Genomic DNA, 110,318 nt, shown 5'->3' on the forward strand with positions numbered 1-110,318 from the left:
GTCGTCGCGCGGCTGGGCACGGCGCCGGCGGCGATCCTTTTTCCCGGCGCGGGCTTGCGGATGCGCGGCGGCACCGGCGCTGGCGCCGATGCCATGCAACGCTGCCTAGCCGACGTGACGGCGCGCATCGACATTGCGGCACGTCTGAACTATCTCACCCCCACCGAGAACAACGAGCTAGTCAACTGGGACGCCGAGCAGTATCGCCAGAAGCTCAACGCGGCCGGCGGCTAGAGCATGATCCCGAAAAGTGGATACCGGTTTTCGGAAAAGATCATGCTCAAACGAACATAGAGCAAAGGACAGATGCCATGATGCCACTTGCCATCGGCATCGACATCGGCACGTCAGGTGCGCGCGCCGTGGCCATGCGTCCGGATTTCTCCATTGCCGGGCATTCGGCTGTTCCGCTCGACAGGTTCGGCCCAAACCCCCGCGATCCCGCCGTGTGGTGGTCGACGGCTGGCGCAGCGCTGACGGAACTGCTTTCCGGCATCGATCGTGCAGCGGTCCGCGCCATCGCCGTCGACGGCACGTCGGGCACGCTGCTGCCGATCGATGGCGCCGGGCGACCGCTGGCCGAGCCGCTGATGTACAACGACAAGGTCACCGATGACGACATCCTGGCCGCGATCATCCGCGAGGCGCCGGGTGGAAGTGCTGCGCATGGCCCAACATCAGGGCTTGCCAAGGCGCTCCAGTTTCAGCGCCTGTCCGGCGTCGCGAAGATGCTGCACCAGGCTGACTGGATCGCCGGAAACCTCTCCGGCCGCTTCGATGTCAGCGATGAGAACAATGCCCTGAAGACAGGCTATGATGTCGAAGTCCGCCGTTGGCCGGATTGGATCGCAGCGACCGGCATGCGCATGGAGTTGCTGCCGCGCGTCGTCGAACCGGGCGATGTCACCGGCGCCCTCACCGCTGCCACCGCGGACCTGTTCGGCTTGCCGCGCGACGTGGCCGTTGTCGCCGGCACCACGGATGGCTGCGCCTCGTTCCTGGCAACCGGCGCAGCGACCATCGGCGATGGCGTCACCGCGCTGGGGTCCTCGCTGACCATCAAGATCCTGTCCGATCGGCCGATCTCGGCGCCGCGCTTCGGCATCTACAGCCATCGGCTCGGCAATGCCTGGCTGGCCGGCGGCGCGTCGAATTCCGGCGGCAAGGTGCTGGCCCAGCATTTTCCGCTCGCGCGGATCATCGAACTCAGCGCGGCGATCGACCCCACGACCACGACCGGCCTCGACTACTACCCACTCAGCACCGTTGGCGAGCGCTTCCCGATCGCCGATCCGGCGCTGCCGCCACGCCTTGTGCCCCGTCCAACGGACGACGCCGACTATCTCCAGGCGATGTTCGAGGGTATCGCCGCGATCGAAGCACTCGGCTATGACAGGCTTGCCGAACTCGGCGCTCCTGCACTGACATCGGTCAGGAGCGTCGGCGGTGGCGCTGCAAACCCGGCCTGGACTGCGATCCGGCAGCGCAAGTTAGGCGTCGATTTCCTGCCCGCGCTTTCCGACGAGGCCGCCGCCGGCACAGCGCGGCTGGCACTGAAGGGCGCAAGCCAAGCGGGGCTTCTATGACCAAACGTCTGGACGGCATCGGGCCGCTGGCAGAACGCTACGAGGTGTTCCTGCTCGACCAGTTCGGGGTGCTGCATGACGGCACACGGCCCTATCCGGGCGCGGTGGCGGCCCTGTCGGCGCTGAAGCACGCCGGCAAGACCGTGGTGCTGATTTCCAATTCCGGCAAGCGGGCGCAGCCCAATGAAAGCCGGCTGATAAAACTCGGCTTCGAACCGGGAAGCTGGGACCATTTTGTCTCCTCCGGAGAGGTCGCGTGGCGATCCTTTCATGACATGGCGGCATCGGGAGAACTGCGCCCGGGGACAAAATGCCTGCTGATCAGCCGCGACAACGATCGCACGGCCATCGAGGGCCTGCCTTTTGTACTGACCGAGGCCGGCGAAGACGCCGAACTGGTGCTGATCTCGGCCAGCGAGGGCGACCGTTACGACCTCGACCATTACCGCCACCTGCTCGCGCCGGCAGCGGCGCGGCGGGTGCCATGCTTCTGCACCAACCCTGACATTGTCATGCTGACATCCGTCGGCCCACGCTTCGGCGCCGGCAGGTTGGCGGACCTCTATGAGAGCCTGGGCGGCAACGTCACCCGCATCGGCAAGCCCTACAGGGCGATTTTCGACGCAGCACTGGCGCTGGCAGGCGAGCCGGACCGCGGCACCGTGGTCTGCATCGGTGACAGCGTCGAGCACGACATATCAGGGGGAAACAGCGCCGGCATCGCCACGGCGCTGGTGCTCAGTGGAATACTGGCGGACATATCGGATCTCGCCGCCGTTTTCGACGAACAGCAGGCGTGGCCGGACTACATCACGGACAGCTTCAGCTTCCGCTGACCGCTTCCAGCATGCGCCGTGCGCTTTCCTCGTCAGTGATCAGGATCGTTGGCGCGATCAGGGTCATGGCGCCGAGCAGCGCCTCGGTCTTCTCCGCACCGCCCGAGGTGAGGATGCGGATCGGCGCCTTGCGCAGGCGATCGACATCCACCGACATCACGTGGCTGTTGACGGGATGGTCGACCAGATCGCCATTGCGGTCGAAGAAATGGAACAGCAGGTCGCCAACGGCGCCACGCGCAAGCAGGGCCTCCCGATCCGCCTCCTTGAGAAAGCCGCCTAGAGAGAAGGTTGTGGCCGAGGCGATGCCGCCGACGCTCAGCAGAACGGCATCGAGCACGTTGGCCATCTCAAAAACCTCCTGCAGGCCGCAGCGCTCGACCAGCGCGATCTTCGTCTCGACGCTATCGACCACGGCCGGCGTCGGGATCAGATAGCCGTCGCCCTGGAAGATCTGGGCGAAGCGCCAGGCGAACTCTGCCGGGTTGTAGCGCCGCACGACGCCGACACCGCCAAGCAGCGAAATGACCTTGAAGTCGGTGAGCGACTTGGCACTGATGAAGGGCAGGCTCGAAAACAGCGTCCGGCCCCAGCCGACGCCGACGCGCATGCCGGACTTCATCGTGTCGGAGAGAAAGCTGCCGGTCTTGGCGCTGATCGCCTGGACCGGATCGGCATTGGGCGCGGAAAGCGGTGCCACCAGCGCCTGTTGCAAGCCGAACGTCTTTTCCAGCGCGCGCTCCAGCCGGACGATCTCCGACAATTCGCTCTCAATGCTGATTTTGACTTCATTGCGTGCGCGGGCATCCGCCAGCATGCGCACGATGGTGACGCGGCCGACGCCGAGCACATCGGCGATCTCGTTCTGCGTCATCTGCTCGACGAAATACATCCAGGCGGCGCGGATCCTGAGGCGATCCGTCCGGCTTTCGCCGGCGACCTGCTCGGTTGCCTCGCCGCGGCCGTCGCCGTTTTCACCCTGTCGTCGCCTGCCCACGCGTGTCTCTCCCCCTGCGGCGAAGGACGAGCGCGCCGTCGCCGATTCTGCATGCTGGTCTAGTATCGCCTATTGATCTACCAATCGATAGGAACAATGTAGAGGTGGTGGCCACTCCCTGTTGGCGGCCATCCGCAGCAATTTCGAGGCGATCCGCCATGCTCCGACAAATCTCCGAAGATGTCCGCGTCAACCTGAAGGACCGGCTGCGGGAAGTCCGCGATGCCATCCGCCAGAGCCGCCATGACGGCAGCGGCGACGCCAGTATTCTGCGCGAAGCAACCAGCCATCTGCCGTCGTTTCCGGGCAAGGGCATCGAAGACCTGCTCAGCCATGCCGCGAGTGCAGTCGACGAAGCGCTGTCGATCGCTGAATCCTTCGTCCCGCACGAGCGCCCGATAAAGGTGGACGGCACAACCGTGAAGGGCCTCGGCACCTATTTCCCGGTCGGCAACGAGGATCGCCAGCTGAGCGCGGAACGGCTGTTCCGGCGCGATATGTACTATCTGACCAAGGCGATGCTTGCCGCCCTGAATATCGACAATGCCCGCATCCACGAAGCTGATTTTGCGGCCGTCCATGCCACGATGCGCAAGCGGCATGGCGACCTTTTGGCCGCATTGGCCGCGCCGGGCGCCGGATTGCAGGCGATCGCGGCCATTTGTTCGGCGCTGCTGGTCGAGTGCCTCAACCAGCGTCCCGTTCGCTTTGCCGAGGCCGCGCCGGAAATATCGGCGGGGGCGAGCGGCCAAGCGCTCGACATAAGCTGTCTGGCCCCGCTCGCTTTGGCCTGCGGCCTGGCAACCACCGGCAGGGACGATTCGCCGGAACCTGATATGCTGGAGATCGCGATCCTGGCAGCCGATATCCGCCGCGACCGTATCGTTCAGGCCTGCGCCAAGGCGAACCCGATCACCGAACTGACATCCGTTTTCGCCACCTTGCTTGCCCATTTGCCGTAATTGTCGCGACTTCGGCTAGCCTTCCGCCGCCATCGCCATGATCGCCTTCTTGGCGCGCTGGATCGAAGCCGGGCTCATCGAGAGCTCGGTCAGACCCATCCTCACGAAGGTGGCGATAAGGTCGGGACGACCGGCCGCCTCACCGCACATGCCGACCATGATGCCGGCGGCGACGCCAGCTTTGGCCGTCATTTCGATTGCCGACATGACCGCCGGATTGGTGACGTCGTTGAGCTTGGCCACGGTCGGGTTGAGCCGGTCGGCGGCCATGATGTACTGAGTGAGATCATTGGTGCCGATCGAGAAGAAAGCGACCTCCCTGGCCAGCGCCGGGGCGATCAGCACGGCGGCCGGAGTCTCGATCATCACGCCGAGATCGAACGCCGCGTGCGGCACACCCTCGGCTTTCAATTCGGCGGCGCATTCATCGACCAGAACCCGCGTCTGCCTGACCTCGCCGATATCGGACACCATCGGCAACATCACCTTGATGTTGCCGTGCACGGCCGCCCGCAGCAGCGCCCGCAGCTGGCGCTTGAAGATGTCGGGCCGGTCGAGGCACATGCGGATGCCTCGCCAGCCCAAGAAGGGGTTTTCCTCGTCGGGAAATTCGATGCCGACAATCGGCTTGTCGCCGCCAATGTCGAGCGTCCGCACGATGACCGGATATGGCGAGAATGCCTTGGCCAGCGCCGCGTAGGTCTCCGCCTGCATGTCTTCGGAGGGAAGGTGCATGTGGCGCATGAACAGAAGCTCGGTGCGGAACAAGCCGATGCCCATCGCGCCAGCCTCCTGTGCTGCCTCGATTTCCTCCAGCGAGCCGATATTGGCCGCGACCTTGATGATCCTGCCGTCGGCGAGTTTCGGCGTCACCGTCTTGAAGACGGTCAATCCGGCGCGCTCTTTTGCCGCCGCTTCGACGCGGCCGGCGAAATCGGCACGGGTCGCCTCGTCGGGATCGATGATCACATGGCCATTGTTGCCGTCGAGCGCGACTTCTCGCGCGGTGCGCAAGGCATTGACCTGGTCGCCGAGGCCGAGCACCGCCGGAATGCCGTGCGAGCGGGCGATAATGGCGATGTGAGAGGTCGCGCCGCCATGGCCGCATATCACGCCGCCGATGCGCTTCAGCGGCGCGCGCGCCAGATCCCAGGCACCGATGTCATCGGCAATCAGGATAGCTCCCTGAGGGATGTTCTCAAGGCTGACATCGTCCTGTCCAAGCAGCACCAGGCAGATCTGCCGGCCGACCGCGTGGACGTCGTCCGCCCGCGCGTTGAGATAGTGATCGTCGACAGCGCTGAAATCGGCGGCGATGGTGGACGCCGCGGTGATGACGGCCGAAATCGCGTCGTTGCCGCCCCTGATCAGGCTTTCGGCCTCGCCGGTCAAGCTGTCGTCGGCGGCGATATCACGAAGCGCGGCGACGATGCCGCGGTCTCCAGCCGACAGGCTGTCCTGGGCCAACGCGTGGTCCATTCGCACTTGGACGGCGGCGACAGCGGTGCGGAACCTGTCGATCTCACCGGCAATCTCCTCGGCCTGCAACACGCGGCCCTGCCCGGCGATATCAGGCGGGAAATGCGCAAAGGCCGGGCCGATGGCGAAGCCTTCGCTCGCGGCTACCCCACGCAAGCCGGTTGCAGCTCCAGGTGACGCCGGTGCGGATTCGGTTGCGGGCTTGACCTCCGGCTTCGGCCCGGTATCGCCTGTCGGCTGGTGATCCTCATCCTCAAGGCCAGCCTTCGGATTTTCCAGATAGCCGATCAACGCCTCGATGGCCTCGATGGCGTCGGCGCCATTGGCCCGAACGGTGACCTCCTGGTTCTCCTTGACCGCCAGCAGCATCAGCTTGACCGAGCTCTTGGCGCTCACCGCCTTGCCGTCCTTGACCAACTCGACATCGGATTCGAAACCCTTGGCGAGCTTGACGAACCGCGTCGCGGGACGGGCGTGCAAACCTTCATGCACTCTGACGATGGTCGAGCGTTCCATGGCAAATACTCTGCTTTTCTTGGCGCCACCGTCACACGGATGACGGCGCGAATGCCGTCAGGCGGCGATGGTGATGATCGTACCGGACTTCAGGGCGGCCACGAGCGCTTCCGGATCGACCGGCGATGCGCAGATTTCGCCTGGCCTCTCGGCCTCGGCGGCGCCGTTGAACGAGATTACGACATGGCCCATTTCCAACACCTTGCTCCATGCGCTGGCGCCGACCGCCGTTATGGAAGCTGAAACCGGCCCGAGGGTGATCGAAGCGCCCTTGGCGGGCGCTCCGTCACTCGGTCCCTGCTCGGTCTGATGGAGCACCGAAACCTCGGCAAGCTCTGGCGGCGAGCCATCCGCAAACAGGATGACCACGCCCGCTTCGGCGAGGTCCGCCACTTCGGGGCCGACGGAAGTGACCCGCGTTCTCAGAAGAACCGTCATATGGCGAACCTCATTTTCCAACTATCTTTAGAACACGATCAGGCTGACGACCCAGGCGATCAGCACCGATACCGGGCCCATGATCTGGCGGCTGATCAGCACCGCCGGAACACCGATCTCGATCGTCTTCGGTTTGGCTTCACCGAGCGCCAGGCCGACGGGGACGAAGTCGCAGCCGACCTGGGTATTGTAGGCAAACAGCGCCGGCAGCGCCATCGCCGGCGAAATCGTGCCGTTGGCGATCTGCGGGCCGATGATGGCGACGCCGATGACCTGCGCGATGACAGCGCCTGGCCCGAGGATGGGCGACAGGAACGGCAAGCCGCAGATCGCCGAGATGATCAGCAGGCCCACGATGTTGTTGGCCAGCGGCCCCATCGGCTGTGCCAGCACATCGCCGATGCCGGTGTAAAGGATCAGACCGATGAGCATGGTCACGAAGGCCATGAACGGCAGCACGTTGCGGATGACCTGATCGATGGTGCGGCGCCCGGCATTGAAGAAGATACCGACGATACGCCCCATGACGCGGCCTATCGAACTGATGAGGCCGATCAGCCCACCCTCGCTTGGCAGCGGCTGTGGTACCGCAGTGGCATTGCTATTGCTCGAACCCATCGCTGCTGCTCCCCCTGCAGTGGTGACCGTTTCGGATCCGTCCGCCATTTTGATGTTGGCCGGCTTTACGCCCGAAACGTAGATGTCTTCGGTGATGAACTGGGCCAGCGGCCCGGATTGACCGACCGGCGTCAGGTTGACGGTCGGAATGCGCTTGCGCGGATAGACGCCGCAGCGTGCGGTGCCGCCGCAGTCGACGACCACGACCGCCATCTCGCTTTCGATCGGCGGCGCCCTGAAGCCGTCGACGGCTTCGGCACCGGTCATGTCGGCGATGAGCTGCGCCACCGGGTGAATGCCGCCGCCAGTCACCGAAACAACCTTGCTTCGTTGTGCGGTCGGCTCGATGACCAGTGGGCCGCCCCAGCCGGTCTTGCCTTGGGAAATCTGTACGGCTTTGTATATCTTGTCCATGATGTCCTCCCCGCCCTTACAGCTCGACGCCCTGGCGGCGCGCCATGATGGAAGTGATGCGTTCGGTCAGCATGCCCTTCAGCAGGATGACGACGAGACCGACGATGGCGTACCAGATCGCCACCTTGACGTGGTAACCGGCGACGACGGCGCCCTTCTTTTCCAGCTCCAGCAGAGCGACGAGAATGCCGCCCCAGACGAAATATTCGCCGGGATTGATATGCGGGAACAGGCCGAGCGGCGGGTGAACATAGGAAACGGCCGCGTCATAGAAGGCCGGCTTGTGCTTTTCTTCCAAGAACGATCCGAACGTGTAGGCCATCGGATTGGTGAGGAAGAACACCGCCAGCAGCGGCAACAGCGTGTAGCGCGTCAGTGCGACCCGACCGGCGCCCCGCGCCAGACCGTGCACGCGCTCTTCGCCGACCAGTTCGGTGACGGCGTAGAAGGCCGTCATCAGCACCACCAGCGTCGGAATGATGCCGGTGACGAAGCCGGCGAACACCTCGCCGCCCTTCTGGAAGATACCGATGAAATACTTGCCGATCGCGGTGAGCCAGCCGAGTTGCTCTTCCTGCTGGACGTCCTTCAGCTTTTCCTTGAACTGATCGACGGTGATCGGTCCACTGTCCGCTTGCGCAAGGACAACGAGGTGATCGGAAGCATGCTCGGCGGCGAGCTTGCCATGCAATGCAGCATCCGAGACCATGGCACCTGCGACATGCAGATTGTGCACCGCCATGTCGGCATGCTGCGCCAACAACGAAAATACAGACATTTCTCCTCCTTATGCCACCCGCCGGTTCATTCCAGTCGGTGCGCGGCGTCCTCTGTCCCTTTGATTTAGAGGTGGATTCAGATTCAGGTCGATCCGACCTGAAAATCATCCGTCCTCTAGGCCCTTGCTATGTTCAAGCCGGACAGACCCGGCTTCTTCCCCGGCTCCGACCGTGTTTTGTCGATCTGTTCGATCGCCCGTTTCACGGCCTCGGCCACACCGGATTCCCCCTCCCCCATGATTGCAGGGTTGGACCGGAGTCGATCGAGGGGAACGCCCTCGAACTCTTCATGTCTTTTGAATTTGGTGAACACGGAACGGCCGCTCATCACCATCAGGCGGCGCACGACCAGATCGGGTGTCACCACGACAAGCGCGATGGTGCCCTTGGCCAATCGACCGCGAAAATTGCCGGCTCCGACGAAGCCATCCTTGTACTGATCGGTGACGCCCCTGAACACATCCGAATAGTGTCGCATCTGCAGCCAGACGCCGAGCGATTGCTGCGCCCACACAATAACCAGCAGAAGCAGTCCCCACTGCCAAATCGCCATTCGGTTCTCCTCCCGAAGCCTCAGTTGACCGCACATTGGACCGGCACGTGACAACAGCAAAGTGAGAACATTTGTTTCCGAGAATGTCAATATGTATGATATTGACCATATCTGCGGTCATCCACAGGAACGCTGACAGATTTCAGCGACGGCGCCATTGTGCTACCCTAACGAGGAAACAGGATACGAGGAATATGGATCTGCCCTTCAGGGACGAACTGGCCTTGATGCCCGACCTTCGGCATCGATTGCGGCAGCTGCGCTGGTTCCGTGCCACGTTCCGCGGCAGCGCCAAGGTGGTCTCGGACACGTTCGGCGTTCGCTTCGAGATCGATGAGGCCAAGCTCACCAGGGCTTTTCTCGACTGGGTCGAGATCATGGAGGCGCAGAAGCGCTTCGCCGCGATCGATCGCGCCGACTTCATCGTCTTTGCCGCCGGCCTGGTGCTGCGCGAGTTGATCAAACAGGCGCCGGCCAGGGAAATCTCCGGCCTTACCCAGCTGATCGAGACGGAAACGAATGCCGGCACGCTGGAAATCGTCCGCTTCTGGCCGGAAGGATTCCTCTATACCAATTACTGCGTCTCGGCGATTTCGGCGATCCACGAGCAAGAATTCGGCACGGCGCCCAGCATCGATAAATGCGCAGACGATCTGCGCACCTGGTGGTCCTATCGCGAGAACGTGACCGAGATGCCGGCCTACGCGGTTGCCTTCCTCGACCGCTTCCTCGGTGCCGAGCCGAACTGGATAACGCCGGATCGCGCACAGTCCCGGCAAGCCATGCAACGGGCGCTCGGGACTTCGCGTGCGAGCGATGCGCTGCGCCAGCTTTGAACTGCCGGCTTGTGGCCCAAAACACCCGCGCTATTGAACATTTGATTTTTTACCGATAGCGATGTGCGGAATTGACTCGATGGAGAAGCGCGTGGCGCGACCAAGGCCTATTATTTTCGATTGCGACGGCGTTCTCGTCGACAGCGAGCCTCTGGCCGCGCGGGCCTATGAGCGTGTCTATGAAAAGCACGGCATGCCCGGCGTCAACACCGGCATCATCGCCCAGTGCATCGGCATGAAGCAGTCCGACATCATCGCCAAGATCAGGGATTTGACCGGCCACCAGTTTCCGGCGGCGGCGGACGGCGACATCTGGGCCGAGACCAAGGTCCTGTTCTCCGAGGAATTGAACCCGACAGCGGGAATAGCCGCCTTTCTGGAGTCGCTTGGGGGTGATCGCTGCGTTGCCTCATCCTCCTCCGTCGAGCGCATAAATCACAGCTTGGCCGTGACCGGACTGGCGCGGTTTTTCGGCGATGCGATCTACAGCTCTTCCATGGTCAGGAACGGCAAGCCCGCGCCTGACATTTTCCTGTTCGCCGCCAACAAGATGGGCGCCAATCCCGCCGACTGCATCGTCATCGAGGATTCGCCCTTCGGCATCCAGGGCGCGGTCGCCGCCGGCATGACAGCGATCGGCTATACCGGCGGCGGCCACACTTATACCGAGCACAGCGCGCGGCTGACGGCTGCCGGTGCCGATTTCGTATGCGCCGATTGGCATGAAGTTAGCCGGCAATTGGCTGGGTTTGGTGTGCCGGCCTAGCTCTTAGCGAACAGGCAGTCCAAGGCGGACCCATTGGTCGGCCGGGATCACCGGCCCGACGCGGAAATTGAAAGACAAGACCCTCGTCGCATTGGTGTCGACCTCGCATCGGAAGCCAAGATGATACCAGGTGGTTGTCGTGCGGAAGGCGACATCCGGGGCATCAAGGATATTGCCGGCCTTCAGCGGAACACTTGGGATCAACTCGGGAAAATATGAAGCATCCAGCAATTGCTGCTGCAACGCACTGGCGCAAAGTTTGGCAGCCCGCTTGCCGCGAGGCACTCCGGCCATCGAGCTTGTGGCCGACGCATCGCCGGTCGCGCCTTGCGAATAGAGTTTGCGAACACCCGGAAGCCCTGAATAGCGCCGCGATGCAGCGGCGACGTCTGCGGAACTTGGCCTGCTGGCGCTCTCGCTTGCGGACTTCGAGACCTTTGGCAGCTCGGGCTTCGGCGCATTTGTGGGTCTGGGATTCGGCGCTTCTACTGATGTCGGAAGCTCGATCTCACCGTCATCGGCGGCAGCAGCCAACGGTGTCGGTGACGCGGCTGCTTGCTTGCCGTTGTCGTCCGCTTCCGGTTCCTGTTTGTCCGCCTGCTGCTTATCTACGTCTTTGGCCGAAGCTGGTTGCTTCTCCTGGGTGGGCTCGATCTCTTTCGCTGCTGGCTCCGCTGGGTCTGCCGAGGCGGTAACTTTGTCGTCTGTCTGCTTCGGCACGGCAGCCGGCTTCGGCTGTTCATCCTTGGCCGGCGAGGGCGAGTTGTCTTGAGCGCTGGCCCCATCCAGAGATTTCCTGGGGCCGCTATCCCTGTCGCCGAACTGAAAAACAGGCTTCAGAACCTCGATCGGCGAGGGCTTCGGCGGCTGTTTTTCCGCCGGAGTTGACTTTTCAATCTTCTGCTCGAGTGGTTTTTCAGCCTTCGGCTCCGGCAGCTTTTCGGCTTTGGGCTCCTTTGGCTGCGGTTTCGGCTTTGGCTGATCAGGAGGGGGCACGAGCGCGACATTGACCGCTTGCTCCTGCTGCGGCTGTTTTGGAGCCTTGGGCACGTTGTAGACCAGGAGCGCTGCGATGAGTGCATGCAGGATCATCGATGCGGGCAACCCCCACAGCAGATGCCGCCGTTCTCCTGTCTTGCCCTTCATCCTCATCGATGTGGAATGAAATCGCGGCGGGTTCAAGCATGGGCACTGGATTGGCGCAACTTAACCGCTGACAGGTTGGTGATCTGGATGACAACGCACAGGAGGTCGAGCCACCCCGGCGTTGGCGCGATTCCGACTAGGCTGGCTCTTCCGCCGGCTCGGTATCCCGTCCAGAAGCCGTTCGTCCAGGCGCGTTTCGCCAAACCAATTCAGCCGATTGATGCTGACGAAGCCAGCATCGATCGCCGCGTTTTCGTCGCCAGGCTGGCTGGCATCGTCGCGGCCGCGCGGAATGGTGATGACCGTGCGATTACCATCGCTGTCCACAATCTCGGCCTAGCAGGCGATCTTGTCGCGGCCGATGCGCGGCTGTTCCGCCGGCAGCGCGGTCGGCAGGTTGATGCTCAACCGATGGCCCTCCGTCGCCCAGTCGGCACGCGACTGCCGCGGTGAGGCGATCAGCGTGCCCAGCCACGGCTCATCGGCATCGGTGAAGTCAGGGTTCTTCACGCGAGAAACAACAAGGCGTTCTGTTTGTGAGCCGGCTTCGCAGGCCGACACCACCCCGCCATGCATTAAACCAGCATGCCCATCGGGTTCTCGATCAATCGCTTGAACGCGACCAGCAATTCGGCACCCAGCGCACCGTCGACGGCACGATGGTCGGTCGATAGCGTCACCGACATCACGGTGGCGATTTTGATCTCGCCGTTCTTGACCACTGCCCGCTCCTCGCCGGCGCCGACCGCCAGGATGGTTGCGTGCGGCGGGTTGATGACGGCGGCAAAGTCCTTGATGCCGAACATGCCGAGATTGGACACCGCCGTGGTGCCGCCCTGGTACTCTTCCGGCTTCAGCTTGCGGCTGCGGGCGCGGCTGGCCAGATCCTTCATCTCGTTGGAAATGGTGGACAGGGTCTTTTCGTCCGCCTTGCGGATGATCGGCGTGATCAGCCCACCAGGGATCGACACGGCAACACCGACATCGGCATGCTTGTGCTTGACCATGGCGCTTTCCGTCCACGAGGCATTGGCATCCGGCACCGCCTTCAGCGCCATCGCCATCGCCTTGATGACCATGTCGTTGACCGACAGCTTGTAGGCGGGAGCGTCGCCCTTGTCGGTTTTCTTCACCGGGGCTGCCGCATTGATCTGCGTACGCAGCGCCAGCAGCGCATCGAGTTCGCAGTCGAGCGTCAGGTAGAAATGCGGGATGGTGGTCTTGGCCTCGACCAAGCGGCGGGCGATGGTCTTGCGCATGTTGTCATGCGGGACGAGTTCGTAGGAGCCCTGCTCGAACAGGCGCAGAACGTCCCCCTTGAGGGGAGGGTGGCCGGCCGCAGGCCGGTCGGGTGGGGTCGGCTCGACTGGGCTCGGCGCAAAGGAGGTGCCTTCTGAGGCGACCCCCTCCGTCCGCTTCGCGGACACCTCCCCCTCGAGGGGGGAGGAAAGTGCTGCGTCGATATCTGCCTTGACGACGCGACCGTATGGGCCTGTGCCGGATATGCCGGAGAGGTTCAGGCCTGCCTCGCGAGCCAAGCGCCGTGCCAAAGGTGTCGCGCGGGTTCCCCCCTCCCCCTTGAGGGGAGGGTGGCCGGCCAAAGGCCGGTCGGGTGGGGTCATCTCGGCAGTGCTCGGCGCCGAGACGGTGCCTCCTGGGGCAACCCCCTCTGTCGACTTCGTCGACATCTCCCCCTCAAGGGGGGAGATTGGCACATAGCTTTCATCCTCGGCATAAATCCAGGCAACAGCCGCGCCGACCGCAATATCGACGCCCTCCTTGCCGGTGACATCGCGCAGCACGCCGCTGGCCGGCGCGTCGATCTCCATCGCCGCCTTGTCGGTTTCGATCTCGAACAGCACATCACCCTTCTTGACGCGCGCGCCCTCCTCGGCGAACCAGCGCGAGATCTGTCCGGTCGCCATGTCCATGTCGACCTTGGGAAGAATGACTTCGGTCGGCATCGACTAGCGAACCCCCTTCACGAGGTCGCGCGCGGCGGTGATGATGTCCGGAACCTGCGGCACTGTGGCCTTTTCCAACTCCGGATTGTAGGGGATCGGCGTCTCAGCGCCGCCCAGCCGCACGATCGGCGCATCGAGGTAGTCGAACGCCTCGCTTTCGGCGATCATGGCGCTGACCTCGGCGCCTATGCCCAGCGTCTTGACCGCTTCGTAGACGCACATCAGCCGCGACGTCTTTTTGACGCTGTCGACGACGGTCTGCTTGTCCATCGGCCGGATGGTTCGCAGATCGACAACCTCGACGTCGATGCCTTCGCTCTCCAGCGCTGCCGCTGCGTCGAGCGCCTTCTGCACCATGACGGAGGTGGCGACGATGGTGAGATCCCGGCCCTCGCGGCGGATATCGGCCTTGCCGATCGGTACGGTGTAATATCCTTCAGGCACCGGCCCCTTCACCTTATAGAGCAGCTTGTGCTCGAAGATCATCACCGGATCGGGATCGGCGACAGCCGCCAGCAGCATGCCTTTAGCGTCGTAGGGCGTCGCCGGCTGGATGACTTTCAGACCCGGCACATGGCCGAGCCAGGCTTCGAGGCTCTGGCTGTGCTGGGCCGCCGCGCCGGTGCCGGAGCCAGCGGGAAAGCGCATCACCACCGGCACCGAAACCTCGCCGCCCAGCATGAAGCGCATCTTGGCGGCCTGGTTGACGATCTGCTCCATAGCCAGCGTGGCGAAATCGGAAAACTGGAATTCGAAGATCGGCCGCATGCCGGTGAGGGCGGCACCGACGGCAACGCCCGCACCTCCCAGTTCCGAGATCGGCGTGTCGATCACCCTCTCGGTGCCGAAACGCTCGACCAGATCGCCCGTGACCTGGAAAGCGCCGCCATAGACGCCAATATCCTCGCCCATCAGGAAGACGCGTTCGTCCATGTCCATGGCGATCGCCATGGCCTCCTGGATCGCCTGGGCGTAGCTCAGTTCACGCACCATCGCGTCCATCACGCCTGCTCCGTGTAGACATAATTCCCGGTATCGCGAACATCAGGCGACGGGCTGGCCTTGGCGAACTCGATGCCGTCGGCGATCTCCTGCGCCACCGCTCCACGGATGGCCTCGATACTCTTGTCGTCGATGAAGCCGAATTCCCTGAGCTCGCTCTCGAACAGCGTGATCGGATCGCGGTTCGACATCCAGTCCTCGATCTCCTCCTTGGTGCGATAGCGGTTGCGGTCGCTCTTGGAATGGCCGCGATGGCGATAGGTCTTGGATTCGATCAGCGTCGGCCCCTCGCCCGCGCGGGCTCGGGCGACGGCCTGATGAGATGCCTCGGCGACCTCGGAGAAAATGTTGCCATCGACGATGACGCCCGGCATCGAATAGGCGGCGGCGCGCTCGGCGATGTTCTTGACGGCGGTCGAGCGGGCCGTCGATGTCGACATGCCGTAGCCATTGTTCTCGCAGACGAAGATCACCGGCAGCTTCCAGATCGCCGCCATGTTGAGTGCCTCGTGGAAGGCGCCTTCATTGTTGGCGCCGTCGCCGAAGAACGAGACCACGACCTTACCCGTCTTCATCATCTTGGAGGAAAGCCCGGCGCCGACGGCGATCGGAATGCCGCCGCCGACGATGCCGTTGGCGCCGAGATTGCCCTTGGCGACGTCGGCAATGTGCATCGAGCCGCCGCGTCCCTTGCAGTAGCCTGATGTCTTGCCGAAGAACTCGGCGAACATGCGCTTGACCTCGGCGCCCTTGGCGATGCAGTGGCCGTGGCCACGATGCGTCGAGGTGATCTGGTCATCATCGGACAGGGGCATGCAGACGCCCATGGCGCTGGCTTCCTGGCCGATCGACAGATGCATGGTGCCGTGGATGAGGCCGCGCGTGTAGCACTCCTCCGCCCCCTCTTCGAAGCGGCGGATGAGGTACATCTTGTAGAGAACCTCCCTGAGCTGCTCGGCGCTGTACTGGCGATAGACGAAAGGCAGGTTGGCACGACTGTCGGCGACGGCTTTGCTGGCTCCGGCCATCACCACGCCTCCACGGACCCGTAGACGAGCTTGTCCTGGCGGGCGCGCAGTTCGGCGATCTTGGAGCCCGCTGCGGGAGCGGCGTTGGCATAGGTGATGAGCTCGCCCTTCCTGATCGACGCGGTGACCGAGCCGCCCTGCAGCAGGCCGCAGGGAATGGCTTTGGCAGCGCGCGCATCCGGCGTTGCCATGATCCAGGCGCGGTAGCAATATTCGCCAATCGCGTCGAGTTTCTCCCCGGGCTTCATATCTTTCTTGGCCACCGCGCAGACCTCGGCCACGGGCTTCGCCAGCGGCACCATGTCGGCCTTGCCGTAGAGCACGACGCGGGCGCAGGTCAGCGGCACCTCGAGTGAGGTCAGATGATAGGGACGATGGAACGTGAAGTAAGGGCCTTTGCCCATCTTCAGATCTTCCATGCGCTCGGAGATTCGCGGATGCGACATGTCGGCGACGACGAAGACGCCGGGCGCGACACCCTTGCCGATCGAGTAGTCGACGACGCCGACTTTCGACAGCACGCCGCCATCCTTCTGGGGCACCAGGACCTTGGACAATTCGCCAAGCGTGGCGGTCGGGCCATGCATGCCTGGCTTGTCGGGCACCAGCCCCGTGGCATTGGCGATCGCCGCCATCTCGACCATGGTCTTCGAGCCGTCGACGAATTCGACCAGCATGCGCACATTCATGTGCCGGCGCCTGGCCTCCTCCTCATAGTCGGGGGGGATCGCATCGATGTTAAGCGGATTGTTCTTGCCCTTGCCGGCGGCAACAATCGGGTGCCCCATGGCCGAGACGAACTCGATCAGTTCCATACAGGAGGACGGCTCGTCGCCGGCACCCAGAGAATAGGTGACGCCAAGCCGGTCGGCCTCGCTCTTCAGATAGGCGCCGATGGTGACGTCGGCCTCGACATTCATCATCACCAGATGCTTGCCATGCTCCATGGCGCGCAGTCCGATCTCGGCGCCGACGGCGGGAACCCCGGTAGCGTCTATGACGACGTCGATGAGATCATTGTTGATGACAAGGCTGGCATCGCTGGTGACCGCCACCTTGCCGGCCTCCATTGCCGCCGTCATCGCCGAAGCGTTCGACACTTCGCGCGAATGCCCGGTTTCCTGGAAGGCGATATCCACCGCCTTGGTGGCGGCGGGCAGGTTCAGTTCGGAAATGGCGCCGATCTCGATGCCCGACATATGGGCGACGCGGGTGACGATGTCGGTTCCCATCTCGCCGGAGCCGATCAAGCCGATCCGGATAGGCTTGCCGGTCTTGGCGCGTTCCTCGAGATCGCGGGCAAGGCCCGTCAGCGAAACATTGGAAGCCATACCGCTTTCCTCCCATAATGCAGGCTCGTTCAATTGCCTGACGGGTATTGAACATATGTATTTGTGTCAAGACTAATGTCCAAAATTGCCGGCTTTTAGGTCACTTCCCCGCAATCCCCGCGGGACCGAAAAAGAGGCAGGGAATGGGCGGTTCAGCGGCCACCGCAGGCGAGGTGCGTCGACGACAAGCTGGACACGATGCGCAATCTGATCGCCGGTGATGGCGGTGTCGAGCACCTGACACCGCGATCGTCCTGCGCCGAGACATCGAGCGCGCCGCGAAGTGAGCGCGCTCGGCGCGCCTATCCAGCAATCTCCAGCAAGGACGATACCAGCAAGTCTCGCTCGCCTTTCGACAGGACATCCGAATCGAAGAGGTTCATGCTGCGCAATCCCTCGATGGCGAGATAGCAGACCAGCAGCGATTTGAGGTCGGGCGTTTCGCCCTTCAGCCGTTCGAAAAGCTGCCGCTTGAATGTCTTTATCGGCGTCATGAAATCGGGATCCTCGGCGATAGCCGAGAAGATCCAGGACGCGGACGGCCGTTTTTGCTCGCAATCATTGGCCGACAGCCTGATGTAGACGGCCAGCGGATTTTCGTCCTTGTCATTCGTGCGGGCGGTTTCCAGCGCCTGCTCAAACTCGCGCAGATAACCTTCGACCAGCCCCTGCATCAATTTGGCCTTGGTCGGAAAATTGTAGAGCAGCCCGCCCTTCGATACGCCGGCGCGACTGGCGACCGCTTCCAGCGACAGACTGCCTGGCCCGGACTCCCGTGCGACATCGGCCGCCGCAGCGAGAATTTTCTCGCGCGAGTTCTTTCTTCGGGCTCTCATGGCGCCTCCCATCGCAAGCTTAGGCCCAATTGACAAGACCGTCCAGACGGTACAGTAAGACCGCCGTTATTTGAAATCGGGACCCGCAGTCGATATGTGTCCCGATGTCCGCGCTTCGCGCCGGATTTCGACTAAGGGGACCTCCTTGCTCATGCGCATGCGCATACTCCGTATCTTTATCATCATCCTGGTCCTGGTCGTGCTTTTCGTCGTGGTCGGCGGCATCGTCGGCTTCAACTTCCTGCGCGACAACGGCATCAAGCAGTATTTCGCTTCGATGAAGCCGCCTGCCGCAACCGTTTCGACGACCATCGCCAAACCGTCGACCTGGACGCCGGGCATCGAGGCGATCGGTACGGTCAAGGCGGTGCGCGGCGTCGACCTGACGGTTGAGACCACCGGCATCGTCAAAAGCATCCTTTTCCACGCCAACCAGAAAGTGGCCGACAATGCCGTTCTGCTGCAGCTCGACGACGCCGTCGAGCGCGCCGATCTCGACGCACAGAAGGCACAGGCCGCGCTCGATCAGACATCGCTGGCCCGCGCCATCGAACTGACCAAGCGTGGCGTCGGCTCCGATTCGACGCTGGACACGGCGCGTGCGGCGGCCTCGGCCTCTGCGTCCCAGGTTACAAAGCTGCAGGCCGTGCTCGATCAGAAGCAGCTGACGGCGCCTTTCGGCGGCACGGTGGGTATTCCCAAGATCGATATTGGCCAGTATCTGGCGCCCGGCACCGCCGTGGTGACGCTGCAGGATCTCGACACGATGCGGGTCGATTTCTCGGTTCCCGAACAGCAACTCCCGTTGCTCAAGATCGGCCAGACGGTTCGGTTGGGTTTCGGCGGTGAGGACAGGCCGTTTGCCGGTGCCATTCGCGGCATCGACCCGAAGATCGACTCGTCCAGCCGGCTGGTGAATATCAGGGCGGAAGTCGCCAATCCCGACGGCAAGCTGACACCTGGCCAGTTTGTGCAGGTGCGTGTCGAGCTGCCCGAAGAGCAGAACGTGCTGACGCTGCCGCAGACCGCGCTGACCACAAGCCTCTATGGCGACTACATCTTCGTGGTGCAGCCGGCGAAACCAGCCGAGGCGGCCCCGGCAGCGGCAGCCAAGCCGGAGGAAAAGCCCGCAGCGCCTGCAGCGGATAAATCGACGGAGGCCAAACCTGCAGACACCAAGCCAGCCGACGCCATGAAGCCGGCGGACAAGGCGGCCGATTCGGCCAAGCCAGCTACAGAAGGCGAAAAGCCTGCGCTGGTATTGTCGCAGGTGTTCGTCAAGCCGGGTCGCAACAATGCCGGCATGGTCGAGATCGTCCAGGGGCTGAAGGCTGGCGACGAGGTCGTCACCGCCGGTCAGAACCGCCTCTTCAACGGTATGTCCGTCGTTGTGGACAACACTGTCGACCCGACCAAATCGGCGAACAAGCAGGCCGACCAGCAATGAGCGTTTCCGATCTCTTCATTCGCCGTCCTGTCCTTTCGACGGTCCTTGCCTGCATGATCCTGCTCTTGGGTTTCCAGGGCATCTTCAACCTGTCGATCCGGCAGTATCCGAAGGTCGACGAGACCGCGATCACCATTACCACCGCCTATCCAGGCGCCAGCGCCGATCTGATCCAGGGCTTCATTTCCGCCCCGATCGCCCGCGCCGTCGCCTCGACCGAGAACATCGACTACGTCACCTCGTCCAGCCGCCCGTCCTCCAGCACCGTGACGGTGCAGATGAAGCTCGGCTCCAACCCTGACGTTGCACTGACCGAGGTGCTGTCCAAGGTCCAGGGCGTGCGCGGTACCTTGCCGGACGCCTCCAAGGACCCTGTCATCGTCAAGGGCACCGGCCAGCAGTTCGCGATGATGTACATCTCGATGCAGAATCCGAACATGACGAAAGAGCAGCTGACGGAGTACATCGAGCGCGTCATCAGGCCACGCATGTCGACGGTCGAAGGCGTCGCCGACGTGCAGATCTTCGGCGCCCAGGAATACTCGATGCGCGTCTGGATCGATCCGATCAAGCTCGCCGCGCGCGGCGTGACGGCCTCCGAACTGCTGACGGCGATCAACAATTCCAACTTCCTGTCGGCCCCCGGCAATACCGAGAACGAATACGTCGTCTCATCGATCACGGTGCGCTCGACATTGCAGACGCCGGAGGCGTTCGCCGAGCTGCCGCTGCGTTCGACCGACGGCAATGTGGTGCGGTTGCGCGACGTCGCGCGCGTCGAGCTCGGCGCCGAGAACACCGACACCAGGGTCAGCTTTAACGGCAAGCCCGGCACCTTCCTCGCCATCTTTCCGACGCCGGCAGCCAATCCGCTGACCACGGCGGCGGCGCTCACCAAGCTGGTGCCGGAGATTCAGGAGACTCTACCGAAGGGCATGACGATCGAGGTCGTCTACGACGCGACCGAACAGATCAGCGCCTCGATCGAAGAGGTGTTCAAGACCATCGCCGAGGCGGTTGCCATCGTCGTCGTCGTCATCCTATTGTTCCTTGGCTCCTTCCGTTCGGTGATGATGCCGATCGTCACCATCCCGCTGTCGTTGATCGGCGTCTGTTTCCTTCTGTTTGCCGTCGGCTATTCGATCAATCTTCTGTCGCTGCTGGCCATGGTGCTGGCGATCGGCCTTGTCGTCGACGACGCCATCGTGGTGGTGGAGAACATCCATCGTCACATGGAAGAAGACAACATGCCACCGATGCAGGCTGCGTTCAGCGGTATGCGCGAAATAGCATCAGCCATCGTTGCCATGACCATGACGCTGGCAGCCGTGTTCGCGCCGCTGGCCTTCACCGGCGGCCTGACCGGTGCGCTGTTCCGTGAATTCGCGGTCACGCTCGCCGGCTCGGTGGTATTGTCGGGCGTCATCGCCATAACCATCACCCCGATGATGTCGGCACGCCTCCTGAAATCCGGCACGCCGGGCCGTTTCCAGCGCATTGTCGACGGCGCCTTCGCACGCGTCGAGCATGTCTATGAACGAGCCGTCACCGGTTCGCTCAACTATCGCCCCTTGACGCTGATCATCGTGCTTGCGCTTGTCGGCGTGACCGGTTTCATGTTCACCAAGACCTCAACCGAGCTGGCGCCGGAAGAAGATCAGGGCTTTCTGCTCTCGATCGTGACAGGGCCACGTTATGCGACGTCCGATTATACCGAGACATACGTCAATCAGATCCTCGGTCTGGTGAAGGATATTCCCGAGACACGGGCGCAGTTCTCGGCCGTTGCCTTCGGCGGCACGACAAACAGCGCCTTTGTCGGCTATGCCTTCAAGGACTGGGCGGAACGCAAGCGCAACTCCAAGGAACTGCAGGCCGACATTACGGCCCGTATCGCCAAAGTCGCCGGCGTCGAGGCCTTCGTCTTCGCGCCGCCGACGCTGCCGGGCTCCGGCGGCGGCCTGCCGATTTCCATGGTGGTACGATCGACCGGCGGTTCCCCGGAAGTGTACGAGGTGGCCGAGCAGATCAAGAAAAAGGCGCAAGCCTCCGGCCGCTTCATCGTCGTGCAGAATTCCATGGCCTATGACGCACCGGAGGTGACGGTGACCATCGACCGTGACCGCGCCGCGGCGCTGAACCTGCCGATCGCCGATATCGGTCGCACGCTGACACTGCTGGTCGGCGGCGCCGAAGTGGCGCAGTTCGACCGCGACTCCAACAGCTACGACATCATCCCGCAGGTGCCGCAGGAATTTCGCGACAACCCCGACAAGCTCGGCGAATACTTCGTGCGCAGCGTAACGGGCGAGATGGTCCCGCTGTCGGCTGTGGTCAAGATTTCGACCAATGCGGCGCCGGCGGCCGTCGAGCAGTTCAACCAGCTGAATTCGTCGACGATTTCAGCGCTTCCACTGCCCGGCGTCACCACTGGCGACGGGCTGAAGGCGCTGGAGGACATCGCCAGGGAGAGCCTGCCCGATGCCTTCTTCCTCGATTATTCCGGCCAGTCCCGGCAGGAAAAGGAACAGGGCAATACCATCCTGATCGCTTTCGCGGCAGCAGTTGTCGTCATCTATTTGGTTCTGGCGGCGCAGTTTGAAAGCTTCCGCGACCCGCTGATCATCATGATGGCGGTGCCGTTGTCGATCTTCGGCGCGATCGTGCCGCTCAATCTGGGTCTCGGCACGCTCAACATCTATACGCAGGTCGGCCTGATCACGCTGATCGGCCTGATCACAAAGCACGGCATCCTGCTTGTCGAGTTCGCCAACCAGCAGCGCGAAATCCATGGCATGCGGCGCCACGACGCCATCATCGCCTCGGCCAAGGTGCGCCTGCGGCCGATCCTGATGACGACAGCGGCGATGGCGCTTGGCGTTGTGCCGCTGATCACGTCCAGCGGCGCCGGTGCCGCGGCCCGCTACTCGATGGGCCTGGTGATCTTCACCGGTATCCTGGTCGGAACCATGTTCACGCTGTTCGTCGTACCCATGTTCTACACCTTCATCGCCAGCAAGGACCTGCCTCACCTGGCTGAGAAACCGGATCCCAAGCTGATGCCGGCACTGCCGAGCTAAGAGCAATTCCAGGAAAGTGTGAGACGGTTTTCCGTCCGGAAATGCGTCAAAAAGCGAATTAGAGCCGTTCGCCGTTCCGTGAACGGAGAACTGCTCCAATTGCACAAGAAGTAGCTGGAAACAAAAAGGAGGCCGGGATTGTCCCCGGCCTCCTTTTCTGATGATCGCTCCGCGGCTTCGGCACAATAGAGCCGAAGGCAACGACCATCAGGCTACTTGACGATGACGATGCTGGTGTTGGTCGCCCCGAAGGTTTCGACGAGTTGGTAGAAATCGGCGGCGTTGTCTGGATGCAGTCGCACGCAACCATGCGAGGCCGGTTGGCCGAGACGCTTGATCGCATAGGTCGCATGCACCGCGTAGCCGCCGCTGAAGAAGACCGAGTGCGGCATCGGTGCGTTGTCGTATTTCTTCGAGTACCACATCTCATGCAAGCGCGTCGGCTTGAACGAGCCGGTCGGCGTCACATGGGCGCGGTCGCCGGTGGAAACCTTCCATGCGAAGGTCGGCCGGCCATCGACCGAGACCTCCATGATCTGCTGCGAAAGCGAAACGCGCGCCACTATCTTGTTGGCGGCGTGCGCCACGCCAGGCCCGGCGCCGAACAGAAGTGCGGCACCGGTCAGCACGGCAGCGGTGATGTTGATGAGCTTGGCGGCAATGGCGGTATGCATGATGAGTTCCCCTCTCTATGCCGGTCCGGCCGGCTCCAATTCGATGGCTGCTTATCCCGACGTCATGTTTCCAGCAGATTTCGCAAAATCCTCGTTTGTGTTTCGAATCTGTTTCCACTGGTTAGCAAATGCCGCGCTTCGTACAGCCGAAAAAGAGCCAGATCGGCCAGGCGCTAGTGGGGCCAAGGTCACGAGCATGGGTATCTGTCTCTAAACGAAAGTGCGGATTGGCTGCATACGAAAGAATAGCCGTCGATTTCGAAACCAGATTGCAACAAAGCGCGGCTTCGAGCGGCATGATCCGGATACGCGCCGCAAGCAAAGTTGACGCAACGAAAGCAGCCGGTAACGAAACATGGGAACGAAATCGAACGCTCTGCCCTGGCTTCTCAGGATAGGCATCGCGGCAATGGTCATCGACGGCATCGGCACGGGTGCCGGCACCCCGCTGGCTAGACTCGGTGCGATGAATTCAGGCGAGATTTCGACACTGCATGCCGCACTGTTTTTCGCCTCGGTCTGGATTGTTTCCAGCCTGCGCATTGTTCGGCTCAAGGCCCTCTGGCGGGTCGGTCTTAGGCTGACGGGTTTGCGCGGCCCCTCCGGCAACTTGCTGCCGAGAGGACCGAAGGCCCGCGCCGCGACGGGGGGTTCCGGGCGGCGCGGGCACTTCGGGGGTGTCCTGAAGCGATCCGCAACACATTTCAATTTTAGGGAACTGCTACGATGAACACGAAATTTGCCGCTTCGGTGCTGTCCGCACTGCTCTACGCACAGGGTCTGCTCGGCTTTGCCGGGCTTGCCACCGTGCTCCTGAGGGACCGCGCCCATGCCAGTGAGCTCACCATGGGCGGTGACATGCCGGTGGGCCCATCACTTCTGCTGGTACGCTGAGCGCCGGGAGCATCGGGCCCAGAGATGGAAAATCCGATGCCCGACAAAAGAGCGAGCGTCAGCGCCCGGCAATCAGTCGGCGAATTGCCGCGGCGGATCGAACCGGTAACCGGCGCCGCGTATGGTGGTAATGGTTTCGGTATCGAGCTTACGGCGCAGCCGCACGATGCGCGAATCGATCGAGCGATCGAACGCGTCGGCGTTTTCTGCCGGTGCTGCGGCGATGATATCGTCGCGCGTCAGCACCTTGCGCGGACTGGCCAGGAACAGCCGGAGCAGCGCCACCTGACCCGGCGAGAGCTGTTCTTCCGTGCCGGAGCGATGCATGACCATGGCCGACCTCAGATCGACGGTCGCGTTCTCCAGCACGATCAGTTCCGGGGCGCCCCTGCCGCGTCGCGAAAGCAGGCCGCCAACACGGGCGGCGAGCTCCCTGACATTGAGCGGGCTCTCGACGACGTCGGCCGCCCCAAGCTCCAGCGCCAGTACCTTGTCGACGAGATCGGCCGGCCGGCAGATCAGGATGAAATCCGGTCCGCCCTCGCCGCCCCCGCCTTGGCCGCCATAACGCCGAAGCAGGTCCCGCCCCTCGGCCTGGCTGAGGCTGTCGCCGACGACGACGACGTCGATGCCCTTTCCCGACAGCAGCGATTCGGCCTCCCAGGGCTGGCGCGCCTGATGCACATCATGTCCGCGCCGCTCGAGATGGTCGGCGAGCTCGGTCGCGATCACTTCGGCAACGGAGACAAGCGCGATGTTCGATCGTGCGGCCATGTTTTCAAACCGTTCCCTGGCAACCGGATATGAGTGCTGGACATCATGTTTATACCCAATCTACTTTCCACTGAAAGTGGGAGCGAAAACATCGTGCGGGCAAGAATTGTCATCGTCGAGGATGAGCCCGACTTGAGGGATGCGGTCGCCGAATATCTTGGCGCCGCGGGCTATGACGTGGTCACCGCCGAAAGCGCTGCCGCCGCACGCAGCCTCGTTGAAACGCAGTCGTTCCATCTCGCCATCCTCGACATCGCCATGCCCGGCGAGGACGGCCTCTCGCTCGGCCGCTGGCTGCGCTCGAAACTGCCGATCGGCATCATCTACGCGACCGCCGCCGGCACCGCGCTCGACCGCATCGTCGGGCTGGAACTCGGCGCCGACGACTACATCGTCAAACCCTACGAATTGCGCGAAGTGCTGGCGAGGGTCCGCAGCGTGTTGCGCCGGGTTCCCCAGCCTCAGGAACTTCAGGACAAGAAGGCCAGGACGGATCGTCGTTCCGTTGCATTCGGCCCTTTCCAGGCCGATCTCGACGGCAGGCTGGTCACCGGCGCCAACGGCACGGTGGTCGACATGGCCAAAAGCGAATTCGACGTGCTGGAGGTTTTCCTGACTCGCGCCAACCGGCTGCTGACTCGCGCCGCGATCTCCGAGGCGATCGGCTTCACCGAAGATCCGGATTCATCGCGCGCGGTCGACATTCGCATCATGCGGCTGCGCAAGAAGATCGAGACCGATCCGGCCAACCCGAAATTCCTGCGCACGGTGCGCGGAGAAGGTTATATCTTCTCGCTGCCGACCGGCGACGGCAACTGAGCTCCGGGGCCAAAGGGGTTCGGATTCGCAGCTGTTGCTCGCTGATCGAATTGGCACGGCCCGGAATGACGGCAGAAGATGATCGCTGAAGCAGCAAGCACGGATATGCAGGGGTTCAGGCAGGGCGCGGCAATGGCGGCAGTTCGCGTCGTTCGCCGACTGCGTGAGGCCGGCGACTGGCAGCGCGAGATGGACGGCATCCTGGAAACGCTCTGCCGGGCCATAGATTGCCAGCGTGGCATCCTGTTTCGCTTGCGCGAGCTGCCTGGCCAGGGTTTCGCCCAGTCCGTCGCCGCCTACTGGATCGACCCTCTCTTTGGTGGCGAGCTGGCGTCGCCGACCGTCATCGTGCAGTCGATCGTCAATTCGGATCCGCTGCTGGAGCGACTGGCCGAGGACGAACGGCAAGGCAAGATCTTCGCCGGGCATACGCGCGATCTCGAGGGCTTTCTGAGAGCCGATTTCGAAAAGCAGAACATCAAGTCTTTCCTGTCGGTGTCGGTCTTCGCGCACGGCCATCTGTGGGGCACGCTGGCGGTCAACGATTGCGTCAACGAGCGTAAATGGACCGATGAGGAAGAGGCGACGCTGCACATCATCGCGCTCGCCATCGGAGACGCCATCGAACGCTCGCCCTCCGAAGCCCATGCCAGCGAGGTCATCCGCCGCACCATGCTGCAGGCCTCCCTCGATGCCATCGTCGTCATCGACGAGACCGGCTCGATCATCGAATTCAATCCGGCCGCCGAGAAGATGTTCGGCTTCCAGCGCAGCGACATCCTCGGCAAGGACTTGCTCGATACCATCGTGCCTATCTACTACCGAAAGGGCTATGCTTCGGGGGCCGAATACATGACCGGCCGCGGCGCGCCAATGGTCGGCCAACGGCTTGAGACGGTGACCCAGAACTCAGCCGGCGAAGTGTTCCCGATCGAGCTGACGGCGACCGAGATGCGGGTCGCCGACCGTCGCCTGATTTTCGGCTCCATCCGCGACCTGCGCGACAAATTGCGCGCCGAGGAGGAGATCGGTCGTCAGCGCGAGAAGCTGCACCAGAACGAAAAGATGGCGGCGATGGGTTCGTTGCTGGCCGGCGTGTCGCACGAGCTCAACAACCCTTTGGCCGTGGTGGTGGCGCAATCGACGCTGCTGCACGAATTCGCCTCCGATCCGCAGACCAAGGTGCGCGCCGAGAAAGTACGTGCCGCCGCCGAGCGCTGCGGCCGCATCGTCAAGAGCTTCCTGTCGATGGTCCGGCTTCATCCCGCGGCACAAGCCGAGACCGACCTCAACCAGGTGATCCGGGCGGCGCTGGAAGTGACCGCCTATGGCGCGCGCTCAAGCGGCATCATCATCGACACCGACTTCGCCGCCGGCCCGCTGCTGGCCATGGCCGACGCCGACCATGTGACGCAGGTGGCCGCCAATTTCCTTATCAACAGCCAGCATGCCTTGGCTGGCATTGCCGGCGATCGGCTGATCAAGGTGAGGACGTTCCGCAGCGACCGGGGTCATCCCTGCTTCTCGGTCGAAGACAATGGGCCCGGCGTGCCGGAAGCGATCCGCAGCCGCATTTTCGAATCTTATTTCACCACCAAGCCGGTTGGCGTCGGCACGGGCATCGGCCTGTCGATCTCGAAATCCATCATCGAGCGGCACAATGGCAATGTCTGGTTCGAGGAAGTGATCCCGAGAGGCGCGCGTTTCGTCGTCCAGTTGCCGGCCATTGTGGCCGGCCTCGCCACTACAGGCGACAACCAGCCGCGATCCAGCGGCCTGCGCCATGCCCTGATCATCGACGATGAGCCGGATGTCGCCGGCTCGCTCTCCGATATTCTCGAACTGATGGGCATCAAGTCGCGGATCGTTCCAGTCTGGGAATCGGGTGCGGCCACCTTGAGCGGCCACATGCCGCCTGACATCGTCTTTTCGGACCTGCGCATGCCCGGCATCAGCGGCATATCGATCTATCGCGAGTTGCTTGCCGAAAAGACTGACCTGGCACGGCGTTTCGTGCTGGTCACCGGCGACCTTATCGGCGCGAAAGCCGAAATCGAGGCCTTGCCGGCACATCAGCGGCCGGAGATCCTCGAAAAGCCATTCAGCACGCTGGATGTGCGCAGCGTACTGTCGGCCATTGCCGAGCAGGCGATGACAAAAGGATAAAAAGGGGCCCCCGACTTGCGGCGGGAGCCGAAGGGAGCGCTGAGGAGCGCTCGGGGAGGTCAGAGCATGATCCCCAAACGGGAACCTGTTTCGGAATCATGCTTCGACAGAAATCAGAAAATGTTCGGCGTGTCGGTCAGGCGCCGCGTTGGCGATCATGCGGATCGCGCGGGTCTTGTGCACTCCGGACTGCTCGGCGATGGCGCGGAGGCAATCGATGCTCTCGGCGCCCCAGGCTTGGCCCTTGCAGGCGAAGTCGGTCACCGGGATCGGCAGACGAGCGGTCTTGGTCGTCGTCTGCGCGCCCTCGATCAGGTTGGCCGGCGGGTTTAACGAAGCGAAGGCTGGCCCGATTGTCGGCGTGAACGCCATGCCGACGAAGGCGCAAGCAGCCAGCACCATGAACATCGCCATGGGATGGTCGCTGGCCCGCTGGCGCAGCGCCAGTTTCGGACGGCGGTCATTGCGCTCTGGAGCCTGGAGGCGGCGTCCGCCGCGGATCGTCTGGATTTTCGCATACATTGCCTTCCCCTTCGCTGAGTTTCTTTTTGGTGATGAAACGAACTTAGCCGCGCTTTGTAACAAGGCAAGGTGGACGCAAGACCAGCAATGTAACGAGTTTGAAACGGCATTTCGGGCAAAACCGGGCAAAGTCGGGCACTCATCCGCCCCATTCCGACAGCGACTTTCGACCGATTCCAGCCGATTCCTCTGAAAAGCGCCCTCGTGCTCCGCTCCGATGGTTCACGAAGTCGGGTCCAGACCGCGCCCTGAAACCCCGACTAACACCCGGATTCTTCGGGACTTTCCGGGCCGCCAGCAGCGCGGATTTTGCCGCCGGAGGCCTCGCGGATTCTGCTGGGAATCCAGCCCGTTTTGCACAAACCATTGCATTTCAATGCAAAATATGCTTGTATTGAACAAGTATTCAATAAAAAGAAGAGACGTTTTATGAACCCGCTCCTCCGCGACCTGGCGATCCCCAACGATTGGGACCGGCGGGGACTACCGGGCTGGAGCTACCATTCCGATGCCCTTCTCGAGCTTGAGAAGGAACATGTCTTTCGGAATCATTGGCAAATCGTCGGGCATTTATCGGACGTACCTCTCGCCGGCGACTATCTGACCATGGACGTCGTCGGTGAGCGTGCCCTGATCGTGCGCGGCAAGGATGGCGTCGTGCGCGGTTTCAACAATATGTGCCGCCACCGCGGCAGCCGCGTCGTCGCCGAAAGCCAAGGCAATTGCAAGAATGCGCTGGTCTGCCCGTTCCATGGCTGGGTCTACAATCTCGACGGCACGCTGCGCGGTGCCGCACGCCCGCGCTCCTTCCCCGACCTCGACAAGACCGAATTCGGCCTCATGCCGCTCGATCTGGAAGTCTGGATGGGCTTCATCTTCATCCGTTTCCGCAATGGCGGGCCGCAGCCCTCGGTTGCCGAACTGATGAAGCCGATCGAGCCCGAATTCGCGCACTACAGCGCCGCCGACATGGTGCCCTCCTGGGGCATCTGGACCCAGAAGAGCCCGGTCAACTGGAAGTCGGTGCGCGATGTCGACAATGAAGGCTATCACGTCGCCATGGCGCATCCGGCGTTGCAGGATCTCTATGGCGCCACCTATTTCGACGAGCCCTTCATCAACGGCGTGTCGCGCTCATTGGCCACTTACAACCCGCATGCCGGGCGGCGCTGGAGCGTCAAGAACTACGTCAAGATCGCGCCGGAGCCGGCGCATCTGCCCGACTACCTGAAGAAGGCCTGGGTCTATTATGGCATCTTCCCCAACGCGGTCATTTCGATGATGCCGGAATCGGTGCAGTTCTATCAGGAGTTTCCGCTGTCGACGGGCGAGACGCTGCTGCGCGGCGCCGTCTACCGCTACCGCGACGAAAGCCGCAAGCAGGCCGCCGCCCGCTACCTCTCTTTCCGCATCGACCGCGACACCATGTCGGAAGATGTGCAACTCTCGGTGTGGTCGAACGAATCCATGCTGTCCGAAGCCTTCGAGGGTTTTTATCTCTCCGACCTCGAATACGGCGTGCGCACCCACCACGACCATCTGCGCAAGATGCTGCCGGTGCTGGGCCTGGAGACCGCGCCCGAGGAGAAGGACATGTGGAATTTGAATGACGCGCTGAGGTCGAGGTCGTAAGGGCAGACGACGATGAGCGCTCCTCTCCCTGTAGAACGGGAGAGGGGAGCTATCCCCATCAAGCACATGTTGATCAGCGGCCGGACCAGCAGGCCGAGCTCATGCGAGCTCCTGCGACCGCTATCGGTGACCGAAACCAACGATTTCGGCGCCGACGACACCCCGGTCGGGACCTCGATCCGCCTCGCCTACGATCCCGAGGCTTTGGTAGCGATTTCCGACTGAAGCTCGGCGATCACCCTTCGCGCAGCGATCCGTCCGGCAATGATGGCGCCTTCGACATAGCCCGGAAATGACGGCGACAGTTCCGAACTGGCGAAATGCACGGGTGGCGCGCCGGCCAGGATGATGCGCTCGGTGTCGGTCGCATCCATGTCGACGATGAGGTCGCTGTAGCCGCCGACGCCGCCGAGGTCGTCGAACCAGTATCGGACGGCAAGGCCGATCCACTTTGCAGCTTCCGGACCGAGCGCTGCAACGAGACGCGCCGCAATTCTGGTGCGGAGGCCTTCCTGTCCAAAGCCACGCCATTCGATGGCCGATGGACCGCCGATGAAAACCGCCAGCGCCGGATGATCGTCATCCTTGCTGGCGTCGCAGGCAAACAAACCTGGCTGGTCACGCCACATCACCATGCCGCTCAGGCCCTTGGCTCGCCAGAAGGTGGTGGGATAGCGCAGCAGCATCTTGATCACCGTCCCGCTGCGCCAGACGCCAAGTGCTTTCTCCAGAGCCGCCGGCAGTGGCGGCGAATAATCTATCCTCGAGGCCATGACCGGCGGCACGGCGACGAGCAGACAACGAGCCTCTATCGAACCCGCGCTGGTATGGGTGGACACGCCATTTGCGCCTTGCTCGATGCGCGTGACATGCGCGCCAAGCCGCACGCGGGCGCCCAGTTCTTGAGCCAAATCCTCCGCAAGCGAATGCATGGTCTCTGCGAGAAAATATTGCAGCTCCGACACCTCGTTGGTGATACGGCGATCATTGTCGATGAGATGCCAAAGCGGCAGCTTCTCCAGCGCCTGGCACCACAGACCTTCGATCATTGAGCGAAACGCTGCCTTGGCGTCCTTGGGGTCGTCCTGCCGATCGAGCCAGGCGGCGGCTGACAAGCCGGCGATATCAGTATCATCAGGCGCGATCGCGTTCATGCGCTCGCGGATCGCCATCGAGCCGACATAGGTTCGTTCCGCCTCCCCCGCAGACATGGCCGGCTGGGCGACGAATTCGCCGTCTACATAGGTCTCAACCAGCGTCTTGCCATGCTCCTCGACCAACGCCATCAGCGCCGGCATATCCTCGCACAGGAACTGACCGCCGCTGTCGACACGCTCGCCGTCGCCGATCGCCATGGACTCGACCCGCCCGCCGACGCGATCGCGGGCTTCGAGCAGAACGAAATCGATGCCGGCTGCCTTCAGCTCAAGCGCTGCCGACAGGCCGGTGAAGCCTGCGCCGACGATGACGACATCGGTTCTTTCCGGTTCGCTCTTCAATAGCCGGCCTCGATCTTCTCGAACTCTGCCACCCTGCGCTGCTTGAGCTCCGGTGCCACCGGCTGGAACAGGGTCTTGTCGAGAAACTTATCGAGATTGTCGAAGCCGCACTCGACCAGCACTGTATGGTCGATCGCCGCCGTGCCGGCGCCGTTGCCATAGCCGAAGGTCTTGACCAAGTGGTCCGACACGTCGGGCGCCAAGCTCACCGTCAGGCGTCGGGTCAGTATCTTCATCGCCGTTCCATCCTCTGTCGTTTTCTATGGTTCCGTCGTGCCGGCGGCCTTCCACGAAAAGTGCCTGGGGAATGCCGCCGACAGGAATTCATTGGCCGCCTGCAAGGCGATCTCCCTGGTGGTGTCCTCGGTTCCCATCATCAACCGCAGCCACAGCCCCTCCAGCATGGCGCTGAGTGCCAGGGCCATGACCTGCGGCTCATACGCATAATCGCCGCTCTGCTTGAGCGTCGCGCACAGGTCGATGAATATGGTCTGATAGACGGCATCGCGCGCATTGCTCAGCGCCTGGTAGCTCGGCCGCGACTTGGCCTCGCCCCAGAAGGCGCACCAGGCGGCAAGCTTGCGTTTGTTGCAGATCGAACGGTCGAAATCGGCGGAGACCAGGGCATGAAGCTGATCGGCGGGGTCATCGCCTGCCTTCTGCAAGGCGTTGCGCCAGTGCGCCGAATACTCGTCATACATATGCTGCAAGGTCGCGATGAGCAGCTTTTCCTTGCTCTCGAAATGGAAATTGACGATGCCGCGCGACAGGCCGGCGCCATCCGCGACATCGGCCATCGTGGTTTCCGAATAGCCGCGCTTGGCCAGGGAATCGATCGTCGCCTCGATGAGCTGAAGCTGCCTGACCTCCTTCGAGGCCTTGCGCCCGCGCTTTTCGGATTCGGTTTTCCGCGCCGATTCAACGAGGGCCTCCTTGGCGACTGCTGTCTTCATGGGTCTGATGGTCTCCAGCATCGCCGGCTATTCAACCGGCTTTCGACCGCAAAGTGAGTGGGACGGTGCTCACCGCTGTCAAGCACCTTCTGCATGACTTTCCAGGTTCGCAGGCTGCGCCACGTCCTTGTCGGATTGGAGATCGAAGACAACACCCCGGCCGAACACGCCATCGTCTACCACGATGACCAAGGGCAACATCGCCATCGCTGGCGCGGCCATGTGGTGATACTATGGTTGGTGACCTCCGGGTCGAGATCTACGCCATGCGCGAGCTGCAGTACCAGAAACTGATGAAGCGGGCCAAGGTGGCATGGCTGTTCATCAAGCTCGACCGCGCCGCCAATCCGCCGGCGGATTTCTGATCATGGACGACGCCGACAAGCCTGGAGAAGATGGGGAAGCCGCCGAGCAGTGGGCGCTCATCAACACGCCGCTCGGCGAAAAGTGGTCTGGCCGCACGCGCTATGCCGCCGCCATGTTCTTCTACAAGCGCAACGAGATGAGTGCCGAGACGCTTGAAGTCTACCGCATTTGCGCACGGCTCGATTCCGAAAATCCGCTGCCGATCATCCGCGATCGCGGGATCGGCAACGATTGGCTGAAGCGCATGGGTTTCCAATAGGTCGTTCTAACCGATCGTCTTCTCGAGCATGTTGAGCCAGTTGCGATAAGCGATCTTCTCGATCAGCGCGCGGCCGAAGCCACGCGCTGCCAAAGCATCGATCAACTTCGGCAGGCCGGCGACGTCGCCGATGACCGCCGGGATCATGGCACCGTCGAAGTCCGAGCCGAGGCCGACGCCGTCCTCACCCAAAGCCTGCAGCAGCGAATCGACATGGCGCACCATGATGTCGAGGCTGGTGTCGGCATTCATCCGGCCGTCCTCGCGCAGGAAGCCGGTGGCGAAATTCAGTCCGACCATACCGCCGGATTCGCGGATCGCACCGAGTTGCCAGTCGATGAGGTTGCGCGAATGGCCGCTGATCGCATGCACGTTGGAATGGGTGGCGACCAGCGGCGCATCGCTAAGCGCGGCAACATCGCGAAAACCTTTTTCGTTGAGATGCGAGAGATCGATCATGATCTTCAGCTGGTTGCAGGCCTTGACCAGTGCCTTGCCGGCATCGGTCAGGCCGGGCCCTGTGTCGGGCGAGGAGGGGAAGCGGAATGGCACGCCGTGACCGAAAGCATTAGGCCTGCTCCAGACGATGCCGAGCGAGCGCAGGCCGGCCTGATGCAGCACGTCGAGCATGGTAAGCTCGGGATCGATCGCTTCGACCCCTTCGATATGGAACACAGCTGCGATCGAGCCTTGCGCCATGGCATTGCGCACGTCGCCCGCGCTGCGGCAGACGGTGAGAGCTCCGGCCCGTTCCAGCCGGAACAGGATCGAGGCCATCGCGATCGTCGAGGTCAGCGCATCACTGCGCGGAACCTCGGGCGGCAGCGGCTCCGCATCGCTCGGCGCCAAGGGCACGGGGCTGCGCCTGGATTTCTCGACGGGCGGCGGAAAGATGGCGAACATGCCGCCGGCAAAGCCGCCGGCCTTGGCACGCGGCAGGTCGATATGGCCGCCCGATTTTCCCTCTATGAACAGCTTTTCGACATCCGCGTCTTTCGACTGATAAAGTCTGAGCAACGTATCGTTATGGCCGTCGAAGACGGGAACGAGGTCGGTTTCGGTCATGGGGGATCATTCGGTTCGTTTGTCGGCGATGTGGCTGCTGTAGATCATATCTACTTAGGCAGGATGCGCCACCCGGGCAAATGCCAAAGCCACTCCGGTGAGACTGCAGCCGCTTGTCACACCGTTTGCGAACAACGATATCCCTACTTCTTCAGCACGTCGGCCCATTCCTGGTGTCGGCGGAACTGGGCGTTGGCGAACGGGCAGAGAGGAATGATCTTCTTGCCCGCCGCACGCGCATCCTCGACGGCGCGGGTGACGAGCCGAAGCCCGGCACCCTGGCCGCGAAACGCGTCCGGCACCTCGGTGTGGTCGATGATGATCTGGTGCTCGCCAATCTTGGTGAAGGTCATCTCGGCCTCGGCGCCACCGGGCCCGCGCAGGACATAGCGCCCCTTGGAACCGCGATCCTCCAATTCGATCTCAGGCAGTTGGTCAGGCATCGCTTACACTCCTTGGGTGGCGCCGGCGAAGAGCCGCCGCGCAGCTTCGATCTCGTTTGGCCGCACCTCGTGCCCGCCTTCATGCCACTCCACAGTGACATCGGCACCATCGGCACGCAAATAGGCTTCGAGCCGCGTCGTCAGGTTCGGCGGGCATATCGGATCGCGCTTGCCGGCGGTCAACAGAATATGACGGCCCGCGAGGCTGCCCTTGACCTTCGGTTCGAACGGGATGAGCGGATGCATCAGCACTGAGGCGTCGAACCGCGCCGGTCTGGCAAAAATAACGGAGGCCAGGATGTTGGCGCCGTTGGAGTAGCCGAGGCCGAGCACGGCCGACGGCTTCGCCGCCTCGACATGCGCCTTGACGAAGCCCGCCATCTTGTCCGTCGCCCGTGCCAGATCGTCCATGTCGTAGACGCCCTCGCCGGTGCGGCGAAAGAAGCGCGCGGCACCTTGTTCCGACACGTCGCCCCGCGGCGAAATGATGGTCGCCTGCGGCGCGAGATCGCGCCCCAGCGACAGAAGCTGGTTCTCATCGGCTCCCGTGCCATGGAGGACGAACAGCAGCGGACCGCCCGGCGAACCGGGCAGCAGCTTGTGGACGTACGCGTCCTTGCTCATGAGCTCAGCCTTCCAGTTTCTGCAGATGCTGTTCGAGATGGGATCGCAGGTGCTGATGCTGCGTCGGCAGCTTCAACGCCTCGCCGAGATGAGCGGTATCCTCGTCGCGATCGAAGCCTGGCTCGTTGGTGGCGACTTCGAACAGCACGCCACCCGGCGTGCGGAAATAGATCGCCCAGAAATAGTCGCGATCGATCACCGGCGTCACCCCATAGCCGGTGTCCATCAACGCCTTGCGCACTTCGAGCTGCTTGGCGCGGTTCTCGACCGCGAAGGCGACATGGTGGACGGAGCCGGCGCCCAGATCGGCGAAGGCGGCGGTCGGCAGCGATTCGATGTCGACGACATCGGCGCCGTTGCCGTTCTTCACAGCGAGCCGCCTGACATTGCCTGATTTCTCGATCTCCTCGTAGCCCATGAATTTCAAAAGCTCCTCGGTAGCGCCGCCATCCTTCAGACGCAGCGACACCGAGTGGAAGCCGCGGATCGCCTCATCAACGGGAATGCCGCCTTTCGCCCATGGCGCTCTGCTGTCCGCCTTGTCTTCGACCAGCGCGAAGCCATCGCCATCGGGGCCTGCAAAGGCCAGACGCTTCTCGCCGAACGTCACTTCGCGCGACACGCCGGCGACGCCCTCATCGGCAAAACGCTTTTCCCAATAGTCAAGCGTACCCTCCGGCACCGAATAAACCGTGGTACCGACTTCGCCGACGCCATGCCGGCCCTTTCCGATGTTGGGGAACGGGAAATAGGTCATCACCGAACCGGGCGTGCCTGTCTCGTCGCCATAATAGAGGTGGTAGACATCGGGCGCGTCGAAGTTGACGGTCTTCTTGACTCGGCGCTGGCCGAGCTTCTGGGTGAAGAACTCATTGTTCTGCCGGGCATCCCTGGCCATCGAGGTGACGTGATGCAGGCCCTTGATCTGGTCGAGCATGTCTTGCTCCTTCCCTTGGTGCTTGTGCGGCCCTCGCCGCTGTCCACGCCAATATGAGGATGCGGGCGCTTAAGGCAAAGGCGGCAAACACAGAATGGACTGTGTTGTACAAGTGAACAATTGATGGGGAACCGTTCACCAAACGACTCACAAGACAGACTTGCGCCGTCGGCAGAATTCGGTTCCATGAGCGGCGTTTTCGAGCATCCGGACAGGGGGTATCGCGAGTGACTGGGAAAACCAGGCGGCCTAACATTCTGCTGATCACATGCGACCAGTGGCGCGGCGATTGCCTGTCGGCCGCGGGCCACCCGCTCGTGAAGACGCCGAATGCCGATGCGCTGGCCGCGGAGGGTGTGCTGTTCAAGCGGCACTATGGCGGCGCGGCGCCCTGCTCGCCGGCCCGCGCCTGCTTCTACACTGGCCTCTACCAGATGAACAACCGCGTCTGCCGCAACGGTACGCCGCTCGACGCCCGTCACGGCAATATCGCGCTGCATGCGCGCGGTCTGGGCTACGATCCGACGCTGTTCGGCTACACCGACGTCTCACTCGATCCGCGCTTGCTGGCGCCGGGCGACCCGCGGCTGCAAAGCTATGAAGGCGTGCTGCCGGGCTTTGCGGTGCGCCAGTTGCTGCCCGAACATCAGAAACAGTGGCTTTCCTGGCTGAAGCAGCGGGGCGTCGACATCAGCGCCGGATCTCCCGACATCCACCGCCCGGTGGCCCAAGGCAAGGCCATCGCATCCGTCAGCAACGCGCCGCCTGTTTACACCAGAAACGAAACCCCGGCCGCCTTCCTGACCGGCGAATTCACGCGCTGGCTCGGCGAGCAGGAGGACGCGGCGCCTTGGTTCGCGCATCTTTCCTTCATCAGCCCGCATCCGCCCTTCATCGTCCCGGAGCCCTACAACACGATGTATGATCCGCGCGACGGACCTTCCTTCCAGCGTGCGGCAAACTGGCAGACAGAGGCCGAAAGCCATCCCTATCTCGCCTTTGATCTAGGCCGGCAGAAGCAGATGAAATTCCGTCCCGACGCCAAGGGCAAGGTGCACGACTGGAACGAGGACGACTTTCGCCGCATCCGCGCCATCTATTACGGCATGATCTCCGAGGTCGACGCGCAGCTCGGTCGCATCTGGCAATCGGTCAAGGCCGCGGGCGCGTGGGACGACACCATCATCGTGCTGACATCGGACCATGCCGAGATGATGGGCGACCATTTCATGCTGGGCAAGGGCGGCTACTTCGACGGCAGCTACCACATTCCGCTGATCATCCGCGACCCGCTCCACGCCACGGCTGCCGGCGGCAGCGTCGATCGCTTCACCGAAGCGGTGGACATTTTGCCGACGCTTCTCGATCTGCTCGGCGAAGCACCCGCGCCGCATCTCGACGGATACTCGGTGAAGCCATTCCTGGACGGCGGAAGCCCTCCGGACTGGCGCGATGCCGCGCACTGGGAGTTCGATTTCCGTTCGATCGCCGATGGTGAGGCTGAACGGCATTTCGGCATCGCCTCACGCCAGTGCAACCTCGCCGTCATCCGCACAGAAAAATTCAAATATGTGCATTTCGGTGGCGGCCTGCCGCCGCTGCTGTTCGATCTGGAAAATGATAGGGGCGAGTTGAACAATCTGGCCGCCGATCCAGCCTATCTCGTCGTGCGGCTGGAGTTCGCCGAACGGCTGCTCGCCTGGCGAGCCGAACATCTCGACCAGTCGCTGGCACTGGCCGAACTGACCGAGCACGGCGTGGTTGGTCACATAGCTGGAGTGGTAAGGGGATTAGGGCAGTAAGGCGAACCGGTACGTCGACGGTCCAGCCCTACTGCCTGTTGCCTACCTCATGATCATGCGCTGCTGATCGCGCTTTTGGGCATAGCTACCCTTCTCATAGGCGGTTTGAGCCTCAAGCTGTTGCTTGGTGAAGGTCGTGTAGAGATACTTCTTGCCGTTCTTGTCGGTCATGAATTTGAGGTTATCCATGCCGACCGCGACCTCCTTCGCGCCAATGCCGAGGAAGCCGCCGACATCGACGATCACGGCATCGGGTTTTTTGTCGGGGGTCAAGACGACGTCGCCGATCACGCCGACCTTGGCGTCGTTGGCACCGTAGACGGTGGTGCCCTTCAGATCGTCGGCGCGGATCTCACCAACCGGCATTTCCGTCAGCGCAGACTTGTCGATGGCTGCGGTCTTTGTCTGGTCAGGAGTCTGGTCAGGAACCGTCGCGGCGGCCGGTGCGGTTGCTGGAGGCGCATTGGAAGCCGTCGTTGCCGGCAGCGGATCATAGGCCTTGCGGTTGAAATCCGGCTGCGCCTGCAGCTCTTCCTTGGTGGTCTGGGCCACCAGCCAGCGATCGCCGTTCCTCTCGGCCCATTTGGCCTTGTTGAAATCATAGGCGACGTTCTTGGCCCCTATACCAAGGAATCCGCCGACGCCGATGATCAGGGACTGCGCTTTGCCTTCCTTGGTCAGAACGATGTCGTTGACGCTGCCGATGTTCTGCGCGTCATCGCCGGTGCCGTTGTAGACGGTTTCGCCGATGATGTTGGTGGCAAGATTGCCGTCGGCGCGCTTCACGGGTTCCGTCGGAGCGGCGTTCATGTCGACAGGCTTTTGCGCGGTATTCGTCGTCGCAGGTGCTGTTGGCGCCGCAGTCGGAGCGGGAGGCGCAGGAGCGTAGGGCTTCGTGTCGAATTCAGCCTGCGCAGTCAACTCTTCCTTGGTGGTCCGGGCAACCAGCCAGCGGTCGCCGTTCTTTTCGGCCCATTGCAGTTTGTCGTAGTCGAAGGCGACGTTTTTCATGCCTACGCCCAGAAATCCGCCGACGCCTATGATGACGGATTTCGCCTGCCCATCCTTGTCGAAGACGACGTCAGTGACCTTGCCGATGTTCTCGGCATCATCGGCGGTGCCGTTGTAGACGGATTCGCCGATGATGTTGGTGACGATGCTGCCCTCTGCGCGCACTGGAGCGGCGCCTGGCTGCTGAACGGCAGGGGCGCTCGGCGCCGGGGCTGTCGTACTCTGCGCGTGGGCCCCGCTCGCGACCAGCGCTGCGAGTGCGGTCGTGGCTAAGAGGTTGCGGATCATGATGTTCTCTCCTCGTGCCTGATTTCGTGCGCGCGTCGTCGCTAAAGGAGATCGGACGCGGCGCCTTTTACAGCTTCACAACGTCGTGAGCATGCTGTTGTTCCGACAAAAAGCGCGGGCGTCCGTGCCAGAATCACCGGGCGATGTGCCTTGGCCGCAGAGCGAGCCGCGCGAATGTCGATTGCTCTCGAGCGGAACCTTTCCCGCTTCGCCGCGTTTCAGCCTGCGGCTGGGTCTGTCCCGGTCCAACCATGGTCGAATAACGGAGCGGGGCATGAAATTTGCAGCGGTGCTGAACCGGGAAGGTGGCACCTTGCGCACAACCGACATTGCCGCTTTCTCCGACAGGATGCATCGGACGCTGGAGACGGCAGGTCACTCTCTCAGCATCGAGATTGTCGCCGGCAAGGATGTAGTGGAAACGCTCGACAGCGTGGCTTCACGTCGCACTATCGACGTCGTGCTGGCAGGTGGCGGCGACGGGACCATTTCCGCCGCGGCTGCCCGGCTAATGGGCACGAAGAAGGCGCTCGCCATATTGCCGGCCGGTACCATGAACCTGTTCGCACGAGGGCTGGGTATTCCCCAGACGCTCGATGCCGCGCTTGAATCTTTCGCCGACGGCGAAATCATTGCGGTCGACATGGCGACTGCCAACGGCAGGCCCTTCATCCACCAGTTCTCGATCGGCATACATGCGAAGCTGGTGCAACTCCGCCAAAAGATGGAGTTTGGTTCACGTCTGGGGAAAATCCGCGCCTCGGCCAAGGCGGCCTGGGCCACGATCAACAATCCACCGGCGATGAACGTGACGCTCAGCATCGGCGACGCCGAGATGGCGGCCCGCATTACCGGCATCGGCATCACCAACAATCTGTTCGGCGAAGGCCACTTGCCATATGCCGACAACCCGGCAGGCGGCGTGCTTGGCGTCTATATCACGGTGGCGCAACAGCGCGCCGAACTGGTCAAATTCTTCTTCAATATGGCGCGCGGCAAATGGCGCGACAACGAACATGTCGAAATTCATCAGGCGAACAAGACGGTCCTGAAAATCCATTCGGGGAGCAGCAAGTTTCGTGCCGTGATGGATGGAGAACTGGTCCATCTCGACCGTGAAACGACGATCGAAATCCACCCTGGCGCACTGAATGTCCTGGTGCCGGCCAGCGTCGCCGAGGCAAAGGCTGCCTGATGCGATCTCTAGCGATGAAGCCCGAAAATCTAGCCGCTCGGCGCACTTCCTTGCTCTGTCGCCGGCGTCTTGACAATTTCACCATAGATCTCGGCGATGCCCCAGGCAGCGAAGGCCAGCAACAGCGCGGCAATCAAAATGCGCAGGCCGTGCCAGCCCCATCGCCCCTGACGCGCCTTATTTTCGGGAATGATCTTGGGCATGGTCGGTCCTTATCTCGTTTTGCACCAAGTGACGCGCCTGGCACAATATGGTCATGTAACGGTTCCTCGCTAGGATGGTTCCGGGCCGACGAAGACGGCGCGCGGGCGAGGACGAAGACCGGGCATTGGGGACTTGGGTGAATAGCAAGGCCAAGATAGTGCCGGATTTGCCGGCCGAAGTTGCGTGCGCGGTCGAGGACGAGGACCGGCTGGCCGTGCTGCATGGGCTGGAGATACTGGATACTGCGGCCGACCCGGATTTCGACCGCATCAGCAGTCTTGCCGCGGCGGTGATGCAGGTGCCAATCGCCACTGTCACCCTTGTTGACCATGGGCGGCAATGGTTCAAATCCTGCTTCGGTTTGGACGAGACCGCGGCCGCGGCCGACACGTCCTTCTGCGCCCATGCGATTGCCGCCGGCCACGAACCGATGGTGGTCGCGGATGCAACGACGGATCCCCGTTTCAAGACCAACCCGCTGGTCACTGGCAAGCACCATGTACGCTTCTATGCCGGCGCGCCGATAATCGTGGCGGGTGCGCGCATCGGCGCGCTGTGCGTCCTCGACAGCAAGCCTCATCCCTTTCCATCCCGCGCCGAGCTCGACCAGTTGAAGGCGCTCGCCGACCTCGCCGCCAGCCTGTTCATCTTGAAGGACGCGACCCGCAGCGGCGCCATCGCCGAGGCTGCGCTCGTGCGCGAGGAAAAACGACGCGCCATTGCGCTCGACGCGGCGTCGCTCGCCAGCTGGGCGTGGGACATCCGTACCGACGTCATCGAATGCGACACCTTGCTGACGGAGCTGTTCAACCTGCCGCGCTCAAACCGGCTGCGGGCACGCGACATCCTCACCGCCATCGATCCGCGCGACGTCTACCAGACCGAGACCCGCTTTCGCGATGCCTTGACTGGTAGCGACGACTATTTCGGCGAATACCGGGTGAAGGGCATTCATCCGCCACGCTGGCTCGCCACGCGTGGCCGCGTCATCGAGCGAGACGGCGACGGCAAGCCGACGCTGATCTTCGGCGTCAACTACGACATATCGGAGCGCAAGCTTGGCGACGAACGTCAACGGCTGCTGCTGCGTGAGCTCAACCACCGCGTCAAGAACACGCTGGCGACGGTCCAGGCACTGGCGACGCAGACCGTGCGTCATGCCCGCCAGCCGAGCGAATTCCTCGAGGCCTTTGGCGCCCGGCTTCAGGCCTTGGGCATCGCCCACAGCCTGCTATCGGACCGCGAGTGGCGCGGCATCGGCATCCGTGAACTCGTCCAGATCGAGGTCAGGCCCTTCGACACGGCCAAGCAGGCGCGCCTGACGATCTCCGGCGACGATTTGCTGCTGTCGCCCGACCAGGCCGTAGGGCTCGGCCTGATCCTGCACGAACTGGGTAGCAATGCACTGCAGTACGGATCGCTGTCGGTGGTATCAGGCAGGATTGATCTCGGCTGGAGGAAGCAAGGCAGAAAGGGCGCCCAGCGCCTTGTGCTGACTTGGCGCGAAAGCGGCGGCCCGCAAGTCGTCCCGCCTGAGCGGCATGGCTTCGGCTCGATCCTCATCCGCCGCAGCCTTGCCAAGGTCATTGCCAGCGAAGTGACCCACGAGTTTCGGCCGGAAGGCGTGTTTGCCGAGATATCGATGCCGCTGGAGGATTTGTCGAAGTAACAGGCCATAATCCCGAAAAGTGGAAGCCGATTTCGGAAAAGATCATGGCCGACAGAAAAACGACCCTATTTCCGCTCGCCCTCGTCCGGATCGTCGGGTTTCACATTCTCGCGGTAGATCGCGTAAGCCGCGAGCGCTATGGCCGGACCCAGAATAATCCCGAGACCGCCTTTTCCCTTGAGCAGCGTCGGCAGCACGGCGAGCGCAGCGGCGATGCCAATTGCTTTCATGTCGGCGTTGCGGCGTTGCGCCCGGCGTCGGGCGCGCGTGCCTGCGGATAGCTGGTAAATCAGCAGAATCAGCCCGGCAAGCACCAAGAAAGCGGCGCCAAAGCCCAGCGCGGCGGCAAGCGACCCGTAGCGCGTCGCCGCCCAGATATAGGCTGCGCCGACCAGAAAACCGATACCACCGAGCGCGGCCGTCAGAGCGAGCCCATAGACGATTGCCGCCGTGCGCGCCCGGCGCATGGCGGCAACGGCTTCGCCCGACGCCAAGCCGGAAATCAGGGATGCGAGCATTCCCATCAGGGGATGCGACTAGCGACGCGCGAGGAGCGCAAAAAGGAAACCGACGCCGGCAGCGATCGCCAATGACGTCACCGGTTTCTCACGCACGCTTGCCATCATTTGTGCTTCGATATCCTTGGCGTTGCTGCGCAGGCTATCAAAGGCTGCTTCGCCTTGCGCACGCAGCTGCTCGACGCCTTCCGTGGCTGCACGACGCGCGGTGCCATAGCCATGCTCGCCGGTCTTGGCCAACTGCTTGGTGAGCTTGTCGATATCGGCCTTCAGCTGCCTGATATCGGCTTCGAGGTCCGCATTTGCACGGGCATCGCTTGCGGTCTTTCCTGCGGCAGTTGCCATCGCTTAACTCCCTGTGATTGCTCGATTTCAAACGCACCGCATGTCTCAAGGTTCCGACACCGGGGACAAACTAGCCGAAAACGCATCGGCGCGCACCTCGTCCGCCGACGAGGCAAAAGGCGCCTCGTCAGATCAGCGGCCGGCGCGCCTCGCCCAACCCTTCCCAGCCGGCCAGCCGCTTTAGCCCTTCAGCGTCGATGACTTCGCAGCCGCCGTCGCGCCAGGCGATCAGCTTGCGATCCATCAGCTTGCGGATAGTCTTGTTGGTATGAACCAGCGACAGGCCGAGCGTGTCGGCGATGTGTTGTTGAGTGATCGGTATCTGGATGGACTGCTTGCCGTTCAGCCCGACGACTTTGGCCCGAACCGTGGCACCGTTATCGACGGCGGGTTGCCCTTTTTTGAATCTGCTGACGAAGGCCAGTTCCTGTTTTTCGAACTCGCGGAAACCCGGCAACGGCCGCAACGGGCAGTTCTCGCAGCTATATTGGCGGGCGACTGCTTTGCGCTGAAAAGCCGCTCTTCGGACGAACTGCATTTCAACGCGTTGCAAGGATTGAGGTTCCGCCGCCGGCCACATGTCTTTTTTAAATGACAGCACGCCAATTAGTGATCATGACTCAATGTGTTTCAAGGAGACATTGCCTGTGCCCACATTGCTTGACGGATTGCGGATTCTCGTTCTGGAGGATGAATTTCTCATCGCCATGGATGTCGAGCAGCTTTGCCGTGACCACGGCGCCGGTGAAGTGGTGATCGCCCGCGATCTGACCGAGGTCGATGGCCGCGAGGTCGCCACACAGTTCGATGCAGCCATTGTCGACCTCATGTTGGCCGGTGCCTCGACACTCGATTTCGCTTCGGGGCTGCGCGCGGCAGGCGTACCTTTCGTATTTGCGACGGGCTATTCGGATGCCGATGAAATCAAGGCAGCCTTTCCGGGCGTCAGGCTGGTCGGCAAACCCTATTCGGGTGAAGACCTGGTGCAAGCGGTGGCGGCGGCCTGCGGACGTGCCTCTTCGGATTGAAACAAGATCCCGACCTTGCGGATTGCGGCCTGGCGATCCCAGGTCAACTGGCCGGCGTGCCCGTGACCTGGGCAGAAATCGCATCCGGACCATACTCGTCTTCGCCTGATATTTTCAGGATCTCCTGCAAGCGTGTGCGGGCCCGGCTGACCCGGCTCTTGATCGTCCCGACCGCGCAACCGCAAATCTCAGCGGCCTCTTCGTAGGAGAAACCCGACGCACCGATAAGGATGATGGCTTCGCGCTGGTCCTCTGGCAATTGTTCGAGGGCGCCGCGAAAATCCTTCAGGTCGAGCTGGCCATGCTGGGCCGGATGAACGGAAAGCCTGGCCGTCATGATACCGTCGCTGTCTTGCACCTCGCGCCCGCGTTTGCGCATCTGCGAATAGAATTCATTGCGCAGGATGGTGAAAAGCCATGCTTTGAGGTTGGTACCGGGCTGGAAGCTCTCATGCTTGTCCCACGCCTTGACCAGCGTTTCCTGGACAAGATCGTCCGCTTTGTCGGCGTTCTGCGTCAGCGACACGGCAAAAGCGCGCAAGCTCGGGATCGCCCCAAGCAGATCGGTCTTGAAGCCTTGGGAGACCGCTGCCATGCCTCAGTCCTTCTTCTGCGCAGGTTCGGCCTGTTCCAGTTGGCTGAGCAACCGGGCGAAGCGATCCGGCACATCGTCAGAGACCAGTTCGTCGTAATATTGTTTGAGTTTGCGTCCGATTTCGGAGTTCGGCCCAAGCGCGTCACCGGAACCGTTCCGGCGCCTGCCCGCGGCGCCAGCCAGAATATCTTTCGTCATATCCTTCATTTTGCCCTTATATTCCAGAAACCAAGCCGCTCACAACGGACTCGACAACGCAAGCGGCCCCCCTCGTCTGGTTGCCCCATCCCCGTTCCAAACGCTCTCTTCCCGCATTAGTTCCATCAGGGCCGGGAACTTTTTCTCAGGACCGGCGTTGTTTGACTGGGCTTGCAATCGGCTCGATCTGCCATCTATGCAACCACGTCATTCTGAGGGAGACGTACTATCATGAGCTTATCTGCCACCATCGCACCACACCTGCCGTTCCTGCGCCGCTTCTCGCGGGCCGTTTCCGGATCGCAGGAAAGTGGCGACGCCATGGTCGCCGCGATGCTCGAAGCCATCATAGCCGATATCGACATCTTCCCTGAGGCATCGAGCGACCGTATCGCACTGTACAAGGTTTTCGCCAAGCTGTTCACATCGGTCGCCATCCGCGTCCCGCAGGAGCACGCGCAATCGGCGTGGGAACAGCGGGCCGCCGCCAATCTGAATGCGATTGCGCCGCTTCCCCGTCAGGCCTTCCTGCTCGTCGCCGTCGAAGGTTTCAGCGAGGACGAGGCGGCAGAGATACTCGATGTCGGCGACCAGGAATTTTCAGAGCTGCTGGCGCAGGCTAGCAGCGAGATTTCTCGCCAGGTGGCCACCGACGTACTGATCATCGAGGATGAACCGCTGATCGCAATGGACATAGAGGAAATGGTCGAGAGCCTCGGGCACCGCGTCGTCGGAACGGCGCGTACCCATGACGAGGCGGTGACGATGTTCGGCAAGACAAGACCGAAGATGGTGCTGGCCGACATTCAGCTTGCCGACGGCAGTTCGGGCATCGAGGCGGTGAACGAGATCCTGTCGTCGACGTCGGTGCCGGTGATCTTCATCACCGCCTTTCCCGAGCGTCTGTTGACCGGCGAGCGTCCTGAACCGGCGTTCCTGGTCACCAAGCCGTTCAATCCCGACATGGTCAAGGCGCTGATCAGCCAGGCGCTGTTCTTCGATCGCCAGGCGAAAGCCGCCGCATAGTCGGGAATGGAGGAGTGGAGGAATTGACGAACCCGAGGCGATAGCCTCGCTCGCCGATTTTCTCCATATCTTCAATTCATCAATTCTCCAATTCGTGCCGCCTGATGCACGCATCGGGCGGCAACGGCAAATTTCCCCGCGCCCCCAGCTCCGAACGATTTGCAAGCATCGTCTTTTTCGGCAAAGGGTGGAACAAACCGCATCTACCCACGTTTTCATCGCACCATTCGAAGGAGATGGATCATGCTTTACTGGGCGCTCGTATTTCTCGTCGTGGCAATCATCGCCGGCGCGCTTGGTTTCGGCGGTATCGCCGGTACATCTGCTGGCATAGCGCAGATATTGTTTTTCATCTTTCTCGCTTTCCTGATCATTTCGCTTCTTGCGGGTCTTTTCAGACGGGCGTGAGGACCGAGCGATCATCGAGCGAACACTGGAAGCCGCACCCCTCAAACGGTTTCCAGTCACCGCCGGGCGGTATCCTTCAAGGGCACCGTCCGGCGGACCGCTTTTGGAGGCTCGTTTCGGGAAATCTCCTGTGGAACCCATTCAACAGTGAGCCGTTCAGCCTGAGTTGGGTGGACAGGTTAGCCGATGCGTTCCAGAATCGGAAATAGAGAGGACGATGTGCAAAGCGATGAAGTCATCGCCTTGCACCCTGCCGAAAACGGCATGCAGCTTGGTCGGGCTCTTCTCCACGCTTTGCACAATGCAGGCATTTCCGTTCTCTATCAGGATCGCGAGATGAGGACCGTATGGGCGCGCAACATGCGTGCGCCCTGGGTCTCCGATACCGCCGACAGCAATGGCATCCTGCCGGCGGCGCAGGCAGACCGTATTGGCGCAGCCAAACGCGACGTCATTGCATCCGGCAACCCGCAACATCTCGAGATCAGCGTTCCCGCCGAGGATGGCATCCGCTGGTTTCAAGTCTGGATCGATGCCGACCACGGCGATGGCGGCACGGTGCAAGGCGTCGTCACCACGATGGTCGAGACGACCGAGCAGAAACGCCGCGAGCAGACCCTCACGACGCTGTTGCGTGAAGTCAGTCATCGCTCGAAGAATCTGCTGGCGATCATTCAAAGCATAGCCACCCAGACCGGGCGCTACTCCGACGGCATCGGCGATTTCCTGACACGCTTCCGCGGCCGGCTGCAATCACTGGCTTCATCCCAGGATCTCGTGACCTCCTCCAATTGGCGGGGCGCCGCACTTCGCGAACTGGTGTCGGGCCAGGTTGGCCGCTACGGCGGGGATCCGGTTCGCAGCCTGCGTTTTCAGGGGGCAAACCCCTATCTCAATCCCAACGCTGCCCTGCATATCGGCCTCGCCATGCATGAACTCGCCGTCAACTCGGTGAGCTATGGCGCCCTGTCGCGGCCGAATGGGTTTGTCGAGGTTACAGCCAGCCTGACTCCCGACGACACCGGGACCTCCCTGTCTCTGACGTGGGCCGAGACGATCGGAGCCAACGACAACCAGCGTAGCGAGAAGCGCTTCGGCAGCGTCGCACTCGAACGGGTCGTGCCGGCATCGCTGAACGGCACGGCGACGCTCGAAATAGCGGCTGATCGCCTCGAATACCGCCTTGTTGTTCCGCATGGCAATTTCGAGACGGAATGAGCGACCGGCGTTTGCCGGATCCTTAACCGGCTGTTCACCATAAAAGTCGATGCTGTTTTTCCGAGATACCGCTGGACCTGTTGGATCGCCGGACATTTCCGCGGCAGGAACTTGCAGCCCGAGGCGTCCGTACCGACGCCTCCTATACCTCAGGCCTCACAGCGCCTTCTCGCCTTAAGTCTGGCTGCGGTCATACTCGCAATCGTGCTCTTTCAACTGGCCTACTGATAGTCGGCGCCCCGCGCGCCATGCCCTTCATCCTCATGGGTCGCGAAGCCTGCCGTGCAGAACTTTGCCGAGTGAGGGCCGTTACTGTGGCAAGAGTGATTCGGGACCGATGAGTCGATGGTCAGGAGCAGGCTCGGAATATCGGGCCTTTCGGTCGATCCGGCTCCGGAAGACGATTATGACCAGATCATCTGGAATGTGCGTTTCGACGGCACTGTCGATGCTTCCTTGGCTATTCCAGCGTCGCGATAGCGTCGAACATGGTACGCCCAGAAAAAGACTCTCTTCACCAACAATAGATTGCAGCAGCAAAGGCCGCCGTTTCATGCTAAATGGTAGCTGGAGCTTGCTAAAGTGGGACACAAAGTGAGGAGTGACTCTATGCGGAAGATGATTATTGCCATGGTTGCGGTGGTGGCGGTCAGTGGCTGCACCTCGACCGAACAGGACGTGGTTGGCGGCGGCTTGATTGGCGCCGGTGTTGGCGGCTTGGTCGGCGGCAGCAAGGGCGCGCTGATCGGCGCGGCCGTGGGTGCCGGTTCCGGCCTGCTGGTGCGCAACCTGCGCAATGGTTATTGCCAGTATCGCGATCATCGCGGCCGGATCTACACGGCTCGCTGCAACTAGTTCGGCGATAATCGAAACGTTGATCCGGAGACCGGTCCGCCGGCCGCCGGATTTTCGTTGTTTGGATGGTTGATTCTGCGCCTGACGATCGCGCTCAGTTCGCCAGGGGGATTCTGATTTCCACGTTCAGCCCATTGGCCCGGTAATCGCGATGGATCGTGCCGCGCAATTCGCGCGTGACGTTAAGGTCTATCAGCTTGGTGCCGAATCCGGTCTTGGCAGGCGCTTCGAGTTTCTTCTGACCGGTTTCGCGCCAGTTGAGAGCCAGCGTCCTGTCACGCCCGCGCCCTTCGAGCGACCAGTCCACTTTCAGCGCCCAGTCCCCCTTGAGCGAATTGGCCGAATTGCCGGCTTCGCCGTATTTCAGCGCATTCGTCGCCAGTTCGTGAAAGATCAAGCCGAGCGCTTGCGTCGTGTTTTCGTCGAGCAGCACCTGCGGCCCTGACAACAGCCCTTCGGGCAGCTCCTTGCCGAACACCTGGCCAAGCTCGATGCGCAAGAGATCGGCAAGATCGGCCTTTTGCCAGCGCGAGCGCGTCAGCATGTCCTGGGACGCCGCCATCGCCTGGAGCCGGGCCGAGAAGGATGAGGAAAACTCATTGACGTCTGTGGCCCGCGAAGCCGTCTGGCGCGCGATCGCCAGCACCCTGGTGATCGAATTCTTGATGCGATGCTTCATCTCCTGCAGCATCAGGTCTTTTTCGAGCAGGCTCTTTTCCGTCGTCTCGTGCAAGCGCGCCGCCGCCTCATAGGCCCGCTCCTGATAGCGCGCCACCAGCGCGATGGCGCCCGCCAACAACAGGCCGAACAGCCCCAGCATCACCGGAATGGCGCGCGACGACGGCTGCGAGAAGGCGCTCGTCGGCCGGAACAAAACAGTCCATGGCCGCCCGGCCACAACGATCTTGCGGGTGACCAGCAGCCTGTCCCCGAAGGTCGAAGCCGGTGGCGTTTCCGACCGGAACAACAGATTGTCGCCGTTCACCGCGCCGTCGTAGATTTCCGTGTTGACCGGCAGCAGCGGTGATCGACTGAGCGCGGTCTGGAACAGGTCGCTGGTTCGAAAAGCCGCATAAAGAAAACCCGCCGTGGAGGATCTAGGCGCATCGATGGCATCGGGTGCGGTTTCGACATTGAGTCGCACGAAGACGAGGAAGCCGGTGAACGTCTGCGCGGCACCCGTCTCCTGGCCCAGTTGCACCAGCCCGCTGGCGTGCTGCTGGTCATCCAACATCGCCTTTTCGATTGCCGCGCGCCGCACCGGTTCACTGAACATGTCGTAGCCGATGCTGGCCTGGTTGGACGGATCCAGCGGTTCGAACAGCACGACGGGGGTGCGCCAGGGCTGCGTGGTATCAGGATAGATTGGATGGTTGACGCCATGGTCGTACAGCATATCGCGTTCGACCGCCGTCTCGTCTCCAGCCTTTGCCAGCCTGAGATAGCCGATGCCGCGCAAGCCGGCAAAATTTCTGTCGACATCGAGCGCTTTGAAGAACGCGTTGAACTCGGCGCCGGAAATATCGCCGTTGCGGGCATCGAACAGGGCCTGTGTCGAGCGTAGCAGCGACAAATGCAGGTCGATGCGGCTCTCGATCCGGTTGAGCGCGTCGTCGGCCGTCGCTTCGAACTTGATGCGGGCGGCCTCTTGCGTCGCGAAATAGGCGAACCCCGCCATCGCCATGCTGATCAGCGCGACGGCGATGAACGCGACGGTTGGAAAAAGCTTCTTCAACGGATGATGCGGTCCATGAGCATGTCGAGCCTTTTATGGGGAAGTCGCCGTGCCAATACAATGGCAAGGCCAAGCCATCCTGACGGCTGGCACATCGGATGGTCCGGACCCGGCACATTCCTCCGGTCAGGCGGCATCGCTACCCGCAAGCCTCAAGCGGCGATCTTCAGCGCGCCCGGTCCGGGAATGGCACCGGGCGGGCATTTGCCCAAAATGATCATGCCGAGCACCTCATCCTGGGTCACGTCCGTAGTGCGGGCGGTGCCGACGACCTGGCCGTTCTTCATGACGCAGACCCGATCGGCAAGGTCGAACACATCGTGGATGTCGTGGCTGATCAGGAAGATGCCGATGCCGTCGGACTTGAGCTGCTTGACCAGTTCGCCGACCTGCGCCGTCTCCTGCGGGCCAAGCGCCGCCGTCGGCTCGTCCATGATCAGGATGCGCGCGTTGAACAGGATAGCGCGCGCGATCGCCACCGACTGCCGCTGGCCGCCCGACAGCTTGATCACTGGCTCCTTGAAGCGCTGGAAGCGCGGATTGAGCCGGCCCATCACCTTGCGCGCCTCGGCCTCCATGGCAACGTCGTCGAGCGTACCCCAGGCGGTCATCAGCTCCCGGCCGAGGAACAGATTGGCTGCGGCGTCGACATTGTCGGCCAACGCCAGTGTCTGATAGATCGTCTCTATGCCGTATTTCTTGGCGTCGCGCGGATTGGAGATAGCTGCCTCCTCGCCGTTGACGAAGATCTGGCCCGCATCGCGTTTGTAAGCGCCGGACAGGATCTTGATCAATGTCGACTTGCCGGCGCCGTTGTGGCCGAGCAGCGCCACGACCTCGCCGGGAAAAAGATCGATCGAGGCGTCGTCGACGGCGCGGATGCCACCGAACGCGATTGAGATGTTGCGCATGTCGATCAGCGCGGTGTCCGCGGGGTCGATTTTGTCAGCCATGATCGTTTCTCCCCGACAGTTCCTGCTTGAGCATGATCTCTGGACAAACGATTTCCGTCTGTCCGAGAAAACCGTTGTCACTTTTCGGGATCATGCTCAGACCCGCTTGCGATAGACGGTATCGAGCCAGACGGCGATGACCAGCACGGCGCCAACGACGATGCTCTGCAGCGGCGAGTCGATGCCAAGCAGCACCATGCCGGACTGCAGCGACTGCATGAGCAGCGCCCCGAGCATGGCGCCGAGCACCGTTCCGGAGCCACCCGCAAGCGAAGTGCCGCCGATGACGGCGGCGGCGATCACCAGCAATTCGTCCAACGTGCCCAGCGCATTGGTCGCCGCATTGAGGCGGGCCGACGAGATCGCCGCGCTGATCGCGGCCAGCACGCCCATGATCATGAACACCTTCATGGTCACCCAGCGCGTGTTGATGCCGGCGAGATTGGCGGCCTCCGGATTGCCGCCGATGGCAAAGACGTAGCGACCGAAGCGGGTGCGCCTGGTGATGAAGGTCATGACGATGCCGACCGCGACCGCCATCAGCACCGGTATGGCCACGCCGTGGGCGATGAACAGCCCACCTTCGGGAATGGTGATGCCGTTCTGCTGCGCATACTGGCGCACGATGCCGATTGGCCACGGATAGGAATTGGCGATCCAGACGGCCCCAAGGATGGCCGCGCAGGTGACCACACCGAGGAAGATCTCCGCCCAGACGGGTCGCAGTGGAAAGTTGAACCGTTTGCGCTGCGAGCGGCCGTTGAGCAGCGCGAAAGCGACAGCCACGCAAGCGACGACGCCGATGATCCAGCTGGCGGTGGCGCCGACGGAGCCCCGCGGCCCGCCGCCCATCAACTGGAACGTGGCGTCAAGCGGCGCGACCGTGCGCCCGTTGGTGATCAGCCATGCCATGCCGCGCCAGACCAAAAGACCGCCCAGTGTCACGATAAAAGCAGGAACCTCGAGATAGGCGATGATGAAGCCCTGGAAAGCGCCGATCGCAAGACCGAGCACCACACCGGCGGCCAGGGCGATGATCCAGAGCCAGGGATTTCCAAGTTGGAAGCCGATGACACGAATGAGGAATTCGGCTTGCGCCACGCCCATGATCATACCGATCACGCCTTCGACGGAACCAACCGAAAGGTCGATGTTGCGCATGACGATGACCAGCACCATGCCGGTCGCCATGATCGCGACCGAGGAGGTCTGCACCGACAGGTTCCAGAGATTGCGCGGCGTCAGGAACAGTCCGCCCGACAGAATGTGAATACCGACCCAGATGACCAGCAACGCACCGACCATGCCAAGCATGCGCGTATCGAGTTCGGTTGCCTTGAGAAAGCGTCCGACAGTGCTCAGTTCGGACGCACGCGCCTGGTCTGCGGGGGTATTTGCAGCAGGTAGGTTGGACGTCGTGTCGGTCATGATTTCCTCCCAACCGGCGGGCCGTCTGACGCGAATACCGGAACCAGCCTAGAAGCTATCCGCGTGATGCGGAAACACAAATCTTTTTGAGAAAACGCCGCGGCTTTTGGGCCGCGGCGTTGAGAAGGCAGAGAGAGCCCAGCTTTAGTTGCAGGCCGCGACGGTGCCGGCGGCGACGCCCGCGCAGACCTCGTCCTTCTTGATCCAGCCGGCGTCGATGACGACGTTGAGATTGTCCCTGGTGATGGCAACCGGGGTCAGGAACAGCGACTTGACAGTATTGCCGCCCGGCGTCGTGAAGTCCTTGGCGCCGGCAATGTCACCCGTCTTCTTGCCGTCGGCCAGCTGCGAGGCGATCTCGGCGGCGTTCTTGCCGAGTTCGCGTGCATCCTTCCACACCGAAACGGTCTGCGTGCCGAGTGCGATGCGGTTCAGCGCGGCGTGGTCGCCGTCCTGACCCGAGACCGGCACGGTGCCGGCCAACCCTTGAGCCGTCAGCGCCGCGACGACACCGCCGGCGGTGCCGTCATTGGCTGCCACCACGGCATCGACCTTGTTGTCGTTGGCGGTCAGGAACTGTTCCATGTTCTTCTGGGCATTGGCTGGCAGCCAGCCGTCCGTATAGGCCTCGCCGACATTCTTGATCTTGCCGCTGTCGATGGCTTCCTTGAGCACTTCCATCGAGCCCGCGAACAGGAAGTCGGCATTCGGATCGGCACCCGAGCCCTTGATGAAGACATAGTTGCCTTCCGGCTTGACCTTGAACACTTCGCGGGCCTGCATGCGGCCGACTTCCTTGTTGTCGAAGGTCAGATAGAAGACGTCCTTGTTCTCGATCAGCCGGTCATAGCCGACGACCGGAATGCCTTCGTCCAGCGCCTTCTGTACCGCCGGGCCGATAGCCGAGGCATCCTGCGCCAGGATGATCAGCGAATTGGCGCCCTGCGAGATCAGGCTCTCGACATCGGTAAGCTGCTTGCCGGGATTGGACTGCGCGTCGGCGGAGATGTACTTGTCGCCGGCTGCCTCGATCGCCGTCTTCATGGCGGCCTCGTCGGTCTTCCAGCGCTCTTCCTGGAAGTTGGACCACGAAACGCCGATGACCTTGTCCTTCGCCTGCGCGACCGACGCGAGCGTCAGCGACATGGCGACACCCGCCAGGATGGCGGCTGTGAATCTTTTCATATTATCCTCCCTGCGCCGCGTATGGCGCGACCAAACTGACCCTAAGGCCGGCACAAAGGCTCTATTTTTTCGAGCCTCGAAAAAATACTGATCCAACACCCGAACGCTGTCAACATCGATTTTGATGGATTTTGATGTGCCTGCGAATTTTTTTCGAGCTCCGGAATAAATAAATGACAGGCCGGGCGGCTTCTGCCAGTATTTGACAGTGTTGCCGACAGCGTTCGAGGGGACGGAGAACCGCGGCGACCGGGAGGACTTGAAGAGACATGTCGGTCGGAATCCGCCACGACGATTTGCGCCGGCGCAACCGGGCGATGGTGATCGCCGCTGTCCGCCGCGCCAGACAGCCTTCACGCACCGAGATCGCCGCAACCACGGGCCTCAGCCACTCGACCATATCGGCGATCTCCTCCGACCTGATCGATGAAGGTATCCTGACAGAAAGCAAGCCAAGCGAAGCCGGCTCGCTCAAACGTGGCCGGCCGCAGGTCGGGCTCAGCCTCAACCCGGAAGCGGCAGCGGTGATGACCGTGGTGCTGTCGCTGAATTTTCTCTCCGTCGCCGTCATCGACTATGCGGGCCAGGTGATATCAGAGGAACAGCGCCGGCTGGACACGTTGACCATAGCGCGCGACGCGCTGATCGGCGAATGCACGGCAATCGTGCGGCGTCGTTTCGAAGATCCCGATCTTGACGTTCACAGGATCGCCCGCATCGCGCTGGCGATCCAGGGCATCACCGACACCCGTGCTCGCGCCATGCTGTGGTCGCCGATCACGCCGCACACCGACATCGCCTTCGCCGACATCCTCGAAGACGAGTTCGGCATCCCCGCCACCATGGAGAACGACTGCAACATGATGGCGATCGCGCTGCGCTGGCGCGATCCCGATCGCTACCGCAACGATTTCATCGCCATCCTTTTGTCGCACGGCATCGGCATGGGCCTGGTGCTGAAAGGCGAATTGTTCACCGGCACCCACTCGTCGGGCGGCGAGTTCGGCCATATGATCCATCGGCCGAACGGCGCGCTCTGCCGCTGCGGACGGCGCGGCTGCGTCGAGGCCTATGCCGGCAATTACGCCATCTGGCGCAATGCAAGGCAACTGGGTGAGGACGCGGAACCCGTCGCCGATGTCAGCGACGCCGACATGCGCGCGCTGGCGGCTGTTGCCCGCGAAAGAGATGGGCCCGAACGGGAGGCCTACCGCAAGGCCGGCGAAGCCCTCGGCTACGGTCTCGGCAGCCTTTTCGCGCTGATCGATCCGGCCCCCGTCGCCATGGTCGGCGTCAGCGCCGCCGCCTTCGACCTGATCGAGCCGGCATTGCGCAAGGCCATCGCCCAGACCGCCGGCGGCCAGCATTCCGAATGGATTTCCTTCGAGGCAGAGCCGAACGAACTGCCGCTGATCCGCGAAGGCTGCGCCATGCGGGCACTGACCTTCGTCGACCAGGAGATTTTTGCACCAGGTGTGCTGGCGAGAGGGAGCGCCGGAAAGAGTGTCGCGTGAGACCAGGGTCAAAAGCCAATAATTGTGAACGGCCGAGTTCGACCCTGGGCGGAAGTTAGCACGCCCTCGGTTGAACTCTCACAGCCAAGCCCCTTGCAGTCATTGCTGCGCCGATCGATTGCGCGGTCCGCGACATCTACCGCTCCGTGAAAGCGCGAGCGAAGGAATCGCGCATCGGCCGTGCGAGATACTCGAAAAAGCTCCGGTCGCCAGTACTTATGAACGCTTCTACCGGCATTCCAGGATAGAGCTGCTCCGCTTTCACGCCGGGCGGCAAGGCGGAGGCAATTTTCAGCTTCGCGCGGAAATACGCTTCATGCGTAACCTGGTCGATGAGCCGGTCCGCGGAAACCTGTGTCACGATGGCTGAAATCTCAGGCGTGAGCCGCATGTTCAACGCTGATAGTCGCAGTCTTGCCGGCTGGCCGACACGAACCTGGTCGATGTCTTTCGGCGGCAGCCGTGCATCGACGACCAGACCCGATGTCGTAGGCAGAATCTCCATGATCTTCTCGCCGGGGGCAATCACGCTGCCCTTGGAATTATAGGTGGACGACACCACGATGCCCGCTGCCGGCGCCTTGATCGTCGTCCGCCGCAGCACTGCCTCGGACGCCCGCATCTGTTCGTCGATGTCGGCCAGCGAAGACCGTACCTCGTCGAGCTTCGTCAGGGCTTCCTCCACGCGTTGCGTGGTCAGGCGCTCGATTTGCTCCTGGGCTTCGACGATCTGGGTGTTGGCCGCTGCAAGATTTGCCTCCAGCGCCCCTGCCTGCCCGACGAGATCGGCTTCACTGCGCAAAAGCTGCGAATATTCAGTGCGATTGGTGAGACCTTTGTCCAGCAGATTGGTCTTGATGCCGAGCTCTTTCTTCACGACTTCGGCCTGTTGCTGGACGGCCAGTTTCTGGGCTTGCAATCCGACGACAGACTGGCGATGCATGGCAACCCGCTGCGCGAGGATCGATTGTTCCGATCGAAACCGGGCGAGCCTGGCATTGAATTCCTTCTGCTGTTCTCGAACCAGAATCTCGAAATCGTGCTGGAACGGTGCTGGCGCGGCCTCCGTGATTGGCGCAAGCTGGTCCAATCCGTCGCGTTCCGCCTCCAGCCGCGAGGCGCTGGCCTTCAAAGTGATCGACTGTCTCGTCAGCCGGTTGAGCTCGGCTTGCGCGGCCGTTCTATCCAGCAGGATCAGATCCTGGGCCTGCTGCACGCGATCACCTTCATGGGCGAGCAATTCTTGAATGATACCGCCCTCAGGATGCTGAATGAGGATGTTTCCGCCTGTCGCCGAGATTGTGCCTTGCGTGATGACCGCGCCGGACAACGGTGCACTGACCGCCCAATAGCCAAAACAACCTATCAATATCGCTGTTGCCGCATATCCGGCGAAAGCCACCCGCCGGATGTCGGTGCGCGCTTTGCCTTCCCAGACGAGACTCTGTGCTGCCATCTTCTAGGATCCAAAGCGGACGTTATGAGGGGTGCTGCGGATCGTCGTTGCAAAGGACCCTGTCACCGCCATGCTGCGCTTCGGGGGAAGGCCGATGCCGGCGATCGGCTGCCGCAACACGTCGCCGCTTGGACCGAAGGCTTCGATCACTCCACTGCGCAGAAGCATCACGCGGTCGCAGGCTGCGGCGACCGAAGGGCGGTGCGTTATCACGATCGTCGTAACGCCCGCTCCTTTCGCGGCGGCAAGCACGTCTTCGAGCGCGGCTTCGCCGCTGCCGTCGAGATGGGTGCTGGGCTCATCCAGCACAAGAATATGCGGATTGCCGTAAAAGGCGCGCGCCAGCCCGATCCTTTGGCGTTCGCCGCCCGACAGTGTTCTGTCCGACGGACCTATTCCGGTCTGGTAGCCATCGCGCAGCGCCAGTATCAGTTCATGCGCCTGGGCACGTTTTGCCGCTTCGACGATAGAGGCGTCACTTGCATCAGGTTCAAAGCGGGCGACATTTTCCGCGATTGATCCGGGAAAGAGCTCCACCTCCTGAGCGAGATATCCGATATGACGGCCAAGCTGCTTCTCGTCCCAGTTTCTGAGGTCGGTGCCGTTGATCCTGACGCAGCCGCTGGTCGCTTGGATCGCACCGACAAGCAATCTTGCCAGGGTGGACTTGCCGGCCCCGCTTGGACCTATTATCGCAACCGCTTCGCCGGCGCCGATCTGGAAGTTCAGTCGCTTGATGATGGGTTCGGTGCCGGGCGTGGCGTTCGGCGCGACAAGTATCAGGCCCTGCACGACAATTTCGCCCGACGGATCCGGCAAGGTCAGTTTTCGCGCATGTGCCGGATGGGCGGAAAGCGCCTTGTCCAACCGCTTCCACGATCGTCTGGCGTCAACGATCTGCCGCCATGAACCGATCAGTTGGTCGAGCGGCTGCAGCGCTCGGGACGACACCAGGGAAGACGCGAAGATCATCCCTGCCGTCATCTTCCCTTGCAGCACGAGCCATGCTCCAACGCCCAGTATCGCCAGCTGAAGGATCATGCGTACCGCTCGCGATGCTCCGCTGAAGATCGCGTTGGCCGTGGACGAACGGTCATGAAGAATTAGCGCCTCCGCCACGTGCCTGCCCCAGACGCGCGCCGCGTTTTGGACCATGCCCATGGCGAGCAGCGTCTCCGCGTTGCGGGCAAAGGCCTGCTCCGACAGGCTGGCGACAGCCGAACGTTCCGCGGACAAAGCGTCATTCCTGCCGACGGCGAGCTGATTTGCCAGGACCAGCGCAAGCAACAGCGCAACCCCTGCCAGCGTAAGCCAAAACAGAAAGGGATGGATGAGGTACAGCAGGGTGAGGAAGAAGGGAGCAAACGGCAGGTCAAACAAGACCGCCACACTGCGTGACCTGATGAAGGCGCATATCGAGGCAAGGTCGCGCAGTGGAGACATGGCTGCGCCGCCGGCGTACTTGGCTTCAAGCGAGACGGCGAATGTCCTCGCACCCAGTCTGTCGTCGACAGTGGCTGCAACGCGCTGCGTGTAGATGGAGCGGACCGCATCGAGGAGACCGAGAAAGGCGAGCGCGAGAACCGCGATAGCCGACAGGTAGAACAGCGTCTCGACGCTGTAGGAAGGCAGGACGCGGTCATAGACTTGCAAGAGATAGAGGGGGATCACCAACAGCAGGATGTTGATGAGGAACGAGAAAGCACCGACATCGGCGATGGCGCGCCTGAAAACTGCCTGCAAACTGGACTCTCCAATCATCCCCGCGCTCCCTGACGGCTAATGGCCTCAAACATGAAGCCGCCGCTTAGACCGAGTGGTCGCTTGCCATGTCCAAGGGTTGGTCCAGCGTATAGGCGTGGATATAGTCGATTTTCATCTCCGCTGGAGTAGCCAGATGGTCAGGAGGCTGGCCGGCAATGCCGCCCACCGCGAGATTGGCCAGTATGTACATGGGGTCGTGCATGTCGGACGGCGTCGCCGCTTGGGCGACCTTCACACCGTCATAGGTCCAGACAAGCTCATCCTTTGTCCAGAGCAGGCCATAGGTGTGGAAACCGTCAGTGTCCGCAACGTTCACGGTGGACGAAACCTTCGTGTGCTCTCCCGTCTCATTGGTGTGCGCTGTCATGAAAAGCGTGTTCGGATCCTGACCGCGCGTTTCGACGACGTCCAGCTCCGGCGGCCACGATCCGTCTTCCGGAAGCAGCCAGAAGGCCGGCCAGGCTCCGGCCGTTTCGGGCAGGTCCGCCCGCATTTCGAAATAGCCGTAGGTTTGCGCGAAGGTGTCGTGGGTCGTCAGTATCCCCGATGTGTATTCGTAGTTGTTGATCAGAGGCTTGATGTCCTCCGGCGCCTGCGCGGCGGTGATGGTGAGCACGCCGTTTTCAACGCTGAACGGGTGGACGGAACTCGTCGGCCCGTAATTGGCGTCGATATACCATTGCAACTCACCATTGCTGCTCAATGTGCTGCCGTTCGGCGCGCCCCACGAGAAATTGGAATTCCAGGTGCCGTCCTGCCCGTCCCGAAGGCTCAGCGTGTTGAATTCGTCGGCGAAGGACAGCGTCATTCCGGACTTGTCTATCGGCAGTTCGAACTGGGCGGACTGCAACTTGTCGATGGTCGTATTCTTGAACACCAGGATCTCGTCAGATCCGAGGTTCAGCATCACGTTCGATTCCACCTGAACCATCTGCGAACGGACGGCATCGAACGAAGTGAAGTCATAGCCGTTAAGGCGCACCACATCGGTCGCACCGAAATCGAAGATAAGATCGCTCCCATTTCCTTTGGAGATGGCGAAAGTGTCGGCGCCGTCACCGCCGATCAGGACATCATTTCCCTTGCCGCCATCCAGCGTCTGATGACCCGACCCGCCCTTGATGATGTTGTCCAACGCATTTCCGAACGCATATCGATTGGCGCCGGTAACGACCAGGTTCTCGAAATTGTCGGGGAGCTTGTAGCTCATCCAGGTGTCGATCGTGTCGATCCCGGCCCCGGGATCTTCGACCGCCTTATTGTTGGTGGAATAGAGGTGATAGTAGTCATCGCCGGCGCCACCGTACATCGTGACATTGACGCCGGTGTCTCCCCAGAAGGAGTCGTTGCCTGAGGTGCCGTGCAGTTCGGCCCCGGCTCCGGTTGCCGAGAACCAATGACTGGACGCGCCGGTGTAGGGAAGAGGAATACCTTTGGCGTTTAAGACCGTGCTCATCAGAAATCCTTCCTCTTAGTGTCCGACCTGGTCAAGTCATTCGGCGCAGGGTCCGGCGACCGCTTTCAAAGCAACGTTGCAACGAACGAGATCGTTCCCGCGGAATCGTCATCCGATCCAAGATCGTATTGGCTATTCGGAGCACATACAATCAATAAAGAAGAGGGAAACTCGCTCTTAGTCGGATGCAATTTTTAATAAAATTGCGCATTTATGCGAAACCACGTCCTCTAGTGGGCACATAGCCATATTAGTTCGAATTGTTTCTTGAGGCGCGCGACTTTGATCGGAGGTCTGCGGGCAAGATAGCAATGTGACCAACTAAAGTGTCACGGGCCGTGCCTGCGGCCAGCCTGGCAGAAAAGCGAATTGGGAGATCGGAGGGCAATCGCCAGCCAGTCAAGGTACGCGCCGAGCCCACGACCGCGAAGGGCAGTTTAGACTTCGATCCTGCCTGCTTGAATGTCTGCCATCGCGTGGCCATTGGCGACCACCTGCTGATCGAATTTGAACCTTGGTTCCGATCTATCGGCTAATCTTCCCTGATAGCGTACCCTGCACCCCGAATGGTGCGGATCACGTCGGGCATGCGGCCGTTGTTGACGGCCTTGCGCAGCCGCCCGACATGCACGTCTACCGTGCGTTCGTCGATGTAGATCGTTTCGCCCCAGACGTTGTCGAGCAGCTGGCTGCGCGAGAACACGCGGCCGGGATGGCGCATCATGAATTCGAGCAGGCGGAATTCGGTCGGCCCGAGCCGGATCTCGCTCTTCTTGCGATAGACCCGGTGCGATTCTCGATCGAGCACGATGTCGCCGACCTTCAGCACGCTGGACAGCAGTTCCGGCTTGGCACGGCGCAGCAGCGCCTTGACCCTGGCCATGAACTCCGGTGTCGAAAACGGCTTGACCAGATAATCGTCGGCGCCGGTCGAGAGGCCCCGCACGCGATCGCTCTCCTCGCCGCGCGCGGTCAGCATGATGATCGGCAGCCGCTCGGTCTCGGGACGCATTCGCAGGCGCCGGCAGAGTTCGATGCCGGAAACCGCCGGCACCATCCAGTCGAGCACCAGAAGGTCAGGCACGTTCTCCTGCAGCCGGATCTCGGCCTCGTCGCCGCGCGTCACGACCTCGACCTGATAGCCCTCGGACTCCAGATTGTAACGGAGCAGCACGCCTAGCGGCTCCTCGTCCTCCACCACCATGATGCGTGGCGCGATCATCGGCTGGTTACCTCTGTCGTCATGCCGCGGGCGCGGACATTGTCGTCTCGTCCTGTTTCGGACGATTGGCCGGCAGCTGCGTGCCGGTCAAAACATAATAGGCATTTTCCGCGATGTTGGTGACATGGTCGCCGATGCGCTCGAGGTTCTTGGCGCAGAACAAAAGATGCGTGCACGCGGTGATGTTGCGCGGGTCTTCCATCATATAGGTGAGAAGCTCGCGGAACACGGAGGTGTATTTGACGTCGATGCGTTCGTCGTCGGCACGCAGTTTCGCCAGCGCGGCGGCGTCACGCGCCGCATATTCCTCGATGACGCCCTGCACCTGGATCAGCACCAGTTGTGCCATTCCATCGATCGAGTGCGAAAGGTCGCGCGGCGTGACGCTGAGGCCGACAGTGCCGACACGCTTGGCGATGTTCTTGGCAAGGTCGCCGATGCGTTCGAGATCGCCGGCCATGCGGATAGAACCGACGACATGGCGCAGATCATCGGCCATCGGCTGCCGCTTGGCGATCAGCGTGATGGCGCGGTCGTCGAGCTCGCGCTGGCGCGCGTCCATGATCGCATCATCGGAGACGACGCGCTGTGCCAAGGCGTTGTCGGAATTCAAGAGCGCCTTGGTCGCACCGCCGACCATCGAGCTGGCGAGATCGCCCATGTCGCTGATGAGCTTGCTGATCTGACCGAGATCCTCGTCGAAAGAAGCGACTGTATGTTCGCTCATGATCCTGTTCCTCGTATGCCTGAGCTCAGCCGAAGCGGCCGGTGATGTAGTCCTGCGTGCGCTTCTCGCGGGGCGACGTGAATATCCTCTCCGTGCGGTCGAACTCGACCAGCTCGCCCAGATACATGAAGGCCGTCTGCTTCGATACGCGCGCCGCCTGCTGCATGTTGTGGGTGACGATGACGATCGTGTAATCGGCTTGCAACTCGTCGATGAGCTCCTCGATCTTGGCGGTCGACAGCGGGTCGAGCGCCGAAGCGGGCTCGTCGAGCAGGATGACTTCCGGCTTCACCGCTACGGTGCGGGCGATGCAGAGCCGCTGCTGCTGACCGCCGGAGAGGCTGAGGCCGCTGGCGTCAAGCTTGTCCTTGACCTCGGTCCAGAGTGCCGCGCGCTTCAGCGCCTGCTCGACGCGGCCGTCCATCTCCGACTTGCTCAGCTTCTCGTAGAGCCTGATGCCGAACGCGATGTTTTCATAGATCGACATCGGAAATGGCGTCGGCTTCTGGAACACCATGCCGATCTTGGTGCGCAGCAGGTTGAGGTCCTGCGAGCGGTCGAGAACGTTCTGGCCGTCGAGCAGCACCTGACCTTCGGCCGTCTGCTTGGGATAGAGCTCGTAGATGCGGTTGAAGACGCGCAGCAGCGTCGACTTCCCGCAGCCCGAAGGCCCGATGAAGGCGGTGACGCTGCGCTCCGGCAAGGACAGCGTAATGTCCTTCAGCGCCTTCGACTGGCCGTAGTAGAAGTTGAGGTTCTTGACCTCGATCTTGGCCTTGGCGGTGGCCTCGGCGGCGATCGTCATGTCTGGAGACAACATCTGGCTCATTTGTCCTCTCTGCGTCCGGTCAGGCTGCGCGCAACGATGCTGAGCGCAAGAACCGTCAATGTGATGATGAGTGCGCCAGTCCATGCCAGTTGCTGCCATTCCTCGTAGGGGCTGAGAGCGAACTGGAAGATGGTGACAGGCAGGCTGGCCATCGGCGCGTTGAGATTGCTCGACCAGAACTGGTTGTTGAGCGCCGTGAAGAGCAGTGGTGCCGTCTCGCCGGAGATACGGGCGATCGACAGCAATATGCCGGTGACAATGCCCGATAGCGCGGCGCGGTAGGCGACCGACTTGATGACCACCCAGCGCGGTGCGCCGATCGCGGTGCCGGCTTCGCGCAAGGCGTTCGGCACCAAATTGAGCATGTCTTCGGTGGTGCGTACCACCACCGGAATGACGAGGATGGCGAGCGCGACAGCACCGGCGATTGCCGAGAAATGCCCCATCGGCCGCACCATAAGTTCGTAGACGAACAGGCCGATGATGATCGACGGCGCCGACAGCAGGATGTCGTTGATGAAGCGCACCACGGTGGTCAGCCTGGAAAAGCGACCGTATTCGGCCATGTAGGTGCCGGCCAGCACTCCGATCGGCGTGCCGACGATGACGGCGATGATCGTCATGACCACGCTGCCATAGATGGCGTTGAGCAGGCCGCCGGCGTCGCCGGGAGGCGGCGTCATCTGCGTGAAGACGTCAAGGGACAGGCCGGCCGCGCCCTTGTAGACCAGCGCGCCGAGGATGAGCGCCAGCCAGGCAAGTCCGATGCCCGCCGCGGTGACACACAGCGTCATCATCACGGCATTCTTCCTCTTGCGGCTCTGGTGAAGCGATGTGGCTGTCGACATCGGTCAGGCTCCGGTGCGGGCGTCGATGCGCATCAGCATGTAGCGGGCGATGGCAAGGATCAGGAAGGTGATGACGAACAGGATCAGGCCGAGCGCCACCAGCGAAGAGGTGTAGAGGTCGCCGACGGCTTCGGTGAACTCATTGGCGATGGTCGCGGAGATCGTCGTTGCCGGCGCGAACAGCGAGGTTGAGATGCGGTGCGCGTTTCCGATGACGAAGGTGACCGCCATGGTTTCGCCCAGCGCGCGGCCAAGGCCGAGCATGACGCCGCCCATGATGCCGATCCTCGTGTAGGGAATGACGACGCGGCGGGTCACTTCCCAGGTCGTGCAGCCGATGCCGTAGGCCGATTCCTTTAGCACCGGCGGTACCGTGTCGAAGACGTCCTTGGTGATCGAGGTGATGAAGGGCAGCACCATGATGGCGAGGATCAGCGACGAGGTCAGCAGGCCGATGCCATAGGGCGGACCGGCAAACAGGCTGCCGAGGCCGGGAATGCCGTGGAACACGCCGATGATGAAGGGCTGCACGGTCGTCTGCAGGAACGGCGCCAGCACGAACAGGCCCCAGATGCCGTAAATGATCGAGGGGATGCCGGCCAGCAGTTCCACCGCCATGCCGATCGGCCGCCGCAGCGGGCGCGGGCAAAGCTCGGTGAGAAAGATGGCGATGCCGATGCCGAGCGGCACGGCGATCAGGATGGCGATGGCCGACGTGATGATGGTGCCGTAGATCGGTGCCAGCGCGCCGAATTTCTCCGTCACCGGATTCCAGCTTTCGCTGGTCAGGAAAGAGAAGCCGAAGGTCGACAGGGCTTGCCAGGATCCGGCAAACAGCGAGATCGCGACGCCGCCAAGCAGGACCAGCACCAATATGGCGGCGGCCCGGGTCATCCCGTGGAAGATTGCGTCGGTCAGCGCGAATCGTCTGACGATCGCGTCGCGCGAACCTCGAATGGCTGGCAAGGCTTCCTGGACAGCGCTCATGTGAAGCTCGGCTCTTTGAGTTGAGGGAAAGGAGCGCCGCGCCGCGGCGCTCCTTCGAAGGATGTTACTCGCCTGCGAAGACCGGCTTCCCGTCGGCCTGGATGTCGGCCTTCCAGGAGGTCTTGATCAAGTCGACGACGCTGTCGGGGATCGAGACATAGTCGAGCGCCTTGGCGGTATCCTTGCCGTCCTTGTAGGCCCAGGCGAAGAACTTCAGCGCTTCGCCGGTGGCGGCGGCATCGTTGGGAACCTTGTGGATCAGCACCCAGGTCGAAGCAGCGATCGGCCAGCTGGTGTCGCCGGGTTCGTTGGTGATGATGACGTTGAAGTTCTTCGCGCCTTTGAAATCGGCATTCGAAGCAGCCGCGCCGAAGGATTCGAGCGACGGCTCGACGACCTTGCCGGCGGCATTCACCAGCTTGGAGTAGGAAAGGCTATTCTGCTTGGCATAGGCATACTCGACGTAGCCGATGCCGCCGTCGGTCTGCTTGACGGTATTGGCAACGCCTTCGCTGCCCTTGGCGCCGACGCCAGTTGGCCATTCGACGGCTGTGTCCGAACCGACCTTGTCCTTCCAGTCAGGCGACAGCTTGACCAGATAGTTAGTGAAGTTGAAGGTCGTGCCCGAGCCGTCCGAGCGATGCACGACGGCAATCGCGGTGGACGGCAGGGTCAGGTTCGGGTTCAGCGCCTTGATCGCCGCATCATCCCAGGTGGTGATGGCGCCGAGGTAGATCTGGGCCAGGGTCGCGCCGTCAAGAACAAGTTCGCCCGGCTTGATGCCGGTCAGGTTGACGATCGGCACGATGCCGCCCATCACCATCGGGAACTGCACGAGGCCGTTCTTTTCCAGGTCGGCGTCGGACATTGGCTTGTCGGTGGCGCCGAAGGTCACGGTCTTGGCGATGACCTGCTTGATGCCGCCGCCCGAACCGATCGACTGGTAATTGAGGCCGACGCCGGTGTCTTTCTTGTAGGTGTCGGCCCATTTGGCGAACACCGGATAGATGAAGGTCGAGCCGGCGCCGGAAAGATCAGCTGCCATTGCCGCGGAAAGGGTGAAAGTGGACGCCGTAGCCATTGCGATCGCAACGGCCGCCGAGCGGATGAAATGTCTCATGTGGCCTGCTCCTGTTCGGAAGATGGTCTCTCGGCGCCATTCCTCTCGGCGCCCGCTGAGGCCAATAGCCTTCGATTATTACAGTCGCATGACAGTTTGATGTCACCCCGGTAACGCATGATCGGGATGAACAAATTGTGGCCTGACCAGCACTCCTGATGGAGCCCGGCTTTGTCCTCGAAATCAGGGACTTGCTGCGTTTGGCCCGAGGCTGGCCGGCGTTTTGGGATTAGCCGGCCTTATAAAAAAGCCGGACGGGAGCGCGTTGCTCGCGGCCACGATGTCGTGGCCGGGCCATCGCCGAAAAACAGGGTCCGTTGGGGTAGGTTGACGCTGTTCCATGCTGGCGGTCGCTGCTCCCGCCCGTAACTGGGAAGAGCGGAATTCGAATATGGCCATTGTCTTGATCAGGCACAGTTTTGATATGGTGCGATCGCGCCATAGTGCTGCGCGTGGGACGCGTCGCGAATCTTTGCCTGGTTCTCGCGAACCGGCACGGCGAGAACCCCTTACCCGGCGTTACGCTGAACTTGGCGGCTGGCGCCGATCCAGCGCTCGACCTTCTCGAGCAGGGCCCTGGGGCTGATCGGCTTGGACAGGTAGTCGTCCATGCCTGCCTCCAGGCAGCGTTCGCGATCGCCTTTCAGCGCATGCGCGGTGACGCCGACGATCGGCACATGAGTGCCGGTTTCTTCCTCCAGCCGGCGAATGGCGGCGGTCGCCTCCAACCCGTTCATCTCCGGCATCGAGACATCCATCAGGATCATGCACGGATTGAGCCGGCCGAAGGCGTCGAGCGCCTTGCGGCCATTGCCGACGATCTCGAAACCGAAACCGGTCTCGCCGAGAATCTGGGTGAACACCATCTGGTTCACCTCATTGTCTTCTGCCACCAGGATATCCAGCCTGTCGTCTCGACCCGTCGCGAGCAGCCGAGGGCGTAGCGAGGGAGGCTGCAGCAGCGCCCGCTGTTCTGCCGGCGCGGACGGCTGTGGTGGCACCATATCGCCCGAAGGGACGGTGCCTGCGAGCGGCAGGGCGTCGCTGCCGGTCGTGTTGTGGCGATGCCGCTGGATGGTTGCGACCAGCGTTTCCAGCAGCACCGATGAGCGCGCCGGCTTGATCAGTTGGGCATCGATGCCGAGATCGCGATAGCCGGTGTTGGCGAGCGACTGGTCGACCGAGGTCAGCATGATGATCGGCGTGCCGGCAAGGCCGGCGGTGTTGCGCACGATCCGCGCCATTTCGGCGCCGCTCATCTCAGGCATCTGGTAGTCGAGCACGACGCAATCGACCGGCACGCCATAGGCAGCGGCGGCGATCAGCACCTTGAGGCCCTCGGCGCCGCTCTCGGCCGCGCAGGAATCGAACGTCCACGATGTCATTTGTTCGGTCAGGATGGCTCTGTTGACCGCGTTGTCGTCGACGATCAGTACGCGCGCGCCGGTCACGTCGATCGGCATGATGCGTTGCCCGTTCTGCTGTCCGGCACTCGGCAGCGTGACCGTGAACCAGAAGGTCGAGCCCTTGCCTTCGGCGCTCTCGACACCGATGTCGCCGCCCATCAGCTCGACGAGCCGCGAAGTGATGGCAAGGCCGAGGCCGGTTCCCTCGTGCCGCCTCGTCGACGAGGTGTCGACCTGGCTGAATTTCTCGAACACCAGTTTCAGTTTTTCCTCGGGGATGCCGATGCCCGTATCGGTGACCGAGATGGTGAGCTTCGTTCCGGTTGCAACCCTCTCGCCTGTGACGTCGACCAGCACATGACCTTCGTCGGTGAATTTCACTGCATTGCCGAGCAAATTGGTGACAATCTGCCTGATGCGGCCGACATCGCCGACAAACAGGCTCTCGAGGCGAGGCTCGACGCGCACGATGAGCTCGATATCCTTCTCCTTGGCGCGTGTCGACACCAGTGTCGCCACATCCTCGATCGCCTCGGCAAGATTGAAGGGCGCCGGATCGAGCACCAACTGACCGGCGTCGATCTTGGAGAAGTCCAGGATGTCGTTGATGATGGTGAGCAGCGCGTTGCCCGATTTCACGATGATGTCGGTAAACGTCTTCTGCTTCGGGTCGAGATCCGATTTGGCCAAGAGTTCGGCCATGCCGAGCACGCCATTCATCGGCGTACGGATCTCGTGGCTCATATTGGCGAGAAATTCCGACTTGGCGCGGTCGGCGAGAACGGCGCGCTGCCGCGCTTCGCGCAGTTCGACCTCGCGCGTCTTCAACTCGGTGATATCGGTGGTCGAGCCGATCAGGTAGAGCGAGCCATCGGACGCGATCATCGCCCCCTTGCGCGCGAACTGATGCCGGACGCTGCCGTCGGCAAGCGTCACCGTCTCCTCGGCCTCCTGGGTCTCACCGGTGCGCAGCACCGCAAGGTCGCTGTCGACGAAGGCTTCGCCATCCGACCCGAATATCTCGATATCGGTCTTGCCGATCGCCTCGTCCTTGCCGAAGCCCGTGAGATCGCTCCAACCCTTGTTGACGTAGAACTGCCTGAGGTCGGAGCGCTTGGCGTAGATCGATACCGGCACGTTGTCGATCAGGCTGCGGAACACCTCGTTCTCGCGCATGCTTTCTTCCAGCGCGCGCTCGCGCGCCTTGACATCGGTGATGTCGGTGCTGGAACCGACCAGATGCACCGATCCGTCCAGCGCCACCAGCCGGCTCTTGCGCGTCATCAATTGTCGAACCGTGCCGTCGCGATGGGTGACAGGTTCCTCGACCTCCCTGACGGCGCCGGTCACGGCGACTTGTGTGTCGTCATCGCTGTAGCCATCGGCGTCCTGCACTCCGAACAGCTGGCGGTCGGTGCGGCCAATGACATCCTCCTTGGCAAAACCTGTGACCGCGCACCAGGCCTTGTTGACGAACTCGATGCTCAAGTCCTGCGCCTTGATGAAGGCGGCGACCGGGAGCTCGTCCAGCACATGCCGGAACAGATCGATCTGGCGCATCGAGTCGCGCAACGCCGCCTCGCGGCTCTTGATCTCGGAGATGTCGACGCGAACACCGATGAATGTGCCATCGACGGTCCGCATGTCATAGACCTGATACCAGCGGCCATCGGGGTTGTGGCGCTCGAACGAGGAATTGGGCAAGCGGTAGCGGGCGAGGATCGCATCCAGCCAGCGATCGGGATCGTCGTCGTAGAGCTTGTCGACTTGCGGATCGCCGCTGCTGCGGAAATAGCCGTTGGCATGGCCGAGGACGAGCGCCTCGCGCAATGTGCAGCCGGGCTGCCATGCCGGCTTCAAAGCCGGAAGCGTATCGTGAATCTTGCGGTTGGCGAACACGAACCTGTCGTCGCGATCGTAGATGATTACGGCCGCCGGCAAGGATTCCAGCACGCTGGCGAGGTGCTTGCGCGCATCCTCGGCTTCGGTCTCGCGGCGCTTCATGTCGGAAATGTCGAACAGGAAACCGGCAACGTAATTGCGGCCGCTGGCCATGCCGACGCGGCTTTTCCTGACGATGCGCGAACGGCTGGCGCCGTCGGCCTCGAAATTTTCTTCCACTTCGTACGGGCGTCCACTGGCAAGCACGTCCCGTTCGCTCTGCTCGAAAAGCGCGACAGCGTCCGTCGGCAGGAAATCGCCGCCGGGCCTGCCGAGCATGGCTTGCGGCGTCTGGCCAAACAAAGCGGCGAACGCCTCGTTGACGAAAACGAAGCGCAGATGGTCGTCCTTGACGAAGATCGGATCCTTGACGGCATTGATCACCGCTTCGGCCAGTCGCGTTTTCTCCAGCGCGTCGGCAACCTCGGCCTCGCGATTCTTCATGTCGGTGACGTCGACATAGGAGATCAGCCGCTTGCCGCCGGCCAGCGGCGCCATCGACGATATCAGCGTGCGGCCGTCATTGCGCGGGAACTGCCGCGATCCGGCGGTGCCCGCCCTGATTTCCGCCTCGCGCTCGGCGATATGCCGCTGCCATGCCGCGTCTTCGGAGCCAAACGGGTCGATGTCACGGCTGGCATCCATCAGGTCGCGAAAGCTGCAGCCGATCTCGGCGCGCCGAGCGTCGATCTGCCAGAAATCGTAGAAGGCACGGTTGATGACTTCGGCGCGCATATCGGCATCGAGGACGAGGATGCCGATCGGCATCTGATCGACCATGGTGCGGAGATTGGCGAAGGTCTCGGCGACCTTGGCGTTGGCGCTCTCGATCTCGGCATCGCGGTGCTTGATCTCGGTGACCTCATAGTAGGTCAACAGCCGCTTGCCCCCGGACAGCGCTGTCACCGAGAACATCATCGTCCTGCCGTCGGCATGGGAAAACTCGCGAGGCGCTACGGAACCGGCGTGAATCTCCTCGATGCGGGTGGCGAGGTAGCGCCGCCATTGCGGTTCGTCGATGTCGCCGTAGATGCCGTTGCGGCGGTTGAGTTCCATCAACAGGCTGAACGGAGCGCCAACGGTCAAGGCACCGTCGGGAATCCCGGAAAGGTCGCGATAGGCCTTGTTGACGATCAACGTGTCGAGCCTGGCGTCGAGAAGCACGACGCCCATGTGCATGGCGTCCATCGTCCGCTCGAGATCGACCAGATGCTGCTCGAGTTCGCCGCTCGCCGATGGTCCCTGCCGCGGGGTTTGGAAGGCACCGGCCAGTGCCGTGACATTGCGGCCGATGCCGCGATAACCGATGAATTTACCCTCGCCGTCGAACCTTGGAAAGCCTGATGTCAAAACCCAGCGGCAGTCGGCGCTGCCACCTTTCAGTTCATAGACGAAGTCGCGAAACGGCCGGTGCGCCTGCAGATCCTCCAGATGGGCGGCGCCGCTGCGGTCGCCGTTCAGAACCTGGTTGAGGAAGTCGAAGCGAAAGCGGCCAAGCACGTTTGCCGGATCGAGGCCGGTGGCTGCCTGGTAGTTTTGCGAGAGCCAGGAGAAGCGCAGTTCGGCATCGATCTCCCAGACCCAGTCCGAACCGGCTTCGACCAGTTGGCGAAGCACGTCGACCGAATCCATACCAGTGGCGGGCGATGATGCATCGTCGCCACGCGCTGTGGGTTTGCGAGGTCCACGCATGCCGCGCGCGCCGGTTGTTTCGTCCGCTTCCGCCATGCAATCCCACCCCGACAACCCAAGGCCGAACCCTCCTCCGCGGTTCGTCGGCGGAATGTGCCCGATAAGCATTAACGATCCGCTAACCATAACGGATTCGTCGGACAAATTGGTCGACGCGAGTGCGTTGTTCCATCCGGTTGTCGGCGGGACTGAAGCCGTTATATAAGCGCTAGCAGGGGTAATGCTGATGTCTGGATGGATCGTGCCTTTTTTCATGGGGCTGGCGCTGCTTTTGGGCAGCGGCTGCTCGCGCAGTTATGATGGCACCGTCGTCATCCCGAGGCCGCTCGATGTCCGGCGATTCTGGGACCGGCCACCCCCGAATGTCGACTACGGGCCTTCCGAGGTCGAGAACAGTGCCTTTCCGGTGGCGCCACAACCGTCGAGGCGATTTTCCGACCGCAAAGTGATGACGCATGCCGCGCCGAGACGGCACCAGACGAGCCTGCCCGCGTCAGCCTCCCTGTCTACCCCGGCGAAGCCGCTGGTATGCAGGAACGTCAGCGAACCCGGCAAGAGAGCTCGCATGGTCTGCGACTAATGCATGTCGCCCAAAAGTGACCTCGGTTTTGGGAAAACGACATGCATAAAAACAATACCTAAAGCGCGTCGCCTGAATCCGTTCAACCGCGACGCGCTTTAGATCGCTTTCAAACAACAAGCGATCGGCAAATAGCTTGGGCGAACTGCCTCACAGCGAGGCTGCACCCTTTTTCGGCTGTTTCGCACCGAGCTTGTCGAGTGCAAGACGAACCTGACGCAAATCGTCCTGCCAGCCATCATCGTCGTCCATCGGGCTCTCCGTGGCCGCCCGCTGCAGCCCGCGCGCCTCGGATTCGATCTCGCGCAGTTCAGCGATTTTCTGTTCGGTGGTCAGGGAGTCGTCTTCGACGATCTCCAGCACCCGCATTTCCCTGAACGTGGCCATGGCGTTTCTCCTGGCTGATGTCGATCACAACGCTGTGAACGCCTCTCTGTTCCGGATCGCAACAGGGTTCGCTGCAATAGCGTTTGACAGTCGCAAGCCTTGAAATTCACGCGGTATCTGATGGCCGCCGGCACCTCGGTGTAGGGCTCGCGCGTGTCGAGTGGGGCCATCTGGTCGGTTTCAAGGCTGGCGTTCGCTCAGCGCGTAGGGGTGGCAACGATCGTCGAAGGCCTGCGGCGCGAGGAGCCCGTGATAAACCGCCGTTGCCGCCGGTTGGTCTTGAAACCTTTGCCCCGTCTTCGGAGTTGAATGGCCTAAGGAGAACGCAGATGTCGATCCACTTCACGGTCTCGGACCTGACAAGAAATCTGTTTCACTCGCTGGGGCTGGAGCCAAGGCCTCTCAACCCCGAGCAAAGCCTGTTGCTGGAATGCTATCTGGCCGGCCGGGTTCCGGAGTCGGCTTGGAACGACTATGTCTTCGAAACGCCTGACCTTGCCCGGCATGCCGAAGCAAGGCGCAGCCACCACTAAGCCGGCATGGGATTAACTGTGCGCACCGCTACGGCACAGCGGCGTGCGCTGATTGCAGGCTCACTTGGGAGAAGAGAACTGCAACGTGAACACTTTGCCGGCAATTCCTTGCGCCAGCTTCGGCGAAAGCGTCAGCGGCAGACAGTTCTGCAAGGCCGTTGTTGCGGCGTCGACAAACGAGTTTTTCGCCTTGGCATCGCCTTCCACCTTGACGGCCGTCGGCCTCGGTGGGCCGATCAGCGTGCCGTCCCGCTTGAAGCTGAAGCTCAAGGTTACGCTGGCGGTTCCGGCGTCCGCCGGTGGTGTCCAGCATGCCTGGATCGCGGTCCCGACATCGTTCATGGTGTTGAGTTCAGCCGCATTTGAAGAATGAACGGCGCTCGCCAGCATCATGCCCGCAGCGGCAAGCCACCTCGCAACGCTATTCATCGCCAGCCCTCATCTCACGCCTGACCGACAATCCATGCCGGACTGCCAAAATGGATGGTAGGGCCAAAGCAAGCGATGACAATATCTGTCGGCAAAAAGTTGACGCCAAAAATGCGACACCGAGGCTCGTGTGGCCTGATCGCGGCTAGATCGCGCGGCGATGGCGCACGAAAGCAAAAAGGCCGGCGTTGCGCCGACCTTTCCTTCCACTCGGCGCCAGTACATCCGTGGTCGCGGGGTGAATTGCTGGCAGTAGACAGGGCTTTGGTTAACGAATCCCTAACCTTGGACCTTGGCCTGCGACTTCACATAGGCGATGTAACCGCGCACGTCGCCGGCCGGCTCGCTATAGGCATTGCCGAGCTTCTTCTCGATCGCCGCCACGTAGTCCTTCGCCCATTTGGGCAGGACGTAGTCGATGACGGCCAGGAATTCGAGTGTCGCCGCCAGGCGGATGTCGGCGATGGATGGATTCTTGCCGCCGATGAACGGCTTGCCGTCCCTGAAGAAGCTGTGAAAGACTTCCAGCGGCTCGGCGATCGCGGCCATCGCGGCCTTCTGGGCTTCGGTCTTCTTGTCCGGGTGGGCATCGCTGTGACCGACCTCGCCGGCATATTGCGGAAAACCGAGAAACGGATAGGTGGCGCGCGCCACATAGGGGTAGAGCGTACCAACCAGGTAGAACATGGCGCTATCGATCATCGCCCGCTTGGCCGGCGCCTTCGGATAGAACTTCTCCAGCCCGTGCTTGTTGGAGAGGTATTGCATGATCGCGCAGCTTTCCCACAACACGCCCCTGGGGAGGCCCTTGTCCTCGATCATCGGCGTTAAATGGGCGGGGTTTCGCGCCATGAATTCCGGTGAGCGGGTCTGACCCCAGGCATCGGTCTCGGCGGCATCCAGCCCGGCCGCGCGCGCAAACACCCGAACCGTCATGTTGTTGACGCTGGGCTTCAGCATGCTGAGCTTCACGCCAGGCCTCTTCGCTAGCTTCGCTTTGGCTCTTGGGGCGGCTTTTGCCGTCGCCTTGACGGCGGGCTTGGCAGTTGTCTTGGCCGCTGGCTTTGCCGCAGCTTTTGCAGTCGGCTTGGCGGCCGCTTTGGCCGCGGGTTTCCTGGCATTGTTCGTCGCTGTCTTGGCCATATGTTCCTCCCTCTGGTCTGTTCAGTATGGGTTCTTCGGTGCCCGGTCTTCCGACAAGGTTGCGCGGGAACGCTCGACGAGCGACTGGATCGCATCGGCGAGGTGCACTTCCGCGATGTTGTAGTCGCCGCGCGCGACACGCAGCCTGTGCGCTTCCATCAGCACGTCGGCATGGGTGAAGCCGGCCGGCGGCTCAAAGCGGTAGGAGGCCAGTTCGATCAGCAGGCCGAGCGGATCCTCGAAATAGATCGAATCCATGAAGCCGCGGTCCTTGACGCCGCTGTGCTTGATGGCGCGCGCGTCGAGCCGGGCGACCGCCTGCAGGAAAGTGACGCGCGACACCGAAAAGGCGATGTGGTGGACGCAACCCGGATCGGTCGGCGTGCGCCGTTTCTCCGGCACGCGGCTCTCATCGGTGAAGATAGTGATCAGCCGGCCGTCGCCCGGATCGAAATAGAGATGGCTTTCGCTCGCCTTGTCGAGGTTGGGCTGCTCGAAGATGAACGGCATGCCGAGCACGCCTTCCCAGAAATCAATCGAGGTCTGGCGCCCTGCGCCGACCAGCGTGATGTGATGAACGCCCTGCGATTGCAGTTTCTGCATTGGCCTTCTCCCCGTGGCATCGACCGCCCGTCCGGATCTGCCCGGCACCCGGCGTTCTCGGCGTCGGCGGAGCCGTGCCCCAGGATCCATGATGCGATGCTAAAGCAATCGGCCCTGCTGCGCCAGAAGCGACGAAAGTGGCGACGCAAAGGGTAATGCGGGCCGGCTAGCCGTCAGCACTTGCGCGGTGAGGAAGATTTGCGGGCCCCGCTGCGGGACTTGCCCGGCGTCGCCAGCACAGAAAGTAGCGTGCTGCGACCGGATATTGGCGCTACACGCTACGCATTTGGAGGTCGAAATCGGGATATCCAGCCGGTGCGGTCGAACGGAAAGGTGTACCCGACTTACGAACCGCTGCTGTTAACCGTCGTGCCGATATTCGTGAACATGCCGTTGAGCGAATTGCCCAGCGCGCCGGCGCCGGTGATGATCGCCAGCGCGATAAGAGCCGCGATTAGGCCATACTCGATCGCGGTCGCGCCAGACTCGTCCCCGGCGAAACGGTAGATTATTTTCCGCATTTCAATCTCCTGCGCTACTAAAGGCAGCACTAATATACCCCCCTTGAGTTGCGGGGCAGTTAAGGTTCTCGGTTGCGAGTCCGTTAATATTTGCCAGAGAAATGAAATGAAGACTGGAGCCGCGGATGCCATCGAGTTCTTCAAGGTTGCCGCCACATGGTGGGGCGCTCGGGATGGAGCGACGGTATGCTGCAAAATTTATTGAAATCCTTGGTACGCCCAAGGGGAATCGAACCCCTGTTCCCGCCGTGAGAGGGCGGCATCTTGGATATTCCTGAATAACTTTGGTCAGCCATACACGTTTGATTTCATAGGGCAATGTACGCTATTGTGCATAGGCGACTATCTGCGATTGGGCGGGTTTGTTGCAACGAAATTGGCAACGAATCTTCGGAGCGTATATGGCGCAGCGCCGCAGCGTATTATCCAGCCGAACCAGTCGGGCGGCTCTTTCTTACTCGGATGCGCCCGAATGGGAGATCATCAATCCCGGCTTGCGGTTGGGTTATAGGCGCGGCCGCGGAAGTTACGGCCGTGGCGGCTCTTGGCTGGCAGCTTCGCGCTCGAGCGACGGCACTCGCGTCCAGACCAAGCTGGGCCGCGCCGACGATCTCATCGCCGCCGACGGTTCAGGCATCCTTTCTCACGAGCAGGCAAAGGACGCGGCTCGCGGGTGGCTCAAATCGCTGAAGGCTGGCAACGACGCGCCCGCAGCGCTGACTGTGAATGATGCGCTCGATCGGTATTTCGAAGCACGCGCCGCCGAGGGCATGAAGTCGATAGCGGATGCGAAAACAAGGGCGGCGTTCCACATTCGGGCAAAGCTCGGCTCGTCGAAGGTAGCGGATCTGTCGATAGAGAAGGTTCGCGCCTGGCGCGACGGCATGGTTTCGGCCCAGAAGCGGTTGCGCACCGGCAAGTTCGCCGAAAAGGCGAATATCGTTACCGTGGACCTATCGGACCCCGAGACTATCCGCCGTCGCCGCGACACCGCCAACAGGACATTGACGACTTTGAAGGCTGCGCTCAATTGGGCTTTCAACAATCGGCTTGTGGCGGACGACGCCGCTTGGCGCCTGGTGAAGCCGTATCGCGGCACAACTGCCGCGCGGGTCCGCTTCCTCTCGCCGGCTGAACAGAAAGCGTTGATCGCCGCCAGCAACGGGGCAATTCGCGATCTCGTGTCGGCCGCCTTGGTCACCGGCGCCCGTTTTGGCGAGCTCGCCCGGCTGCAGGTGTCGGACTATGACGCGGTCAATAAGTCCGTCTTCATTGCCGAGAGCAAAAGCGGCAAGCCGCGGCACGTTCCGCTTCCTGCCGGCGGCGCAGAGCTATTCGAAAGGCTCGCGCGCGACCGCCCAGGCACTGAGGCGCTGCTTCGGCAGGAGAGCGGTGCGGCCTGGGCACCGTCCACTTACAATCGGCCGTGGAAAGCACTGCTCAGTCAGGCCAAACTGTCGGACGTAACGCTGCACGAGATCCGGCACACCTACGCCAGCACAATGGTTCGAAACGGCGCGCCGCTGATCGTGGTTGCCGAAGCGCTCGGCCATAGCGACACCAGGATGGCCGAGAAACACTACGCGCATTTGGCGCCGTCATATGTAGCCGACACGATCAGGCGGCTTGCACCGGACATCTAAAACTCGCCCCCTGTACTAATTTGTAGACCCGCCATGACTCGGGCGGAGATACATGCCCTTGAGACTTAAATAGAGAGCCTTCCGATCGATTGTCCGATTGATCAGGTTGACGAGTAGGTCGTGGCGCATATCAATCGTGAACGGCTGTCGATACGGGGCGACACGATCTGATCGGTTCTTTTCAAACCAATTGATCACAAGAATGCAGAAATCGAGCGACAAGATGGATTCGCGACCATCTATGAGGTCGCTTCTCGCTGCAGCTTTTTCCGCGTCGGTGCCTCTGAAATCATACTGCACGTCCTCCTGATATGTGTGGTCGAAAAAATTGCCGAGAAACGGCTCCGCATTCAGGTTGAACAGCAATAGGGCGCAAATCTTTACGTGAGACAGATCCTTGGTTTTTTCATCAGTCTCTTCCTCGAGCCATTTTTGGTGGTCTGCCACCCATTGCGCGTGGATCTGTCGCGTGACGTTTGGAACAAATTCGGCTTCCAGCCCGTGGACTTTGAAATTGGCGTAGCAAAACGCGCGAAAATCGTAATTGAAGCTTTCGTAGTCAGAAAGCCATTCATCTAATTTCTTTTCGTGAAAAGGAATCATAGTCGGCGGAAACTCCTCGCGCGCCCCAAATAGCAAGAGGGCGAAGGTTGTTAAACCTTCGCCCTCTAAAAGCAAATAGCAATAAGGGTTTATGAGGCGGTATTATGCGTCTCATTCACCAATTCAGCGGTGGAAAGATAGCCCAGGGTCGCATCAGGATTTTCTTTGATCACAGCGCGGCCATTTCCATAGAGCTTCTTGAAACGCGATATGTCGCGCGGAAGTGGCTTCCGCTCGTCACTCTTTTGGACATTGGCTTCTTCGATCATGTTCATTCTCCCGGTCCCTTCGCCCCGCAGGGATGCGCAAGTGGGCTGCGCCATACAAGCAACGCACATATTTGTCAATTTTCTGCAAACATGCAACGCACAATCGCAACGCGAATAATGCGTATGTGGTGATTTGGTTGCCAATTTGGTCAATTGCCGAAAAAACGCGAATTAAATTTCGTCCACGTTTCGCAGGCAGTTCGGCAACTACGCGCCCGTGTACACGTTAATTTGCCTATCGTCGCTACGATTTTTCAGTTCGTAAGATGGAGGTTGGTGGTCGTCGAACAGCAGCCTGGCTTTTGTCATCATTTTGCTAACACAGCGTCTCGCAAGCAACGCCGTCGCCATCGCGGTCCAGCTTGCCACCCCACGGACAATTGCTGAGATACCATTGGGCCTCGTCGCACGAGCTAATTTGCGAGCATTTCCGCCGCGGTTGGCATGAGTAGCTTTGCGCTACCTGCCCGCTGATGATGCCGCGCGGCTGGCTGGTAGTCGTCCGAACACCGCCGTCTCCATGCCCGGCGCGCCACTCCCAAGGCGGCTGAAATGCGCCGACCCACAGCCCGACCTTCGCAGCCTCGGCCTTCGCCTGCTGCGCTGAATAGGCGCCATGGCTGTATTTGGGCCAGTCGAGCGCCTGGCCGTGCTCGACCATCCATGCGGCAACGCTGGCGCCATCGGCGCGCCGGCAGTCGCCCACGAAGCGGTTGTAGCGGTCCCACGCGACAAAGGTGCATGTGACCGGCCTCGAGGCGGCCAAGAAGCCGTCGAGTGCTGCCGCGGCCTTCGCACCGCACCGATAGCGAACGCCCTTGGCGTCGTCGCATTGCTGGGCTGACTCGGGAGCGTCAATGCCGTTGAAGCGGATGCGCTGGCCGTGAATCTCGATCGTATCGCCGTCGATGACCGAGGCGACGCCAGCGATCGGCTCTGGCGATCGACCAATCCAGCGGGATACGTTCAGGTCGGGTGCGCTTTCACTGTGCTGCACGACGAACTGCGTCACGAAGGCGGCAATCGCCGCCACCGTCACGAAGACAAGCCGCTTCGGAATTCCTGCCAGCAGACGCGCACGTCGCCGCTGCGCGCCTCTCCGCTTGCGCCATTGATCAGACTGATTGTCGTGGCGGGATCTGTCCACGTCTCTTAACTCGCCAGAGAAGTTTGGAGCCAATCGATGAAGTGTGGGACGTTCGCCAATCCAGCCTTGATCGCCTCCAGCGTTAATGCCTTTGTAGCCTCTGCCGGAAGAGATTTGATTTGCTCGATCAGCTTGGATTTGACGGTCGACGGCGCGGTGGACTTCTCGACGTGGCTAATCAGAAGTGCCTTTATCGTGTCTTCATGTAGGCGAACGGTGACAACCCCGAGGATGGCGGACAATCCGCCGTCGTCAGTCAAAAAATCTAGACCCGCCGCGGTAATTCTCGACGCTGTCGGTCCAGGCGGGCCGTTCAACAGCCTATGCCACTTAGTCTCAACCAAGCCGTGCTCAGTCAGATACCAAAGGTTCGCGGTGAAGGTGGGAACATCGACGCCTTCGATAACTGGAAAGTTGCGCATAGAATCAGGGTAAACGCCTGACAGATTTTGCAACAGCTTGAGTTGCAGTGCCCGATCGAGTTTCATGATGGCTCCTATGCCGACCAGCCGGGCCAGGTGCTGTCGATCATCGGCGCGCCGGCGCAGTAGTAATCATCGACGAACCGCCCGGTGGCCCTGTCCCGGCACCGCCACATTAGCGCATAGTTCTGTCCGTAAAATTGGTCCCAGGCCACGCCGTAAGCCGAGGGGGGCGGGCGGTAATATCCTCCGCCGCCATTGTTGGCGGCAACAGCAACCGCCGCGCCACCTACAGCGGCCACCGCTATTCCAGTCGCCACAGCATTGTCAGCCTGTACAAGCCGCATGCATTTGTCCGCCGTCGCGCCGCGGCGGACTAGCAGAGCTGCTACTCTGTTTCGATATTGCTCATCGGTGCTGGAGGCCAAAGCATGGCACAATGCCACGGTATTCATTGCCGTGAGATCGCTATCGGATACAACAGGACTGGTTGAGCAGCCGGCCAAGCACAGCGCCGCGCCCGCAAGAAACAACAGTTTTCTCATTTGATTTCCCCCGACTAAATAATGAGGCAGCTTCGGGTCGGGAGTCCAGCGATTTTGTTTCTTCTTTGCGGTCGGTCAACCGTCCAGTGGCTCAGTAAGGCCAGTAGCGCAACCAAACCGCCAGCCGCTCGTTGCCTCTATGCTGGGTTGATCCCTAGCCACCTCTTGGCCCGCCCCTGGTACCCATTCCCGGCGGGCTCTTTTTGCATGGAACCGAGTGTTCAAGCCAGCCGGCTCCGGCTGGCGGACTTTCCTATTTCCGTCGTGGAAACTGAATGACCTTTGCCTCGGCCTCCGGCTCCAGCGGCTCATGCCCCGGCTCCTCATGCCAAAACACCTGCCGCAAGTCGCGCTGATCGACCCGTTGCCCGCAGTTCGGGCAGTTGTAGAAATGGCCATCTTCCCTGATGAGGTCGCCGCCGTGCAGCTTGCCGGGGATCAGTGGGCCTAGATCGGATAGCTTCGTCATCGCTACCGAACTTTCAATTCGTCTAAAATGTTCCGGGAACTATTTTAGCACATGCTGATTGAATCGCGGCTGTGAGTTCTGTGCATGCGTTTGAAGTTCGTCGCGCCCCTTATGCCGACCCTTGTTGAGCAGCCCCCTGAGGGTGATGGCTGGATTCACGAGGTGAAGTTTGACGGCTACCGATCGCAAATGATCATCGATGAAGACGGGACGAGGATCTTCACGCGCAACGGCCATGACTGGACGGAGAAATATCGCGACCTGGTGAAAGAGGCGGCGAGCCTCGGCGCGGCGAGCGCGATCGTTGACGGAGAGATCATCGTTCTGAACGAAGCCGGCCTGTCCGACTTCGGCGAACTGCGCAAGGCGATCACGCGCCGGCAGCACGATCTCTATTTCGTCGCCTTCGATTTGCTGCATCTCAATGGCCACGATCTGCGCGACATAGCGCTGGACGAGCGCCGCGAGATCCTGGCGAGTATGATCGAGCCTGGCGGGCGCATCCAGTTCAGTGAACCGCTGCCGGGCGAAGCCAAGGCGATCTTCCATCTGCTCGACCAAGCCGGCCTCGAGGGCATGGTGTCGAAGCGACGCGACAGCAAATACCGCAGCGGGCCGTCGACCAACTGGCTGAAGGCGAAATGCTATTCGGTCGACGAATACGAACTGCTGGGTGTCGAGCGCGAGGCGGGCAAGCCGGCGTTCGCTCTGATGGCCGAGCGTGGCACCGGGCGCTACGTCGGTTCGGCCTTCATCAACTCCAGCCGCGCCATCCGCGAGCGGCTATGGAAGCGCGTCCAGGAGCACGCCGGGCCGGCGCCGAAGGGCATGAAGCGGCCGGCGACGCAATGGGTCAAGCCTGGGATCATCGGCCGTGTGAAGCACTTGCGCGGCGAGGAAGATTTGCGGCACGCGTCGCTTCAGGATTTTCGAGAGGAATGACACGATGAGCGGCAACCCCGATGACCCACCGATTGAACGACGCTCGCATCTCCGGATGGCTGTCCTAAAGAAGGGACCATCATCAGCGAAGACGTGAAGGTCGCTTGCTCTGTCAGAAATCAGCACGCTCATGGTGCGGAGCTACGAGTGGATCCCGGCGTGGTTGTTCCTGATCGGTTCGTTCTGCATATCCATGCAGATGGTGTCGAATATCGTGCCGTGGTGAGGTGGAGAAGAAACGAGCGGCTTGGCATCCAAATTTATTGAAAAGATGGTGCTCGGTCACTCCATGTCGGGCACTTCGCCGTTGGTGAACAGCAGGGTCGGCGGACCATAGTCCCCTAACGCAGGATCGGCATCACGGCTCCACGCTATGACGCCAACATGTTGCCCGGTAAGCGCCTTGGCGGTACGAATGGCGCGATCCTCGCTTTGCTGATCTGTCGGGCCATAGGCGGTGAACAACTCGCCATCCTCGCCCCGGTCGAATGCCACGACAACGATCAGCTTTGGCTTCTTCTGGCCGGGCAGGACGTGGTCGGACATTCATCGCTCCTTAAAGGTACAGATCGCCGTCGGCGCGGTGTGCAAGGCAAAACCAGTGCGGCTTTTGCTTCGGCCGAGCAAAGCCGAAAGGCGCCCGCAAGCCGCATCCACCATGCTCGCAGACGTGGTTCTCAGCTCTCTGCCGCTCACGCGGCACGGCAGTCATGCCTTCAGCAAGCCTGGCGGGTTCGTCGCTCATCGCACTAGCTTCCTGTTGCTATCCTGCCGGCAGTGAACAAAATAAGAACAAAAGAGTCAAGGCGCACTTGACCAAAAGGAATATGTTCCTCTTTTTGTCAGGATGGCTCACGATCCGATCGACACGCTGGGAAAGGCGACCCGGCACAACATGCTTGTGAAAGCAGAGTGCAGTTGCGGCAATGTCCGCTACTGCCGATCGGCCGATTTGATGATGGTCTACGGCGGCGGCGTCGATCCGCTTTCGCTGAAATTCGATTGCAGCCGATGTAAGCCACAGATCAAGATCACTCTGCTGGAAGTCCACCCCGAGCACCTGCCTAAACGCCTGATGATCCACAAGCCGATCAAGGTAGGCGGTAAAATCGTCTGGCACACCGAGCGCTTCAAAGGATGACCAAGACCCTCGCCGACACCCCCTCACGGCCCGCGAATGCCTGCACGTCAACTGCAGTCACCCGGAATGTGGCAGGTCAACCGCAAATCGCAGGGGCACGCGCTGAAGGCGTCGGTCAGGTGAGTGTGCTGTCCCCGACGAAGCTTGCCCGCGGCAGATCGAGTTGGTTTCAGGCCGGGACGTAAACGCTTCCTGCGGTCAGGCCGGTGAATCGGCCGGCTCGGTCTGAACTAAGCCTTCGCGATATCCTGTGCCTCAGTTTCTCTATGGGCCGATCGACGCCCAAATAGATGGCGACTGACATGACGATAATCACAACGAACGACATCGTGGGCACGTCGACGGGGCCACTATAGTAATGCTCCATCAGCGTAATCGCGAACACCTGACCGATGTAGAGCGGGTATGCCAACTGCCCGATGAAATTGTCGATAGGGCTGTCCTTGGTCAGGAGAAACGCGAACGGCGTGCAGACCGCAACTGTTACGTAGAACGCCCAAGACTGCCATTGATCGTGGCTCGGGAAAGCCCAAAACGGCTGAAAGCAGATCGACCCAATGAGAATGAGCAGCGCAACCGGCCCCATGTAGCGCGCCCACATCTGCTCGCGAATGGCCCCGTAAAGGCGGTATGACAATGCTCCCATCAGAAAAAACACAAAGTCCGCAGGGGCGAAGAAATAGAGCCATCGCACTGCCTCGGCGCCGGAAAAATAAAGGGATACTCGCCAGCCGAGAAATATTGCCGTCAAGCCCAGAAGCATCTTCAGCGATCGGCAGACCACGAACGGGGCCAGCAGATAGAAATAGATTTCCACGCTGAGCGACCATGAAGGGGCGTTAATGATGTATGCCCAATTGGCCTTGTTAAATAAGGGAATAGCCTCTGTTCCGACGAAAAAGATGTTGCTGAAAGTCGCTGCCGGTTTTGCCCACCAATCAGCACCCGGAACGTCAATGGCGAGGAACGATGGCGTGCCACTCACAGCGTAATAGACGGCGAAAGCAGCGAGAAACACCCAGTTGGTGGGGAACAGTCGAAGGCTTCGGTTCAGGTAGAACTTCCAGACGCCGCTTTCGATCCGGACGTATTTCTGGTCCATGACCATCGAGATGTAGAAGCCCGAAATCACGAAGAACGCAAAGACCGCATGACCCGACCAGATGTAGACGTGAAGCACGTCGCGGTACATGATCGGGAATAGTTTCCCGGCGCCGCCGTCATGCGAATGAGACATGAAGACGGCGATAGCCAGCAATACTCGAAAGACGCCCACTTTTGCCGCCGCTCCCTGATAGGTCGACCCCTCTTAAAGGAAGCGTGCTGCATTGGCAAAGATGTTCCGCCTAGCTAGTCTGTTCTGCACCGATGATTTCGTCGCACATCTGCACTACGCGCCGATCCGAGATCGCGAATTGGTAAGTGCGGATCTTGTTCGTCACATGCCCCCAATCAGCGTCTTCCAGATCGACCTTATCGCCAGGCTTGGCGGGCTCCAGCTTGTCGAGCAGCCGAATATCGGCACGCATGGCTTCAAGCTGCGTGCCGCCTTGCGCTCCGTTTGCCATGGGCGCCTTGACGATGGCAAGCAACACATCGCGATAGTCAAAGCCGGGTTCGGCCTTCAATTCGATAGTGCGCATATTTTCTCCTTATGCTCCAATAATGCCATGAGTAATTAGGGAATTTATGATAGCAGACAGTTTTTGCTCTACCTGCGTGAATGTAGTTATCCCGCCATCCGCGAACGTAATTTTGGATTGTGTTGCTGTCGGCGTTCCCCAGCCAGTATTACGAGCGCCAAGAAGCTTGGTACCCCCGCGCAACAGGTCGCCCGGCATATCGAGGTTGCTGTTGGTCTTGAAGGCCCAGATAGAAGCCCCGGCGACAAGTTCGAAACGGGCCGCAACAGCGCCAGCGGAAACGCTTTCGACAATCGCAGTCAGATACGCTGCATTGCGCGCAACCGGCGTGCCAGTGCTATCCAATCCCTGGAACATGAAAGTTCCAAGGGCGTCGCTCACGGCAACAGCCGCACCACCTCTCCCCTTTTTCATCAGGGCGTAGCCGGCGTTCGCATCGACGGCTGTGTTGTAGATGATCACTGCCGGAGAGAAAGAGGTCGCCGAAGTCACGGACAGCCCGTCGATATTGAACGTGCCGCCAGTCACAGTCTTGCCGGTGAAGGTCAGCGTGGACGGCAGACTGATCGTCGGGTTGCCGGAGACGCCATTGCCGTTGGTGACGGTCAGTTCGGCGGCGGTGCCGGTGAGCGTGCGCCCGACGAAAGTATCCGCCGCCGTCTGCGTCAGAATGCCGTTGGTGTTATAGGCGGCAAGCGCCGTCAGTGTAGAGTCAAGCGGCTGGCCCGTGGCGGCGGTCAGGACCGTATTGCCTTCAACGGCGATCACGCCGGCAGAGACGCGGGTAATGGTGGTGTCGGTCGCGTGCCCAACGTTTATCGTCGTCGTGACGAGCGGCTGCGTGAAGGTAACGCCAGTCGTGGCGACCGCGACAATGGCGTTGCCGCCCATCATCGCCCGGATGGACGTTCCGTCGTAGTCGAGATAGATCGTGCCAAGCACGTCGCCATACCACTTGATGCCGAGGCTGTCGGCGGTCGATGAGGCGTTGAGATAAATGCGGTCGCTCTGCTTGAGCGAGATTGCAGCCTTGCTCGCGTCGAATATCGTCGGCGTGAAATCGACGCCGCGCTTCCACAGGCCGGCAGGGGTGTACGCCGCGTCGATGTATTCCGTACCGCCTGACTGTGGACGGTCATGGACCCATACCTGACCGAGGGCTGTGCCGGAATTGTTTCGGTGATAGTTCGATATGTGGGCGCCGACTGCGACCGCAAGACCGTTGTCATTGAACACGATTTCATAGTGCTGTAGGTAAGCGCCTGTCGCCGCCCCGGTAGCTGCCAAGCCGCCATTCTCGAAGGCAATAGCCGGATTGGCAAGGAAATGTGTTGCGCCAGCGCGCGCCGAGTAGACTTCCCCGTACAGGTAGCGCTGAACCAAGTCGCCTTGGCCACCATGGTAGAAGCGATGACCCTCTTCGAAGGCGCCGGTGCGCCCAAGAGCATGATCGCCAGGGTTGGTGTTGTGGCCGCCTGCGAAATCGTAAACGGTGAATTCGCGCGCAGCTCCAACTAGCGTTCGATAGATTGCACCGGGCGTGCCCCCGACCGCAGAACCAACGAACATGTAAGCCTGCGATGTCGTTTTTTCAGTGAAACCGTCGAATACCTCCGTTCGGGCATCGCTCGGGTCGCCAGGATCTGTTGTTAAAAATGACCGGACGGGGGCCTGACCGTAGCCGCCCATCTTCACCTTCCCTGGACCATCAAAGACGGTATTGAGCAGTTGGAAAGCCGTTTTGTTGGTCTGGTAGGTGCCGTTAGCAAGAAAAATAGGCCCGAGCGCGGCCACTCCCAGCGCGTCGATAGCGTTGAAAGCCGTATCGTTCTGCGCTGCGGTGTTGCTCGGCGAAGCGCCATAGGTCGCGCCATTGGTCAAGCCGCCGGTCGCCCCCGTTGGCCCGGTCGGTCCGGTGGGGCCGGTCACTCCTGTCGGTCCCGTGGCGCCGGCAGGACCAGCCAAACCGGACGCTCCGACAGGTCCAGTAGGCCCGACGCCAGACGGGCCGGTCGGTCCCGTGGGGCCGGTTGCGCCCTCGCCCGTGATCAGCGCCAGGGTCGCCGGTGTCAGGCTGTCGGGCGTGACGCTCAGGTTCTGCAACTTGCCGTCACTGCGCCGCACGTCGGCCAGTGCATCGATCGTCTCGTCGATCCCTTTTTTGAGATTGGCCAGATCGTTTTTTAATTGCGAACCGGGAAATGGGTTCTGCTGCTGTTCCTGTTGGAACGCCACGTAGTCGTAAGCGATCGGCGGCTTCTGGGGAGAAGGCATTTTGATGCACCAAAACGTCGCTTCCAGATCGCATCGCGGCGGTGGAGCAGTGCCCCGCGCTCAGATTTCAGATGCTTGTTGGAAGTCCGTTGACGTTAGCCCCGGAGAGATCCGAAGCGGTTGGTGCAGAGGCCCGAGTTCTGCGCGGTTCCGGCCGCCTTATAGTACGCGATAGCACCCAATTTTGAAAGTGAGAACAAGGCCCGATCAGAAATGATTATCGCATCAAGCCTGAGTTCTTACGATGATGAGTGCATTTCTTCAAAAAATGCTAATACTAGCTGAACTTCGGTTGCAGAGGACAACTCGGTTGAAGCGTTTGGCGCATTTTATAGTTTTTATGTATGCTTCGACCACCATTGTGCTCGCCGGCGAGAGCAACGTATTGGGATTTGGCGCCACAAAATGTAGAGACATCAGCATCTCGATCCTCACGATAACGGGCCGCTGGGACCAGATTTTCGCTTGGACCTCCGGTTTTTTAACCGGAGTCAATATGCAGGCGATAAGCGATGGGGGCACCGCACGCGACCTGAGCGCTGTCACTCCTGCTTTCGTCATTGATCGCGTTGGCCGCTACTGTTCGCAAAATCCCAATCAGCCCATGTTGCGGGCAGCAGAAACGATATTAGGCGATCTTCATCACAGTCTTCAGCGCTGACGCGCATTCGACAGCGTCCCGCCGGTTTCGGCCGCGGTGCGTGCGAGAGCTTCCCCAAAGCCGATCCTGGCACCGCGGTTGTTGGCGTTTCGGATGAGCTCTACAGACTGCGGATCGACGAACAGGTCGGCCAAGGCTTTAAGGTTGCTGCGCAGTGCGGCGCGCTTGGCGACATCGCCGGCTTTCACGACCGACGTGCCCAACGACTTCACGAGATTGACGGCCATGCCGGTTGGAGATGCCGCGCCGCCCAGGTCTGCATTCATTGACCGATTGAACTCCGTCGCGCTGCCGATCTGCTTGCGCCGCCCGGTGGCCTGGAGGACGTCTAGGAGCTCGGGCATCCTGTCGGCAGCTTGGCCGCTCGGGATTTGGCGCAGGACGGCGTCGAGCACTTCCTGGCGTGCGTCGTTGCCGGCGACGTCCTTGTGGAACTTGGCGCCGGCAAAGTCGCGAACGCCTTCCTGAGTTTCGGTGTTGGCCTTGGAGAAGCGGTCGCCAAGGTTCTGCCGCACAAGAGCGGCCGTCGTGCCGGGATCTTCGGCCACTAGGCGACGGGTTGCGTCCGCAGCCTCGCCCCCGGAGCCAGTGAGCGGGTTCTGCGGCAGGATGGCATTGCCGGCGGTCTGTGTGTCGCCAGCGGCGGCCACCTGTCCTACAGGACCGCCTCGAGCGGGCGCCATGGCGGCGTCAGCACCGACGATCTTGCTTAGGCGGTCAGCGACAGACGGGTACTGCGAAAGCATGTCCTGGTTGTCGCGCAGAGCCAGGGAAAGCCGATTGGCGTCAACCGTTCCGTTCGCATCCGTGACCTTGTCGAGGATCTGCGTCGCGAGATGGTTTTCGAAAGCGACGCGCGCTTCAGTCGGCGCCACGGCGTTAAAGTTCTTCGCTTCCGATGGCGACGACAGGGCCGCCGGAACATTCTCCGGTGCCGTCGTAAAGTTCTTGTTGTAGGCGTCGCGCTCGATCGCTTTGGACATGCCCGGCGATTCGAACGGCGCGAGCGGCGTGCTGGCGGCTGCGAAATTCTTCTTCGCCAAGCCGTACTCCGGCACGGACGTAAGCGTCTCGTCGAGCTTGTCCTGCACTTGCTGGAGCACAGCGGCCGTGTGGTTCTCGCCGCTCTGCTTCGCCACGTTGATCATGTCGCCGATCTGGTGCCGCGTGGCATCAAGGCCGGTGACGCTGGTGTCGACGCCGCCCTTATCGAACATCGACTGGCGCACTTGCGCTAGCGCGTTGCGCGCGGAAGCCTTTGTCGTCGGTGCGAGATCGTCGATGAATTTGACGACATTGCGCGGGTCGACCTGAATTGCTTCCGGCCCCGTTTGGCTGGTGAGAGCATGCGTTTCCGTCCTCGCCGGGACCGCGACAGGCGTCATCGACGTGGCGACGTCTTCGCCTTCGGCAGCAGTCGGCTTGATGCTAGTATAGGCGGGCCGAACGGTCGTGGTTTCAGGGGCGAGCTCGTCGACAGGGATCGACGGCGCTGCCTTGCGTGCAGCGGCGTAGTCCTGATCGCCGAGAGCGGCGCGCATGCCTTCACGGCGGTCGAAGATGCCCCGCAGCGGCTCCTGAATAGCAGTGCCGGCCTCCAGCGCGGTTGTGCGCGGGCCGGCGCCGGTGATGGCGTTGATTAGCTCCTGCCCTTCTGGTGACGACGAAATGGCGCTCTTGGCAGCTTCCGCAGCGCGCGGGCCGAGCGTCGACGGCTGCGCGCTCTGCGGGGCGATCTGGTCCAGCACGTTGCCGACGGCGGTATCGACCTGGCCGGGGCGCTGCGAGAAAAACGGCGCGGTGCGCGCACGCCCGTCTACCGAGCCCTCCACGACACGAAGAAGGTTCGGAAGCGCGCTCGCCCCATCAGTGGCTTGGGCGATGGCTTCCGGCCCCGTGAGCCGCACGCCTGTCGTGTTGCCCTGAAGGCCGAGCGCGCGCTGCCAATCGGCTTCCGTCATTTCGCTAGTCGCACGCCGCACAACACTCTCTGGAGCGTTGTAGGCGCGGCCGACGGCCGTCCCGGCGTTGCCGAACAGCGCGCCAAGAAAGCGTGACAGCCCTTCGTACTGTGTTCCGTCGGTCGCCTGTCCGGCCGCCTCGGAAGCGACCGCGGGCATCACGACATTGCCGAACACGTCTTCCGCCATGTGACGAGCAATCTCGCGACCGGTCCCGGCGAGCCGCGCCGCTTTGCTTGGCAAGCCGCCTGGCGCAGCGAATTCGCCGATAGCGCCGGCGTACTTTCCCGCCGTCGTTTCGGGCTTATGCAGAACTGCGTCCATCACTTCGCGCGTCCGGTCCTGTGCGTCGTAGATCCCGGTGCGCACATCTGCCTTATCATTGCCGGTGATGGTGCGAAGGCCGTAGTTCACAGCGCCTGTGAGGGGGTTGATCAGGGCGTCTTTGAAATGGTCGTGCTCGATTCCTGGCGTCGCCGGCTCTATGCCGAGCGCGGACCGCACTGGCCCCTCCGCTTTGTCGTAAAGCCAGCTTCCAACGCCTTCGCCAACGCGATTGAGTGTGATCGGCGTCATTGCGGTTTCAACGACCCCACGTGGAACACCCGAGGCAAACGACAGGCCGACATCCTTAGCGACCGATGGCTTTTCAGAAGGGCCTCCGAACGTCTCGCGCATGGCCTTCGTCATGACATCATCGGTCGTACCGGCAGGGAACTGCACGGTCGTGCCGTCGGGCGCCCTTACCTCGATCGGACTTCCCCCAGTCCGTGCAGCATATTTATCCCAAGGCCCTGCCTGGCCCGACGACTTTGAAGCCGCCGGGTTTGCATCAGGAAATGCGGCCCAAGGATCACTCGCGATCGGAGCTTGAGTGGCACCACACTGGTATTTCGTCCAAGGTCCCTCGGCAGTACCGGCAGCGTTGGTCGAACCAAACGCACCACTGCCCACACGCGCACCCTTGGCGCTGGCTGGCTGCGAGATGATCTTGAATCCTGGCGGTATGTCGTCGAACTGATCGAACACGTTTCCCGTTGGCGCTTGAGCCTGCGCGCCGTAATGCTGGTCCTGCGCTTTGTGGAGCGCCTCGGCGTACATATCGGCGTGAGCCGGGGTGTCGAACTTGCCAAGGTTCTGCCCGGTCTTGCCGTACAGTTCCATGGCGGCCTGATCTGGCAGTATCTTGCCGTCCGCGACGGTCGGCACAAGAACCTCTTGGCCTCCGTTGTTTTCGAACGACATCGACCGCACGGTGCTGTAGGAGCCGTCGGCGTTCTTGACGATCGGGCGCGCGTTCAGGTCGATATTGCCCTGCTCCAGCATGCCGGGAAAAGGTCCAACCGGGCTGGCCGGCGGCTGCTTCGCCACCGGAGCGTCGAACTGATCGAAGATGTTCGCCGCCGGCGCATCGGGAAACTGAGCCCACGGGTCGCTTGCCGGGGCCGCATTTACCGGAACGCCCGGGAATCGGGGGTTAGCCGGCACTGGCTGCGACACGATGCGGAAGCCGGGCGGAATGTCAGGTGCTGTTTGATATTTTTCCCAAGGACCGGCCACTGGAACACTCCGTCAATTCGAACCATCGGCGCGTGCGAGCAATGCTCTGCGGAAGACGCGATCAGGATGTGTTCGGTTGAATCTACGGGCGAGCCCGTGGCGGAGCGGCTGCCCGAGGTCCGCGAGTGTTCCGGCGATGAAAATATACACTGACGCGTGATCGGAAACCAGCGTCATGCCGCCACCTTTTCAGACCAGGTACCCAAGGGCGCCGGCAGCAGCGAACGGACGGTTTCCTTCTGGCGCTGGGACTTCCGCTGCAACAGCCACGCGTAATCGCACGTGTTGCGCAAATCGCGCTCGAGAACGTGAACGTAGAGCCTGGCATCGACGAGCCGGTGCGGATGATGTGCTGCCTTCTGCTGCTCGTCTTCTGCCCAATCCCGAACGATCGTCATGGCGCCGATCATGCACACTGCGACCGTGCGGGGGTTGTAGATCTGCGGCAGCTTGTGAACGAGGGCAGTGGCGGCGTCCCCTATCGCCTGGATCAACTTGTCTCGTCGCTCGGGGTCGAGTTGAAAGGCGGGCTTGAACTTGCGGAGCCCGCCTAGGGCCAACGGCAGTTCGAAGGTGATGTCGATCTGCGGGAGCGTCGCCTTCCAGAAACTGAACACGAACCGATCGATCTCGCCGTCGAAGTCGATTTCCGCCTGGGTAGGCGGATCGCCTTCAGCGTGTCCGTCGTCGGCGTTTGGGATCAGGAAATCGGTCATGGCGCGGATCCAGTTCGTCTAAGCTGACGATAGGACGTGCTTCGGCGCGGAAAAATCGGATATTTCGGGCGGGTTTCGGCGGGGATTTTGCGGTTCGAAGTTTGAAACGGCCGCAAATTCCTGTGACCCTCCGCCGGGGTTTCGGCCGCGCGGTTGAGAGTGTGCCGAGGGGTGGCACCCGGGCTGCGGCCACATGTCGGCCAGGCGCAGCCCTGCTGCGCTCGCCAGATCGCCCCTAACCCTTTTGCCTTTCATCTACCCTGGCGCTACCTAGCCAGGGCATGAAGTGTCGCCCCGCCGTGAGGGCAAGGCGCTACCAACCGCAATATTGATACTGTTGTCCGGCCAGCGATATCAGAGGCTTAGGTCGTCGACATGGTAGCGGCTTGCAAGCAGAGTCGTGTTTTGTGGCCTTTTCCGGGTCAACGCCCATTCAGATAACGGTCGATCGCCGCATCGACCTCACTAGCGCCGACCCGTGGCTCGAGCGGCGCCAGGGCCTCCGTGAGCCTGCCGCGCTCAACTTCGCGCCGCGCATCTATCCGAGCGTGGCGCCCGAGCTCGCGGCGCATGAAGAAACGATGGGGCGAAGAATCGCCACGCCACATAGGCGACGCACAGGCCCAGCGGCACATAAACTGTTGGTTCCGTGATGGCCAAGCTATCCCCCGATCAACATCCGAGATCAACGACCTATCATCAAGATCAACTTTTTTCCACTCTCTTCACCAAACAAAGCAATCCGGCCAATGCTTTGCGCGAGTTGAGCGCGACGGCTTATGCGATCAATAACGGTCAACAAAATCAACGAAAAATAGCTGTTGACGGACCTTGGCCAACGGCCTGTTACTATCATCACCTAAACAGAATAGCGGAGAAAAACGATGACACCAAACACATGTCAGAACGAAGCCGTTTTGTTCTTTCAGATTGCATCGGAATTGCGCCGTGCTGAAAGGGAATGTGCCCGCCCGGCGGCAATGGCGGAGCTAATCGACGAGGTCGACGCGATGCGGCAGCATTCGTCGAGCGCACTCATCAGAGGGCGCTGCTCCGATCTGCTTCGCCAGCACGAAACATTGAAGGCTGGGGCCGCCAGTTAGGCGCGCCCACGCCAAGCTTGCCGAGTTTCTAGGCCCGCTGCTCCCCGCAGCGGGCCTCAACGTGTGTTGTAGCGTAAGGAGTACAGAAATGACCGAGTTGTCACGTTTCACGATGCACAAGCCCGGAACGGCCCAATGGGACATTCTTCATCCGTCCCAAATCCCCGAAACCGGGGTTCAGATGATGCTAGTGCAGCTGGTTTTCCCAGCGGAGCAGCTTCCGCGCTACCGCGCTTTGGCACGAGAGTTCAGGGCGCAGTACGCGGAGACACCGGGAATGGATCTCGCGCGCATGTGGGACCTAAAAATCGATCATCGCTTGAATTCATCAGGTTTGGCCGCGCTGCACCTATTCGCGATGATCTTACCAGCGTCCCTCATGGAAACGTCGATTAGAGCCTATCTGCAGGATTGGAGCATGGCCGCGCCGGAGCCAAACTAATCGAAGGCGCCGCCGGTCGGCTTTGAAGCGGCGGCGGCACGCTGCCGTTTCCGCAAGACAGCTTCGGTTGCCTGTCTCAACTCGTCGCCGTCCATTTCGGCGGCATCTTTCGCGACGCTTGCGTTGCGGTCCGCTCGATCGAGCATGCCGCCGATCTGCAGCAGCGTCCGTTGCGACGAGGCCCTGGCGACAGCTGTCTGTGCCTTGTCGCGGCATATCTCCAGCGCGCTTTCATATGCGACCTTGATGCCTTCAACCCTCGCGCGCCGGATTATCTCAGCCCGCACGGCCTCATCGTCGCCGTCGAAATCGTCAAGCTCGCTGTCGTCGTTGTTGCTCATGCGAATGCCCCAATTGATTTCTGTTGGTCGACGCCGAGCGCCTCGAGTTCAGCCCGGAGCGCCGCTATCTGCTCTTCCAGTTCCGCCCCTTCGCCGGTTGGCGCCGGCTGCGGCCGCTCCAACATGGCGCGGATCTCTGCGGCCTGTTTGCGCTCGTCGCGCTGGCGTTGGCGCGCGGCCGCACTGCCAGGTGTCCGGGCAGCGTGCCAGGCCCTATGCCGCTCGAGCTCGTCGGGCGACATTGCGGCCAGGCGCGTTGAGCGCTTCCTTGCCGCGCGCTCCCGCTCGGCCAATTTCTTCCGAAGCTTCCTTTCGGCAGCAGGCGATTTTCCGTCGGGCCATTGCGTTCGGTGCCACTCTTCGCCGCGCGGGGTCCGGCCGCCGTGGATGAAACACTTGCCGTTCTCCATCGCGATCAGCCGGCACGGCTCGCGGTCGCTCTTCCGCGCGGCATTGCATTTAGGAAGATTGGACCGCTTGGCGTTCCACTCGCGGATGGCCGCCGATCCGATCATCCGCCATTGCGCCGATGACTGCCACGCCGTTGGCGGGCGTTGCGGCCGCTTTCTCTTCATGGCTGGTTTCCTGTGAAGAGTTCATGAGGTATTCCGAAAACCGACCGTCTACCGTACGGGGGTCGGGCTTGTCGGTCCGACAACCCCCTACGTAGTAGCGACAAGCACCGACAAGCCGACAAGCATTGAAATCGTTGCGTTTTTTCGCCCCTTGTTACTTGTCGATGACCGACAAGACCGACAAGCTGGCCGACATACAAGGCAAGTCTTTGATTTTGCTGCTTGTTTTGCTTGTCGCCGACAAGCTGACCGATAAGACCTTCAAGCATCTTCGGCCTCGCCTGCCGACAAGCTGATCTCACGTCGCACAAACCACGGCGCTGTCGAAGCTTGCTTCTTCTTCAGCACGTAAAGCCGGACATTCTGTCCGCCCCGCCCGATCGTCTGGCCCTCACCGAGCAACGCCGATGTTATCAGCCCGGTGACTGTCGGCCTGGTTTTAGCATCCGTGATTCCCTCCTGCCGCAACTTCTCCGCGACAGTTTCCCAAATACCCGGAAGCTCACATTCATCGAAACTACCCATGACCGCATCGACAATCCTGGCGATTGCCGCAGCGATTTTGTCAGGCACTTCGCGCGCCGCCCCGGCACGGCCCTTCACGTCGACCAATTCCAACACGGGGGCAAAGTCACCTTCGGCCTTCAACCGCTCGGCCGGATCCTCTTGAAAAAGCGCCGCCGCTGCACCGCCGGGAATACCCGATCCATTGTTCACCGGCACGCTCAGTCGACGAAATACGGTTGGCTGTGTCGGCTTCCGATTGTGGGACACCTTGGCGTAGTCGAGCCGGATCAACTGATCGGCGGGCGACACGCCCCAGGCCTTTTCATCGTCCTCGCCGGTGACGTTGGTCAGGGTGAAGGCACTTCGCACCTTGCCGACGGCAGCAAAGGCGCCGCGGCCGGCGCCCATGTCGCCCCGGTGATCGCGGCTTGCCTTGCTCGTATGATGCAGGATCTCAATGCAGCAACCGTGCTTGGCGGCGATGTTAGCGATCTCTTGCAGAAGGGCGTTGATGTCGTCATTGTTGTTTTCGGCGCCGCCCGACATCAGACTAACCTGCGGGTCGAGCACGACGAGCAACGGCTTGTGCTCGACAATTCTCGCTTCCAACAAATCCGCACCCGGCGCGCGGCACAGCGGCTTTCGGGCGTCCGGTCGATGCATGATCGTCAGCGTTTCGGCGTCAACACCAGACCACAGGATAATTGGGTGTTTCATGTCCTCCGGCTTCAGCCGCAGATATTGCTGACAGGCCGTCAGGCGGCGCTCCATCTCGCTCAGCCGATCTTCGGCATTGTAGACCAAGACAGCGCCGGCCTTGTGCAGCAACTCGTGGCTCTCGCCGTTGCCGCCGCGAAGCACATCCCGCTTCCCCGTTGCGACGATCACCGCGTCCCGGATGGCGAAAGTCGATTTGCTGATACCAGGCTCGCCGACACACTGTGTTACGTCGCCGACCGGCAGCCTCGGCTCAATCAAGAAGGTGCGGACCGGCAGCGACTTTGGGTCGACCAATCCTGTGACGACGCTCAGCCCGCCTCGAGAAGGCTTTTCAAAGTGGATCGCAGCATAGTCCGGCACCAATCGATAGTCCGCTCCCCCGTGCGCCTGGCTGGCAATATGAGGGTAGGACCCGTCGGTGTAGATGATCGCCTTGTTGCGGCCGCCGCCGTACTCGGGCTCGATCGGGTCAGCACAGGTCTTGCGATGGAACTTCTCAGGGTCTGCAAGAATCTCGGCGACCGTCACGCACCGGCCATCGTCGAGATTGATCTGGAAGCGGCCCATCAGGTCTGACTGCTCCAATGCGGCCGAGACGATCCGCTCTGCCGTGGCCCGCGGCTCGCCGGCGGCAACGTATCTCTCAAACTCGCCGGCGCGATAGCGGCCGGCAATGGCCTGAGCCTCTGATGCGCAAGATCGCTTGATCTCGTCGACCTGGCGAGCAAACTCCGATTCTTCCTCCGCCGAGAGGGTCGCGAATTCTCGGGTGTCCAAGAAACTGCCATTGGGGTTGATTATGCGGGGCTCGCGAGCTCCCGTCATGTAGCCAAGCCGCACGTCGTCGAGCAGGGCGTCAGCCTCGTACCAAAGCCGTTCCGGTCCCTTCGTCGCCACCTTGTCGATGAGCGTGCGGACCGACACGGCGCCATTCTTGGTGATGAACGGGAAGCCAAATCCGGCGAGCACCAGCCGGGCAAAGAGCCTATCGGCGAATGGCGCGATGTCGGAACCGTCCGTCACGAAGATGTAGCGATGCTGCCCGCTGTTGGCGCCCGTCGTCAGGCCGTTCTGGGAATTAATGACCCCGGTCGATGATGAAGGCCGAAGAACCGTGCAGACTGCTCCGAACTCGGGGAACACCGACGTGAGCACGCCGGTTATTTGGCCTGGCGTTGCCGCCACACGATCCCTGATCGCGGCGGGCCAGTCCTTCACATCGAAGTCGAGGCCGAGCACGGCCGGGCATTCCTGATGCACGAAGAAGCTCTTGCTTCGCGAGATCGCGTCTGACCCGGCGTCCAGCATGGCCGCAGTGACGATCTGCGCGGTTTCCGCTCCTGCCGGCGGCGGAACCAGGACGAGGGCTTCGCGAGGGCCAAGGCTACTTAATTGCTTGGCAAATGCAGCGGCGATCTCTGGCGCGCTGCCGACAAGCGATATGCGGCGGGCGTGCCCGGTTGCCACGCCGGGGCTCCGTGAACTGACAGGCTTACCCGTCGAGATATCGACGCTGAATGTTTTCGCGAGCGCGCCGCTGCTTTCCAGGACCGAGAACGAAATTTGCTTCTGCTCGACGGGGTCGGGAGCAGCAGGAAACAACTCCCGAATTTTGTCGTGCTGGCGGTCTGGAATCCGCGTCTTCAGGATATCGCCGAAGACACTTGGTTGCGCGGAAGGCGGCTTTTGGGCTATGTTCACGGCGCTGATACCTTCTTGGCCGGTTCCCGTTGGCGCGGGGCCGGCCGTTGCATTTCTAGGTGTTGTCGACTGCCAGGTAGAGGCGCGGCCCGCGCGCGGGCGGCGCGGCAAGCAAGGCGCTGTCAACGAGATCGAGGAGGCTGCGCACGCTGACGACGAGCGGGCCGCCTGGCGTCACGCGGCAGCCGCAAAGCCTACCTTCGGCAACGCGGTTTCGAACCCAGTCGGAAGATCGGGCAACGATCTCGCCCGCCTCTGCGACCGATACAAACGCGCGGTCGCGCCAGGGCACGTATTCGGATTTCTGGATCTGCATGATGGTCGCCTTCCTTGTTGAGGGCGATCAATTTGCCGGCGGTAGTCGCGCCGAAAAAGACGCATGTCGGGCCGTCTTTTTGGCGCGAAGTCCAGCCGCTCGCTCGTCGGCCATCTTGGCGTCCAACTTCTCGAGGTTGGAGATCACCTCGAGTAGGAGTTTGGCGGATCGCTCAACACCGACCGATCGCGAGAGGCCGACATGCTCGTAGACCCGGCCAAAGATTCGCCTGAACTTCTGGTCGCGCTTCTCGACCTTGTCTTTTGTCGCGGGCTCACCCAACCACCTGGCGGCGGCCGCGGCCGGGTTTCTGATCGTGCCCCTAAAGCGGTACAGTGCTGCTGTGTAGATGACGGTTTCGAAAAGGTCTGTGCGCGGTCGCCCCTGGCTGGCTGGTTCGAAGGACTTTTGCCACGTTCTCAGCCACGGCTCGACGTCGATTTTGGTCGCGTATCCAACCAGCCGCTCGACAGTTTCGGGGTCGCTCTCCAGCGCACATCCGGTGGCTTTTAGCGCGGCAATGGTGATCTCTCGCACCCTGGCCGGTCCGAACAATTCGACGATGTCATCGGGGCCGCGAGGGATCTCGACCAGGGCTCGCTGCAACAATGTCGTCGCTATCGCCGTCAAGAAGCACCGACACAACGCTCGAGGAAAGCCTCCGCATCAATACGGCGCACCAAGGTGCGCCCGCGAACCTTCGCGGGAACAAGGTCGCCAGACCTGAAAAGCGTGTAGATGGTAGATCGGCAGACGCGAAGGTAATCCGCTGTCTCATCCACCGTCATCGCGCCGCCGGTCGACGAAGCACGGGCTGCGGTCTTCTTTGTTCGCACTTGGGTATCTCCAACAAACGATAGCGTTAACTGAAGCTACATTGCCGCGATCACATCTGCAATACTGTGGCCAACCAAGTAATTTCGACATACGGAATAATATTCCGACATACATATTCTGTATGTCAGAAAGTCAGCTACAAAAATCAATGACTTAAGCCGGAGGCGGCAGCCGGGTCTACAAAGCAAAAATAATTTGCGATTGGATTCCAAGGCGCCAAGGTTCTGCGCCGATAGCGCCCCAGCGCCCACCCTGAAAGATCGAATCGACCTACGCTCGCAAGTTCGTATTCAACGAAACCAGCAACGAAAATCGACCTATGGCAGCTAACGTATTGAAATCCTTGGTACGCCCAAGGGGAATCGAACCCCTGTTCCCGCCGTGAGAGGGCGGTGTCCTGACCGCTAGACGATGGGCGCGTTCAAGAACCGGCGATATAGGCTGACGGCTTGGAAAAAGCAACTGGGGTTCGGCCGCTTTAGCGCATTGCAGAAAAACCGGTCCCAGCGCTATCGTTTCGGCTCGATCAGGTCCCAGAGATTGCCATGTAGATCGGCGAAAACGGCCACCGTGCCGTAGGCCTCAACGCGCGGCGCTTCGCGGAATTCGACGCCCTTCTCCAGCATCGCTGCATGGTCGCGGGCAAAATCGTCGGTTTCGAGGAATAGGAAGACCCGCCCGCCGGTCTGGTTGCCGATGCTTCTACTCTGTGCCTCGTCGGAAGCCTCGGCCAGCAGCAGCTTGGCACCTTGTCCGTTGGCCGGCGCCACCGTGACCCAGCGCTTGCCGCCGCCGAGATCGATGTCCTCGATGAGCAGAAAGCCCAGCCGCTCGACATACCAGTCAATCGCCGCGTCATAATCGGCGACGACCAGGGCAACGGTCGCGACGCGGCGGTGTTCAGCGAACCCGGTCATGCCTGAGGCTTGCTGATCGTTACTGCCGCTCATTTGTTTCGGATCGCAAAGCGCCCGATCAGGCGGCGCTCGGTGATGTCGTAGACGAAGATCGTGCGGCTGCCGTCGGCTAGCTCGGCATCGATGGAGACTCGATTGCCGGACAGCGACTGGCTGATCACCTTGGCACCAACCGGCAGCACGATATCGCCGTTGATCGGTTCGCCGGCGGGGGTCTGGATATCGCCAGCCAGCGGCGGGTTCGCCGGCGGTGCGTTGCGCGCTTTGTAGACAAGGGCGCCGATCACCACCATAAGGGCGAGGAACAGCAGGCCGAGATTGATCCCGACGAAGCGGACGAGTTTCCTGCGCACCTTTTCGACCTCGGGGTCGAGCGGCTTTTCCTGGTCTTCCTCGGCGATGGCCATAGCAGAACATTCCGGAACGGTTTTCGATGAGCGCTCATAGCGAAGAGGCCCCTGAATTGATAGAGGCGGCACCCACCGTGCTGGTGGCGGGCGCGGACGCGGCGGGTCAACGCCTCGACCAGTGGCTGGCGGCAAGCCTCGGCCGGGACATGTCGCGCAGCCGCGTGCAGATGCTGATCAGGCAGGGCGCGGTCAGCGTCGACGGCAAACCGGTCGACGAAACCAAGCGCAAGATGACGCCGGGTGAAAGCGTGTCGGTCGTCATGCCGGAGCCGGAACCGGCGGAGCCGCAAGGCGAAAACATCGCGCTTGATGTGCTCTATGAGGACGACGAACTGATCGTCATCAACAAGCCGGCGGGGCTTGTCGTGCATCCCGGCGCCGGCAACTGGACCGGCACGCTGGTCAATGCGCTGATCCATCACTGTGGCGACAGTCTTTCCGGCATCGGCGGTGTGCGCCGGCCGGGCATCGTGCACCGCCTCGACAAGGAGACCAGCGGCGTCATGGTGATCGCCAAGACCGACCGCGCCCATAAGTCGCTGTCCGAAGCCTTCGCCGATCACGGCCTGACCGGCGATCTCGAACGTGCCTATCTGGCACTGGTTTGGGGCATACCGCAGAGGCCGACCGGAAAGGTCGATGCGCCGCTCGGCCGCGCCGCCGATCGCGTGCGCCGTGCCGTGGTGCCGGAAGGACGCGACGACGCCCGCCATGCGGTTACTCACTTTGCCGTGCAGGAGCGCTTCGGCGAGACACAGCAGGAATTCGCCACGGCAAGTCTGGTCGAGTGTCGGCTCGAAACCGGCCGCACCCACCAGATCCGCGTCCACATGGCGCATATCGGCCATCCCGTGATCGGCGATCCAGACTATGGCCAGGCCTTCCGCACCAAGGCCAACCGGCTGCCCGAACCTCTGAAAAGTCAGGTCAAGGCTTTTCCCCGGCAAGCTTTGCACGCCTGGCTCCTTGCATTTCGCCACCCGAGTACCCATCTGTCGATGAGGTTCGAAGCGCCTATACCGAGGGACATGGAGGAACTCGTATGCGGCTTTCGCACGCTCTGAACCTGCTCCAGAAAACTTGAGTGACATTGTTCACTTTAACGTGACACACTGTTTCGCGTTGAACAAATGCCTGTCTTTTCTGGTTTTGTTCCTGTATAACCACTGACGTCGCGAGCGAGCCGTTTGGTGCTCGCGCCATATGCCCGCCGCGTTTCGGGGGCATCACTCCAATAGAGAGGGGGCGCTATCATGGCCCAATCATTACCCAGTATCGTTTCCGGCGAAGGCGGCCTCAGCCGCTACCTGGAAGAAATCCGTCGCTTTCCCATGCTGCAGCCGCAGGAAGAGTACATGCTCGCCAAGCGTTACGCCGAGCATGAGGACACCACCGCTGCGCACAAGCTCGTCACCAGTCACCTCAGGCTCGTCGCCAAGATCGCCATGGGCTATCGCGGCTACGGTCTGCCGATCGGCGAAGTGATTTCGGAAGGCAATGTCGGCCTGATGCAGGCCGTCAAGAAATTCGAACCGGAGCGTGGCTTCCGCCTCGCGACCTATGCCATGTGGTGGATCAAGGCCTCGATCCAGGAGTACATCCTGCGCTCGTGGAGCCTGGTCAAGATGGGCACGACCGCCAACCAGAAGCGCCTGTTCTTCAACCTGCGCAAGGTGAAGGGCAAGATCCAGGCGCTCGACGACGGCGACTTGAAGCCCGACCAGATTGCCGAGATCGCCACCAGGCTGAACGTTTCCGAAGCCGAAGTGGTGTCGATGAACCGCCGCCTGTCGGGCGACGCCTCGCTCAATGCCCCGATCCGGGCGAGCGAAGGTGAGTCCGGCGAATGGCAGGACTGGCTGGTCGACGACCACGAAAGCCAGGAAGAGATGCTGATCGAGCAGGACGAGTTGGAGAACCGGCGCGGCATGCTGTCGGGCGCCCTTGCCGTGCTCAACGAGCGCGAGCGGCGCATCTTCGAGGCCCGTCGCCTCGCCGAGGAGCCGCTGACGCTGGAAGAGCTGTCGTCCGAGTTCGACATCAGCCGCGAGCGCGTGCGCCAGATCGAGGTGCGCGCCTTTGAGAAGGTGCAGGATGCGGTCAAGGCCGCCGCCAAGCGTCAGACCCAGGCGCTGCGCACCATCGAAGCCCAACCGGCGGCGTAAAGCCGATATCGGCAATGAAACAACGGCGGCGTCAGGAAACTGGCGCCGCCTTTTTTGTGTCTAACGTTTGCGCCGGCGATTGGCGAAAACCAGGGCGACATCCGATCCCCCTTGCGGGGGAGATCGGCAGTTTCACCGGCCGCGCCCGGCACAAAAAAATACTTCTCACAGCCCATCCAGCGGAAACTTCAGGTACCGCCGGCCATTCGCCTCGGGCTCCGGCAGCCGTCCGCCATTCATGTTGACCTGCAGCGCATGCAGGATCAGCCTCGGCATCGGCAGCGTCCTGTCCCGAGCCTCGCGCAGGGCGACGAACTCAGCCTCGCTGCGGGCGGCGACGAGATGGGTGTTGGTCGCCTTCTGCGCCGCCACCGTGCTTTCCCACAAGGGCTCGCGGCCGCCGGCCTGATAGTCATGGCCGACGAAGACGCGCGTCTCATCCGGCATTGCCAGGATGTCCTGGATCGAGCGCCAGAGCCGAGCGGCACTGCCGCCGGGAAAGTCCGTTCTCGCCGTGCCGCTGTCGGGCATGAACAGCGTGTCATGGATAAAAGCGGCATCGCCGATCACATAGGTGATCGAGGCCAGCGTGTGCCCGGGTGAGAACAGCACCTTGACCGGAAGCGTGCCGACCTGAAAGGTCTCGCCCTCCGCAAACAGCCTGCCCCACTGCGAACCGTCGGCGGGAAAATCCGGCCAGTTGTAGATCGCCTTCCACAGTTTCTGGACGTCGACAACCCTGTCCCCGATCGCCGTCGGTGCACCGGTCTTCTCTTTCAGATAGTGCGCCGCCGAGAAATGGTCGGCATGCGGATGGGTGTCGAGGATCCATTCGACGCTCAGCCCCTGCTCGCTGATGAAGTCGAGCAGGGCGTCGGCATTCGTCGTTGCCGTGGCGCCGGATCTCTCGTCGAAATCGAGGATCGGATCGATGATGGCGCAGCGCTTCGTCGCCTGGTCGGCGACGACATACTGGATGGCCCCTGTCGGCTTGTCATAGAAGCCGCTGACCTGCGGCCTGGCCAAAGCTACGTCCAATTTCGGCTTCCCCACGCTTGGCCAGCAGGAACGATTTTCTCTGATGGCACCCGAGAGGAGCATGGTTGTCCGCTCGGGTGACCCAGTCAAGTATCAATTCGCTCGCAGCGGCGAGAACGCCAAAAACTGTTCCGAAGCAATCAGGCGGATGGCTGCTTGGTCTTCCTGAGATAGGGCAGGATGGTCTCGTAAGCGCCGAAACGCTTGATCGCATCCTCGTTGGAAACGGCGGCGGTGATGATGACGTCCTCGCCCTGCTTCCAGTTCGCCGGCGTCGCCACCTGATGCTTGGCGGTCAGCTGCATGGAATCGACCGCGCGCAGGATCTCGTCGAAGTTGCGGCCCGTGGTCATCGGGTAGGTCAGCACCAGCTTGATCTTCTTGTCCGGTCCGATGACGTAGACCGAGCGCACCGTGGCGTTGTCGGCGGGCGTGCGGCCCTCCGACGTTTCGCCGGCACCGGCGGGCAGCATATCATAGAGCTTGGCGACCTTGAGGTCCTTGTCGCCGATCAGCGGATAGTGCACCGTTTGGCCGGTCGCCGTCTTGATGTCGGCCTGCCACTTGTCGTGGCTCGCAACCGGATCGACCGAAATGCCGATGATCTTGACGTTGCGCTTCTTGAACTCACCCTCAAGCCCGGCCATCGTGCCAAGTTCGGTCGTGCAGACCGGCGTGAAATTCTTCGGGTGGCTGAACAGAATCGCCCAGCCGTCACCGATCCATTCATGGAATTTGATCGTCCCTTGCGTGGTCTCGGCGGTGAAATCCGGCGCGATATCGTTGATACGAAGGCTCATGGAACATCTCCCCTGTAAACAGATTCCGCCAGAAGCAAGAGGCGGCAAACCATGGCCGCCATCACATGTCCACGCTCCGGCAATCGCCATCTTAGCGCAAAAATTGCGGCCGCGAGATAATATCAAACTCTTGTCGGCGGAAGTGCGAGAATTTTCATGCTGCCGGGGCACCGCCAGCGGATAAGAGCTTTGGTTTGAACTCGAAGTGCGCGCTGCCTCAGGTCTTGTTGACCGCCAAGGTCGCCGTCAGGTCTTCCATCCGCTGCGCCAGCGCGCCAAGCGCATTGGTCAGCACGCTGTCGTTCTTGTCGGCCTTGGTCAGGGCGTCGTCGCGGGTCTTGCGCAAGGTCAGCACTTCGCTCTCCATGCCCTTGACGCGCTTCTGCAGCTCCGAGAGTTCGTCCATCACCATGATGCCGGCCATCACCGTCAGCCGCTGGTCGCCGATCTCGCCAAAGGAGTCCTTCAGATGCGAGACATAGCGGTCGAAACGTTCGGCAAGGTCGATCAGATGATCTTCCTGGCCTTCGTCGCAGGCCATCCGATACTGTTTGCCGTCGATGGAAACCGTGACTTGAGCCATGAGCCTACCTGTCCAGCCCCTTACCTGTCCAACACAGCGCGGATGGTTTCCATGGCGGTCACCAGCCGTCGCGAGACTTCCTTGTTGGCGTCTTCCAGGCGTTCGGCACGCGCTTCGGAATTGTCGAGTTCCTGTGCCAGCCGGGAGCGGTCGGCATTCATCCGCTGCACCTCGGCCTCGGCTTCCGAGTAATCGCGCTCATGCTCGAGCTTGGCCGCAACAGCGTTTTCCAGCCCCTCGATGGCCTTTCCGAGCCTGGCGATAACTTCCTTGAGTGTGGCTTCCCCGGTCATGGCCTTCGTCCTGTGCCCTGCCCATCACCGAATCGTTCGCGTTCAGAACGCGTTATCCAGGAAACATTAGGCACCGGGTGAAGGCAACGTCAACAAAGCTCTCGCGACTGTCCCCTGCTAACGCTAATGTAGACCCGCCGCCGGCATCACAAGGCCGGCAAATGTGCACCGATTTGTTGACTAAAAGCGCGCGCCTGCTATGTGTCGCGCACCCTTTTCAAGGGCTCTCCCAAGCCCCCAAACCCCCACTTCTGGAGGAATCATGACGTCGCGTGAACAACATGACCGGATGGCCAATGCGATCCGCTTTCTCTCCATGGATGCAGTCGAGAAGGCAAATTCCGGCCATCCCGGCCTGCCGATGGGTTGCGCCGACATCGCCACGGTGCTGTTCACGCGCTTCCTGAAATATGATCCCAAGGCCCCGCACTGGGCCGACCGCGATCGTTTCATCTTGTCGGCCGGCCATGGCTCGATGCTGCTCTATTCGCTGCTGCATCTGACTGGCTACGAAGACATGACCATCGACCAGATAAAGCACTTCCGCCAGTTGGGCTCGAAGACTGCTGGCCACCCCGAATACGGCCATGCCACCGGCATCGAGACGACGACCGGCCCGCTTGGCCAGGGCCTCGCCAATTCGGTCGGTTTCGCTCTCGGCGAGCGCATCATGAACGCCGCCTTCGGCAACGATCTCGTCGATCACTACACCTATGTGCTGGCTGGCGACGGCTGCCTGATGGAAGGCGTGTCCCAGGAAGCCATCGCGCTTGCCGGGCACCTCAAGCTCAACAAGCTGATCGTCTTCTGGGACAACAACAACATCTCGATCGACGGTCCGGTGTCGCTGTCCGACAACACCGATCAGGTCGCCCGCTTCCAGGCCTCCGGCTGGAATGCCAGCCACATCGACGGAACCGATCCAGAAGCCATCGCCTATGCGATCGAAGCCGCCCGTCATTCCGACAAGCCGACGATGATCGCCTGCAAGACGACCATCGGCTTCGGCGCACCGACCAAGGCCGGCACCAACAAAGCACACGGTTCACCGCTCGGCGCCGACGAGATCGCCGGCGCGCGCAAGTTCTTCAACTGGGATTCGTCGCCCTTCGAGATTCCGGCCGACATCCTCGACGCCTGGCGCACCGCCGGCAAGGCCGGCGTCAAGGCGCGCACCGACTGGGAAGGCCGCCTGGCCAGGGCCGACGCGAAGCTGCAGGCCGAGTTCGAGCGCCGCATCAGCGGCAAGCTGCCGTCTGATTTCGACGCCGTCATTGCCGATTACAAGAAGAAGCTCTCGGCCGACAAGCCGAAGGTCGCCACCCGCAAGTCGTCCGAGATGGCGCTGGAAGTCATCAACGGCGCCGTGCCCGAGACCATCGGCGGTTCTGCCGACCTGACCGGCTCCAACAACACCAAAACCAGCCAGACCAAGAACATCACATCAGACGATTATGGCCAGCGCTATGTCCACTTCGGCATCCGTGAGCACGGCATGGCGGCCGCGATCAACGGCCTGACGCTGCATGGCGGCCTCATCGCCTATGGCGGCACTTTCCTGTGCTTCTCCGACTATGCCCGTCCGTCGATGCGGCTGGCGTCGCTGATGGGCATCCGCTCGATCTTCGTCATGACCCATGATTCCATCGGTCTGGGCGAAGACGGCCCGACCCACCAGCCGGTTGAGCATCTGGCCGCATTGCGCGCCATCCCCAACCACAATGTCTTCCGCCCGGCCGACGCGGTGGAAACCGCCGAGTGCTGGCAAATCGCCCTCGCATCGGAAAAGACGCCGTCGACGCTGGCGCTGACCCGCCAGAACCTGCCGACGGTGCGCAACGAATTCGTTGCCAAGAACCTGAGCAGCCAGGGCGCCTATGAACTGGCCGCAGCCAGCGGCGAGGCGGCGGTGACGATCTTCGCCACCGGCTCCGAGGTCGAGATCGCGCTCGGTGCCCGCGACCTGCTTGAAAAGCATGGTCATCCCACACGCGTCGTCTCGGTGCCTTGCTTCGAGCTGTTTGACCAGCAGAGCGCCGACTATCGAAAGGCGACGATCGGCAACGCGCCGGTCAAGATGGCGATTGAAGCCAGCATCCGCCAGGGCTGGGATCATCTGATCGGCTCCGACGGCATCTTCATCGGCATGACCGGTTTCGGGGCTTCGGGCAGCATCGAACAGCTTTATCCGCATTTCGGCATCACCGCCGAAGCTGCGGCCAACGCGGCGGAAGCCCGCCTGCATGCCAAGTAGGTTGGTTCAAAGCCGGCGAAATCGCGCAAGGCGGTTTCGCCGGGTTGGCCCAACCTAATCGATTTAAATCCACGTCGCTGCGGCTGGATTCTTTCCGCTTCCGCCGCTATGAAACTGCGGACCTATCGTCTGCCGTCCAGCTCCCAGGGAGAGAATAATGACCGTCAGAGTTGCCATCAACGGATTCGGCCGCATCGGCCGCAACATCCTGCGCGCCATCCATGAATCCGGCCGCAGGGACATCGACGTCGTCGCCGTCAACGACCTCGGCCCGGTCGAGACCAACGCGCACCTCTTGCGCTACGACAGCGTGCATGGCCGCTTCCCGCATGAAGTCTCGGTGTCCGGCGACCAGATCACCGTCGGCAAGGAGACGTTCAAGGTCACCGCAATCAAGGATCCGACGCAGTTGCCGTGGAAGGAACTCGGCATCGACATCGCGCTCGAATGCACCGGCATCTTCACCGCCCGCGACAAGGCAGCCGCGCATCTGACCGCCGGCGCCAAGCGCGTCATCGTTTCGGCCCCGGCCGAAGGCGCCGACCTCACCGTGGTCTACGGCATCAACCACGACCAGCTGACCAAGGACCACATCATCATCTCGAATGCGTCCTGCACCACCAACTGCCTGGCGCCGCTGGCAGCCGTGCTGCACGAGACGGTCGGCATCGAAAAGGGCATGATGACGACCATCCATTCCTATACAGGCGACCAGCCGACGCTGGACACCATGCACAAGGATCTCTACCGCGCCCGCGCCGCCGCCCTGTCGCAGATACCGACCTCGACCGGTGCCGCCAAGGCGATCGGCCTCGTGCTGCCCGACCTCAAGGGCAAGCTTGACGGCATCTCGATCCGCGTGCCGACCCCGAACGTCTCTGTCGTCGACTTCAAGTTCATCGCCAAGCGTGCGACCACCGTCCAGGAGATCAACGACGCAGTGATCGCCGCTTCCAACGGCAAGCTGAAGGGTATCCTCGGCGTCACCCATCACCCGAACGTCTCGATCGACTTCAATCACGATCCGCGCTCCTCGATCGTGGCGCTCGACCAGACCAAGGTGATGGACGGCAACTTCGTTTCGGTGCTGTCCTGGTACGACAACGAATGGGGTTTCTCCAACCGCATGGGCGATACAGCAGTCGCCTTCGGCAAGACCATCGCCTGATCGCGCACCCATCTTCTCGAGACTGAAACGCCCGGCTTCGTCCGGGCGTTTTTCATGAGTGCGCCTTGCGCCTTCACAATTGGTATCCTGAGCGCCAAAACATCCGAAAATCAGCGGCATAGGCAAAAAACCACCCCGCTGCCTTGCACTGGTCATGTCTTCGCCCCACTCTGCCGTGAAGCGAGAGAAAGAGGAATTCGAGGGGCAAATCACGGATGGAGCACGCGATCTATCTCGTCACGCTGGTCGGTACAGCGCTTGTCGTCGCCGCCGCCTTTTCGAGCCTGATCGCCTTCCGCTTCGGCGCCCCGCTTCTGCTCCTGTTCCTCTGCATTGGCCTGGCCACCGGTACCGACGGTCTCGGCATCCAGTTCGACAATGCCCGCATCGCCTATTTTGCCGGCTCACTGGCGTTGGCCGTCATCCTGTTCGATTCCGGCTTCGGCACGCCACTCAACGCCTTGCGGCAGGCCGCCGGTCCAGCGCTGTCGCTGGCAACCTTCGGCGTGCTTGTCACCACCGGCCTGTTCGGCGCCGCCGCCCACTATCTGCTCCACCTCACCTGGCTGGAATCCTTCCTGCTCGGCGCCGCGGTCGCCTCCACCGATGCCGCGGCCGTGTTCTTCCTGCTGCGCGCAGGCGAGATCAATCTGCGCGAACGCGTGCGTTCGACGCTCGAGGTGGAATCCGGCACCAACGATCCGATTGCCATCTTCCTGACCATCACCCTGGTCGAGGTCATCGCCGCTAACGCCAACCCCGAGACCAATGTCCTGGTCACCAGCCTGTTCCTCGGCTTCCTTCTCAACATGGGCCTCGGCGCCGTCGTCGGCGTGCTCGGCGGCCTCGCGATCGTGCGCCTCGTCGACCGGCTCAATCTCGACCACGGCCTGCTGCCGATCTTCGTGCTGACCTTGTCGCTGATGGTCTTTGCCGCGGCCGGCGCCATTGGCGGCTCCGGCTTCCTGGCGGTCTATCTCGCCGGCCTCATCGCCGGCAATTCCGACATCCGCGCCGTCACAATTCTCAAGCGTTTCCAGGACGGCATGTCCTGGCTGGCGCAGATCATCATGTTCCTGATCCTTGGTTTGTTCGCGACGCCGTCGCAGTTCCCGGCCATCATGGTGCCGGCGGTGCTGCTCGGCCTGTTCCTGATGTTCGTGGCGCGGCCGATCGCGGTCTGGCTGTGCCTGGTCCCGTTCCGCCTGCCGCGTCCCGAGGTCGCCTTCGTTTCCTGGGTTGGCTTGCGCGGCGCGGTGTCGATCCTGCTCGCCATCACCCCGCTGCTCGGCGGCCTGGAAAACGGCCGCGTCATCTTCAATACCGCCTTCATCATCGTGCTGGTGTCGCTGGTCATCCAGGGCTGGACGGTCGGGCCGCTGGCCCGCCGCCTCGGTTTGATCGTGCCGGCCCGCCTTGGACCGCTGGACAAGGTCGAGCTGGAACTGCCGGGCTCGGCCCATCACGAACTTCTTGCCTATCGTGTCGCACCCGGCAGCCCGGTAGCGCGCGGCGAGCGAATCCCGCGCTGGGCCCGGCCCTCGCTAGTGCTGCGCGACGGTCGCTCGATGCGCTTCCAGGACATGGGCCGGCTCGCCGCCGGCGACCAGGTCTACATCTTCGTGCCGGACCGTTATCCGCGCCTGCTGGACAAGCTGTTCGCCAGCCGCGCCGTGGTCGATCCCGAGGACGCCGATTTCTTCGGCGCTTTCGCCGTCGATCCTGCACGCTCTGCCGCCGAACTGGAAATAGCCTATGCGCCCGGGCTCACCGACGTGGAGCAGCAAATGACCGTTGGCGCGCTGGTCACGGCGCGGCTCGGCGGCCATGCCGAATATGCCGACCGGGTGCTGATCGGCCCGATCGAACTAATCGTTCGCGACGTCGACGACAAGGGCAAGATCACGGGCCTCGGCCTTTCCTTTGAACCGACCGCGCCGGTTGCCCGGGTGCCGGTTTTCCTCAGCGCTGGCGAAATCGCCGACCGTCTCTCCACCTTCATCCGCAACTGGCGCAAGCCTACCGAGACGCGAGCGGACGAGGCGCGCGCGGACGAGATGCCTACCCCGGAACCCGCGCCCGAAAAGGCGGCGCCCGGAAACTGACAGCTTCGATTGCCGGCACTGCCGTTCATCCGCCTGCGGCACGAAATCGTGCCGGCTTCAAAAATTCGTTTCGAACCCGGGCTAAGCCTTGCATCATCGTTGGCGCGGGGTATGGTCGCCCGATTTTTCGCGAAAGGAACCCGCATGGCCGCCTTCAAGACACTCGACGATATCGGCAACATCAGCGGCAAGCGCGTGCTGGTGCGCGTCGACCTCAACGTGCCTGTCGCCGAAGGCAAGGTCACCGACGCTACCCGCATCGAACGCATTGCACCGACCATCGCCGAACTGTCCGGCAAGGGCGCCAAGGTCATCCTGCTTGCCCATTTCGGCCGGCCCAAGGATGGTCCTTCGCCTGAATTTTCGCTGGAGCCGATCGCCAAGGCGACGGCCGACGTGCTCGGCCGCCCCGTAGGCTTCGCCAGCGACTGCGTCGGCGGTACCGCGGCAAGCGCCGTCGCCGCCATGAGCGAGGGCGATGTGCTGCTGCTTGAAAACACCCGCTTCTACAAGGCCGAGGAAAAGAACGATCCGGCTTTCACCGAAAAGCTTGCCACTAATGGCGACATCTTCGTCAACGACGCCTTTTCCGCCGCGCACCGCGCCCATTCGTCGACCGAGGGGCTGGCACATCTGCTGCCGGCCTTTGCCGGCCGCACCATGCAGGCCGAGCTCGAAGCGCTGGAGAAGGGCCTGGGCAATCCGGTCCGTCCCGTCGTTGCCATCGTCGGCGGCGCCAAGGTCTCGACAAAGATCGACCTGCTGATGAACCTGGTGAAGAAGGTCGACGCATTGGTCATCGGTGGCGGCATGGCCAACACCTTCCTGGCCGCGCGCGGCACCGATGTCGGCAAATCACTGTGCGAGCATGATCTCGCCACGACCGCCAAGCAGATCATGATCGAAGCGGCCGAGGCCGGCTGCGCCATCATCCTGCCGGTCGACGGCGTCGTGGCCAAGGAATTCAAGGCGGGCGCGGCCTGCGAG

The 110,318-nt window shown here is 61.8% G+C and carries 110 protein-coding genes, 1 tRNA gene and 4 pseudogenes (1 of these 115 running past the window's edge); 40 read left to right on the plus strand and 75 right to left on the minus strand.

Annotation, left to right across the window (positions count from 1 at the left end):
• The 3 genes and pseudogenes from NKJ89_RS19080 to NKJ89_RS19090 all read left to right on the plus strand — a co-directional run.
• Positions 1-234, plus strand: a pseudogene (locus NKJ89_RS19080) (class II aldolase); the annotation flags it as partial.
• A 77-nt stretch (positions 235-311) separates the two neighbouring features.
• Complete coding sequence (locus NKJ89_RS19085; protein WP_352604683.1) at positions 312-1,586, plus strand: FGGY-family carbohydrate kinase; 1,275 nt, start codon at positions 312-314, stop codon at positions 1,584-1,586.
• Positions 1,583-2,422: a TIGR01459 family HAD-type hydrolase gene (locus NKJ89_RS19090; RefSeq protein ID WP_352604685.1), complete on the plus strand. Its 840-nt coding sequence runs from the start codon at positions 1,583-1,585 to the stop codon at positions 2,420-2,422. The genes NKJ89_RS19085 and NKJ89_RS19090 overlap by 4 nt, the downstream gene beginning before the upstream one ends.
• Here the strand turns inward: NKJ89_RS19090 and NKJ89_RS19095 are convergent.
• Positions 2,409-3,419, minus strand: coding sequence for a sugar-binding transcriptional regulator (locus NKJ89_RS19095; protein WP_023757331.1), 1,011 nt, complete (start codon positions 3,417-3,419; stop codon positions 2,409-2,411). The genes NKJ89_RS19090 and NKJ89_RS19095 overlap by 14 nt on opposite strands.
• A gap of 158 nt (positions 3,420-3,577) precedes the next feature.
• Between NKJ89_RS19095 and NKJ89_RS19100 the strand changes: the two genes are divergently transcribed.
• Positions 3,578-4,381: a hypothetical protein gene (locus NKJ89_RS19100; RefSeq protein WP_352604687.1), complete on the plus strand. Its 804-nt coding sequence runs from the start codon at positions 3,578-3,580 to the stop codon at positions 4,379-4,381.
• Positions 4,382-4,396: 15 nt separating this feature from the next.
• Here the strand turns inward: NKJ89_RS19100 and ptsP are convergent, their stop codons facing one another.
• The 5 genes from ptsP to NKJ89_RS19125 all read right to left on the minus strand — a co-directional run bounded on the left by ptsP (position 4,397) and on the right by NKJ89_RS19125 (position 9,178).
• A complete protein-coding gene (gene ptsP, locus NKJ89_RS19105; RefSeq protein WP_352604689.1) occupies positions 4,397-6,376 on the minus strand; it encodes a phosphoenolpyruvate--protein phosphotransferase in 1,980 nt (659 codons plus the stop codon).
• Between the two features lie 57 nt (positions 6,377-6,433).
• The gene (locus tag NKJ89_RS19110; RefSeq protein ID WP_352604691.1) at positions 6,434-6,814 is read right to left on the minus strand and encodes a PTS glucitol/sorbitol transporter subunit IIA; all 381 of its coding nucleotides are present in this window, start codon (positions 6,812-6,814) and stop codon (positions 6,434-6,436) included.
• 27 nt (positions 6,815-6,841) lie between these two features.
• A complete protein-coding gene (srlE, locus tag NKJ89_RS19115; protein ID WP_023757335.1) occupies positions 6,842-7,846 on the minus strand; it encodes a PTS glucitol/sorbitol transporter subunit IIB in 1,005 nt (334 codons plus the stop codon).
• A gap of 16 nt (positions 7,847-7,862) precedes the next feature.
• The gene (srlA, locus tag NKJ89_RS19120) at positions 7,863-8,624 is read right to left on the minus strand and encodes a PTS glucitol/sorbitol transporter subunit IIC (RefSeq protein WP_023757336.1); all 762 of its coding nucleotides are present in this window, start codon (positions 8,622-8,624) and stop codon (positions 7,863-7,865) included.
• A gap of 116 nt (positions 8,625-8,740) precedes the next feature.
• A complete protein-coding gene (locus NKJ89_RS19125; RefSeq protein ID WP_352604693.1) occupies positions 8,741-9,178 on the minus strand; it encodes a transcriptional regulator GutM in 438 nt (145 codons plus the stop codon).
• A gap of 194 nt (positions 9,179-9,372) precedes the next feature.
• Here NKJ89_RS19125 and NKJ89_RS19130 point away from each other — a divergent pair, with 194 nt between their 5' ends.
• A complete protein-coding gene (locus tag NKJ89_RS19130) occupies positions 9,373-10,014 on the plus strand; it encodes a hypothetical protein (RefSeq protein ID WP_023757338.1) in 642 nt (213 codons plus the stop codon).
• 91 nt (positions 10,015-10,105) lie between these two features.
• Positions 10,106-10,780, plus strand: coding sequence for an HAD family hydrolase (locus tag NKJ89_RS19135; protein ID WP_352604838.1), 675 nt, complete (start codon positions 10,106-10,108; stop codon positions 10,778-10,780).
• Between the two features lie 3 nt (positions 10,781-10,783).
• Here NKJ89_RS19135 and NKJ89_RS19140 read toward each other — a convergent pair whose 3' ends face one another.
• The 7 genes from NKJ89_RS19140 to NKJ89_RS19170 all read right to left on the minus strand — a co-directional run bounded on the left by NKJ89_RS19140 (position 10,784) and on the right by NKJ89_RS19170 (position 18,087).
• Positions 10,784-11,926, minus strand: coding sequence for a DUF930 domain-containing protein (locus NKJ89_RS19140; RefSeq protein WP_352604695.1), 1,143 nt, complete (start codon positions 11,924-11,926; stop codon positions 10,784-10,786).
• 336 nt (positions 11,927-12,262) lie between these two features.
• Positions 12,263-12,436 carry a hypothetical protein gene (locus tag NKJ89_RS19145; protein ID WP_352604697.1) on the minus strand — a complete coding sequence of 58 codons (174 nt, stop codon included), beginning with the start codon at positions 12,434-12,436 and terminating at the stop codon, positions 12,263-12,265.
• A gap of 65 nt (positions 12,437-12,501) precedes the next feature.
• Entirely contained in the window at positions 12,502-13,890 is a 1,389-nt protein-coding gene (locus NKJ89_RS19150; protein WP_352604699.1) for a pyruvate dehydrogenase complex dihydrolipoamide acetyltransferase, read from the minus strand.
• A gap of 3 nt (positions 13,891-13,893) precedes the next feature.
• Positions 13,894-14,892, minus strand: a complete 999-nt coding sequence (locus NKJ89_RS19155; protein ID WP_352604701.1) for an alpha-ketoacid dehydrogenase subunit beta — start codon at positions 14,890-14,892, stop codon at positions 13,894-13,896.
• Positions 14,892-15,920 carry a thiamine pyrophosphate-dependent dehydrogenase E1 component subunit alpha gene (locus tag NKJ89_RS19160; protein ID WP_352604703.1) on the minus strand — a complete coding sequence of 343 codons (1,029 nt, stop codon included), beginning with the start codon at positions 15,918-15,920 and terminating at the stop codon, positions 14,892-14,894. Before NKJ89_RS19160 ends, NKJ89_RS19155 begins: the two co-directional genes overlap by 1 nt.
• Positions 15,920-17,251, minus strand: coding sequence for an NAD(P)H-dependent oxidoreductase (locus tag NKJ89_RS19165; RefSeq protein ID WP_352604705.1), 1,332 nt, complete (start codon positions 17,249-17,251; stop codon positions 15,920-15,922). Before NKJ89_RS19165 ends, NKJ89_RS19160 begins: the two co-directional genes overlap by 1 nt.
• A 302-nt stretch (positions 17,252-17,553) precedes the next feature.
• Positions 17,554-18,087: a TetR/AcrR family transcriptional regulator gene (locus NKJ89_RS19170; RefSeq protein WP_023757349.1), complete on the minus strand. Its 534-nt coding sequence runs from the start codon at positions 18,085-18,087 to the stop codon at positions 17,554-17,556.
• A gap of 151 nt (positions 18,088-18,238) precedes the next feature.
• On the opposite strand from NKJ89_RS19170, the gene NKJ89_RS19175 reads away from it, so the two are divergent.
• Entirely contained in the window at positions 18,239-19,534 is a 1,296-nt protein-coding gene (locus NKJ89_RS19175; RefSeq protein WP_352604707.1) for an efflux RND transporter periplasmic adaptor subunit, read from the plus strand.
• Positions 19,531-22,614 carry an efflux RND transporter permease subunit gene (locus tag NKJ89_RS19180; RefSeq protein WP_352604709.1) on the plus strand — a complete coding sequence of 1,028 codons (3,084 nt, stop codon included), beginning with the start codon at positions 19,531-19,533 and terminating at the stop codon, positions 22,612-22,614. The genes NKJ89_RS19175 and NKJ89_RS19180 overlap by 4 nt, the downstream gene beginning before the upstream one ends.
• A gap of 212 nt (positions 22,615-22,826) precedes the next feature.
• Here the strand turns inward: NKJ89_RS19180 and NKJ89_RS19185 are convergent, their stop codons facing one another.
• A complete protein-coding gene (locus tag NKJ89_RS19185; protein WP_352604711.1) occupies positions 22,827-23,288 on the minus strand; it encodes a L,D-transpeptidase in 462 nt (153 codons plus the stop codon).
• Between the two features lie 355 nt (positions 23,289-23,643).
• On the opposite strand from NKJ89_RS19185, the gene NKJ89_RS19190 reads away from it, so the two are divergent.
• Together NKJ89_RS19190 and NKJ89_RS19195 are read left to right on the plus strand one after the other, a co-directional pair.
• Positions 23,644-24,018, plus strand: coding sequence for a hypothetical protein (locus NKJ89_RS19190; protein WP_352604713.1), 375 nt, complete (start codon positions 23,644-23,646; stop codon positions 24,016-24,018).
• A complete protein-coding gene (locus tag NKJ89_RS19195) occupies positions 24,015-24,182 on the plus strand; it encodes a hypothetical protein (RefSeq protein ID WP_023757353.1) in 168 nt (55 codons plus the stop codon). Before NKJ89_RS19190 ends, NKJ89_RS19195 begins: the two co-directional genes overlap by 4 nt.
• 72 nt (positions 24,183-24,254) lie before the next feature.
• Here the strand turns inward: NKJ89_RS19195 and NKJ89_RS19200 are convergent, their stop codons facing one another.
• Complete coding sequence (locus NKJ89_RS19200) at positions 24,255-24,956, minus strand: winged helix-turn-helix domain-containing protein (protein WP_352604715.1); 702 nt, start codon at positions 24,954-24,956, stop codon at positions 24,255-24,257.
• Positions 24,957-25,001: 45 nt separating this feature from the next.
• Between NKJ89_RS19200 and NKJ89_RS19205 the strand changes: the two genes are divergently transcribed.
• Entirely contained in the window at positions 25,002-25,775 is a 774-nt protein-coding gene (locus NKJ89_RS19205; protein ID WP_198032173.1) for a response regulator, read from the plus strand.
• Positions 25,776-25,853: 78 nt separating this feature from the next.
• Positions 25,854-27,941: a sensor histidine kinase gene (locus tag NKJ89_RS19210; RefSeq protein ID WP_023757356.1), complete on the plus strand. Its 2,088-nt coding sequence runs from the start codon at positions 25,854-25,856 to the stop codon at positions 27,939-27,941.
• Between the two features lie 113 nt (positions 27,942-28,054).
• Here the strand turns inward: NKJ89_RS19210 and NKJ89_RS19215 are convergent.
• Positions 28,055-28,463 (minus strand): annotated as a pseudogene (locus NKJ89_RS19215) (hypothetical protein).
• Positions 28,464-28,892: 429 nt separating this feature from the next.
• Here NKJ89_RS19215 and NKJ89_RS19220 point away from each other — a divergent pair.
• Entirely contained in the window at positions 28,893-30,095 is a 1,203-nt protein-coding gene (locus NKJ89_RS19220) for an aromatic ring-hydroxylating oxygenase subunit alpha (protein WP_352604717.1), read from the plus strand.
• A 108-nt stretch (positions 30,096-30,203) separates the two neighbouring features.
• Positions 30,204-30,320 (plus strand): annotated as a pseudogene (locus NKJ89_RS19225) (Fe3+/spermidine/putrescine ABC transporter ATP-binding protein); the annotation flags it as partial.
• Here NKJ89_RS19225 and NKJ89_RS19230 read toward each other — a convergent pair.
• From NKJ89_RS19230 to betI, 3 genes are read right to left on the minus strand one after another with little or no spacing between them, the layout of a single operon-like run.
• Positions 30,284-31,594, minus strand: coding sequence for a flavin monoamine oxidase family protein (locus tag NKJ89_RS19230; RefSeq protein ID WP_352604719.1), 1,311 nt, complete (start codon positions 31,592-31,594; stop codon positions 30,284-30,286). The pseudogene NKJ89_RS19225 and the gene NKJ89_RS19230 sit on opposite strands and share 37 nt — an antisense overlap.
• Complete coding sequence (locus tag NKJ89_RS19235) at positions 31,591-31,830, minus strand: hypothetical protein (protein WP_352604721.1); 240 nt, start codon at positions 31,828-31,830, stop codon at positions 31,591-31,593. Before NKJ89_RS19235 ends, NKJ89_RS19230 begins: the two co-directional genes overlap by 4 nt.
• A 24-nt stretch (positions 31,831-31,854) precedes the next feature.
• Complete coding sequence (gene betI, locus NKJ89_RS19240) at positions 31,855-32,568, minus strand: transcriptional regulator BetI (protein ID WP_502904142.1); 714 nt, start codon at positions 32,566-32,568, stop codon at positions 31,855-31,857.
• Positions 32,569-32,655: 87 nt separating this feature from the next.
• Between betI and NKJ89_RS19245 the strand changes: the two are divergent.
• Together NKJ89_RS19245 and NKJ89_RS19250 are read left to right on the plus strand one after the other, a co-directional pair.
• Positions 32,656-32,912, plus strand: a pseudogene (locus NKJ89_RS19245) (aminomethyl transferase family protein); the annotation flags it as partial.
• Between the two features lie 2 nt (positions 32,913-32,914).
• Positions 32,915-33,172: a hypothetical protein gene (locus NKJ89_RS19250; RefSeq protein WP_352604725.1), complete on the plus strand. Its 258-nt coding sequence runs from the start codon at positions 32,915-32,917 to the stop codon at positions 33,170-33,172.
• Positions 33,173-33,178: 6 nt separating this feature from the next.
• Here NKJ89_RS19250 and NKJ89_RS19255 read toward each other — a convergent pair whose 3' ends face one another.
• From NKJ89_RS19255 to NKJ89_RS19270, 4 genes are all read right to left on the minus strand, one after another.
• Complete coding sequence (locus NKJ89_RS19255) at positions 33,179-34,237, minus strand: dipeptidase (RefSeq protein ID WP_352604727.1); 1,059 nt, start codon at positions 34,235-34,237, stop codon at positions 33,179-33,181.
• Positions 34,238-34,380: 143 nt separating this feature from the next.
• A complete protein-coding gene (locus NKJ89_RS19260) occupies positions 34,381-34,680 on the minus strand; it encodes a GNAT family N-acetyltransferase (protein ID WP_023757367.1) in 300 nt (99 codons plus the stop codon).
• 3 nt (positions 34,681-34,683) lie between these two features.
• A complete protein-coding gene (locus NKJ89_RS19265; protein ID WP_023757368.1) occupies positions 34,684-35,304 on the minus strand; it encodes an alpha/beta hydrolase in 621 nt (206 codons plus the stop codon).
• Between the two features lie 4 nt (positions 35,305-35,308).
• Positions 35,309-36,241, minus strand: a complete 933-nt coding sequence (locus NKJ89_RS19270) for a VOC family protein (protein ID WP_023757369.1) — start codon at positions 36,239-36,241, stop codon at positions 35,309-35,311.
• Between the two features lie 227 nt (positions 36,242-36,468).
• Between NKJ89_RS19270 and NKJ89_RS19275 the strand changes: the two genes are divergently transcribed.
• Positions 36,469-38,043, plus strand: coding sequence for an alkaline phosphatase family protein (locus tag NKJ89_RS19275; protein ID WP_352604729.1), 1,575 nt, complete (start codon positions 36,469-36,471; stop codon positions 38,041-38,043).
• A gap of 42 nt (positions 38,044-38,085) precedes the next feature.
• Here NKJ89_RS19275 and NKJ89_RS19280 read toward each other — a convergent pair whose 3' ends face one another.
• On the minus strand, positions 38,086-39,342 hold the full coding sequence (locus tag NKJ89_RS19280) for a PRC-barrel domain-containing protein (protein WP_352604731.1): 1,257 nt from the start codon (positions 39,340-39,342) through the stop codon (positions 38,086-38,088).
• A gap of 274 nt (positions 39,343-39,616) precedes the next feature.
• Between NKJ89_RS19280 and NKJ89_RS19285 the strand changes: the two genes are divergently transcribed.
• Positions 39,617-40,537, plus strand: coding sequence for a diacylglycerol/lipid kinase family protein (locus NKJ89_RS19285; protein WP_352604733.1), 921 nt, complete (start codon positions 39,617-39,619; stop codon positions 40,535-40,537).
• A 29-nt stretch (positions 40,538-40,566) separates the two neighbouring features.
• On the opposite strand, the gene NKJ89_RS19290 is transcribed toward NKJ89_RS19285, so the two are convergent.
• Positions 40,567-40,740: a hypothetical protein gene (locus NKJ89_RS19290; protein ID WP_023757374.1), complete on the minus strand. Its 174-nt coding sequence runs from the start codon at positions 40,738-40,740 to the stop codon at positions 40,567-40,569.
• A 137-nt stretch (positions 40,741-40,877) separates the two neighbouring features.
• On the opposite strand from NKJ89_RS19290, the gene NKJ89_RS19295 reads away from it, so the two are divergent.
• On the plus strand, positions 40,878-42,410 hold the full coding sequence (locus tag NKJ89_RS19295) for a sensor histidine kinase (RefSeq protein ID WP_352604735.1): 1,533 nt from the start codon (positions 40,878-40,880) through the stop codon (positions 42,408-42,410).
• Positions 42,411-42,475: 65 nt separating this feature from the next.
• On the opposite strand, the gene NKJ89_RS19300 is transcribed toward NKJ89_RS19295, so the two are convergent.
• The 3 genes from NKJ89_RS19300 to NKJ89_RS19310 form a co-directional block, all read right to left on the minus strand.
• Positions 42,476-42,934 (minus strand): hypothetical protein, encoded by a 459-nt coding sequence (locus tag NKJ89_RS19300; protein ID WP_352604737.1) that lies wholly within the window; start codon positions 42,932-42,934, stop codon positions 42,476-42,478.
• 12 nt (positions 42,935-42,946) lie between these two features.
• Positions 42,947-43,273: an ElaB/YgaM/YqjD family protein gene (locus tag NKJ89_RS19305; RefSeq protein WP_023757377.1), complete on the minus strand. Its 327-nt coding sequence runs from the start codon at positions 43,271-43,273 to the stop codon at positions 42,947-42,949.
• 127 nt (positions 43,274-43,400) lie between these two features.
• Entirely contained in the window at positions 43,401-43,811 is a 411-nt protein-coding gene (locus NKJ89_RS19310; protein ID WP_352604840.1) for a Crp/Fnr family transcriptional regulator, read from the minus strand.
• Positions 43,812-43,896: 85 nt separating this feature from the next.
• On the opposite strand from NKJ89_RS19310, the gene NKJ89_RS19315 reads away from it, so the two are divergent.
• Positions 43,897-44,301: a response regulator gene (locus NKJ89_RS19315; protein WP_352604739.1), complete on the plus strand. Its 405-nt coding sequence runs from the start codon at positions 43,897-43,899 to the stop codon at positions 44,299-44,301.
• 43 nt (positions 44,302-44,344) lie between these two features.
• On the opposite strand, the gene NKJ89_RS19320 is transcribed toward NKJ89_RS19315, so the two are convergent.
• Positions 44,345-44,896 carry a sigma-70 family RNA polymerase sigma factor gene (locus NKJ89_RS19320; RefSeq protein ID WP_023757381.1) on the minus strand — a complete coding sequence of 184 codons (552 nt, stop codon included), beginning with the start codon at positions 44,894-44,896 and terminating at the stop codon, positions 44,345-44,347.
• Positions 44,897-44,899: 3 nt separating this feature from the next.
• Entirely contained in the window at positions 44,900-45,103 is a 204-nt protein-coding gene (locus tag NKJ89_RS19325) for a NepR family anti-sigma factor (RefSeq protein ID WP_023757382.1), read from the minus strand.
• Positions 45,104-45,325: 222 nt separating this feature from the next.
• Between NKJ89_RS19325 and NKJ89_RS19330 the strand changes: the two genes are divergently transcribed.
• From NKJ89_RS19330 to NKJ89_RS19345, 4 genes are all read left to right on the plus strand, one after another.
• Entirely contained in the window at positions 45,326-46,120 is a 795-nt protein-coding gene (locus NKJ89_RS19330; RefSeq protein ID WP_023757383.1) for a response regulator, read from the plus strand.
• A 243-nt stretch (positions 46,121-46,363) separates the two neighbouring features.
• Positions 46,364-46,528: a DUF1328 domain-containing protein gene (locus NKJ89_RS19335; protein WP_006203859.1), complete on the plus strand. Its 165-nt coding sequence runs from the start codon at positions 46,364-46,366 to the stop codon at positions 46,526-46,528.
• A 186-nt stretch (positions 46,529-46,714) separates the two neighbouring features.
• On the plus strand, positions 46,715-47,746 hold the full coding sequence (locus NKJ89_RS19340) for a sensor histidine kinase (protein ID WP_023757384.1): 1,032 nt from the start codon (positions 46,715-46,717) through the stop codon (positions 47,744-47,746).
• 609 nt (positions 47,747-48,355) lie between these two features.
• Entirely contained in the window at positions 48,356-48,601 is a 246-nt protein-coding gene (locus NKJ89_RS19345) for a YMGG-like glycine zipper-containing protein (RefSeq protein ID WP_352604741.1), read from the plus strand.
• 94 nt (positions 48,602-48,695) lie between these two features.
• On the opposite strand, the gene NKJ89_RS19350 is transcribed toward NKJ89_RS19345, so the two are convergent.
• From NKJ89_RS19350 to xylF, 4 genes are all read right to left on the minus strand, one after another.
• Positions 48,696-50,336 (minus strand): CHASE domain-containing protein, encoded by a 1,641-nt coding sequence (locus NKJ89_RS19350; RefSeq protein ID WP_352604743.1) that lies wholly within the window; start codon positions 50,334-50,336, stop codon positions 48,696-48,698.
• Between the two features lie 152 nt (positions 50,337-50,488).
• Complete coding sequence (locus tag NKJ89_RS19355; RefSeq protein ID WP_352604745.1) at positions 50,489-51,289, minus strand: ATP-binding cassette domain-containing protein; 801 nt, start codon at positions 51,287-51,289, stop codon at positions 50,489-50,491.
• 96 nt (positions 51,290-51,385) lie between these two features.
• Positions 51,386-52,717, minus strand: coding sequence for a sugar ABC transporter permease (locus NKJ89_RS19360; protein ID WP_023757390.1), 1,332 nt, complete (start codon positions 52,715-52,717; stop codon positions 51,386-51,388).
• 144 nt (positions 52,718-52,861) lie between these two features.
• Positions 52,862-53,902, minus strand: a complete 1,041-nt coding sequence (gene xylF / locus NKJ89_RS19365; RefSeq protein WP_352604747.1) for a D-xylose ABC transporter substrate-binding protein — start codon at positions 53,900-53,902, stop codon at positions 52,862-52,864.
• 269 nt (positions 53,903-54,171) lie between these two features.
• On the opposite strand from xylF, the gene NKJ89_RS19370 reads away from it, so the two are divergent.
• Complete coding sequence (locus NKJ89_RS19370) at positions 54,172-55,416, plus strand: ROK family protein (RefSeq protein ID WP_352604749.1); 1,245 nt, start codon at positions 54,172-54,174, stop codon at positions 55,414-55,416.
• A 136-nt stretch (positions 55,417-55,552) separates the two neighbouring features.
• Here the strand turns inward: NKJ89_RS19370 and NKJ89_RS19375 are convergent, their stop codons facing one another.
• From NKJ89_RS19375 to NKJ89_RS19420, 10 genes are all read right to left on the minus strand, one after another.
• Complete coding sequence (locus NKJ89_RS19375) at positions 55,553-56,872, minus strand: HlyD family type I secretion periplasmic adaptor subunit (RefSeq protein WP_352604751.1); 1,320 nt, start codon at positions 56,870-56,872, stop codon at positions 55,553-55,555.
• 3 nt (positions 56,873-56,875) lie between these two features.
• Positions 56,876-58,615 carry a type I secretion system permease/ATPase gene (locus NKJ89_RS19380; protein ID WP_352604753.1) on the minus strand — a complete coding sequence of 580 codons (1,740 nt, stop codon included), beginning with the start codon at positions 58,613-58,615 and terminating at the stop codon, positions 56,876-56,878.
• A 64-nt stretch (positions 58,616-58,679) separates the two neighbouring features.
• On the minus strand, positions 58,680-60,092 hold the full coding sequence (gene eglC / locus NKJ89_RS19385) for an endo-1,3-1,4-beta-glycanase EglC (RefSeq protein WP_352604755.1): 1,413 nt from the start codon (positions 60,090-60,092) through the stop codon (positions 58,680-58,682).
• Positions 60,093-60,624: 532 nt separating this feature from the next.
• Entirely contained in the window at positions 60,625-61,314 is a 690-nt protein-coding gene (phoB, locus tag NKJ89_RS19390; protein ID WP_032906962.1) for a phosphate regulon transcriptional regulator PhoB, read from the minus strand.
• A 19-nt stretch (positions 61,315-61,333) separates the two neighbouring features.
• Positions 61,334-62,041 (minus strand): phosphate signaling complex protein PhoU, encoded by a 708-nt coding sequence (phoU, locus tag NKJ89_RS19395; protein WP_023757396.1) that lies wholly within the window; start codon positions 62,039-62,041, stop codon positions 61,334-61,336.
• Positions 62,042-62,066: 25 nt separating this feature from the next.
• Complete coding sequence (gene pstB, locus NKJ89_RS19400) at positions 62,067-62,870, minus strand: phosphate ABC transporter ATP-binding protein PstB (protein ID WP_352604757.1); 804 nt, start codon at positions 62,868-62,870, stop codon at positions 62,067-62,069.
• Complete coding sequence (gene pstA / locus NKJ89_RS19405) at positions 62,867-63,718, minus strand: phosphate ABC transporter permease PstA (RefSeq protein WP_352604759.1); 852 nt, start codon at positions 63,716-63,718, stop codon at positions 62,867-62,869. The genes pstB and pstA overlap by 4 nt, the downstream gene beginning before the upstream one ends.
• A gap of 3 nt (positions 63,719-63,721) precedes the next feature.
• Positions 63,722-64,705, minus strand: coding sequence for a phosphate ABC transporter permease subunit PstC (pstC, locus tag NKJ89_RS19410; RefSeq protein ID WP_023757399.1), 984 nt, complete (start codon positions 64,703-64,705; stop codon positions 63,722-63,724).
• 64 nt (positions 64,706-64,769) lie between these two features.
• A complete protein-coding gene (pstS, locus tag NKJ89_RS19415) occupies positions 64,770-65,825 on the minus strand; it encodes a phosphate ABC transporter substrate-binding protein PstS (protein ID WP_352604761.1) in 1,056 nt (351 codons plus the stop codon).
• A 509-nt stretch (positions 65,826-66,334) separates the two neighbouring features.
• Positions 66,335-70,900, minus strand: a complete 4,566-nt coding sequence (locus tag NKJ89_RS19420) for a PAS domain-containing protein (protein ID WP_352604763.1) — start codon at positions 70,898-70,900, stop codon at positions 66,335-66,337.
• Positions 70,901-71,090: 190 nt separating this feature from the next.
• On the opposite strand from NKJ89_RS19420, the gene NKJ89_RS19425 reads away from it, so the two are divergent.
• The gene (locus NKJ89_RS19425) at positions 71,091-71,444 is read left to right on the plus strand and encodes a hypothetical protein (protein ID WP_023757402.1); all 354 of its coding nucleotides are present in this window, start codon (positions 71,091-71,093) and stop codon (positions 71,442-71,444) included.
• Positions 71,445-71,594: 150 nt separating this feature from the next.
• Here the strand turns inward: NKJ89_RS19425 and NKJ89_RS19430 are convergent, their stop codons facing one another.
• On the minus strand, positions 71,595-71,831 hold the full coding sequence (locus NKJ89_RS19430) for a hypothetical protein (RefSeq protein ID WP_023757403.1): 237 nt from the start codon (positions 71,829-71,831) through the stop codon (positions 71,595-71,597).
• 329 nt (positions 71,832-72,160) lie between these two features.
• On the opposite strand from NKJ89_RS19430, the gene NKJ89_RS19435 reads away from it, so the two are divergent.
• Positions 72,161-72,364 (plus strand): hypothetical protein, encoded by a 204-nt coding sequence (locus NKJ89_RS19435; protein WP_352604765.1) that lies wholly within the window; start codon positions 72,161-72,163, stop codon positions 72,362-72,364.
• A 60-nt stretch (positions 72,365-72,424) separates the two neighbouring features.
• Here NKJ89_RS19435 and tolA read toward each other — a convergent pair whose 3' ends face one another.
• From tolA to NKJ89_RS19455, 4 genes are all read right to left on the minus strand, one after another.
• Positions 72,425-72,793 (minus strand): cell envelope integrity protein TolA, encoded by a 369-nt coding sequence (gene tolA / locus NKJ89_RS19440; protein WP_023757406.1) that lies wholly within the window; start codon positions 72,791-72,793, stop codon positions 72,425-72,427.
• Between the two features lie 279 nt (positions 72,794-73,072).
• Positions 73,073-73,936, minus strand: coding sequence for a glutathione S-transferase family protein (locus NKJ89_RS19445; RefSeq protein WP_352604766.1), 864 nt, complete (start codon positions 73,934-73,936; stop codon positions 73,073-73,075).
• 21 nt (positions 73,937-73,957) lie between these two features.
• The gene (locus NKJ89_RS19450; protein ID WP_023757408.1) at positions 73,958-74,539 is read right to left on the minus strand and encodes a VOC family protein; all 582 of its coding nucleotides are present in this window, start codon (positions 74,537-74,539) and stop codon (positions 73,958-73,960) included.
• Between the two features lie 344 nt (positions 74,540-74,883).
• A complete protein-coding gene (locus NKJ89_RS19455; protein WP_023757409.1) occupies positions 74,884-75,060 on the minus strand; it encodes a Flp family type IVb pilin in 177 nt (58 codons plus the stop codon).
• A gap of 401 nt (positions 75,061-75,461) precedes the next feature.
• On the opposite strand from NKJ89_RS19455, the gene NKJ89_RS19460 reads away from it, so the two are divergent.
• Entirely contained in the window at positions 75,462-76,703 is a 1,242-nt protein-coding gene (locus NKJ89_RS19460) for a tyrosine-type recombinase/integrase (protein ID WP_352604767.1), read from the plus strand.
• Positions 76,704-76,718: 15 nt separating this feature from the next.
• Here NKJ89_RS19460 and NKJ89_RS19465 read toward each other — a convergent pair whose 3' ends face one another.
• From NKJ89_RS19465 to NKJ89_RS19490, 6 genes are all read right to left on the minus strand, one after another.
• On the minus strand, positions 76,719-77,306 hold the full coding sequence (locus NKJ89_RS19465; RefSeq protein ID WP_352604769.1) for a hypothetical protein: 588 nt from the start codon (positions 77,304-77,306) through the stop codon (positions 76,719-76,721).
• An 89-nt stretch (positions 77,307-77,395) separates the two neighbouring features.
• Positions 77,396-77,575 carry a hypothetical protein gene (locus NKJ89_RS19470; protein WP_352604771.1) on the minus strand — a complete coding sequence of 60 codons (180 nt, stop codon included), beginning with the start codon at positions 77,573-77,575 and terminating at the stop codon, positions 77,396-77,398.
• 316 nt (positions 77,576-77,891) lie between these two features.
• Positions 77,892-78,614: a thermonuclease family protein gene (locus NKJ89_RS19475; protein WP_352604773.1), complete on the minus strand. Its 723-nt coding sequence runs from the start codon at positions 78,612-78,614 to the stop codon at positions 77,892-77,894.
• Between the two features lie 113 nt (positions 78,615-78,727).
• Positions 78,728-79,210: a hypothetical protein gene (locus NKJ89_RS19480; protein ID WP_352604775.1), complete on the minus strand. Its 483-nt coding sequence runs from the start codon at positions 79,208-79,210 to the stop codon at positions 78,728-78,730.
• Between the two features lie 8 nt (positions 79,211-79,218).
• Positions 79,219-79,689 carry a lipoprotein gene (locus NKJ89_RS19485; RefSeq protein WP_352604776.1) on the minus strand — a complete coding sequence of 157 codons (471 nt, stop codon included), beginning with the start codon at positions 79,687-79,689 and terminating at the stop codon, positions 79,219-79,221.
• A gap of 253 nt (positions 79,690-79,942) precedes the next feature.
• Positions 79,943-80,158 (minus strand): hypothetical protein, encoded by a 216-nt coding sequence (locus NKJ89_RS19490; RefSeq protein WP_352604778.1) that lies wholly within the window; start codon positions 80,156-80,158, stop codon positions 79,943-79,945.
• Between the two features lie 84 nt (positions 80,159-80,242).
• Between NKJ89_RS19490 and NKJ89_RS19495 the strand changes: the two genes are divergently transcribed.
• Positions 80,243-81,100 (plus strand): ATP-dependent DNA ligase, encoded by an 858-nt coding sequence (locus NKJ89_RS19495; RefSeq protein WP_352604780.1) that lies wholly within the window; start codon positions 80,243-80,245, stop codon positions 81,098-81,100.
• Between the two features lie 282 nt (positions 81,101-81,382).
• Here NKJ89_RS19495 and NKJ89_RS19500 read toward each other — a convergent pair whose 3' ends face one another.
• The gene (locus tag NKJ89_RS19500; protein WP_352604782.1) at positions 81,383-81,646 is read right to left on the minus strand and encodes a hypothetical protein; all 264 of its coding nucleotides are present in this window, start codon (positions 81,644-81,646) and stop codon (positions 81,383-81,385) included.
• Positions 81,647-81,656: 10 nt separating this feature from the next.
• On the minus strand, positions 81,657-81,845 hold the full coding sequence (locus NKJ89_RS19505; protein WP_352604784.1) for a hypothetical protein: 189 nt from the start codon (positions 81,843-81,845) through the stop codon (positions 81,657-81,659).
• A gap of 102 nt (positions 81,846-81,947) precedes the next feature.
• Between NKJ89_RS19505 and NKJ89_RS19510 the strand changes: the two genes are divergently transcribed.
• Complete coding sequence (locus NKJ89_RS19510; protein ID WP_352604786.1) at positions 81,948-82,241, plus strand: hypothetical protein; 294 nt, start codon at positions 81,948-81,950, stop codon at positions 82,239-82,241.
• A gap of 169 nt (positions 82,242-82,410) precedes the next feature.
• Here NKJ89_RS19510 and NKJ89_RS19515 read toward each other — a convergent pair whose 3' ends face one another.
• The 3 genes from NKJ89_RS19515 to NKJ89_RS19525 all read right to left on the minus strand — a co-directional run bounded on the left by NKJ89_RS19515 (position 82,411) and on the right by NKJ89_RS19525 (position 86,158).
• Positions 82,411-83,517: an acyltransferase family protein gene (locus tag NKJ89_RS19515; RefSeq protein WP_352604788.1), complete on the minus strand. Its 1,107-nt coding sequence runs from the start codon at positions 83,515-83,517 to the stop codon at positions 82,411-82,413.
• Positions 83,518-83,587: 70 nt separating this feature from the next.
• On the minus strand, positions 83,588-83,884 hold the full coding sequence (locus tag NKJ89_RS19520; protein WP_352604790.1) for a hypothetical protein: 297 nt from the start codon (positions 83,882-83,884) through the stop codon (positions 83,588-83,590).
• A 9-nt stretch (positions 83,885-83,893) separates the two neighbouring features.
• Positions 83,894-86,158 carry a collagen-like triple helix repeat-containing protein gene (locus NKJ89_RS19525; protein WP_352604792.1) on the minus strand — a complete coding sequence of 755 codons (2,265 nt, stop codon included), beginning with the start codon at positions 86,156-86,158 and terminating at the stop codon, positions 83,894-83,896.
• A gap of 310 nt (positions 86,159-86,468) precedes the next feature.
• Here NKJ89_RS19525 and NKJ89_RS19530 point away from each other — a divergent pair, with 310 nt between their 5' ends.
• On the plus strand, positions 86,469-86,819 hold the full coding sequence (locus NKJ89_RS19530; RefSeq protein ID WP_352604794.1) for a hypothetical protein: 351 nt from the start codon (positions 86,469-86,471) through the stop codon (positions 86,817-86,819).
• Here NKJ89_RS19530 and NKJ89_RS19535 read toward each other — a convergent pair.
• A complete protein-coding gene (locus tag NKJ89_RS19535) occupies positions 86,810-90,340 on the minus strand; it encodes a hypothetical protein (RefSeq protein ID WP_352604796.1) in 3,531 nt (1,176 codons plus the stop codon). The two genes, NKJ89_RS19530 and NKJ89_RS19535, sit on opposite strands and share 10 nt — an antisense overlap.
• A gap of 173 nt (positions 90,341-90,513) precedes the next feature.
• The gene (locus tag NKJ89_RS19540) at positions 90,514-91,056 is read right to left on the minus strand and encodes a hypothetical protein (RefSeq protein ID WP_352604798.1); all 543 of its coding nucleotides are present in this window, start codon (positions 91,054-91,056) and stop codon (positions 90,514-90,516) included.
• A 652-nt stretch (positions 91,057-91,708) separates the two neighbouring features.
• Here NKJ89_RS19540 and NKJ89_RS19545 point away from each other — a divergent pair.
• Entirely contained in the window at positions 91,709-92,011 is a 303-nt protein-coding gene (locus NKJ89_RS19545) for a hypothetical protein (protein WP_352604800.1), read from the plus strand.
• Between the two features lie 236 nt (positions 92,012-92,247).
• Positions 92,248-92,601, plus strand: a complete 354-nt coding sequence (locus tag NKJ89_RS19550) for a hypothetical protein (protein ID WP_352604802.1) — start codon at positions 92,248-92,250, stop codon at positions 92,599-92,601.
• Here the strand turns inward: NKJ89_RS19550 and NKJ89_RS19555 are convergent.
• The gene (locus NKJ89_RS19555; RefSeq protein ID WP_352604804.1) at positions 92,598-92,942 is read right to left on the minus strand and encodes a hypothetical protein; all 345 of its coding nucleotides are present in this window, start codon (positions 92,940-92,942) and stop codon (positions 92,598-92,600) included. The genes NKJ89_RS19550 and NKJ89_RS19555 overlap by 4 nt on opposite strands.
• Positions 92,939-93,517 (minus strand): hypothetical protein, encoded by a 579-nt coding sequence (locus NKJ89_RS19560; RefSeq protein ID WP_352604806.1) that lies wholly within the window; start codon positions 93,515-93,517, stop codon positions 92,939-92,941. Before NKJ89_RS19560 ends, NKJ89_RS19555 begins: the two co-directional genes overlap by 4 nt.
• Positions 93,518-93,681: 164 nt before the next feature.
• Here NKJ89_RS19560 and NKJ89_RS19565 point away from each other — a divergent pair, with 164 nt between their 5' ends.
• Positions 93,682-93,813: a hypothetical protein gene (locus NKJ89_RS19565; protein ID WP_352604808.1), complete on the plus strand. Its 132-nt coding sequence runs from the start codon at positions 93,682-93,684 to the stop codon at positions 93,811-93,813.
• Here the strand turns inward: NKJ89_RS19565 and NKJ89_RS19570 are convergent.
• The 7 genes from NKJ89_RS19570 to NKJ89_RS19600 all read right to left on the minus strand — a co-directional run bounded on the left by NKJ89_RS19570 (position 93,779) and on the right by NKJ89_RS19600 (position 98,922).
• Positions 93,779-96,211, minus strand: a complete 2,433-nt coding sequence (locus tag NKJ89_RS19570; protein ID WP_352604810.1) for an AAA family ATPase — start codon at positions 96,209-96,211, stop codon at positions 93,779-93,781. The two genes, NKJ89_RS19565 and NKJ89_RS19570, sit on opposite strands and share 35 nt — an antisense overlap.
• A gap of 289 nt (positions 96,212-96,500) precedes the next feature.
• Positions 96,501-96,761 carry a hypothetical protein gene (locus tag NKJ89_RS19575; RefSeq protein ID WP_352604812.1) on the minus strand — a complete coding sequence of 87 codons (261 nt, stop codon included), beginning with the start codon at positions 96,759-96,761 and terminating at the stop codon, positions 96,501-96,503.
• A gap of 27 nt (positions 96,762-96,788) precedes the next feature.
• Positions 96,789-97,370, minus strand: coding sequence for a hypothetical protein (locus NKJ89_RS19580; protein WP_352604814.1), 582 nt, complete (start codon positions 97,368-97,370; stop codon positions 96,789-96,791).
• 17 nt (positions 97,371-97,387) lie between these two features.
• Positions 97,388-97,549, minus strand: coding sequence for a helix-turn-helix domain-containing protein (locus NKJ89_RS19585; RefSeq protein WP_352604842.1), 162 nt, complete (start codon positions 97,547-97,549; stop codon positions 97,388-97,390).
• Between the two features lie 393 nt (positions 97,550-97,942).
• Positions 97,943-98,017: transfer RNA gene (locus tag NKJ89_RS19590), tRNA-Glu, on the minus strand.
• A 90-nt stretch (positions 98,018-98,107) separates the two neighbouring features.
• Complete coding sequence (locus NKJ89_RS19595; RefSeq protein ID WP_352604816.1) at positions 98,108-98,515, minus strand: VOC family protein; 408 nt, start codon at positions 98,513-98,515, stop codon at positions 98,108-98,110.
• A gap of 29 nt (positions 98,516-98,544) precedes the next feature.
• A complete protein-coding gene (locus NKJ89_RS19600; protein WP_352604818.1) occupies positions 98,545-98,922 on the minus strand; it encodes a fimbrial protein in 378 nt (125 codons plus the stop codon).
• A gap of 26 nt (positions 98,923-98,948) precedes the next feature.
• On the opposite strand from NKJ89_RS19600, the gene NKJ89_RS19605 reads away from it, so the two are divergent.
• Both NKJ89_RS19605 and rpoH read left to right on the plus strand, forming a co-directional pair.
• On the plus strand, positions 98,949-99,989 hold the full coding sequence (locus NKJ89_RS19605) for an RluA family pseudouridine synthase (protein WP_352604820.1): 1,041 nt from the start codon (positions 98,949-98,951) through the stop codon (positions 99,987-99,989).
• Positions 99,990-100,178: 189 nt separating this feature from the next.
• The gene (gene rpoH, locus NKJ89_RS19610; RefSeq protein ID WP_023757412.1) at positions 100,179-101,090 is read left to right on the plus strand and encodes an RNA polymerase sigma factor RpoH; all 912 of its coding nucleotides are present in this window, start codon (positions 100,179-100,181) and stop codon (positions 101,088-101,090) included.
• 165 nt (positions 101,091-101,255) lie between these two features.
• On the opposite strand, the gene NKJ89_RS19615 is transcribed toward rpoH, so the two are convergent.
• From NKJ89_RS19615 to NKJ89_RS19630, 4 genes are all read right to left on the minus strand, one after another.
• Positions 101,256-102,128, minus strand: coding sequence for an MBL fold metallo-hydrolase (locus NKJ89_RS19615; protein ID WP_352604822.1), 873 nt, complete (start codon positions 102,126-102,128; stop codon positions 101,256-101,258).
• Between the two features lie 140 nt (positions 102,129-102,268).
• On the minus strand, positions 102,269-102,928 hold the full coding sequence (locus tag NKJ89_RS19620; protein WP_023757414.1) for a peroxiredoxin: 660 nt from the start codon (positions 102,926-102,928) through the stop codon (positions 102,269-102,271).
• Between the two features lie 217 nt (positions 102,929-103,145).
• The gene (locus NKJ89_RS19625) at positions 103,146-103,511 is read right to left on the minus strand and encodes a cell division protein ZapA (protein WP_023757415.1); all 366 of its coding nucleotides are present in this window, start codon (positions 103,509-103,511) and stop codon (positions 103,146-103,148) included.
• Between the two features lie 20 nt (positions 103,512-103,531).
• On the minus strand, positions 103,532-103,804 hold the full coding sequence (locus NKJ89_RS19630; protein ID WP_013529251.1) for a DUF4164 domain-containing protein: 273 nt from the start codon (positions 103,802-103,804) through the stop codon (positions 103,532-103,534).
• A 262-nt stretch (positions 103,805-104,066) separates the two neighbouring features.
• On the opposite strand from NKJ89_RS19630, the gene tkt reads away from it, so the two are divergent.
• The 4 genes from tkt to NKJ89_RS19650 all read left to right on the plus strand — a co-directional run.
• Positions 104,067-106,058 (plus strand): transketolase, encoded by a 1,992-nt coding sequence (tkt, locus tag NKJ89_RS19635; protein ID WP_352604824.1) that lies wholly within the window; start codon positions 104,067-104,069, stop codon positions 106,056-106,058.
• 157 nt (positions 106,059-106,215) lie between these two features.
• A complete protein-coding gene (gene gap / locus NKJ89_RS19640; RefSeq protein ID WP_023757417.1) occupies positions 106,216-107,226 on the plus strand; it encodes a type I glyceraldehyde-3-phosphate dehydrogenase in 1,011 nt (336 codons plus the stop codon).
• A gap of 215 nt (positions 107,227-107,441) precedes the next feature.
• A complete protein-coding gene (locus tag NKJ89_RS19645; protein ID WP_023757418.1) occupies positions 107,442-109,331 on the plus strand; it encodes a potassium/proton antiporter in 1,890 nt (629 codons plus the stop codon).
• A gap of 144 nt (positions 109,332-109,475) precedes the next feature.
• On the plus strand, positions 109,476-110,318 hold the 5' portion of the coding sequence (locus NKJ89_RS19650; protein ID WP_352604826.1) for a phosphoglycerate kinase. 354 nt of this gene lie beyond the right edge of the window; only the first 843 of its 1,197 coding nucleotides appear in the window; its start codon is at positions 109,476-109,478; the stop codon falls past the right edge of the window.

The organism is Mesorhizobium sp. M0047 (assembly GCF_040323315.1).
Classification (GTDB): Bacteria; Pseudomonadota; Alphaproteobacteria; order Rhizobiales; family Rhizobiaceae; genus Mesorhizobium.

Excerpts from the sequence above, each read along its gene's own strand:
- NKJ89_RS19625 (WP_023757415.1), bottom strand. The coding sequence starts at position 103,511 with ATGGCTCAAGTCACGGTTTCCATCGACGGCAAACAGTATCGGATGGCC.
- NKJ89_RS19155 (WP_352604701.1), bottom strand. The coding sequence starts at position 14,892 with ATGGACGCGATGGTGCGTGAACTGAGCTACGCCCAGGCGATCCAGGAG.
- NKJ89_RS19540 (WP_352604798.1), bottom strand. The coding sequence starts at position 91,056 with ATGACCGATTTCCTGATCCCAAACGCCGACGACGGACACGCTGAAGGC.
- NKJ89_RS19210 (WP_023757356.1), top strand. The coding sequence starts at position 25,854 with ATGATCGCTGAAGCAGCAAGCACGGATATGCAGGGGTTCAGGCAGGGC.
- tkt (WP_352604824.1), top strand. The coding sequence starts at position 104,067 with ATGACGTCGCGTGAACAACATGACCGGATGGCCAATGCGATCCGCTTT.
- NKJ89_RS19465 (WP_352604769.1), bottom strand. The coding sequence starts at position 77,306 with ATGATTCCTTTTCACGAAAAGAAATTAGATGAATGGCTTTCTGACTAC.
- NKJ89_RS19300 (WP_352604737.1), bottom strand. The coding sequence starts at position 42,934 with ATGGGAATGCTCGCATCCCTGATTTCCGGCTTGGCGTCGGGCGAAGCC.
- pstS (WP_352604761.1), bottom strand. The coding sequence starts at position 65,825 with ATGAGACATTTCATCCGCTCGGCGGCCGTTGCGATCGCAATGGCTACG.
- NKJ89_RS19130 (WP_023757338.1), top strand. The coding sequence starts at position 9,373 with ATGGATCTGCCCTTCAGGGACGAACTGGCCTTGATGCCCGACCTTCGG.
- NKJ89_RS19190 (WP_352604713.1), top strand. The coding sequence starts at position 23,644 with ATGGGAACGAAATCGAACGCTCTGCCCTGGCTTCTCAGGATAGGCATC.
- NKJ89_RS19185 (WP_352604711.1), bottom strand. The coding sequence starts at position 23,288 with ATGCATACCGCCATTGCCGCCAAGCTCATCAACATCACCGCTGCCGTG.
- gap (WP_023757417.1), top strand. The coding sequence starts at position 106,216 with ATGACCGTCAGAGTTGCCATCAACGGATTCGGCCGCATCGGCCGCAAC.
- NKJ89_RS19460 (WP_352604767.1), top strand. The coding sequence starts at position 75,462 with ATGGCGCAGCGCCGCAGCGTATTATCCAGCCGAACCAGTCGGGCGGCT.
- NKJ89_RS19500 (WP_352604782.1), bottom strand. The coding sequence starts at position 81,646 with ATGTCCGACCACGTCCTGCCCGGCCAGAAGAAGCCAAAGCTGATCGTT.
- NKJ89_RS19285 (WP_352604733.1), top strand. The coding sequence starts at position 39,617 with ATGAAATTTGCAGCGGTGCTGAACCGGGAAGGTGGCACCTTGCGCACA.
- NKJ89_RS19575 (WP_352604812.1), bottom strand. The coding sequence starts at position 96,761 with ATGCAGATCCAGAAATCCGAATACGTGCCCTGGCGCGACCGCGCGTTT.
- NKJ89_RS19150 (WP_352604699.1), bottom strand. The coding sequence starts at position 13,890 with ATGCCGACCGAAGTCATTCTTCCCAAGGTCGACATGGACATGGCGACC.
- NKJ89_RS19495 (WP_352604780.1), top strand. The coding sequence starts at position 80,243 with ATGCGTTTGAAGTTCGTCGCGCCCCTTATGCCGACCCTTGTTGAGCAG.
- NKJ89_RS19250 (WP_352604725.1), top strand. The coding sequence starts at position 32,915 with ATGGACGACGCCGACAAGCCTGGAGAAGATGGGGAAGCCGCCGAGCAG.
- NKJ89_RS19305 (WP_023757377.1), bottom strand. The coding sequence starts at position 43,273 with ATGGCAACTGCCGCAGGAAAGACCGCAAGCGATGCCCGTGCAAATGCG.
- NKJ89_RS19205 (WP_198032173.1), top strand. The coding sequence starts at position 25,002 with ATGTTTATACCCAATCTACTTTCCACTGAAAGTGGGAGCGAAAACATC.
- NKJ89_RS19525 (WP_352604792.1), bottom strand. The coding sequence starts at position 86,158 with ATGCCTTCTCCCCAGAAGCCGCCGATCGCTTACGACTACGTGGCGTTC.
- NKJ89_RS19260 (WP_023757367.1), bottom strand. The coding sequence starts at position 34,680 with ATGCCTGACCAACTGCCTGAGATCGAATTGGAGGATCGCGGTTCCAAG.
- pstB (WP_352604757.1), bottom strand. The coding sequence starts at position 62,870 with ATGAGCCAGATGTTGTCTCCAGACATGACGATCGCCGCCGAGGCCACC.
- NKJ89_RS19605 (WP_352604820.1), top strand. The coding sequence starts at position 98,949 with ATGAGCGCTCATAGCGAAGAGGCCCCTGAATTGATAGAGGCGGCACCC.
- NKJ89_RS19085 (WP_352604683.1), top strand. The coding sequence starts at position 312 with ATGATGCCACTTGCCATCGGCATCGACATCGGCACGTCAGGTGCGCGC.
- NKJ89_RS19425 (WP_023757402.1), top strand. The coding sequence starts at position 71,091 with ATGTCTGGATGGATCGTGCCTTTTTTCATGGGGCTGGCGCTGCTTTTG.
- NKJ89_RS19265 (WP_023757368.1), bottom strand. The coding sequence starts at position 35,304 with ATGAGCAAGGACGCGTACGTCCACAAGCTGCTGCCCGGTTCGCCGGGC.
- NKJ89_RS19490 (WP_352604778.1), bottom strand. The coding sequence starts at position 80,158 with ATGACGAAGCTATCCGATCTAGGCCCACTGATCCCCGGCAAGCTGCAC.
- NKJ89_RS19270 (WP_023757369.1), bottom strand. The coding sequence starts at position 36,241 with ATGCTCGACCAGATCAAGGGCCTGCATCACGTCACCTCGATGGCCAGG.
- NKJ89_RS19360 (WP_023757390.1), bottom strand. The coding sequence starts at position 52,717 with ATGACCGACACGACGTCCAACCTACCTGCTGCAAATACCCCCGCAGAC.
- NKJ89_RS19195 (WP_023757353.1), top strand. The coding sequence starts at position 24,015 with ATGAACACGAAATTTGCCGCTTCGGTGCTGTCCGCACTGCTCTACGCA.
- NKJ89_RS19545 (WP_352604800.1), top strand. The coding sequence starts at position 91,709 with ATGGCCAAGCTATCCCCCGATCAACATCCGAGATCAACGACCTATCAT.
- ptsP (WP_352604689.1), bottom strand. The coding sequence starts at position 6,376 with ATGGAACGCTCGACCATCGTCAGAGTGCATGAAGGTTTGCACGCCCGT.
- NKJ89_RS19505 (WP_352604784.1), bottom strand. The coding sequence starts at position 81,845 with ATGAGCGACGAACCCGCCAGGCTTGCTGAAGGCATGACTGCCGTGCCG.
- NKJ89_RS19330 (WP_023757383.1), top strand. The coding sequence starts at position 45,326 with ATGAGCTTATCTGCCACCATCGCACCACACCTGCCGTTCCTGCGCCGC.
- NKJ89_RS19620 (WP_023757414.1), bottom strand. The coding sequence starts at position 102,928 with ATGAGCCTTCGTATCAACGATATCGCGCCGGATTTCACCGCCGAGACC.
- NKJ89_RS19290 (WP_023757374.1), bottom strand. The coding sequence starts at position 40,740 with ATGCCCAAGATCATTCCCGAAAATAAGGCGCGTCAGGGGCGATGGGGC.
- rpoH (WP_023757412.1), top strand. The coding sequence starts at position 100,179 with ATGGCCCAATCATTACCCAGTATCGTTTCCGGCGAAGGCGGCCTCAGC.
- NKJ89_RS19335 (WP_006203859.1), top strand. The coding sequence starts at position 46,364 with ATGCTTTACTGGGCGCTCGTATTTCTCGTCGTGGCAATCATCGCCGGC.
- tolA (WP_023757406.1), bottom strand. The coding sequence starts at position 72,793 with ATGAATAGCGTTGCGAGGTGGCTTGCCGCTGCGGGCATGATGCTGGCG.
- NKJ89_RS19435 (WP_352604765.1), top strand. The coding sequence starts at position 72,161 with ATGTCGATCCACTTCACGGTCTCGGACCTGACAAGAAATCTGTTTCAC.
- NKJ89_RS19470 (WP_352604771.1), bottom strand. The coding sequence starts at position 77,575 with ATGATCGAAGAAGCCAATGTCCAAAAGAGTGACGAGCGGAAGCCACTT.
- NKJ89_RS19370 (WP_352604749.1), top strand. The coding sequence starts at position 54,172 with ATGTCGGTCGGAATCCGCCACGACGATTTGCGCCGGCGCAACCGGGCG.
- NKJ89_RS19345 (WP_352604741.1), top strand. The coding sequence starts at position 48,356 with ATGCGGAAGATGATTATTGCCATGGTTGCGGTGGTGGCGGTCAGTGGC.
- xylF (WP_352604747.1), bottom strand. The coding sequence starts at position 53,902 with ATGAAAAGATTCACAGCCGCCATCCTGGCGGGTGTCGCCATGTCGCTG.
- NKJ89_RS19445 (WP_352604766.1), bottom strand. The coding sequence starts at position 73,936 with ATGGCCAAGACAGCGACGAACAATGCCAGGAAACCCGCGGCCAAAGCG.
- NKJ89_RS19200 (WP_352604715.1), bottom strand. The coding sequence starts at position 24,956 with ATGGCCGCACGATCGAACATCGCGCTTGTCTCCGTTGCCGAAGTGATC.
- NKJ89_RS19550 (WP_352604802.1), top strand. The coding sequence starts at position 92,248 with ATGACCGAGTTGTCACGTTTCACGATGCACAAGCCCGGAACGGCCCAA.
- NKJ89_RS19555 (WP_352604804.1), bottom strand. The coding sequence starts at position 92,942 with ATGAGCAACAACGACGACAGCGAGCTTGACGATTTCGACGGCGACGAT.
- NKJ89_RS19315 (WP_352604739.1), top strand. The coding sequence starts at position 43,897 with ATGTGTTTCAAGGAGACATTGCCTGTGCCCACATTGCTTGACGGATTG.
- phoB (WP_032906962.1), bottom strand. The coding sequence starts at position 61,314 with ATGATCGCGCCACGCATCATGGTGGTGGAGGACGAGGAGCCGCTAGGC.
- NKJ89_RS19110 (WP_352604691.1), bottom strand. The coding sequence starts at position 6,814 with ATGACGGTTCTTCTGAGAACGCGGGTCACTTCCGTCGGCCCCGAAGTG.
- NKJ89_RS19235 (WP_352604721.1), bottom strand. The coding sequence starts at position 31,830 with ATGAAGATACTGACCCGACGCCTGACGGTGAGCTTGGCGCCCGACGTG.
- pstC (WP_023757399.1), bottom strand. The coding sequence starts at position 64,705 with ATGAGCGCTGTCCAGGAAGCCTTGCCAGCCATTCGAGGTTCGCGCGAC.
- NKJ89_RS19645 (WP_023757418.1), top strand. The coding sequence starts at position 107,442 with ATGGAGCACGCGATCTATCTCGTCACGCTGGTCGGTACAGCGCTTGTC.
- srlA (WP_023757336.1), bottom strand. The coding sequence starts at position 8,624 with ATGTCTGTATTTTCGTTGTTGGCGCAGCATGCCGACATGGCGGTGCAC.
- NKJ89_RS19600 (WP_352604818.1), bottom strand. The coding sequence starts at position 98,922 with ATGGCCATCGCCGAGGAAGACCAGGAAAAGCCGCTCGACCCCGAGGTC.
- pstA (WP_352604759.1), bottom strand. The coding sequence starts at position 63,718 with ATGTCGACAGCCACATCGCTTCACCAGAGCCGCAAGAGGAAGAATGCC.
- NKJ89_RS19430 (WP_023757403.1), bottom strand. The coding sequence starts at position 71,831 with ATGGCCACGTTCAGGGAAATGCGGGTGCTGGAGATCGTCGAAGACGAC.
- NKJ89_RS19585 (WP_352604842.1), bottom strand. The coding sequence starts at position 97,549 with ATGACGGTGGATGAGACAGCGGATTACCTTCGCGTCTGCCGATCTACC.
- NKJ89_RS19220 (WP_352604717.1), top strand. The coding sequence starts at position 28,893 with ATGAACCCGCTCCTCCGCGACCTGGCGATCCCCAACGATTGGGACCGG.
- NKJ89_RS19180 (WP_352604709.1), top strand. The coding sequence starts at position 19,531 with ATGAGCGTTTCCGATCTCTTCATTCGCCGTCCTGTCCTTTCGACGGTC.
- eglC (WP_352604755.1), bottom strand. The coding sequence starts at position 60,092 with ATGAGCACGGTCTTAAACGCCAAAGGTATTCCTCTTCCCTACACCGGC.
- NKJ89_RS19125 (WP_352604693.1), bottom strand. The coding sequence starts at position 9,178 with ATGGCGATTTGGCAGTGGGGACTGCTTCTGCTGGTTATTGTGTGGGCG.
- NKJ89_RS19450 (WP_023757408.1), bottom strand. The coding sequence starts at position 74,539 with ATGCAGAAACTGCAATCGCAGGGCGTTCATCACATCACGCTGGTCGGC.
- NKJ89_RS19100 (WP_352604687.1), top strand. The coding sequence starts at position 3,578 with ATGCTCCGACAAATCTCCGAAGATGTCCGCGTCAACCTGAAGGACCGG.
- NKJ89_RS19355 (WP_352604745.1), bottom strand. The coding sequence starts at position 51,289 with ATGGCTGACAAAATCGACCCCGCGGACACCGCGCTGATCGACATGCGC.
- NKJ89_RS19485 (WP_352604776.1), bottom strand. The coding sequence starts at position 79,689 with ATGAGAAAACTGTTGTTTCTTGCGGGCGCGGCGCTGTGCTTGGCCGGC.
- NKJ89_RS19320 (WP_023757381.1), bottom strand. The coding sequence starts at position 44,896 with ATGGCAGCGGTCTCCCAAGGCTTCAAGACCGATCTGCTTGGGGCGATC.
- NKJ89_RS19165 (WP_352604705.1), bottom strand. The coding sequence starts at position 17,251 with ATGGCTTCCAATGTTTCGCTGACGGGCCTTGCCCGCGATCTCGAGGAA.
- NKJ89_RS19255 (WP_352604727.1), bottom strand. The coding sequence starts at position 34,237 with ATGACCGAAACCGACCTCGTTCCCGTCTTCGACGGCCATAACGATACG.
- srlE (WP_023757335.1), bottom strand. The coding sequence starts at position 7,846 with ATGGACAAGATATACAAAGCCGTACAGATTTCCCAAGGCAAGACCGGC.
- NKJ89_RS19340 (WP_023757384.1), top strand. The coding sequence starts at position 46,715 with ATGCGTTCCAGAATCGGAAATAGAGAGGACGATGTGCAAAGCGATGAA.
- NKJ89_RS19375 (WP_352604751.1), bottom strand. The coding sequence starts at position 56,872 with ATGGCAGCACAGAGTCTCGTCTGGGAAGGCAAAGCGCGCACCGACATC.
- NKJ89_RS19560 (WP_352604806.1), bottom strand. The coding sequence starts at position 93,517 with ATGAAGAGAAAGCGGCCGCAACGCCCGCCAACGGCGTGGCAGTCATCG.
- NKJ89_RS19140 (WP_352604695.1), bottom strand. The coding sequence starts at position 11,926 with ATGAAGGGCAAGACAGGAGAACGGCGGCATCTGCTGTGGGGGTTGCCC.
- NKJ89_RS19630 (WP_013529251.1), bottom strand. The coding sequence starts at position 103,804 with ATGACCGGGGAAGCCACACTCAAGGAAGTTATCGCCAGGCTCGGAAAG.
- NKJ89_RS19280 (WP_352604731.1), bottom strand. The coding sequence starts at position 39,342 with ATGATCCGCAACCTCTTAGCCACGACCGCACTCGCAGCGCTGGTCGCG.
- NKJ89_RS19170 (WP_023757349.1), bottom strand. The coding sequence starts at position 18,087 with ATGAGAGCCCGAAGAAAGAACTCGCGCGAGAAAATTCTCGCTGCGGCG.
- NKJ89_RS19595 (WP_352604816.1), bottom strand. The coding sequence starts at position 98,515 with ATGACCGGGTTCGCTGAACACCGCCGCGTCGCGACCGTTGCCCTGGTC.
- NKJ89_RS19420 (WP_352604763.1), bottom strand. The coding sequence starts at position 70,900 with ATGGCGGAAGCGGACGAAACAACCGGCGCGCGCGGCATGCGTGGACCT.
- NKJ89_RS19565 (WP_352604808.1), top strand. The coding sequence starts at position 93,682 with ATGACCGACAAGACCGACAAGCTGGCCGACATACAAGGCAAGTCTTTG.
- NKJ89_RS19325 (WP_023757382.1), bottom strand. The coding sequence starts at position 45,103 with ATGAAGGATATGACGAAAGATATTCTGGCTGGCGCCGCGGGCAGGCGC.
- NKJ89_RS19160 (WP_352604703.1), bottom strand. The coding sequence starts at position 15,920 with ATGGCCGGAGCCAGCAAAGCCGTCGCCGACAGTCGTGCCAACCTGCCT.
- betI (WP_502904142.1), bottom strand. The coding sequence starts at position 32,568 with ATGCTGGAGACCATCAGACCCATGAAGACAGCAGTCGCCAAGGAGGCC.
- NKJ89_RS19090 (WP_352604685.1), top strand. The coding sequence starts at position 1,583 with ATGACCAAACGTCTGGACGGCATCGGGCCGCTGGCAGAACGCTACGAG.
- NKJ89_RS19310 (WP_352604840.1), bottom strand. The coding sequence starts at position 43,811 with ATGCAGTTCGTCCGAAGAGCGGCTTTTCAGCGCAAAGCAGTCGCCCGC.
- NKJ89_RS19510 (WP_352604786.1), top strand. The coding sequence starts at position 81,948 with ATGGCTCACGATCCGATCGACACGCTGGGAAAGGCGACCCGGCACAAC.
- phoU (WP_023757396.1), bottom strand. The coding sequence starts at position 62,041 with ATGAGCGAACATACAGTCGCTTCTTTCGACGAGGATCTCGGTCAGATC.
- NKJ89_RS19455 (WP_023757409.1), bottom strand. The coding sequence starts at position 75,060 with ATGCGGAAAATAATCTACCGTTTCGCCGGGGACGAGTCTGGCGCGACC.
- NKJ89_RS19480 (WP_352604775.1), bottom strand. The coding sequence starts at position 79,210 with ATGAAACTCGATCGGGCACTGCAACTCAAGCTGTTGCAAAATCTGTCA.
- NKJ89_RS19520 (WP_352604790.1), bottom strand. The coding sequence starts at position 83,884 with ATGCGCACTATCGAATTGAAGGCCGAACCCGGCTTTGACTATCGCGAT.
- NKJ89_RS19175 (WP_352604707.1), top strand. The coding sequence starts at position 18,239 with ATGCGCATGCGCATACTCCGTATCTTTATCATCATCCTGGTCCTGGTC.